Source organism: Saccharopolyspora endophytica (assembly GCF_018070075.1).
Classification (GTDB): Bacteria; Actinomycetota; Actinomycetes; order Mycobacteriales; family Pseudonocardiaceae; genus Saccharopolyspora; species Saccharopolyspora endophytica.
This window is the reverse complement of record NZ_JAGPXE010000007.1, coordinates 281427-363114: the sequence shown is the minus strand read 5'-3', so window position 1 is coordinate 363114 and position 81688 is coordinate 281427. Positions and strand designations below refer to the sequence as shown.

76 protein-coding genes (1 of these 76 running past the window's edge) are annotated in these 81688 nt (G+C 68.6%); 37 read left to right on the top strand and 39 right to left on the bottom strand.

The annotated features are described in order from the left end of the window. On the top strand, positions 1-221 hold a 221-nt coding region (locus KBO27_RS18835), incomplete at its 5' end, for an AMP-binding enzyme (RefSeq protein WP_443706185.1). Between the two features lie 141 nt (positions 222-362). Here the strand turns inward: KBO27_RS18835 and KBO27_RS18830 are convergent. Continuing rightward, positions 363-1325 (bottom strand): R2-like ligand-binding oxidase, encoded by a 963-nt coding sequence (locus KBO27_RS18830; RefSeq protein WP_210971216.1) that lies wholly within the window; start codon positions 1323-1325, stop codon positions 363-365. A gap of 104 nt (positions 1326-1429) precedes the next feature. Here KBO27_RS18830 and KBO27_RS18825 point away from each other — a divergent pair, with 104 nt between their 5' ends. After that, positions 1430-2047, top strand: a complete 618-nt coding sequence (locus tag KBO27_RS18825; protein WP_372448858.1) for an HAD family hydrolase — start codon at positions 1430-1432, stop codon at positions 2045-2047. Positions 2048-2053: 6 nt separating this feature from the next. On the opposite strand, the gene KBO27_RS18820 is transcribed toward KBO27_RS18825, so the two are convergent. Continuing rightward, positions 2054-2296, bottom strand: a complete 243-nt coding sequence (locus KBO27_RS18820; protein ID WP_210971214.1) for a hypothetical protein — start codon at positions 2294-2296, stop codon at positions 2054-2056. Positions 2297-2536: 240 nt separating this feature from the next. Here KBO27_RS18820 and KBO27_RS18815 point away from each other — a divergent pair, with 240 nt between their 5' ends. Continuing rightward, the gene (locus KBO27_RS18815; RefSeq protein ID WP_132677872.1) at positions 2537-2932 is read left to right on the top strand and encodes a cold-shock protein; all 396 of its coding nucleotides are present in this window, start codon (positions 2537-2539) and stop codon (positions 2930-2932) included. A 132-nt stretch (positions 2933-3064) separates the two neighbouring features. Here KBO27_RS18815 and KBO27_RS18810 read toward each other — a convergent pair whose 3' ends face one another. From KBO27_RS18810 to KBO27_RS18800, 3 genes are all read right to left on the bottom strand, one after another. Beyond that, complete coding sequence (locus KBO27_RS18810) at positions 3065-3541, bottom strand: DUF2771 family protein (RefSeq protein ID WP_210971213.1); 477 nt, start codon at positions 3539-3541, stop codon at positions 3065-3067. A 9-nt stretch (positions 3542-3550) separates the two neighbouring features. After that, positions 3551-5209, bottom strand: coding sequence for an MFS transporter (locus KBO27_RS18805; protein WP_210971244.1), 1659 nt, complete (start codon positions 5207-5209; stop codon positions 3551-3553). Positions 5210-5368: 159 nt separating this feature from the next. Then, the gene (locus tag KBO27_RS18800; protein ID WP_372448860.1) at positions 5369-6067 is read right to left on the bottom strand and encodes a glutaminyl-peptide cyclotransferase; all 699 of its coding nucleotides are present in this window, start codon (positions 6065-6067) and stop codon (positions 5369-5371) included. A 288-nt stretch (positions 6068-6355) separates the two neighbouring features. Here KBO27_RS18800 and KBO27_RS18795 point away from each other — a divergent pair, with 288 nt between their 5' ends. Together KBO27_RS18795 and KBO27_RS18790 are read left to right on the top strand one after the other, a co-directional pair. Then, on the top strand, positions 6356-7228 hold the full coding sequence (locus KBO27_RS18795) for a DUF3027 domain-containing protein (RefSeq protein WP_246537521.1): 873 nt from the start codon (positions 6356-6358) through the stop codon (positions 7226-7228). Then, positions 7225-10203, top strand: coding sequence for an ATP-binding protein (locus KBO27_RS18790; RefSeq protein ID WP_210971211.1), 2979 nt, complete (start codon positions 7225-7227; stop codon positions 10201-10203). Before KBO27_RS18795 ends, KBO27_RS18790 begins: the two co-directional genes overlap by 4 nt. A gap of 47 nt (positions 10204-10250) precedes the next feature. Here KBO27_RS18790 and KBO27_RS18785 read toward each other — a convergent pair whose 3' ends face one another. After that, complete coding sequence (locus tag KBO27_RS18785) at positions 10251-10550, bottom strand: DUF2530 domain-containing protein (RefSeq protein WP_132681319.1); 300 nt, start codon at positions 10548-10550, stop codon at positions 10251-10253. A gap of 63 nt (positions 10551-10613) precedes the next feature. Here KBO27_RS18785 and KBO27_RS18780 point away from each other — a divergent pair, with 63 nt between their 5' ends. From KBO27_RS18780 to KBO27_RS18770, 3 genes are all read left to right on the top strand, one after another. Further along, a complete protein-coding gene (locus KBO27_RS18780; RefSeq protein ID WP_210971210.1) occupies positions 10614-12080 on the top strand; it encodes an NCS2 family permease in 1467 nt (488 codons plus the stop codon). 211 nt (positions 12081-12291) lie between these two features. Next, positions 12292-12726: a MarR family winged helix-turn-helix transcriptional regulator gene (locus KBO27_RS18775; RefSeq protein ID WP_132677863.1), complete on the top strand. Its 435-nt coding sequence runs from the start codon at positions 12292-12294 to the stop codon at positions 12724-12726. Positions 12727-12848: 122 nt separating this feature from the next. Beyond that, complete coding sequence (locus KBO27_RS18770; protein ID WP_210971242.1) at positions 12849-14072, top strand: MFS transporter; 1224 nt, start codon at positions 12849-12851, stop codon at positions 14070-14072. A gap of 337 nt (positions 14073-14409) precedes the next feature. Here KBO27_RS18770 and KBO27_RS18765 read toward each other — a convergent pair whose 3' ends face one another. Together KBO27_RS18765 and KBO27_RS18760 are read right to left on the bottom strand one after the other, a co-directional pair. Continuing rightward, positions 14410-15039: a superoxide dismutase gene (locus tag KBO27_RS18765; protein ID WP_210971209.1), complete on the bottom strand. Its 630-nt coding sequence runs from the start codon at positions 15037-15039 to the stop codon at positions 14410-14412. A gap of 88 nt (positions 15040-15127) precedes the next feature. After that, on the bottom strand, positions 15128-16624 hold the full coding sequence (locus KBO27_RS18760) for a glutamate-cysteine ligase family protein (RefSeq protein WP_210971208.1): 1497 nt from the start codon (positions 16622-16624) through the stop codon (positions 15128-15130). 689 nt (positions 16625-17313) lie between these two features. On the opposite strand from KBO27_RS18760, the gene KBO27_RS18755 reads away from it, so the two are divergent. Then, on the top strand, positions 17314-18126 hold the full coding sequence (locus KBO27_RS18755) for a TrmH family RNA methyltransferase (protein ID WP_246537520.1): 813 nt from the start codon (positions 17314-17316) through the stop codon (positions 18124-18126). Continuing rightward, on the top strand, positions 18126-18728 hold the full coding sequence (locus KBO27_RS18750; RefSeq protein WP_210971206.1) for a DUF2537 domain-containing protein: 603 nt from the start codon (positions 18126-18128) through the stop codon (positions 18726-18728). Before KBO27_RS18755 ends, KBO27_RS18750 begins: the two co-directional genes overlap by 1 nt. Before the next feature lie 53 nt (positions 18729-18781). Here the strand turns inward: KBO27_RS18750 and sepH are convergent, their stop codons facing one another. The 4 genes from sepH to KBO27_RS18730 form a co-directional block, all read right to left on the bottom strand. After that, on the bottom strand, positions 18782-19714 hold the full coding sequence (sepH, locus tag KBO27_RS18745) for a septation protein SepH (protein ID WP_210971205.1): 933 nt from the start codon (positions 19712-19714) through the stop codon (positions 18782-18784). Between the two features lie 283 nt (positions 19715-19997). Continuing rightward, positions 19998-21140 carry a phosphoserine transaminase gene (gene serC, locus KBO27_RS18740; RefSeq protein WP_210971204.1) on the bottom strand — a complete coding sequence of 381 codons (1143 nt, stop codon included), beginning with the start codon at positions 21138-21140 and terminating at the stop codon, positions 19998-20000. A 225-nt stretch (positions 21141-21365) separates the two neighbouring features. Beyond that, entirely contained in the window at positions 21366-22322 is a 957-nt protein-coding gene (locus KBO27_RS34625; protein WP_210971203.1) for an SEC-C domain-containing protein, read from the bottom strand. Between the two features lie 53 nt (positions 22323-22375). Further along, entirely contained in the window at positions 22376-23488 is a 1113-nt protein-coding gene (locus KBO27_RS18730; protein WP_246537519.1) for a citrate synthase 2, read from the bottom strand. 662 nt (positions 23489-24150) lie between these two features. On the opposite strand from KBO27_RS18730, the gene pdxH reads away from it, so the two are divergent. The 4 genes from pdxH (at position 24151) to KBO27_RS18710 (ending at position 28705) form a co-directional block, all read left to right on the top strand. After that, the gene (pdxH, locus tag KBO27_RS18725) at positions 24151-24804 is read left to right on the top strand and encodes a pyridoxamine 5'-phosphate oxidase (RefSeq protein ID WP_132677851.1); all 654 of its coding nucleotides are present in this window, start codon (positions 24151-24153) and stop codon (positions 24802-24804) included. A gap of 135 nt (positions 24805-24939) precedes the next feature. Continuing rightward, positions 24940-26187: an MFS transporter gene (locus KBO27_RS18720; RefSeq protein WP_246537518.1), complete on the top strand. Its 1248-nt coding sequence runs from the start codon at positions 24940-24942 to the stop codon at positions 26185-26187. A 119-nt stretch (positions 26188-26306) separates the two neighbouring features. Next, positions 26307-27701: an APC family permease gene (locus tag KBO27_RS18715; protein ID WP_210971200.1), complete on the top strand. Its 1395-nt coding sequence runs from the start codon at positions 26307-26309 to the stop codon at positions 27699-27701. 77 nt (positions 27702-27778) lie between these two features. Further along, a complete protein-coding gene (locus KBO27_RS18710; RefSeq protein ID WP_210971199.1) occupies positions 27779-28705 on the top strand; it encodes an aldose 1-epimerase family protein in 927 nt (308 codons plus the stop codon). A 100-nt stretch (positions 28706-28805) separates the two neighbouring features. On the opposite strand, the gene KBO27_RS18705 is transcribed toward KBO27_RS18710, so the two are convergent. Beyond that, positions 28806-29945, bottom strand: coding sequence for an acyl-CoA dehydrogenase family protein (locus tag KBO27_RS18705; RefSeq protein WP_210971198.1), 1140 nt, complete (start codon positions 29943-29945; stop codon positions 28806-28808). A 125-nt stretch (positions 29946-30070) separates the two neighbouring features. Here KBO27_RS18705 and KBO27_RS18700 point away from each other — a divergent pair, with 125 nt between their 5' ends. The 3 genes from KBO27_RS18700 (at position 30071) to KBO27_RS18690 (ending at position 33299) form a co-directional block, all read left to right on the top strand. Further along, a complete protein-coding gene (locus KBO27_RS18700; protein ID WP_210971197.1) occupies positions 30071-30688 on the top strand; it encodes a TetR/AcrR family transcriptional regulator in 618 nt (205 codons plus the stop codon). After that, positions 30685-31614 (top strand): carbohydrate kinase family protein, encoded by a 930-nt coding sequence (locus tag KBO27_RS18695; RefSeq protein ID WP_210971196.1) that lies wholly within the window; start codon positions 30685-30687, stop codon positions 31612-31614. The genes KBO27_RS18700 and KBO27_RS18695 overlap by 4 nt, the downstream gene beginning before the upstream one ends. Positions 31615-31994: 380 nt before the next feature. Beyond that, positions 31995-33299, top strand: coding sequence for a citrate synthase (locus tag KBO27_RS18690; RefSeq protein ID WP_132677841.1), 1305 nt, complete (start codon positions 31995-31997; stop codon positions 33297-33299). A gap of 351 nt (positions 33300-33650) precedes the next feature. Here the strand turns inward: KBO27_RS18690 and KBO27_RS18685 are convergent, their stop codons facing one another. Both KBO27_RS18685 and KBO27_RS18680 read right to left on the bottom strand, forming a co-directional pair. After that, on the bottom strand, positions 33651-35222 hold the full coding sequence (locus KBO27_RS18685) for a glycerol-3-phosphate dehydrogenase/oxidase (protein ID WP_210971195.1): 1572 nt from the start codon (positions 35220-35222) through the stop codon (positions 33651-33653). After that, entirely contained in the window at positions 35219-35869 is a 651-nt protein-coding gene (locus KBO27_RS18680) for a TetR/AcrR family transcriptional regulator (RefSeq protein WP_210971194.1), read from the bottom strand. Before KBO27_RS18680 ends, KBO27_RS18685 begins: the two co-directional genes overlap by 4 nt. Here KBO27_RS18680 and KBO27_RS18675 point away from each other — a divergent pair. After that, positions 35868-37523: an FAD-binding oxidoreductase gene (locus KBO27_RS18675; RefSeq protein ID WP_246537517.1), complete on the top strand. Its 1656-nt coding sequence runs from the start codon at positions 35868-35870 to the stop codon at positions 37521-37523. The two genes, KBO27_RS18680 and KBO27_RS18675, sit on opposite strands and share 2 nt — an antisense overlap. On the opposite strand, the gene KBO27_RS18670 is transcribed toward KBO27_RS18675, so the two are convergent. The 10 genes from KBO27_RS18670 to KBO27_RS18625 all read right to left on the bottom strand — a co-directional run bounded on the left by KBO27_RS18670 (position 37495) and on the right by KBO27_RS18625 (position 45778). Next, the gene (locus KBO27_RS18670; RefSeq protein ID WP_210971192.1) at positions 37495-38247 is read right to left on the bottom strand and encodes a GNAT family N-acetyltransferase; all 753 of its coding nucleotides are present in this window, start codon (positions 38245-38247) and stop codon (positions 37495-37497) included. The two genes, KBO27_RS18675 and KBO27_RS18670, sit on opposite strands and share 29 nt — an antisense overlap. A 99-nt stretch (positions 38248-38346) precedes the next feature. Further along, positions 38347-38730 carry a hypothetical protein gene (locus KBO27_RS18665; RefSeq protein ID WP_210971191.1) on the bottom strand — a complete coding sequence of 128 codons (384 nt, stop codon included), beginning with the start codon at positions 38728-38730 and terminating at the stop codon, positions 38347-38349. Beyond that, positions 38723-41527, bottom strand: a complete 2805-nt coding sequence (locus KBO27_RS18660) for an FtsK/SpoIIIE domain-containing protein (RefSeq protein ID WP_210971190.1) — start codon at positions 41525-41527, stop codon at positions 38723-38725. Before KBO27_RS18660 ends, KBO27_RS18665 begins: the two co-directional genes overlap by 8 nt. Positions 41528-41655: 128 nt before the next feature. Beyond that, positions 41656-41907 (bottom strand): hypothetical protein, encoded by a 252-nt coding sequence (locus KBO27_RS18655; RefSeq protein ID WP_132677830.1) that lies wholly within the window; start codon positions 41905-41907, stop codon positions 41656-41658. 2 nt (positions 41908-41909) lie between these two features. Beyond that, complete coding sequence (locus KBO27_RS18650; protein ID WP_132619308.1) at positions 41910-42170, bottom strand: hypothetical protein; 261 nt, start codon at positions 42168-42170, stop codon at positions 41910-41912. 133 nt (positions 42171-42303) lie between these two features. Next, positions 42304-42723 (bottom strand): hypothetical protein, encoded by a 420-nt coding sequence (locus tag KBO27_RS18645; protein ID WP_210971189.1) that lies wholly within the window; start codon positions 42721-42723, stop codon positions 42304-42306. Positions 42724-43238: 515 nt separating this feature from the next. Beyond that, positions 43239-43445: a hypothetical protein gene (locus KBO27_RS34910; protein WP_443706186.1), complete on the bottom strand. Its 207-nt coding sequence runs from the start codon at positions 43443-43445 to the stop codon at positions 43239-43241. 274 nt (positions 43446-43719) lie between these two features. Next, positions 43720-44058, bottom strand: a complete 339-nt coding sequence (locus tag KBO27_RS18635) for a PRC-barrel domain-containing protein (protein WP_210971187.1) — start codon at positions 44056-44058, stop codon at positions 43720-43722. A gap of 113 nt (positions 44059-44171) precedes the next feature. Then, positions 44172-44975: an alpha/beta hydrolase gene (locus KBO27_RS18630; protein ID WP_210971186.1), complete on the bottom strand. Its 804-nt coding sequence runs from the start codon at positions 44973-44975 to the stop codon at positions 44172-44174. A gap of 278 nt (positions 44976-45253) precedes the next feature. Further along, entirely contained in the window at positions 45254-45778 is a 525-nt protein-coding gene (locus KBO27_RS18625; protein ID WP_307870479.1) for a DUF4232 domain-containing protein, read from the bottom strand. A gap of 330 nt (positions 45779-46108) precedes the next feature. Here KBO27_RS18625 and KBO27_RS18620 point away from each other — a divergent pair, with 330 nt between their 5' ends. Further along, a complete protein-coding gene (locus tag KBO27_RS18620) occupies positions 46109-46903 on the top strand; it encodes a GH25 family lysozyme (protein ID WP_210971184.1) in 795 nt (264 codons plus the stop codon). A 225-nt stretch (positions 46904-47128) separates the two neighbouring features. Beyond that, complete coding sequence (locus KBO27_RS18615; RefSeq protein WP_210971183.1) at positions 47129-48253, top strand: hypothetical protein; 1125 nt, start codon at positions 47129-47131, stop codon at positions 48251-48253. Between the two features lies 1 nt (position 48254). Here KBO27_RS18615 and KBO27_RS18610 read toward each other — a convergent pair whose 3' ends face one another. Then, positions 48255-49307 carry a CopD family protein gene (locus KBO27_RS18610; protein ID WP_307870478.1) on the bottom strand — a complete coding sequence of 351 codons (1053 nt, stop codon included), beginning with the start codon at positions 49305-49307 and terminating at the stop codon, positions 48255-48257. Between the two features lie 732 nt (positions 49308-50039). Here KBO27_RS18610 and KBO27_RS18605 point away from each other — a divergent pair. From KBO27_RS18605 to KBO27_RS18590, 4 genes are read left to right on the top strand one after another with little or no spacing between them, the layout of a single operon-like run. Next, a complete protein-coding gene (locus KBO27_RS18605; RefSeq protein ID WP_210971181.1) occupies positions 50040-51002 on the top strand; it encodes a DMT family protein in 963 nt (320 codons plus the stop codon). Beyond that, positions 50999-52231 (top strand): glycosyltransferase, encoded by a 1233-nt coding sequence (locus tag KBO27_RS18600; protein WP_210971180.1) that lies wholly within the window; start codon positions 50999-51001, stop codon positions 52229-52231. The genes KBO27_RS18605 and KBO27_RS18600 overlap by 4 nt, the downstream gene beginning before the upstream one ends. Before the next feature lie 26 nt (positions 52232-52257). After that, positions 52258-53148 (top strand): alpha/beta fold hydrolase, encoded by an 891-nt coding sequence (locus KBO27_RS18595; protein ID WP_246537515.1) that lies wholly within the window; start codon positions 52258-52260, stop codon positions 53146-53148. Further along, positions 53145-54227 carry a glycosyltransferase family 4 protein gene (locus tag KBO27_RS18590; RefSeq protein WP_210971178.1) on the top strand — a complete coding sequence of 361 codons (1083 nt, stop codon included), beginning with the start codon at positions 53145-53147 and terminating at the stop codon, positions 54225-54227. Before KBO27_RS18595 ends, KBO27_RS18590 begins: the two co-directional genes overlap by 4 nt. On the opposite strand, the gene KBO27_RS18585 is transcribed toward KBO27_RS18590, so the two are convergent. Beyond that, positions 54221-54637 carry a peptidase inhibitor family I36 protein gene (locus tag KBO27_RS18585; RefSeq protein ID WP_210971177.1) on the bottom strand — a complete coding sequence of 139 codons (417 nt, stop codon included), beginning with the start codon at positions 54635-54637 and terminating at the stop codon, positions 54221-54223. The two genes, KBO27_RS18590 and KBO27_RS18585, sit on opposite strands and share 7 nt — an antisense overlap. A gap of 246 nt (positions 54638-54883) precedes the next feature. Here KBO27_RS18585 and KBO27_RS18580 point away from each other — a divergent pair, with 246 nt between their 5' ends. Continuing rightward, positions 54884-56536 carry an FAD-binding dehydrogenase gene (locus KBO27_RS18580; RefSeq protein WP_210971176.1) on the top strand — a complete coding sequence of 551 codons (1653 nt, stop codon included), beginning with the start codon at positions 54884-54886 and terminating at the stop codon, positions 56534-56536. A gap of 9 nt (positions 56537-56545) precedes the next feature. Here KBO27_RS18580 and KBO27_RS18575 read toward each other — a convergent pair whose 3' ends face one another. The 3 genes from KBO27_RS18575 to KBO27_RS18565 form a co-directional block, all read right to left on the bottom strand. Next, a complete protein-coding gene (locus KBO27_RS18575; RefSeq protein ID WP_210971175.1) occupies positions 56546-56908 on the bottom strand; it encodes a hypothetical protein in 363 nt (120 codons plus the stop codon). 296 nt (positions 56909-57204) lie between these two features. Beyond that, positions 57205-58803, bottom strand: a complete 1599-nt coding sequence (locus KBO27_RS18570) for a monocarboxylic acid transporter (protein WP_210971174.1) — start codon at positions 58801-58803, stop codon at positions 57205-57207. Then, positions 58800-59216, bottom strand: a complete 417-nt coding sequence (locus KBO27_RS18565; RefSeq protein ID WP_210971173.1) for a DUF485 domain-containing protein — start codon at positions 59214-59216, stop codon at positions 58800-58802. The genes KBO27_RS18570 and KBO27_RS18565 overlap by 4 nt, the downstream gene beginning before the upstream one ends. A 691-nt stretch (positions 59217-59907) precedes the next feature. On the opposite strand from KBO27_RS18565, the gene KBO27_RS18560 reads away from it, so the two are divergent. The 4 genes from KBO27_RS18560 to KBO27_RS18545 are packed head-to-tail and all read left to right on the top strand — an operon-like array spanning position 59908 to position 64609. Next, positions 59908-62946 carry a sensor histidine kinase gene (locus KBO27_RS18560; RefSeq protein WP_210971172.1) on the top strand — a complete coding sequence of 1013 codons (3039 nt, stop codon included), beginning with the start codon at positions 59908-59910 and terminating at the stop codon, positions 62944-62946. A 56-nt stretch (positions 62947-63002) separates the two neighbouring features. Then, positions 63003-63440, top strand: coding sequence for a roadblock/LC7 domain-containing protein (locus tag KBO27_RS18555; RefSeq protein WP_132673877.1), 438 nt, complete (start codon positions 63003-63005; stop codon positions 63438-63440). Positions 63441-63447: 7 nt separating this feature from the next. Beyond that, complete coding sequence (locus KBO27_RS18550; RefSeq protein WP_210971171.1) at positions 63448-64002, top strand: DUF742 domain-containing protein; 555 nt, start codon at positions 63448-63450, stop codon at positions 64000-64002. Then, positions 63983-64609: a GTP-binding protein gene (locus KBO27_RS18545; protein WP_210971170.1), complete on the top strand. Its 627-nt coding sequence runs from the start codon at positions 63983-63985 to the stop codon at positions 64607-64609. Before KBO27_RS18550 ends, KBO27_RS18545 begins: the two co-directional genes overlap by 20 nt. A 95-nt stretch (positions 64610-64704) precedes the next feature. Here the strand turns inward: KBO27_RS18545 and KBO27_RS18540 are convergent, their stop codons facing one another. Then, positions 64705-65517 carry an SAM-dependent methyltransferase gene (locus KBO27_RS18540; RefSeq protein ID WP_210971169.1) on the bottom strand — a complete coding sequence of 271 codons (813 nt, stop codon included), beginning with the start codon at positions 65515-65517 and terminating at the stop codon, positions 64705-64707. 208 nt (positions 65518-65725) lie between these two features. Between KBO27_RS18540 and dprE2 the strand changes: the two genes are divergently transcribed. Together dprE2 and KBO27_RS18530 are read left to right on the top strand one after the other, a co-directional pair. Beyond that, positions 65726-66469 (top strand): decaprenylphospho-beta-D-erythro-pentofuranosid-2-ulose 2-reductase, encoded by a 744-nt coding sequence (gene dprE2 / locus KBO27_RS18535; RefSeq protein ID WP_210971168.1) that lies wholly within the window; start codon positions 65726-65728, stop codon positions 66467-66469. A gap of 192 nt (positions 66470-66661) precedes the next feature. After that, the gene (locus KBO27_RS18530; RefSeq protein WP_210971167.1) at positions 66662-67444 is read left to right on the top strand and encodes an isocitrate lyase/PEP mutase family protein; all 783 of its coding nucleotides are present in this window, start codon (positions 66662-66664) and stop codon (positions 67442-67444) included. Here KBO27_RS18530 and KBO27_RS18525 read toward each other — a convergent pair. The 3 genes from KBO27_RS18525 to KBO27_RS18515 all read right to left on the bottom strand — a co-directional run bounded on the left by KBO27_RS18525 (position 67399) and on the right by KBO27_RS18515 (position 69719). Further along, positions 67399-68142 (bottom strand): dienelactone hydrolase family protein, encoded by a 744-nt coding sequence (locus KBO27_RS18525; RefSeq protein ID WP_210971166.1) that lies wholly within the window; start codon positions 68140-68142, stop codon positions 67399-67401. The genes KBO27_RS18530 and KBO27_RS18525 overlap by 46 nt on opposite strands. Before the next feature lie 108 nt (positions 68143-68250). After that, complete coding sequence (locus tag KBO27_RS18520; protein ID WP_210971165.1) at positions 68251-69261, bottom strand: peroxidase-related enzyme; 1011 nt, start codon at positions 69259-69261, stop codon at positions 68251-68253. 53 nt (positions 69262-69314) lie between these two features. Continuing rightward, complete coding sequence (locus KBO27_RS18515; protein ID WP_210971164.1) at positions 69315-69719, bottom strand: VOC family protein; 405 nt, start codon at positions 69717-69719, stop codon at positions 69315-69317. Positions 69720-69797: 78 nt separating this feature from the next. Here KBO27_RS18515 and KBO27_RS18510 point away from each other — a divergent pair, with 78 nt between their 5' ends. From KBO27_RS18510 to KBO27_RS18500, 3 genes are all read left to right on the top strand, one after another. Next, positions 69798-70766, top strand: a complete 969-nt coding sequence (locus KBO27_RS18510) for a nucleoside hydrolase (protein ID WP_210971163.1) — start codon at positions 69798-69800, stop codon at positions 70764-70766. 125 nt (positions 70767-70891) lie between these two features. Further along, the gene (locus KBO27_RS18505) at positions 70892-73000 is read left to right on the top strand and encodes a KAP family P-loop NTPase fold protein (protein ID WP_210971162.1); all 2109 of its coding nucleotides are present in this window, start codon (positions 70892-70894) and stop codon (positions 72998-73000) included. A 160-nt stretch (positions 73001-73160) separates the two neighbouring features. Continuing rightward, positions 73161-74972 carry a DUF262 domain-containing protein gene (locus tag KBO27_RS18500; RefSeq protein WP_210971161.1) on the top strand — a complete coding sequence of 604 codons (1812 nt, stop codon included), beginning with the start codon at positions 73161-73163 and terminating at the stop codon, positions 74970-74972. A 115-nt stretch (positions 74973-75087) separates the two neighbouring features. Here the strand turns inward: KBO27_RS18500 and KBO27_RS18495 are convergent, their stop codons facing one another. Continuing rightward, positions 75088-75288 carry a DUF397 domain-containing protein gene (locus KBO27_RS18495; RefSeq protein ID WP_210971160.1) on the bottom strand — a complete coding sequence of 67 codons (201 nt, stop codon included), beginning with the start codon at positions 75286-75288 and terminating at the stop codon, positions 75088-75090. Between the two features lie 297 nt (positions 75289-75585). After that, positions 75586-75918 carry a Scr1 family TA system antitoxin-like transcriptional regulator gene (locus tag KBO27_RS18490; RefSeq protein WP_210971159.1) on the bottom strand — a complete coding sequence of 111 codons (333 nt, stop codon included), beginning with the start codon at positions 75916-75918 and terminating at the stop codon, positions 75586-75588. Positions 75919-75951: 33 nt separating this feature from the next. Between KBO27_RS18490 and KBO27_RS18485 the strand changes: the two genes are divergently transcribed. Then, entirely contained in the window at positions 75952-76116 is a 165-nt protein-coding gene (locus KBO27_RS18485) for a hypothetical protein (RefSeq protein WP_210971158.1), read from the top strand. Positions 76117-76152: 36 nt separating this feature from the next. On the opposite strand, the gene KBO27_RS18480 is transcribed toward KBO27_RS18485, so the two are convergent. After that, positions 76153-78258, bottom strand: coding sequence for a tetratricopeptide repeat protein (locus KBO27_RS18480; RefSeq protein ID WP_307870477.1), 2106 nt, complete (start codon positions 78256-78258; stop codon positions 76153-76155). A gap of 210 nt (positions 78259-78468) precedes the next feature. On the opposite strand from KBO27_RS18480, the gene KBO27_RS18475 reads away from it, so the two are divergent. Continuing rightward, on the top strand, positions 78469-78903 hold the full coding sequence (locus tag KBO27_RS18475) for a VOC family protein (protein WP_210971241.1): 435 nt from the start codon (positions 78469-78471) through the stop codon (positions 78901-78903). A gap of 30 nt (positions 78904-78933) precedes the next feature. Here KBO27_RS18475 and KBO27_RS18470 read toward each other — a convergent pair whose 3' ends face one another. Then, complete coding sequence (locus KBO27_RS18470; RefSeq protein ID WP_210971157.1) at positions 78934-79362, bottom strand: helix-turn-helix domain-containing protein; 429 nt, start codon at positions 79360-79362, stop codon at positions 78934-78936. 44 nt (positions 79363-79406) lie between these two features. Next, the gene (locus KBO27_RS18465; RefSeq protein ID WP_165944589.1) at positions 79407-80060 is read right to left on the bottom strand and encodes a TetR/AcrR family transcriptional regulator; all 654 of its coding nucleotides are present in this window, start codon (positions 80058-80060) and stop codon (positions 79407-79409) included. Positions 80061-80182: 122 nt separating this feature from the next. Here KBO27_RS18465 and KBO27_RS18460 point away from each other — a divergent pair, with 122 nt between their 5' ends. Continuing rightward, positions 80183-81688, top strand: partial view of an MMPL family transporter gene (locus KBO27_RS18460; RefSeq protein WP_210971156.1) — the 5' portion only. Its footprint extends 1227 nt past the window's final position; 1506 of the gene's 2733 nt are visible here — the first part of the coding sequence; it begins with the start codon at positions 80183-80185; the stop codon falls past the right edge of the window.

Below are 81688 nucleotides of genomic sequence, written 5' to 3'. Positions count from 1 at the left end.
CGGATGCCAGGTACGGCGAGGAGCTGATGGCGTGGGTGCGGTTGCGGGAGGGTGCTGAGGTGTTGACGGCGGAGTCGTTGCGGGAGTTCTGCGCGGGGAAGTTGGCGCACTACAAGATTCCGCGTTATGTGCACGTGGTGGGCGAGTTCCCGATGACGGTCACGGGCAAGGTCCGCAAGGTCGAGATGCGCGAGGAAGCCCGCCGCCTCCTCGACCTCTAAAGCGCCGAAGACCCGGAATACCGCAGTAATCAGGCGACGGAATACCGCAGTAATCGGGTGACCGAATACGGCGGTAATCCGGGTCCTTTGGAGAGCTCCGGGGGGTGGTGGTTTCGGGTTGGAACCGCCACCCCGCTCGCGTCATCCGCGGAGCTTTTCCAGTTCTGCGGCGTCTTCAGCGCCGAAGCGATCTTCGAGGGCCTCGGGTTCGGCGTCGACGTCGATCTGGGCCAGCGGCATGCCCCTGGCGCTGGAGATCGCGCCGAGGCGCCTGGTCGCGCGATCGGAGGCGTAGGCGGTGAGCTCCTCCTTGTCGAGCGCGAACGGCAGCTCCTCGGGAGCGTCCGCCGGACTCCACTGGACCTGCGCGATGGCGTGCGGCAGCAGGATGGCCATCTGGTCCTCGACCACCGACCAGTTGGTCTCGTCGGCGGCCACGTGCCTGCGGCAGGTGAAGGTGCCCCAGGCCATGTGCCTGCGCTCGTCGTCGCCGATGCGCTTGATGACCTGCTGCATGCCCGGCAGGATCCCCCTGCTCACGCAGATCTTGTGCCACGCGTAGTAGCCGGTGAGCGCGAGGGTCCCTTCCACGACGTGGTTGTAGGTGACCGAGGCGCGGACCTGGTTCTCGGGGCTGGGGTCGGTGTGCAGCGCCTGCAGCGTCTCGGGCAGGGCCTTGTAGAAGATCTCCCGGTAGCCGGGGTTCTCGGCGACGTACTCGTGCAGGTCCTCGGTGAGCCCGACGGCGTCCATCCAGAGCCGGAACACCTGGGTGTGCTTGGCCTCCTCGAAGCAGAACTGCGTCAGGTACATCTCGTCGCCGAAGCGCCCCTCGGCGGCCATCGCGGCCATGAACGGCTGGAGGTCCTGCGTGACGGCTTCTTCCCCGGCGATGAACTGCGCGCACAGCCCGGCCACGCCACGCTTCTCGTCGTCGGTGAGGTTCTGCCAGTCCTCGGCGTCCTGGCTGAAGTCGATGTCGGCGGGGTTCCAGAACTTCGCGTTGCCCTTGCTGAACAGTCGCAGCGGGAGCGATTCCCAGTTCAGGCCGTTGGCTCGCAGGGAGTGGAAGCTCTCGCGCTGGGCGGTGTGCGTGCTCGTCATTGAACAACTCCAGCTCGCCGGGATGTGAGGTGTGTTACTCCCAGTTTCGGTACTGGACAGTTTCGCGTCAAGGCCGGTCGGAGCGTGTCCGTAAGGTGAAGATGATGGACGAGAGCAGCGCACTCACGGTCGGATTCGACCTGGACATGACCCTGATCGACCCGCGGCCCGGCATGGTTCGGGCCTTCGACGCCCTCAACGAGGAGTTCGGCACCGAGCTCGACGGGGAGCACTTCGCCGCACACCTCGGGCCGCCGCTGGAGGACGTGCTGCGCGGATACGGCTTCGACGAGCCGATGGTCAAGCGCCTCGCCGCCCACTTCCGCTCGATCTACCCGACCGTCGTGATCGACGAGACGGTCGCGCTGCCCGGCGCGGCCGAAGCCCTGGAGGCCGTGCGCGCCGCCGGTGGCCGGACCCTGGTGGTCACCGGCAAGTACGAGCCCAACGCCGCGCTGCACCTCAAAGCCCTGGGCTGGAGCGTCGACCGGCTCGCCGGCGGCGTGTTCGGCGCGGGCAAGGGCGAGGTGCTGCTGGCTGAGGGCGCCGACATCTACGTGGGCGACCACTTCGGCGACATCGTCGGCGGCCACACCGCCGGAGCGACCGCGGTGGGCGTGGCCACGGGGCCCTACTCGGCCGCCGAGCTCAGCGAAGCCGGCGCCGACGTCGCGCTGGACGACCTCTCCGAGTTCCCGGCCTGGCTGGCGACCCGCGTCTAGAACCGTTCAGGTGCGAGCTGAGTCCCGCCCCTCCGGCGGAACCTGGTGCCGGCGGGCGCGGACCACGGTGGCGATCACGCCGAAGATCAACCCGGCCGGGCACAGCAGCGCGACGATGCTGATCCACGCCGGCAGGTCTTGATGGCCGGTCGCGAACAGCGCGAAGATCAAGACGATGGCCAGCAGCCCGATGCCGAACATCGCGATCGAGATCGGGAGGATTGCTGATCTTGGTGAGCTGCTCGCCATGTGAGCAGCGTATTCACACCAATGCTGTGCCTGGCAACCGGCCTTGGCCCATAAGCATGGGTGATTTCGTCCACCTTCGCGGTACGCTTGGTGGGACGCGTCCCGGCGCGCGCACCTGCGTGGCGTTAACGGGGCGCTTTCGTCGTGACGGGGCTGTTGCCGCGTCGCGGCGGGAAGAACGGCAGGGAGATCGTGACCCGGTCAACGGGTCAGCGCATTCGACAGGGAACGGTGAGGACAGTGCCGACCGGCAGGGTCAAGTGGTTCGACTCGGACAAGGGCTTCGGCTTCCTGACCCAGGATGGCGGGGAGGACGTGTACGTGCGTTCCTCCGCGTTGCCATCTGGTGTGGATGCGCTCAAGACCGGCCAGCGCGTCGACTTCGACATGGCGCAGGGCCGACGCGGCCCGCAGGCGTTGAAGGTCAAGTTACTGGACCCGCTGCCCTCGGTCACCGAGGCGCGCCGACGTCCCGCCGATGAGTTGCACGGCATGGTCGAGGACATGATCAAGCTCCTCGAGCTCAAGGTTCAGCCGGACCTGCAGCGGGGCCGCTACCCCGACCGCAAGACGGCCAAGCGCATCGGCGAGGTCGTCCGAGCGGTCGCGCGGGAACTCGATCCCGGCGGGAACTGATCGGTCCGCGGAATCCGTCCGAGCGAAGCCGTGCGGTGAGCGGAATCTGACACGCCTTCTGGGCCGGGAGCCGATGCACACGCGTCGGCTGTCCTCCCCGGAGGACGTGTCAGAACCCGCGACCGCGAGCGGTCACTGCTTGACGTTGAGGACCCAGCTGCCGCCGATGCCGAAGTCGACCCCGCCGTCGGCGCCCTGGCTCAGCACCGCTGAGAACTGCTGGACCTCGACGTGCTCGATGCGGGCGCCGTCCGGCGGCAGTTGCAGCGTGTAGGAGTGGCGCGAGTCCGGGGTGAACACCGGGCTTCGGCCGTCGAGCTCCTGGCCGTTGAGCCCGCGGTAGAGGAACACCACCTGCCACGGTGCACCGGCGACCTCGGCCGGCACCGAGATCTGCAGCGGGTCGCGATCGACCATGCGCAGCTCACCGACGGCCTCCGGCTTCGGGGGCGAGCACTCCTGACCGGTCGGGTCGCAGAACTGGGCGGCCTCGACCGCCACCGCGTCCCCGTGCGAGTAGAAGGTCACCTGCGGTTGGCTGGGGGAGGAGCAACCGGCGGCGAGCCCGACGGCGGCCACCACCAGCAGCGGCTTCAGTCCACGATGCACGGCCAGAGCCTACGACCCGGCACTCGAACGGGCGGTGGCCGGTGCGTCAGCCGAACGTCTCCGCCGTCGTGGCAGCGACCGCAGCGGGATCGCCGGGATCAGCGTGCCGCCGCGCCCGCGCAGGATCGTCTGCGCCAGGACCAGGGCCAGCAGCGCGGCGATCACCAGGAACCCGATCCAGTACACCGGTGGCAGCAGCACGCCGAGCGCGCCGCCGAAGACCCAGCTCAGCTGCAGGATCGTTTCCGAACGGCCGAACGCCGAGGCCCGCGACGCCTCCGGCATGTCGCGCTGGACGACCGCGTCCAGGCAGACCTTGGCCAGGGCGGAGGCGGTCGCGCCGACCAGGCCGACGATCACCGCCAAGGGCAGACCGGCCAGCACCGCGGCGCAGGTCGCCACGGCGAGCGCGGCGCCCAGGCAGCTGATGATCAACCGGTCGGGTTTCTCGAAGGTCATCCGCGAACCCAGCCCGTTGCCCAGGAAGCTGCCGACCCCGGCCGCGCCGCCGACCAGGCCCAGCAGCACCAGCTGCATGGCCGGTTCGTGCTGGGTGTTGTGCTTGATCACGAACGCGGCGAACAGCGTGAGGAAACCGGTCAGCACCCGGATCCCGCCGTTGCCCCACAGCGCCACCACGACGTGACCGGTCAGCGGCACCTTGCGAGACCGTCCCGGATCGCCCAGCGAGGTCTGCACCTCGCCCTCGGTGCTCTCCACCCAGCCCGGGATCCGCAGGCACAGCCACACCCCGGCGGCGGCCATCGCGGCCATGAACCACAGCGCGCCCTCGGACCCCCACAGCCAGGCGAATCCGGACGCGATCGCGCCGAACACGCCACCCGCGGCCAGGCCGAAGGCGGTGAGCCGCGAGTTCGCCTTGGTCAGCGTGATCTGACCGGGCAGCACCCGCGGCGTCATCGCGGCCTTGAGCACGCCGAAGGACTTCGACAGCACCATGCAGCCCAGCGCCGCCGGGTAGAGCAGCCAGCTGTTGAAGTTCAGCGCCATCACCGCGGCCAGCACGACGCGCACCGCGAAGGACGCGGCCAGCGCCAGCCGCCTGCCCTGCTGCAACCGGTCCAGGGCAGGGCCGATCACCGGCGCGATCACCGCGAACGGCGCGACCGTGATCAGCAGGTAGAGCGCGACCTTGTCCTTGCTCTCGGCCGTGGCCGCGGAGAAGAACAGCGTGTTCGCCAGCGCGACGGCCATCGCCGCGTCGACCGCGTAGTTGCCCATCCACGCGTAGGTGAACTTGGCCAGCCCGGAGCGGTCGGCGCCGTCGGCGTGGGCCAGCGAGAAGAACAGCCGCACCATCCGCTGCGTCAGGTCCCGGCTGCGCCACGCGGCGACCCGGGTGACCGTCAGCTTCTTCGGCGGTGGCGCGCCCCGGGGCTGCTCGGGTTCGGGTTCCTCCTCGTCGGGTGCGGTGGAGTGATCCTCGGGCAGCGGCGGCAGCGGACTCGTCCCACCGCGCGAGCGGTCGTAGTCGGGGTCCTCCTGCCAGGGATAACGGCGCTCGTCGGCGTCCTGGCGCGGCGGTTCGAACCGCTGTCCGGACCGCTGCTGGTCGGCGTACCAACCACGCTTCCCGCGCTGCCCGGCGCCCCAGCCCGGACGGCCCCGCGGCTCGTCCGAGTGCTGGTCACGTCCACGCATCCCCATGTCAGCCATCCTGCACCACCTCCTCTCCCCCGGACTGGGTTGCGGCGAGGCCCGTTCTGGTCTCAGCCGCAACGCCCTCACGAATAAGGAGGCGGAAAGCCGCCCAGAAATACAGCTGGACACGATCAGGCGACAAAAGAGAGGGCTAGATCACTCGCTCTAGCGATCACCGGGCACGAAGCGGACCCGGAACGTCGACGGCCAGTTCTTCCCGGTGATCAGGAACTCGTCGGTGCCGGGCACGGCCGCGATGCCGTTGAGCACGTCGGCCCCGGCCCGCTGCTCGGGCGGCAGCAGCCCCTCGGCGTCCACGACCGCCGTGACCTGACCGTTCGCCGGATCGATCCGCATGATCTCGTCGCTGCCCCACACGTTGGCCCACACCTGGCCGCCGGCGCACTCCAGCTCGTTGAGCTCCTCGACCGGCGAGCCCTCCCGCGTCACCGACACCTCGCCGACCTGCGCGAACGTCGCCGGGTCGCGGAAGGTCAGCTCGTCGCTGCCGTCGCTCATCACCAGTCGCCGCCCGTCGAAGCACAGCCCCCAGCCCTCACCCGGGTACTCCACTCGGCGGAGCTCGCGGAGGCTCTCGCGATCTCGCTCGAAAGCAACCCCTTCCTGCCAGGTGAGCTGCCATATACGGTCACCCGTGACGGTGATCCCCTCACCGAAGTACTCGGCGGGCAGCCGGACCTCGTGCCGCACCGAACCGCTCAGCGGGTCGGCCGCGCGCAACGCCGAGGAACCGCGCAGCCCGGTGCCTTCGTAGAGGGTCTCACCAGCGATTTCCAGACCCTGAGTGAACGAGGAGCGGTCGTGCGGGAGCACGTTGATCACCTCGACTCGAAGGTGTGGCAGGCTTCCCGCGTGCCCTACGCCCTGATCGGTTTGCTCGCGGTCGTCCTGGCCGTCGTGCTGCGCTGGTACCTGCGGCGCACACGCAACCCCGACTCCGATGGTGAGCAGCACGCCGCACAAGAGACGTCCAGTCTGAGCAAGTCGCACCCCGAAAGCTTGACACGCCCGATCACTCCGAGTGCTACTCCGCTCCGGATCAGCGGTCCTGCGGCCTCCGCAGCGACACAGCCGACTGCGGCGTCGAGCGCGTACGGCACAATTGAGCATGTGACGCCTATGCCTGCTCCGATGACCAGCCCAGGCGCGGATGCCCCGTACGACGACGCCGGGCAGCCTGCGGCCGAGCCGTTGAACCCGGAGCTCGCGGCGGCCGAGGACGTCGCCCGAGCTGCTGCGGAGGACGAGGCCCGCCCTGGTGACGACCCGATCGGCTCGCCGGTCCTGACGCTGGACACCACGGGGGACGACGTCGCCGAGAGCGTGTCCTCCCCGGTCGGCGCGCACGTCGGCGTCGAGGCCGAGGGGCCGCACGCCGTCACGCACTACTTCGAGTCGAACTACCCCGGTTACGTCGGCTGGCTCTGGGCCGTGACGGTCGCCAGCGTCGGCGAGGGCGAGCCGGTGACGGTCAGCGAGGTCGTGCTGCTCCCCGGTCCCACGGCGCTGACGGCGCCGGACTGGGTGCCGTGGCGCGACCGCGTCCAGCCGGGCGACCTCGGCGCCGGTGATCTGCTGCCGACCAGCCCGGACGACCCGCGGCTGGCTCCCGGTCACCTGACCAGCGACGACGAGCAGTTCGGCGACGTCGCCAAGGAGGTCGGCTTCGGCCGCAAGCGGGTGCTCAGCTTCGAAGGCCGCACGGACGCGGCCGAGCGCTGGTACTCCGGCGACTTCGGCCCGGGCGCCGACGCCGCGAAGCTCGCGCCCGCGGCCTGCGGGACCTGCGGCTTCTTCCTGAAGCTGTCCGGTTCGATGGGCGGCGCGTTCGGCGTCTGCGCCAACGAGTTCGCCCCCGCCGACGGCCGCGTGGTCAGCGTCGAGTTCGGCTGCGGCGCGCACTCCGAGGTCGACGTGGACGTCTCGTCCACCGTCCCCGTCGCCGAGATCGTCTACGACGACGCCACGCTGGAGTTCGAACCGCGCGGCACGGAGCGCGGGTGAGCGAGCCGGACCGCTTCGGCGCGGTCGGACTGCGACGTGCAGTGTTGCAGTCCTGGGAGACCTCGCCGACCAGGTTCCGGGAGGACGCCAACGCCGAAGAGGACCTGCGCCTCGGCGGCTACCGCGAGCGCCTGCTGGTCGAGCTCGCCCAGAACGCGGCCGACGCCGCGGGCTCCGACGGCGTGCTGAGCGTCGAGCTCGTCGACGACGAGCTGCGGGTGGCCAACACCGGTGCGCCGCTGACCGCCGAAGGCGTGGCCGCGCTGGCGTCGCTGCGCGCGTCGGCCAAGCGCGACGGCGCCTCGGTCGGCCGCTTCGGCGTCGGGTTCGCCGCCGTGCTCGCGGTGTCCGAGGAGCCCTGCGTGCTGTCGACCTCGGGTGGCGTGGCGTTCTCCGCCGAGCGGACCCGCCAGGCCGCCGCGCAGCTGCCCGGACCGGCCGAGGAGCTGTCCCGCCGCGACGGCGCCGTTCCGGTGCTGCGGCTGCCGTGGGAGATCGACGGCGCCCCGCCGGAGGGGTTCACCACCGAGGTCCGGCTGCCGCTGCGCTCCGAAGTGGACGCGGCCGCGCTGCTGGACTCGTGCACCGACCAGGTTCCCGGACTGCTGCTGGCGCTGCCCGCGCTGAGCGAGATCCGGATCGGTCGCCAGACCTGGCGCCGCGTCGACGAGGACACCGACCGGGTCGTGGTGCACGGCCCGTCGCGCAGCGACCGCTGGCTGGTGCACCGCGCGTCCGGCGCGTTGAGCCAGTCGGTGCTGGCCGGGCTGGGCGCGGAGAGCCGTTCGACCGCGCAGTGGCAGGTCACCTGGGCCGTTCCGCTGGATTCCGAGGGCGTGCCGATCCCGCTGGCCGAGGACGTGCTGCACAGCCCGACCCCGACCGAGGAGCGGCTGTCGCTGCCCGCGCGGCTGCTGGCCGGCGTTCCGGTCGAGGCGGACCGACGTCGCGCGGCGGCCTCGCCCGCCACCGACGAGGTGCTGACCTTCGCCGCCGAGTGCTACCCGGCTCTGGTCGACAAGCTGCCCGGCGAGCACCGGACCGCGCTGGTGCCGCTGCCCGGGTTCCCGCTGTCCGATGTGGACGACAAGCTGCGGCAGGGCGTCAACGACCGGCTGCGGGTCTCGGCCTGGCTGCCCGGAGCGGGGGACAAGCCGGTCGCGCCGCTGGAAGCCCGCGCGCTGGAGTACGTCTCGGCCGAGCTGGTGGAACTGCTCGACGACGTCGTGCCGGGTCTGCTGGACCCGCAGCTCTCCGACGCCCGGCACCGGCGTTCGCTGCACGCCCTGGAGGTCCGCAGGCTCGGCGCCGCCGAGATCGTCGAGGCCGTCACCGGGCTGGGACGCGAACCGCGCTGGTGGTACCGGCTCTACGAGGCCCTGGCGCCGTTCGAGGAATCCGATCCGCAGGCCCGCGAGGAGTTCACCGCGCTGCCGGTGCCGCTGGCCGACGGCCGCACCGTCAGCGGTGTGCGCGACGTGCTGCTCAGCCACCCGGAGAGCGATCTCGACCCGGCCGCGCTGCTGTCCACCTTGGACATCTCGGGTCTGCGCATCGCGCATCCCGAGGCCACCCACCCGCTGCTGGAGAAGCTCGGCGCCCACCCGGCGGGACCGGCTGAGCTGCTCGACGCCCCGCCGCTGGCGGAAGCCGTGCGCAGCAGCGTGTCCGACGCGCTGGCCGGAGTCGACGTGCGTCCGCTGGCCGAGGCCGTGCTGAAGCTGGTCGAGGAGTCCCGGTCGCGCGACTGGCTGGGCGCGCTGGCGCTGCCCGACGACGAGGGCGATTTCCGCCGCGCCGACGAACTCCTGCTGCCCGAGGCAGCGCTGCTGTCGGTCATCGACACCGAGCACCTCGGCGAAGGAGCTCCGCTGTCGGTGCTCGACGACGAGGTCGCGCAGCGCTGGCCGACCGAACTGCTGACCTCGATCGGTGTCCTGGACGGCTTCGGCGTGCACGTCGAGGACGATCCCGTGGAGGCGGACGAGAATTTCCCCGACTCGCACCGGTGGTGGGCCGAGCAGGAGGCCGACCGGCCCGAGGAGTGGCCGCCGGCCCGCTTCGTCGGCATCCGCGACCTGGACCTGGTCTCCGACGACGCGTGGCCCGAGGCGATCAGCCTGCTCACCCGGGACCCGGAGACGCTGCGCGCGCTGCGCGAACCGCACGGCTACTCGGCCTGGTGGATCGCCCGCTGCGCGCTGATCGAAGGGCACCCGCCGCGGCACTGGCGGCTGCCCGACGCCGACGAGCTCGCCGGCGTCTACGACCCGGTGCCCGACGTCGACCTGGACACCGAGGCGCTGCGGCTGGCCGGTGTCCGCGCCGAGCTGCGCATCGACGACGGTGACGACGCCGAAGACCTGCTGGAACGCCTCGGCGATCCGGACCGCGCGATCCGCGCGGGAACGGCGTTGCGGGCCCACCAGGCGCTGAGCGAGGCCGTGTCCGCGGGCGTGGTCGACCCGTCCGAACTGGATCCGCCGGAGATGGTGCGGTCCGTGTCGGGCGCGGTGGTGAGCACCGGTCGTGCGGTCGTGCTCGACGAGCCGTGGATGCTCGGTGTCATGGACGCTCCGCTGGTCGTCGCGGGTGGCAGCCCGGACCAGTTCGACGCCGAGGCGCTGGCCGAACTGCTCGACCTGCCGCTGGCCTCGGAGGAGAACACGCTGCGCGTGCCCGATCCGGGGCGCACCCAGCGCTGGTCCGAGGTCGCCCGGGTCGCCTCCAGCTGCGAGCTGCTGGGCATCGAGGTCCCGGACGGCGAGATCACCCTCCACGACAAGCTGCGCGTCCAGGCGTCGACGGGTGAGCACCAGGTCCACTGGTGGGTCGAGAACACCGGCAAGGTCCACACCGAACGCACCCCGGACGGCTTGGCCAGGGCCTTGGCCTGGGCCACCGGGTCGTGGCCGCACCGCTTCGCCCTGGCGGCCCTGCTGGCGGACCCGGAGGCGACGACCCTGCTGCGCTAGTCGCGCTCACGGAGGGATCGCAGGAAGACCGAAAACTGCCCGCGGGCTCAGGTGTCCAGTCCCGAGAGGCCTTGCCAGGAACCTCGGGAACCGCGGCGGGCGGCGCTGCGCTGCCAGCGGAAGACGCCGTAGCCGATGATGCCGAGCGTGGTTCCCGCGATGCAGGTGAAGAACTCGACTCCGACGGCGCCGTCGGCGAGGTCGCGCCACCCGAACAGCACGACACCCGCGAACCACAGGGCGGTGCCGAACAGCAGCACCGGCGTCGGGTCCGCGAGCCTGCGCGGCAGCGACGGAACCGTTCGGTGCGCGGGGTCGGAGGGGGCGGGTTCGCCGTCTTGTACCACGTCAGGCAGGCTACTCCCGGTAATAACGGCCCGCGCACAGGCCACCGCGATTGGAAAGTTCGAATGGTGGAGAGAACCGAGAGCAAGTCTTCGCTGCTGGATCGCTACTTCAAGATCAGCGAGCGCGGATCCAGCGTTGGCCGAGAGGTTCGGGGTGGCCTGGTCACCTTCGTGACCGTCGCCTACATCATCGTGCTCAACCCGTTGATCCTCGGCAGCGATTCGCCGACCGACGCCGGTGCCAAGCACGACGTCCTGGGCAACATCCTGCCCATCCCGCAGGTCGCGGCGGCCACCGCGCTGGTCGCGGGCATCATGACCATCCTGTTCGGACTCATCGCGAACTACCCGTTCGCCATCGCCACCGGCCTGGGCATCAACACCCTGCTGGCCGTGACGATCGCGCCCCAGGTGACCTGGCCGGAGGCCATGGGTCTGGTCGTGGTCGACGGCATCGTGATCCTGATCCTGGTCGCGACCGGGTTCCGCACCGCCGTGTTCAACGCGGTGCCCGCCGATCTCAAGGCCGCGATCGCGGTCGGCATCGGCATGTTCATCACCTTCGTCGGTCTGGTCGACTCCGGGTTCGTGCGCCGACTGCCGGACGAGGCGAACACGACGGTCCCGGTGGGGCTGGGCATCGACGGTTCGATCGCCTCCTGGCCGACCGCGGTGTTCGTCTTCGGCCTGGTGCTGACCTCGATCCTGGTGGCCCGCAAGGTTCGCGGCGGCATCCTGATCAGCGTCGTGGCCACCACGATCCTGTCGATCATCATCGAGTCGATCTTCCACGCCGGGTCCTCCAGCGACGTCGGTGAGACCGGCTGGAACCTCGGCTACCCGGCGCTGCCGGACCAGATCGCCGGTCTGCCGGACCTGTCGCTGGTCGGCGACATCTCCTTCGGCGCCTTCACGCGGTTGCCCGCCCTGGCCGCGGCGATGCTGGTGTTCACGCTGGTCCTGGCGAACTTCTTCGACGCCATGGGCACGATGACCGGTCTCGGCAAGGAAGCCGATCTGACCGACAAGGAGGGCAACCTCCCCGGTATCGGCAAGGCGCTGGCCGTCGAGGGTCTGGGCGCGGTCGCCGGTGGTGCGGGTTCGGCGAGCTCCAACACGGTGTTCGTGGAGTCGGCCTCCGGCATCGCCGACGGCGCCCGCACGGGTCTGGCCAACGTGGTGACCGGTCTGCTGTTCCTGGGCGCGATGTTCTTGACCCCGCTCTACCAGGTGGTTCCGGTCGAGGCCGCCGCTCCGGCGCTGGTCGTGGTGGGCGCGATGATGCTGTCGCAGATCCGCCAGATCGACCTGTCGGACTTCACGATGGCGCTGCCGGCGTTCCTGACGATCGCGGTCATGCCCTTCACCTACTCGATCGCCAACGGCATCGGTGCCGGGTTCGTCAGCTACGTGCTGCTGCGCACCTTCACCGGCAAGGCCCGCGAGGTGCACCCGCTGATGTGGGTGGTGGCCGCGGCCTTCGTGCTCTACTTCGCCTCGGGTCCGCTGAGCAGCCTGCTCGGCATCTGACTCGTTTCACGAGGCACCCGCGTCCCGGATTCCTGGGACGCGGGTGCCTCTTTTCGCGCTCCGGGCGGAGATCGCCCAGACCTCTTGGCGCGCGGTGAGTCTCCTTCATCCCAAATACGCCATGCCGGGGCTCGGGCTGGCTAAGGTATGCCCCCACTGGTCGAGCGATCAGTTTGTCCGAATTCCCGAGATAGTTTGGTAGACTAACGACGTGTCCGATATCGCGGAACGGGAACGCACCCTGGCGAGCCGGCTGCGGCTCGCGGTCGTGCGCCTCAACCGGCGGTTGCGCGCGCAGCGAGCCGATTCGGCCCTCACGCTGTCCCAGCTGTCAGCGCTGTCCTGCCTGCACAAGGCCGGATCGATGACGCCGGGCGAACTGGCGGCCAAGGAGGGTGTCCAGCCACCATCGATGACCAGGGTCATCGCGGCGCTGGAGGACAACGGGCTGGTGGTCCGGCGGGCTCATCCCACCGACGGCCGGCAGGCCATCGTCGAGGTGACCGAGTCCGGCAAGGCCCGCATCGAGGAAGAGGTCACGATCCGCGAGCGCTGGCTGGACCAGCACCTCGCGGAACTGGACGCGGAAGAGCTGGCGGTGCTGTCGCGCGCCGCCGAGATCATCGACCGGCTGGCCAGTCGATGAGGGAGCACTGAGAGGCGGTACGCGGAAGCGTGGTTGACCAAGCTCGAAGGTCTGCGGAAGACGAGGACTCCGAAGACCCGGTCAACCGCCGCACCCGGCCCGCGGCGGACCGCAACGCGGGCATGTTCCGCTCGCTGCGCGAGCGCAACTACCGCTACTACGCGTCCGGGCAGGTCGTCTCGCTGACCGGGACCTGGATGCAGCGGGCCGCGCAGGACTGGCTCGTGCTCGAACTCTCCGGAGGCAGCCCGGCCGCGCTCGGCTTGGCGGTCGCGCTGCAGTTCCTCCCCACCCTCGCGCTCACGCTGTGGGCGGGGGTGTTCGCCGACCGGTTCGACAAGCGCAAGATCCTGATCGTCACGCAAAGCGCCCTGGGGCTCTGCGGCTTCGCGCTGGGGACGCTCGACGTGACCGGGATCGTCGCCCTCTGGCACGTCTACGTCCTGTGCTTCGTGCTCGGCTGCTTCTCGGCGGTGGACGCGCCGGTGCGGCAGTCCTTCGTGGTGGAGATGGTCGGACCCGCGCAGCTGACCAACGCCGTCGCGCTGAACTCGATGACCTTCAACCTGGCACGCATCGTCGGGCCCGCGATCGCCGGACTGGCCATCACCGCCGTCGGCACCGGCTGGGTGTTCCTGGCCAACGGGCTCAGCTCGGTGGCCGTGGTGGCGGGCCTGCTGCTGATGGACACCGCCCTGCTGCACCGGGCCAGAGCCGTGGGCAAGGAGCGCGGCCAGCTCCGGGCCGGCCTGCGCTACGTGCGCGGCCGCCCGGACCTGGTCGTGGTCATGGTGCTGATGTTCTGCGTCGGCACCTTCGGGATGAACTTCGAGAACACCTTCGCGGTGATGGCCCGCAACGTCTTCGGCCGCGACGCCGACGGCTACGGCATCCTCATCACGATGCTCGCGGTGGGAACGCTGACCGGGGCGACGCTGGCCGCCCGCCGCAGCGGCAAGCCCGGTTCCCGGCTGCGGCTGATGCTCATCGGCGCGGGCGTGTTCGGCGCGCTGGAGGCGGTGGCCGGGCTGATGCCGACCTACTGGCTGTTCGCCGGGTGCCTGGTCCCGGTCGGTGTCGCGGTCATGACCTTCACGACCAGCGCGAACTCGACCGTGCAGCTGGCCGTCGAGCCGACCATGCGAGGTCGGGTGATGGGCCTCTACATGCTGCTGTTCATGGGCGGCAAGCCGCTCGGGGGTCTGGCGTCGGGCTGGCTGGCGGAGGTCTTCGGCCCGCGCTGGCCGCTCGTGCTCGGTGGCCTGCTCTCGCTCGCGGCCGCCGTGGGCGGTGCCGTGGCGCTGTCGCAGCAGCGCAAGAAGGGGTTGATCCAACCACAAGGTTAGGCTAACCTAATACCCGTCCGCTTCGTGGTGGGAGCGGTAGTCAGTTCGGGAACAGATCGAGCCCCGGCCTCCTTCGGGAGACCGGGGCTCGATCATTACCGGCGGCAAGAACTTGTCGGAGCACCCACCGCCGAGCTTTCTTTGTTCCAGTGGTCGTTTTGCTTATCGGTGCGGGTGGCGGAACCTGAGGCGCCGCTTGGACTCCGGGCACCACTCGCCACTACACGGCGTCGCGGCGTCCTCGCCAGACGACGTCTCAGAACCCGCGGCGGTGCCGGCTGCGAGGGTGGTCGCAACGCCTCGCGGCTGCGCCGCTCGTGCGCTTTCAGGTGTCCGGTCAGGACGTGGGCAGGCGCAGGCCGTTGAGGCCCTTGCAGGCGTCGTCGAAGCGCTGGGCGACCTCGTCCCAGTTGACGACGTTCCACAGCTGCTTGACGTAGTCGGCCTTCACGTTGCGGTACTGCAGGTAGTAGGCGTGCTCCCAGATGTCGAACACCAGCAGGGGAGTGGTGGCGATCGACAGGTTGGAGTGGTGGTCGCGCAGCTGCTGGGTGATCAGCCGCTGGCCGACCGGGTCCCACGCCAGCACGCCCCAGCCGTTGCCCTGGATCGTGGTCGACACGGCTTCCATCTGGGCGCGGAACTTGTCGAACGAGCCGAAGTCCTGGTCGATGGCCGCTGCCAGCTCGCCCGTCGGCTTGTCGCCGCCGTCCGGGGACAGGATCTTCCACCACACCAGGTGCATCGAGTGTCCGGCGAGGTTGAACGCCAGCGTCGTCTCCAGGCCGACGATCGAGGAGAAGTCGTTCTTCTCGCGGGCCTCGGCGATCTTGGCGATCGTGTCGTTCGCGCCCTTGACGTAGGTGGCGTGGTGCTTGCTGTGGTGCAGCTCGTTGATCTCCCCGGAGATCGCCGGCTCCAACGCCGCGTAGTCGTAGTCCAACTCCGGCAGCACGTACTCGGGCACCCGAAGTCTCCCTCCGTAGTCGACACCCTCTGGTTGTTGCCACTCTATTGCAACTGAAGAGAGGTGGCCACAGGCGTCCTGCGGAGGGTCAGCGGACCGGCCAGGTGTGGACGGGATCGCCCTGGTCGGCGAGCTCGATGTAGCGGCGGAGCATGGTCGTCAGCGCGGTGTGCCGATCGGCGCCCTCGGCCTCCAGGTGCGCGACCACGTCCCGCTGCCAGCTGGCGCCGTTCTGCCTGGCCAGCGAGCGCTGCTCGATGACCCCGAGGTAGCGGGTGCGGGCCTCGTCGGAGACGCCGCACGCCCGCAGGCCCTCGTGCGCCATCGGGAGCAGCCGGCGCAGGACGAGTTCGTCCGGCGTGACCCAGCCCGAACCCGGCCAGTAGAGGTGCGCGTCGAAACCGTGCCGGGCGCCCGCGTAGAAGTTCTCCTCCGCAGCGGCGAACGACATCTGCGTCCAGAGCGGACGGTCCTGTTCGGTCAACGCGCGCTGGGCGCCGTAGAAGAACATCGCGTTCGCGACGATGTCGACCACCGATGGGCCCGCGGGCAGGACGCGGTTCTCGATCCTGAGATGGGGGACGCCCTCCACCAGGTCGTAGACCGGGCGGTTCCAGCGCCAGATGGTGCCGTTGTGCAGGCGCAGCTCGTTGAGCTTCGGGGCGCGGCCGTTGTCCAGCGCGGCCACCGGGTCCTCCTCCTCGGGCTCCGGCAGGAGCGCGGGGAAGTAGCGGACGTTCTCCTCGAACAGGTCGAAGATCGAGGTGATCCACCGCTCGCCGAACCACACCCTGGGCCGCACGCCCTGGTTGCGCAGCTCCGTCGGGCGGGTGTCGGTGGCCTGCAGGAACAGCGGGATGCGCGTCTCGTGCCAGAGCGCCTTGCCCAGCAGGAACGGCGAGTTCGCGCCGATCGCGACCTGCACCCCGGCCAGGCACTGCGCCGCGTTCCAGTGCGCGGCGAAGTCCTCCGGCGCGACCTGCAGGTGCAGCTGCACCGAGGTGCACGCCGATTCCGGTGCGATCGAATCCGCGTAGGAGCGGAGTCGTTCCGAGCCGCCGTCGGCCAGCGGAACGCCCTCCATGTCCAGCAGCATCTCCTCGCCGCGTGCCAGGATGATCTGATCGTTGAGCACCGAGTAGCGAGGATTGCTCGTCAGCGTGGACGGGTCGAAGTGCAGGCTCTGCAACGTCGGTAAAGCGCCGATCATGGCGATCTTCGCTCCCGCGTCGTGCGCCCCGCCGTCGGCGCGCACCAATGCCGCCCGCACGCCTTCCTCCAAGCGCAGCGCGCTGTCTCCCGCGAGCACTCGCGGTTCGACGTTGAGCTCGATGTTCTGCTGCCCCAACTCGGTGGTGAAAATCGCTTCGCTGATTTTTTCCAGCACCACCGCGTTGTTCATCGACGGCTGCATGTGCTCGTCCACCAAGCACAATTCCATCTCCAGCCCCATCTGTTGATGAGGGAAGGAGAATTCGCCATCGGCCAGCATCCGCGCCAGTGCGTCCAGGCCTCGTTGCATCTTGTTCCGATAGCGTTGCCGATCAATCGGTTTGAACGATCGATCGTCCACGTGCCGTCCCATGCCGTCTCCCCTTTATCGGCAGCACGTCAGCGCCCAGCGCTGGGGAAACCACCGTGACACATCCCCACCTGGTGAGCCAGCGGCCAATACGGTGTCAGCAGTCACCTCGGTCCGCGCGCTCGGGCCGCAGCGGCATTCAGCCTTTTCGACTCCGCTGAAACGCGTCGAAATCGGCCGCCGGGAGCAGAGCCGCGCGGTGTTCGGTGTTGCTCGCACCGGCAATCGGGGCAATGGCGGTGCGAAGCGGACGTCAACCAGTCCAACCCGATCAACGGCGGTGCGGCATCACTCAGAGTCGCCCCCTCGTCTGTTGGGGCGAGAACTTTCCCACCGCATTCGTTCGAGAAGTCGCTAACACCGCTGAGCGCACTCACCGCGGAGGTCTGAACAAATCCTCCACGCGAAATCGAAAATGGGGCACCACGGTTCCGATTCGTCCCATCCGCCGCTGAAGTGGCCCGAGGGGTGAAAGAGATCGCCCCATTGCGCCTTGATTCCCGAACCCGCCCGGGAGGAAGCAAGGGAACCTTCCTGTCACCACCGCAGACCCGCGACGTGAGCACGGGAACCTTCCTGCCACTCCCGTTGGTCGGGGAGGTGAGGATGGGAACCTTCCTGCCACTCGCGGTGGCCTGCGGGGTGAGCGTGGGAACCTTCCTGTCACCGTCGCGCGTGGCGCGGATGGGAGAATGGCCGGCGTGGCGCAGATGGTCGAGATCAGCGATGTGGACGATCCGCGGGTCGACGACTTCCGCGATCTGTCTCGCGCGGACCGCCGGCCGGACCGGCCTGGCGGGCGCGGACTGGTGATCGCCGAGGGCGTGGTGGTGGTCGAGCGCTTGCTCGCCTCGCCGTACCCGGTCCGGGCGCTGTTCGGGGTGCGCCGTCGGGTCGAAGACCTGGCCGAGGCCACCGCCGACCTGGACGTTCCCGCCTACGTGGCCGATGCGGACGTGATGGCGCGGGTCGTGGGCTTCCACCTCAATCGCGGGGTGCTGGCCGTGGCCGATCGGGCGCCCGCCGTCGATCCGGCCGAGCTCGTCGCGCGGTCTCGGCGGCTGGCCGTGCTGGAGGGCATCGGCGACCACGAGAACCTCGGCGCTCTGTTCCGCAACGCCGCCGCGCTCGGCGTGGACGGGGTGCTGCTGGGCGCCGGATGCTCGGACCCGCTGTACCGGCGCAGCGTGCGGGTGTCGATGGGACACGTGCTGCGCGTGCCCTTCGCACACCTCGAAACCTGGCCCGAAGACCTGAAACTGCTGCGCGACGAGGGTTTTCGGATCGCCGCGCTCACGCCGCGAGGCGATTCGAAGGCGCTGCGCGATGCCGGTCTCCACCAGGGCAGGGTCGCGGTTCTGCTGGGCTCGGAAGGCCCCGGGCTGACCGACGAGGCCATCGAGGCCGCCGACGTCGCGGTGCGGATCCCGATGGCGGAAGGGGTCGATTCGCTCAACGTCGCCACTGCAGGGGCCATCACCTTCCACGCGCTGAGCGGGACCTGATGGACACCGGCTGGGAGCTGCACGCGCGGTCCGGGCGGGCCGTGCTGGTGCGCGGCGGCGGGACCGAGCACGACCCGGCGCGGCTGCGCCTGCCCGAAGCGCTGGTCGCGGCGCTGCACGAGTGGGCGGGCGTCGCGGAGCTGGTGCAGACCGGTGAGTCCGCGCAGACCGGCGAGATCGTGTCCCGCCGCGGCCGGCAGCTGGCGGTGCGCCTCGCCGCGGAGACGGGCGGTCGTGTCGGTTACGTCGACCCGTTCAGCGGTGAGCTCGCCCAGATCGGGCGGCCGCGTTCGGCGCAGGCGATCAGTCGTCGCGGGAGGCCGATCGCGCCGGTGCCCCCTACGCCGTGGGCGACCGGGCTGACGATCAGCGCGATCGTCGCGGTGATCGTGGCGGTCACGCTCGCGGTGGTCTCGCAAGGTCTGGCCGACGTCAGCGGCGTGCTCGCGGTGTTCGTCAACGTCGCCATCGCCGCCGGGTTCGCGCCCTCGATCTGGCTGGGACGCAATGTCCCGATCTGGCGCTGGGTCGCCTTCGGCACCGCGGCGGGCCTCATCGTCTCCTGGATCACCGGGATCCTCAGCCTGCTCGGCCCGGGTTAGACGCGAAAAAACGGCCAGGCCGCGCAGGGCCTGGCCGTTCTCGGTGGAACCGCTCAGCGGTGCGAGCGCACTCCCAGCAGGACGTCTTCCCACGAGGGGACGATCGGGTGGTTCTTGCGGGCGCGCTTCGGGTCGGTCTTGGAGTCCTCCGCGGACTCGGTCTCCGGCTTCGCCGGGTTCTCGGTCGGCTCCGGGGTCTCCAGGTCCAGCGTCGGTTCGGCCGGCTCGACGGGTTCCGGTTCCGGCGGTTCGACGCGCTGGAGCGTGGGCTCGACGCGGGCCGCCGGCGGTTCGGGCAGCACCGGCTCCGGCTCGGGGTCGGCCTGGTCGGGAGCCACCTGCTGGTCGAGCTGCAGCGCCTCGCGGGCCAGCTCGGTCACCGGGCGAACCGTTCGCAGCGGACGGTTCGGCGACGGATCGAGCAGGTCCACGGCGTGCTCGTCGAGCGAGGCGACGGTGCCGCCGTGCGCTCCCGGGTGGAACACCCAGTGCGCGCTGTTCTCCGAGCGGCCGGCCTGCCAGGCCAGCTGCACGACCCACTTGTTGTCCTCGCCGCGCCAGGCGTCCCAGTTGGCCTCGGCGTAGTCGTGGCCGCGCATCCCGAAGGTGTGCGCGATGACCTCGCCGAGCGTCTGCACGTCGGGGCCGTCCTCGCGGACCGGGTGGGCGCGCTGCGCCATCTCCGCGATCTGGGCGCGTTCGAGCAGCACCGGGTAGGCGTAGCGCTCGATGCGGTGCTCGGGCAGGCCCGAGGTGGCCGCTATCTGGGCGACGGACGCTCCGGAGCGGATGCGGGCCTGGATCTCGCGCGGCCGCATCTGCTGTTCCATCTCGATCTGCACCTGGCCCAGCCGGGTGAGGTCGCCGCGGGCAGCCGCGCGCAACCGCTCGTCGGCGGGCACGGTGAATCGCTCACCGTTCTCCGGGTCCTCGCAGATGACGGATTCACCGTCCTCGTCGAGCCCGACCACTCGCAGCGCTCGCATAACGCCAGCCTCCCGCCGACCTACATGTCACCAAGCTGTGACAGTAACCCGGCGCGCCGCCTTGACGCGGGAGGCACGCCGGGTACTCGTGTCGTTTGTTGGTCGCCCTGTCAGCGTCGATCTTGCCTCATGCGGGCGGGTCGCGCGAATGAGTTGAACTACTCAACTCCTGCGAACATCACTCGTCGTGATCAACTTCGTCGCGGATCGCGACGGCGAAACGGCAACGGCCGCCGAGGAAACCCGCAGTTCACGGGGTTGCCTCGACGGCCGCATAGCGCGATCAGGACAGCTGCGAAATCACCCAGTCGATGGACTTGGTCAGCTGGGTGATGTCGTCCGGCTCGATCGCCGGGAACATGCCGATCCGCAGCTGGTTGCGGCCCAGCTTGCGGTACGGCTCGGTGTCGACGATGCCGTTGGCGCGCAGCGCCTTGGCGATCGCGGCGGCGTCGACCGAGTCGTCGAAGTCGATGGTGCCGACGACCTGCGACCGCTTGGCGGGATCGGTGACGAACGGCTTGGCGAACTCCGAGGACTCCGCCCAGCTGTAGAGGCGCTGCGAGGACTCCTTGGTACGCGAGTCGCACCAGGACAGGCCGCCCTGGCCGTTCATCCACTCGATCTGGTCGGCGAGCATGAACAGCGTCGCCACCGCGGGGGTGTTGTAGGTCTGGTCCTTGCGCGAGTTGTCCAGCGCGGTCGGCAGCGACAGGAACTCCGGCACCCAGCGGTCCGAGGCGCCGATCTCGTTGATCCGCTCGATCGCGGCCGGGCTCATCGCGGCCAGCCACAGCCCGCCGTCGGCGGCGAAGGACTTCTGCGGCGCGAAGTAGTAGACGTCCACGTCGGCGGCGTTGAACGCGAGCCCACCGGCGCCCGAGGTCGCGTCCACCGCGATCAGCGCGTTCTCCGAACCCGCCGGGCGGGACGGCGGCAGCATGACGCCGGTGGAGGTCTCGTTGTGCGCCCAGCCGATCAGGTCGACGCTCGGGTCCGACACCGGCTCCGGGGCGTCACCCGGGTCCGAGGAGACCACGATCGGGTCGCCGAGGAAGGGGGCCGTCTTGGCGGCCTTGGCGAACTTCGAGGAGAACTCGCCGTAGGTCAGGTGCAGCGAGCGCTCGCGGATCAGGCCGAAGGTCGCGGCGTCCCAGAACGCGGTGGTGCCGCCGACGCCGAGCACGACCTCGTACCCCTCGGGCAGCGAGTACAGCTCCCGCAGTCCCTCGCGGACCCTTCCGACCAGGGACTTCACCGGCTTCTGCCGGTGAGAGGTGCCCATCACCGCGGCACCCTCGTTCGCCAGCCGGGTCAGCTGCTCCGGGCGGACCTTGGAGGGTCCGCAGCCGAAGCGGCCGTCGGAGGGCTGGAGTTCGTCGGGCAGCTTCAAGGTGGTCGGGTCGGTGGTCTCGGCCTGCGTCATTCCGGCGCCTCCGGGCGTTGTTGTGGTGACTGTGCGGGGTGACCGGGAGAAGCCCGTCCCCGCGCGCCAGTGGCCAGGTCCGCCGGCGCCATTGCCGGCTCGGCTCAGTGTTGCAGCAGGGTTACCGCTCGGTGTCCAGCGGTCGCTGCCGCACCGCAACTTACTGCTGTTCGCCGCCGCGGCCAACCACACTGTGTCCCACGAGGCCCGTTCGGGTCGGGACGATCAGGCGAATCCGGGCGCTCCGCAGCACTTCTTGTACTTGCGTCCCGAACCGCACCAGCAGGTGTCGTTCCGCCCCGGCGGCCAGGGCACGTACCGCCCGGCGTGGGCCTCCTCGAACACGAAGTCCTCCGGGGTCTCGGGGTCGCCGGGGTCGACTCCGTACGCCGCGGCGAACTCCTCCACGGCGGCGACGGACGTGGGAACCAGGCAGGCGCCGGAGACGATCTCCCCGAGCTCGCGCTGCACCGCGCGCCGGTAGTCCTCGTGGCTGGTGTCGGAGTTCCACCACTCCGGGTGCTCCCGCACCGAGCGCTCGAACTCCTCGGCGCTCCACAGCGGCACCGGGTAGAGGGTGAGCGTGAGGTTCCCCTCCTCGTCCACCAGGCCGGCGAGGTCGCCCTCGGTGCCGGACAGCTGCTGGATCTCGTCGCGGACCTCCTCGCTGTGATCGACGCACCGCTGGAGGAACTCGTCCATCGCGTCGGCGGGCAGGCCCGAGTCCTTGCGGGTGTGCCAGCGCTCCAGGAGGAGGTCGAAGCCCTGGTCGGTCGGCTCCAGGGGCTCGTCCAGCGACGGGACGATGTGGGTCGCGCCCGCGTTGAGCCAGCGCAGCCCCTCGGGGATGTTGCCGGTGGTGGCGTAGCCGACGTGGACGTCCATGTAGGTCATCGCGACCTTGCTCGGCTTCCGGCGCAGCTCGTCGAGCAGCGGTGCCGCGTCGTCGGCGCGTCCGTGGGTGAGCAGGTACGAGATGTAGGCGCCGCGTCCGCTGAGCGGACCGGCGTCCTCGTCGAGGTCGAACGCCCTGGTCAGCGCCGAGTGCTCGCGCTCGTGCTCCTCCGCCGCGTGCCAGTGCTCCGCGGCCTGGACCAGTTCGGCGCACGGGTTGTCGCTGACCGCGGCGTCCTCTTCGAGGGCCGCGGCGTACTGGGCGTGCAGGTTCGCCGAATCGGTCACGCCGTCAAGGTATCCCCTGGTGGGTCGGCCACGCGGCCGACCCACCAGCGGGCTCACACCGGGGCGATGATCTGGGTGACGGTGTCCCAGCCGGCCACGTCCTGCGGCGAGCGCGGGGCCGGACCGATGTACTGCGCCGACGGCCGGACCAGGCGTCCGGTCCGCTTCTGCTCCAGGACGTGCGCCGACCAGCCGGCGAGGCGGGCGGCGGTGAACATCGAGGGCATCATCGCCGGCGGGACGGCGGCGAAGTCCAGGACCACGGCGGCCCAGAACTCCACGTTGGTCTCGATCTGGCGGTCAGGTCGCCTGTCGCGCAGCTCGGCCAGCGCCGCCTGCTCCAGCTCGCGGGCCACCTCGAAGCGCGGGGCCTTGAGCTGGTCGCAGGTGTTGCGCAGGACGCGGGCGCGCGGGTCCTCGGCTCGGTAGACGCGGTGGCCGAAACCCATCAGGCGGTCACCGCGGTCGAGGATGTCGGCCACCACGCGACGGGCGTCCCCGGTGCGCTCGACCTCCTCGATCATCGGCAGCACGCGCGCCGGGGCGCCGCCGTGCAGCGGTCCGGACATCGCGCCCACCGCGCCCGACAGGCAGGCGCCCACGTCAGCGCCGGTGGAGGCGATGACCCGGGAGGTGAAGGTCGAGGCGTTCAGACCGTGCTCGGCGGCCGACACCCAGTAGGCGTCCAGCGCCTGGACGTGAGCGGGGTCCGGTTCGCCGCGCCACCGCGTGAGGAACTGTTCGGTGGTGGTCGTGGCCTCGGCGATGCGCGCGTGCGGGACCGGCGCCTGGTCGCCGCGGGCGGACTGGGCGATGTAGGACAGGCCGAGGGAGCAGGCGCGAGCGAGCTGCTCGCGCACCTGCTCGGCCTCGATGTCGAGCACCGGCTGGAAGCCGAACTCGGGCGCGGTCATGGCCAGCGCGGCCTGCGCGTCCGCCCGAACGTCACCGGTGCGCACCGGCAGCGGGAGGTCCTCGGCGAGCGGCAGTCCGCCGCCGAACCGGCCGTCCACCAGCAGCGTCCAGACATCGCCGAAGGAGACAGTGCCCACCAGGTCCTCGATGTCCACGCCTCGGTAGCGCAGCGCGCCACCGTCGCGGTCGGGTTCGGCGATTTCGGTCTGGAAGGCGACAACGCCTTCCAACCCGGGACGGAATTCGCTCATAGCTGCCTCGTCTCCTGGTAGTAGGGGTGCGCGCGTGCGCATGGCTGGGCGACGTGGCGGGGTTTGAGCCAACAGTGCACCCCGGGCGGAAGAAAGAGCAATGGCGCCGGGACGGGAAAAAATTCCAGGTTGAGTTGACCCGCGGTGAATGGAACGTTTTGCACTCGGGTGAAAAATTCCGGAAATATTGCTGTTTCGCAAGTTGGCGGTCTGGATGTGGGCGTGAGGGGTGTCGATCGGCCCGCCCGCGCGCGGGAACCTTCCTGTCACCGCCACGCCTTGCTCCCGAGGATCGCGATCCGTTCGCACCCGTCAAGCGCTGGGTGGCCGACGGCGACGATCCCCTCCCATCATCCGGACGTCGAGGGCTTGACGTTCTCGCTGCGGTGACGTGGGATGAGCGAAAGGTTCCCTTGCTCTTCTCGCAGCGCAACGGCTGTTCGGGTGATGTGGAGCCGTTGTGGGAACGATCACTGCATCGGTTGCGGAATCGATCGTGACCTATCGTCGATTCGGCTCCCGTTCCGATCCCGTTTACCGTCATAACGAATGGCCGATGCGTCTCGCGCGCGTCGGCCTCGTCCAACCCGTACCGTCCGGCGCCGAGCCGGAATGTCGAAGTCGAGTCGTGCCGTTCGCCGGACGAGTCAGGGAGGAAGAGGATGACGGAGGCCAACGTCGCGTTGCCGTCCATGCGTGTTTCCTACGAAGCCGGGGCGTTGAACGAGGATTCGCTCGCCGGCACTTGGCACGAGCAGCTGCGGCTGTGGTTCGACGAGGCGGTGTCGGCCGAACTGGTCGAACCGAACGCGATGGTGCTGGCCACCGCCGATCCGGAGGGCTTCCCGTCCTCGCGGACCGTGCTGTGCAAGGGCTTCGACGAGCGCGGCGTGGTGTTCTTCACCAACTACACGTCCAACAAGAGCCACGACCTCAAGACGACGCGCGTTGCCGCGGCGACGTTCCCGTGGCTGGGCCTGCAGCGCCAGGTCAACGTGCGCGGCGAGGTCGAGAAGGTCAGCTCCTCGGAGACCGCCGAGTACTGGGCGGAGCGCCCGCGCGGTTCGCAGCTGGGCGCGTGGGCGTCGCCGCAGTCGCGGGTGGTCAACGGCCGCGAAGCGCTGGAGAACTCCCTCAACGGCATCGAGCGCCGCTTCGGCGAGGCCGAGAAGGTCCCGGTACCCCCGCACTGGGGCGGCTGGCGGATCCGCCCGGACTTCGTCGAGTTCTGGCAGGGACGCCCCGACCGGCTCCACGACCGGCTCCGCTTCCGCCGGACCGATGACACCTGGACGGTCGAACGCCTCGCTCCGTGAGTGAGCCGCCGGGGGGTGGCGTAGAGCTCCGTCACACGGGCGGATAACCAGTGGTCCTTTAGCTTCGCGAAGGACTACGCTGCGTCTTTCGTGCGGCAGAGCAGCGGAACCATTCCCCGGCGTAGCTTCAAGTCCTTGTTCAGCAAGGTCTTCATCGACACCAGACCGCTGCACTACCCGGCCTACCGCAGGCTGTGGATCTCCAACATCGTCACCGCCGTCGGCGCCCAGTTCTCCGCCGTGGCCGTGCCCAAGCAGCTCTACGACATCACCGGCTCCTCCTTCTACGTCGGGCTGGCGGGCATCTTCGGGCTGGTCCCGCTGGTGGTGTTCGGCCTGTGGGGCGGCGCGATCGCCGACGCCGTGGACCGCCGCAAGCTGATGATCATCACCAACGGCGGGCTCGCGGGAACCTCCGTGCTGCTGTGGCTGGTCGCGTTCGCCGGAATCCCGTCGGTGTGGCTGGTGCTCGTGCTCTTCGCGCTCCAGCAGACGTTCTTCGCGGTCAACTCGCCGACGCGCGCCGCCGCCGTCGCCCGGCTCATCCCCGCCCACCTGCTGCCGTCCGCGCAAGCCCTGGGCTCCACCGTCTTCCAGCTCGGCTCCATCGTCGGACCGCTGCTGGCGGGAGTTCTGCTGCCGCTGCTCGGGTTGTCCGTGCTGTACCTGGTGGACGCCATCGCGCTGTGCCTGGCGCTGTGGGCGGTGTTCCGGCTGCCCGCGCTGCCGCCGCAGGACGGTGCGCCGAAGAAGGCCGGTCTGCGCTCGGTGCTCGACGGCTTCCGCTACCTCGGCCTGCACGCCGTGCTGCTGGCGTCGTTCCTGCTGGACATCATCGCGATGGTCTTCGGCATGCCGCGCGCGCTGTTCCCGGAGATGGCCGAGCGCACCTTCGGCGACCCGCCCGGCGGCGGTGCCGCGCTCGGCTGGCTGTACGCGGCGATCCCGTTGGGCGCCTTCTGCTTCGGGCTGTTCTCCGGCTGGCTGCACCGCATCGCCCGGCACGGCGTCGGCGTGACGATCGCCGTGGTGGCCTGGGGCGTGGCGATCATCGGGTTCGGCTTCGCCGACTCGCTGTGGCTGGCGGTGCTGTTCCTGGCGCTCGGCGGCGGTGCCGACCTGGTCAGCATGGTCTACCGGAGCTCGATCCTGCAGGCGGCGGCCACCGACGAGATGCGCGGCCGCATCCAAGGTGTGTTCACCGTCGTGGTCGCGGGCGGGCCGAGGCTGGCCGACACGCTGCACGGCCTCGCCGGTGCCGCGATGGGCACCCGACCAGCGGTGATGATCGGGGGAGTGCTGGTCGTGCTCGCCGCCGCGCTGTCGGCCGTGGCCCTGCCCGCGTTCTGGAAGTACAAGGCGCCCACCGGTGACGACGCGTGATCTGACCACGGCGGAGCGTGCTCGTTGGGCACTCCGCCACGCTTGCGCCACTCGACGGAGTGCGTTTCGACCAGGGGCGGGCAGACAGTCGTCGAAGCCACCCTGCACACTTCTCCACTATGGCCAACGAAACGACCGTTAATGCGCCCGGCGGTGCGCACGAGCCTGGCCTCAAGAAGGTGATGGGCCCGAAACTGCTGCTCTTCTTCGTGGTGGGAGACATCCTCGGGACCACGATCTACTCGTTGACCGGGAAGGTCGCCGGCAAGGTCGGCGGGGCCCTGTGGGTTCCGTTCCTGGTCGCTTTCGTGGTCGCCTTCCTGACCGCGTTCAGCTACCTGGAGCTGGTCGGCAAGTACCCCCGGGCCGGTGGCGCCCCGCTCTACGTGCACAAGGCGTTCGGCATCCACTTCGTGACCTTCCTGATCGCCTTCGCGGTGATGTGCTCGGGCATCACCTCGGCTTCCTCCGCCGCGCAGGCGTTCAGCGGTGACTACCTGACGGGCATCTTCGGCGACGGCGTCGAGCCCTACTCGTGGATGGTCGCGCTCGGCTTCCTGCTGCTGCTCGCCGCGATCAACTTCCGCGGGGTCGGCGAGTCGGTGAAGATGAACGTCGTCCTGACGTGCGTGGAGCTGACCGGTCTGGCGATCGTGATCGTCTTCGGTCTGATCGCGATCTTCGGTGGGAGCCACAGCGCCGACATCGCGCCGGACCCCAGCAGGCTGACGCAGTTCGACACCGACACCTCGCCGCTGCTCGCGGTCACCTCGGCCACCGCGCTGGCGTTCTTCGCCATGGTCGGCTTCGAGGACTCGGTGAACATGGCCGAGGAGACCAAGGAACCGTCGAAGAACTTCCCGCGCGCCCTGCTCCTGGGCATGGTCATCACCGCGACCATCTACCTGGTCATCGCGGTGATCACCTCGACGCTCGTGCCGACCGCCGAGCTCGCCGAGTCCGACGGTCCGCTGCTGCTGGTCGTCAAGGCCGCGGCCCCGTGGTTCCCGCCGATCCTGTTCTCGCTGATCGCGCTGTTCGCGGTCACCAACACGGCGCTGATCAACATGCTGATGGCCAGCCGGTTGGTCTACGGCATGGCCAACGAGGGCGTCGTGCCGAGCGTGTTCGGCAAGGTGCACAAGGGACGTCGCACCCCGTGGGTGTCGATCCTGTTCACCAGCATCATCGCGGTCATCCTGGTGAGCTCGCTGGAGATCTCCGACCTGGGCAGCACCACGTCGCTGCTGCTGCTCGTGGTGTTCGCGGTGGTCAACGTCGCGGTTCTGGTGCTGCGCAAGGACGAGGTGGAGCACGATCACTTCAAGGCCCCCACCTGGGTTCCCGTGCTGGGTGCGCTGACCTGCGCGTTCTTCGCGAGCCCGCTGTCCGGCCGACCGGCTACGGAGTACATCATCGCCGGCATCCTGCTGGGCATCGGCGTGATCTTCTGGCTGATCAACTACCTCGTGAAGGGCAAGACGGACTTCCAGGCGGAGTCCCTGAGCAAGTAGGAATCCCACGTACGACGAGGCGGTCCGGGACGCCGTTCGCGGTGTCCGGGGCCGCCTCGTGGTCGTAGAGTGGCGGAGTGCATGATCCTCTTCCCGCCACCGGACGGCAGTTCGAGATCAGCTCGGGGACCGCGAAGGCGGTCATCACCGAGTTCGGCGCCGTGCTGCGCGCCTTCACCGTCGACGGCGTTCCGCACACCGAGACCTTCGACGCCGACCGGCTCCCGCCGTCGGCCGCCGGTGGGGTGCTGGTGCCGTGGCCGAACCGGGTCGCCGACGGGCGCTGGGCGCTCGACGGCGAACCGCAGCAGCTGGCGCTGACCGAGCCCGACCGCAGCAACGCCATCCACGGACTGCTGCGGCACGCGCCGTGGGCGATCGTCGAGCACACCGACTCCGCCGTCGTGCTGCAGGCGACCGTCTCGCCGCGTCCCGGCTGGCCGGTGCCGCTGCTGACCTCCATCGGCTACGCCCTCGACGGCGACGGGCTCACCGTGACCCACACCGTGGAGAACCTGGGTGGGCGCGCGGTTCCCTTCGGCGTCGGAGTGCACCCGTACCCGCGCGCGGGCAACGTCGAGACCGACGAGTGCACGCTGCGGCTGGCCGCTTCCACGGTGCTGCCGGTGGACGCCGACCGGCTGCTGCCGGTCCGGCCGCCACGCGCGCTGGAGGGCGACGAGGTCGACTTCCGCACCGGTCGCCGTCTCGCCGGCGTCTGGCTCGACACCGCCTTCGGCGGCGCGGCTCCGGCTCCCGACGACCCGGCCGGTCTCGTGCGCCACTCGCTGACCGGCCCCGACGGTCGCGGCGTCCAGCTGTGGGCCGATCCGGTCTTCAAGTGGGTCCAGGTCTACACGGCCGAGGACTTCCCCGAACGAGGTCGCGCCATCGCCATCGAACCGATGACGTGCCCGCCCGACGCCCTCAACTCCGGCACCGACCTCATCACCCTCCAACCGGGCGAGGCCTGGACGGCCCACTGGGGCCTCAAACCACTCTGACCTGCGAAGATTTACCTCGGGCGCGGCGGGGAGGCGCTGCTTCAGGTGTGGGACTCAGGTGCGCCACCCGCACCGCTGAGCAAAAAGACCACAGGAACTCTCACCTCGTGAGGTGGCGGGCTAGGACGACGCGCTGGATCTGGTTGGTGCCCTCGAAGATCTGCAGGACCTTGGCCTCGCGCATGTAGCGCTCGGCGGGGAAGTCGCGGGTGTAGCCGGCGCCGCCGAGGACCTGGACCGCGTCGGTGGTGACCTTCATGGCGGCGTCGGTGGCCACCAGCTTCGCCACCGACGCCTGCTCGCCGAAGGGCAGTCCCGCGTCGCGGCGGCGGGCGCCGTCGAGGTACATCGCGCGGGCCGAGTGGACGGCGGCGGACATGTCGGCCAGCAGGAACTCGATGCCCTGGAACTCGATGATCGGGTGCCCGAACTGCTTGCGCTGCTGCGCGTAGTCGACCGCGAGGTCCAGCGCGGCCTGGGCCAGGCCCACCGCGCACGCGGCGATGCCCAGGCGTCCGGAGTCGAGCGCGCACAGCGCGATCTTGAGCCCGTCGCCTTCCTCGCCGATCAGCCGCTCGGCCGGGACGCGGGCGTCCTCGAAGTACAGCGGGGTCGTGGGTGACCCGGTGAGTCCCATCTTGTGCTCGGGCGGTCCCGCCGTCAGGCCCGAGGTGGTGGAGTCCACCAGCAGGCAGCTGATGCCTCGCGCGCCTTCCCCGGTGCGCGCCATCAGCGTGTAGAAGTCCGCTTCGCTGCCGTGGGTGATCCACGCCTTCTGCCCGTTGATGGCGTACTCGTCGCCGGTCCGCTCGGCGCGGGTGCTCAGCGCGGCGGCGTCGGAGCCGGCGTGCGGTTCGGACAGCGCGTAGGCGCCCAGCGTCGAGCCGCCGATCATCTCCGGGAGCCACCGCTCGCGCTGCTCGGCGGTGCCGAAGTGGGCGAGCGGGAAGCAGCTCATGGTGTGCACCGACAGGCTCACGCCGACCGTCATCCAGGCGCTGCTGATCTCCTCCAGGACCTGCAGGTACACCTCGTACGGCTGAGAACCGCCGCCGTGCTCCTCGGGGTAGGGCAGGCCCAGCAGCCCGGCGTTGCCGAGCAGGTGGAAGGCGTCGCGCGGGAACTTCCCGGCGGCTTCGTCCTCGGCCGCGCGGCCGGCGAGCTCGTCGCGTGCGATCTCGCGGGTCAACGCGAGCAGATCTGCGGCTTCCTGCGTCGGAAGCAGGCGGTCAACGGTCATGGCGCGCTCCCGCGGTCCAGTGTGAGTACCGGGCTGTCGTACTGCAATCAGTACTGTAGGCGGTACTCCAGTACTGTGAAAAGCTCTGCGCCGGGGATTCAGAATCCTGTGGCAGGCTTCTCCCGATGAGCACCTCCCGAGCCGAGCGGGCGCTGAACCCCAGACGAGCCGAACTCCTGGGCCGGCTTCGCGATCTGTTCCTGGCCGAGGGGTTCGCCCACTTCACCCTCGACGACCTGGCCGCCAGGCTGCACTGCTCGAAATCGACCCTCTACACGCTGGCCGGGAGCAAGGAGCAGCTCGCGGTCCGCGTCGTGGCGCACTACTTCAAGAGCGCCACCGAGGACATCGAGCGCCGCGCCGAGGTCGCCGACGACCCGCGGGAGAAGGTGCGTGCCTACCTCGACGCCGCCGCCGAAGCGCTGCGACCGGCGTCGCGCGAGTTCATCACCGACATGGGAGCCAACCTCGCGACCCGTGCCACCTACGAGGCCAACGCGGGTGCCGCCGCCGACCGGTTGCGCGGGTTCATCGCCGAAGGCGTGCGGCAAGGCGTGTTCCGCGAGGTCCACGCTGGCTTCGTCGGCGAGATGGTGGGCCGCACCATCGCCGGCATCCAGCGCGGCGAGATCGGCGAGCGCACCGGGTTGTCCGACGCCGCCGCGTTCGCCGCGCTGTCGCAGTTCCTGCTGGGCGGACTGGCCCAGGAGAAGTCCCCTTCGGACACAGTGGAGGAAAATTGATCGTCATCGGCGGTGAGGCCCTGGTCGACCTCGTGCCGGATTCGTCCACCCCGGACGGAGAGCTCGGCCCGCTGCACCCGCTGCTCGGAGGTGGGCCCTACAACGTGGCCATCGCGCTGGGCAGGCTCGGCGTGCCCGCCGCGTTCTACGCGAAGCTGTCCACCGACCAGTTCGGCGACCGCATGCTGCAACGGCTCACCGAGTCCGAAGTGGACACCTCCCTGGTCCAGCGCGGTCCGGAGCCCACGACGCTGGCCGTGGTCGGGCTGGAGGCCAACGGCTCGGCCCGCTACAGCTTCCACACCGAAGGCACCGCCGCGCGTTTCGTCACCGACCAGCCGCTCCCGGAGGGCACGACCGCGTTGTGCCTGGGCACGCTGGGCATGGTGCTCGAACCCGGCGCCACCGCGTACGAGAAGGTGCTGTTCCGCGAGGCCGAGCGGGGCGTGTTCATCGCGCTCGACCCCAACATCCGCGCCGACCTCATCGCCGACGCGGACGCCTACCGGGCGCGCTTCTCCTCCTGGCTGCCCTCGGTCGGGCTGCTCAAGGTCTCCGACGACGACGCGGAGTGGCTCGCCCCGGGGCGCGACGTGGTCGAAGCGGCCCGCGAGTGGCAGGCGCGCGGCCCGGCGGCGGTGGTGCTGACCAGGGGCGCCGACGGGCTCACCGTGGTCACCGCCGACGGCGAGGTCACGGTCCCCGGCCGGAAGGTCGACGTCGCCGACACCATCGGCGCCGGTGACACCGTGCAGGCGGCGCTGCTGGCGTGGCTCCACCGCAACGGCGCGCTGTCGCCCGAGAAGGTCCGCGCGCTGGACGCGTGGCAGTGGGAGCAGGCCCTGTCGTTCGCCGCCGCCGCGGCGGCCATCACCGTTTCGCGTCCCGGAGCCGAACCGCCGTGGTCCGCGGAGCTGGATGCGTGATCGGAATCCATCCGGTGGTGTCCGAACACGCCCCGTGAGCTCAGCGTCCTGACTGCGGAAGAACGAATCCGGATTAGACCGTTCGGATTTCACTCGTGGTCACGATGGTGGTGTCAGACGGTGGCGGAGCGTCGACATCGGCGCTCCGCCTACCGGTAAGTGTGATGTGATCGTGGTCCCACCTGCAAAAAAGAGGAAACGCGATTGCTGCGCGGGGACCCTCCGGCGGTCTAGCGTGACTACTGACAGGACCCCAACGGGGTGGTGCTGCGACGGTTCGGACACCCCGACCGGAGCGCGGGCGACATCGAGCCCTGCCGCTTGGCTGGGCAATCGCGGTCGTCATCACGCACCCCTTGACGAGCGCGAGAGGTTCCCGAATGCCCGACGACGTGACCGCCAAACGTACCGTCGCGCTGCGCTATGACGCCGGCGAGCACGAAATGCAGGTGACGCAACCTACCGAGGGTGCGCCTGGCGTCGATCTCGGCAAGTTGCTGGCCCAGACCGGTTTGGTGACGTTGGATCCGGGCTTCGTCAACACCGCAGCCTGCAACTCCGACATCACCTACATCGACGGCGACGCCGGAATCCTCCGGTACCGCGGCTACCCCATCGAGGAGCTCGCGGCGAAGTCGAACTTCATCGAGGTCAGCTACCTGCTGATCTACGGTGAGCTGCCGACCCAGCAGGAGTACGACGAGTTCTCCGAGCGCATCCGCCGCCACACCCTGCTGCACGAAGACCTCAAGCAGTTCTTCGACGGCTTCCCCCGCGACGCGCACCCGATGCCGGTGCTGTCCTCCGCGGTTTCGGCGCTGTCGACCTTCTACCAGGACAGCCTCAACCCGTTCGACAAGGACCAGGTCGAGCTGTCCACGGTCCGCCTGCTGGCGAAGCTGCCCACGATCGCGGCTTACGCCTACAAGAAGTCGGTCGGCCAGCCGTTCCTGTACCCGGACAACTCGCTGGGCCTGGTGGAGAACTTCCTCCGGATGACCTTCGGCTTCCCCGCCGAGCCCTACGAGGTCGACCCGACCCTGGCCCGCGCGCTGGACCTGCTGTTCATCCTGCACGCCGACCACGAGCAGAACTGCTCCACCTCGACGGTCCGGATGGTCGGCTCGTCCGAGGCGAACATGTTCGCCAGCGTCTCGGCCGGCATCAACGCCCTGTTCGGCCCGCTGCACGGCGGCGCGAACAGCGCGGTGCTGGAGATGCTGGAAGGCATCAAGAACAACGGCGGCGACGTCGACGCGTTCGTCGAGCGGGTCAAGAACAAGGAGCCCGGCGTTCGCCTGATGGGCTTCGGCCACCGGGTCTACAAGAACTACGACCCGCGCGCGGCGATCATCAAGAAGACCGCCGACGAGGTGCTGTCCAAGCTGGGTGCCAACGACCCGCTGCTGGACATCGCGCTGCGGCTGGAGGAGCGGGCGCTGTCCGACGACTACTTCGTCTCGCGCAAGCTCTACCCGAACGTGGACTTCTACACCGGCCTGATCTACAAGGCGATGGGCTTCCCGACGAAGTTCTTCACCGTGCTGTTCGCGCTCGGCCGCCTTCCCGGCTGGATCGCGCACTGGCGCGAGATGATCGAGGACCCGGCCCGCAAGATCAGCCGTCCGCGTCAGGTCTACACCGGTGCCGCCGAGCGTCCGTACAAGCCGATGGACCAGCGCTGATCTGAATCGTTACCTGAATCAAGTCTGAGGCCGAGGCCTCCGACCGCGCAATGGGCCCCGGAGAGCCCGGCCACCAAGGCCGGCCCCGGGGCCTTTCTGCACCTCGCCCCGCCCCCGAAACCCGGATTACCGCCGTATTCGGGTCGCGGATTACGGCAGTAATCGGGACGAGCCCCACACCGGCGGCCGGGATGTCGACCGCACCCGTGGTCGGGACCCGGATTACTGCCGTATTCGGACCACGGATTACTGCGGTAATCGGGTCTGGAGCGGGACTGCGCCGGTGGTGGACCCGGATTACTGCCGTATTCGGGTGACGGATTGCTGCGGTAATCGGGGTCCGGTGCGGGGTCAGGGTTCGATTCCTGCCAGGGCTCTGGTGACCAGGTTCTCGACCTGGGGGAGGGCTGCGGTGCGGTGGGTGGGGTCGAGGCCCAGGCGGGAGCGGCGGTCGAGGACGTCGTCGGCGTCGAGGGCGCCTTCGTGGCGGACCGCCCAGAGGACTTCGGCCGCCGTGAGGTGGAGGCCTTCCGCGACCGGTTCGGCGAGGTCCTGGTCGAACTCGGTCAGGGCCGCGACGCGGGCGGCTTCGGTGCCGTACTTGGCGACGAGGGTGGCGGGAGCCTCGATGTCGGTGAGGTGACGCCGAGGGGCCGCGCCGACCAGCGCGATCTCGGTGGTCCGCGAAGGCCCCGCCGACAGACCGCGAGACCCGACCGCCGCGTCCACGGCGTCGGCGGCCATCTTCCGGTAGGTCGTGAGCTTGCCGCCGATGACCGTGATGATCCCTTCCTCCGACGTGAGCACCGCGTGGTGGCGGGAGAGGTCGGCGGAGTCCTTGCCGTCCTGCTGGAACAGCGGCTGGAGTCCGGCGAACGACCCGAGGACGTGGTCGCGGGTCAGCGGCGCTCCCAGGACGTCGCGGACCCCGGCCAGCAGGAAGTCCACATCGGACTCCGGGACCTCCGGGACCGTGGAGATGGGGCCGGGCGCCGGTTCGTCGGTCAGGCCGAGGATCGCGCGGCCGTCGGGCAGCGGGATCAGCAGCAGGAACCGTCCCGGCTCACCTGGCGCGGGCACGACGACGGCGGTTCCGGCGACCCCGGCCGCGTCGGCGTCGACCACCAGGTGCGATCCGCGCGACGGGCTCAGCCGGACCTCCGGCACGAGGTCGCCGGCCCACACGCCCGCGGCGTTGACCACCGATCGCGCGCGGATCCGCAGCGACTCGCCGCTGCGCGCGTCCACCAGGTCGGCGCCATCGCCGTCGAGGGACGTCACCGCGCAGCGGGTGAGGACGCGCGCGCCGAACCCGGCCGCCGTGCGCGCCAGGGCCACCACCAGCCGCGCGTCGTCGACCAGCTGCCCGTCGAAGCTCAGCAGGCCGCCGCGCAGCCCGGCCGGGCGAAGGCCGGGAACGAGCGCGAGGGCTTCGGCTGAAGGGATCCTCTTGGGCGAGGGCAGGACGTCGGAGGGCGTCCGCGCGGCCCGCCGGAGCGCGTCACCGGCCCGCAGACCCGCGTGCAGGACGACCTCCTGGCGTCGCGACACCCCTTCGTGCAGGGGGATGAGCTGCGGCAGCGGGCGGACCAGGTGCGGGGCCGTGCGGGTCATGAGCACGTGGCGCTCGGCCGCGCTCTCCCGCGCCAGCGCGATGTCCCCGTGCGCGAGGTGGCGCAGACCTCCGTGCACGAGCTTGCTGGACCAGCGGGAGGTGCCCCACGCGAGGTCCTCGGCCTCCACCAGCGCCACCGACAGTCCCCTGGCCGCTGCGTCGAGGGCGACCCCGGTGCCGGTGACGCCGCCGCCGACGACGAGCAGGTCGACTTCCTGCTCCGCCGCCGCGTGCAGGTCGGTGCGCAGCCGGGCGGAGTTCAGCGAGGTGGCGCGCAGCGAACCGGCGGGCAGCGGCGTGGTGATCATGAAGGGCTCCTTGGCTGGAGAGCGCCGTCGAGGAGGTGGGCGAGTTCGTCGGTCAGCGAGTCGAGTCCGACGTCCTCGGTCGCCGGACCTGCGGAGATGACGAACGACTGGGTCAGCAGCAGCAGTGAGCGGGCCTGCACCGCCACGTCGCCGGGGCGGATCGATCCGTCGGCGTGCCCGGCGGCCAGATACTCGCGAATGAACCGGTCGGCCGCCAGCTGGGTGCTGCCCAGTCGCTCGACCAGGTAGGGCAGCAGCAGTTCGGCGTCGGTTTCCAGGACTCGTTGCAGCAGGGGAGCTTCGTGCAGCAGTCTGATGCCGCGCACCATGACGCGCACGAGGCGCTCTCGTGCGTGGCCGCTCACCGCCGCTCGACGTGCCTGGTCGAGGACTTCACCGAACTCGACCGTGACGAGGGACGTGACCATGCTGCCCACATCGGGGAAGCGGCGGTAGAGGGTCATCCGGCTGACGCCCGCGGTGCGGGCGACCTCGGTCAGCGTGGTTCGTCGGACGCCTGAGGCCAGGACGCACTTGCGCGCCGCGCTGAGCAGGTCGGCGTCGGCGACCCGGTTGGCCGCCTGCCGCTTGCCGGTGCGGGCGTGGTGCGGATCAGCTCGCTCGACGCTGTGACAATCCGACTCCATGTGTCACACTTTAACCGTGAACGGCGAGATCGAACACACCCTTCGCGGCAGCTGGACCCCGTCAGGGGCCGCGTCCGCGCCACTGTCCCCGGCCGCGCTGCGCTGGTTGCGGCACCGCATCGGACTCACCGAGACCACCACGCCGGCGGTCCCGTCGTCGCTCCTCGACGTACCCGGGAGCTCCCTCGCCGACACCCCGCGCGCCGAACTGGAAGCGCTGCTCGGCGAGCGGCACGTGCTCGTCGACGCCGCTGCGCGGCTCGGACGCGCGGGCGGCATGTCCTACAGCGACCTGGTGCGCAGGCGCGACGGCGCCGAACTGGCCGTCCCGGACGCCGTGCTGCTGCCCTCGGACCCGGAGCTGGTGCAGGGCGTGCTGGAGATCTGCGCCCGCCACGACATCGCGGTGGTCCCCTTCGGCGGCGGAACCTCCGTCGTGGGCGGCGTCGACGCGCTGCGCGGCGGGAAGAACGCCGTCGTCGCCCTCGACCTCGTGCGGCTGGATCGGCTGATCTCGCTCGACCCGGACTCGCGGATCGCCGTGCTGCAGGCCGGGATGCGCGCGACCGAGGCCGAATCGCTGCTGGCCGCGCACGGGTTCACGCTCGGGCACTTCCCGCAGTCCTTCGAGCGGGCCACCATCGGCGGGTTCGCCGCGACCCGCTCAGCAGGCCAGGCCTCCTCCGGCTACGGGCGCTTCGAGGACATGGTCGAGGGCGTGCGGCTGGCGACGCCGGCCGGTGAGTGGAAGCTCGGCGTCGCCCCGGCGTCGGCCGCGGGACCCGATCTGCGCCAGCTCGCCATCGGCAGCGAGGGGATCCTCGGCGTCATCACCGAGGTCGCCGTCCGCGTGCGGCCCGCGCCGAGGCGCAGCCGCTACGAGGCCTTCGTGGTGGACGGTTGGCAGGCCGGGACCGACGCCGTGCGCGCGCTCGCGCAGGAACGGGTGCTCGCCGACGTCACCAGGCTGTCGGACCCGGCCGAGACCGAGGTGCAGCTCGCGCTGTCCGGGCAGCTCAAGGCGCGTGCGCTCGGGAACCTCCTGCGCGCCAAGGGCGTCCGCAATCCGTGCCTGCTGGTGCTCGGCTGGGACGCCGGTACCCGCACCGAGCTCAAGCAGCGCCGGGCGGCTGCGGTGCGCGCGCTGCGCGACGTCCGGACCGTGCGGTTGGGCCGTGCAGCAGGGGAGTCGTGGAAGTCGCACCGGTTCTCCGGGCCTCGGCAGCGGGACGCCCTGCTCGACCGGGGCGTGTGCGTCGAGACCTTGGAGACCGCGACGAGCTGGAGCGGGCTGAGCGAGCTGCGCTCCGCGGTCCGCACGGCCCTGGTGCGCAACCTGCAGACCGGCAGCAAACCGCCCATCGTGATGTGCCACGTCTCGCACGCCTACGAGACCGGCGCCTCGCTGTACTTCACGGTGCTGGCCCCGCGCGATTCCGAGCACGCCCTCGCCCAGTGGCAGCGCGCGAAGGAAGCGGCCTGCGACGCCATCGCCGGTCGCGGCACGATCAGCCACCACCACGCGGTCGGCGTCGATCATCGTCCGTGGCTGGGCGCGGAGATCGGCGACATCGGCACGGCGGTCCTGACCGCGGCCAAGCGGGCGGTGGACCCGACGGGAATCCTCAACCCGGGCAAGCTCCTCCGCGACTAGCGGAGATGGGGCTGTAGCGGAAGCCGAGACCCTTGTAGACCTTCAGCGCCGGTTCGTTGTCGGCGTCGGCCATCAGCGTCACCGCGCCGAGCGCGGCGAGCTCCCTGGTCACGAACGTGCAGACCTGCGTGGACAAGCCCCGGCCCCGGTGCGCGGGGTGGGTGGCGACGCCGGAGACGTAGCGCAGTCCCGGTGCCGGCCAGGAGTCCCCGGCGATCGAGATCGGGGTGCCGTCGGTGTCGCGGATCCCGGCCCACCGCACGGCTCCCGGGTCGTCGGGGAACAGGTACGAGCCGGGGCTGGCCTCGCGCAGCAGCGCGTCGATCGCCGGAACGTCGGCTCCGGTCAGCCACTCGACGTCGGGGGTGGGGCGCTGCGGCGCAGTGGTGTCCAGGTGCAGCCACCCGAACGTCGCCAGGACCTCGTGGCCCAACCGCTCGGAGACCCGGGAGGCCAGCGGAGCCGCTGCCAGCAACCGCACCTTCGGTCCGGTCAGACCGGGCAGGACCTCCCGCAGCAGCGCGACGACGTCGTCCTCGTCACCGGCGTGGACCACCCGGTCGGCGCGGTTGAGCCGAGGCGCGAACACGACCACCGCGTTCCGCGACCGCCACGCCGCCCCGCGCTCGTGCGGGTACTCCGGTTCCAACGCCTGGGCCGCCCACCGCACCATCAGGTCGGACGTGACCTCCGCGACCTCGGCCGCAGTCCTCAGCTCCTGCACACGCCCAGCGTAGGGATTCCAATTTCGCGCGAAATTCGAACGCGAAAGTTCCGACTCGAATTTCGCGCGAAATTCGAACGGCCTCCGTGCCGGGGTGGCTCAGGACTTCTTGCGGCGGGAGAGGAAGCCGGTGGGCAGGCGGGGTTTGGTGATGGCGTCGCGGAGGTCCTCGAATGCCTCGTGAACGGCCAGGCGCGACTCCGACGGCGACGCGTCGGGAGCCTTCCGGTCAGCGGCCGGCATGCCCGAGGAACGCAGCCAGCGCTCGTCCCAGACGACCTGCATCGCGGCCGTCCAGCGCTGCTTGACCTCGGCGACCAGCTCGTCGCGGACCTTCTCCGACTCCTCCGTGCGCTGCTTGCCCGCGGCGACCTTCTCGCCGAGCTTCTCGGCGCTGTCGCGCTCGTGCTTGCGCATCTGCTTGCCCGCGGCCGTGGCCAGGGCGGTCAGCTCGCGGTAGCGCTCGGCCGCGGTCTCAGTCACCGGCTTCCTCCCGGACGTTGGCGTCGGACTCCGTCGAACGCTGGGCGGGCACCGGCGGCGCCCCGCCGAGGTCGAACGGCAGGACCACTTCGGGGCGCGAGTGCACCGAGCGGTCGAAGAACAGGCCGCGGCGCGAGCGCGGCGACCAGTTCACCGGCTGGCCCGCGGCGAACGCGCTGAGCTCCTGGCCGTGCACGTCGAAGGCGACCCACGCGCCGATGTCGTCCACAGGCCCCATGCCGAGGGTGTTCTTCACCCGCTGCACGCTGCGCCACCAGCCGATCACGTGCACCCGGGATTCCGGGCCCTGCTTGAGGATCTTGCGCAGGGAGTCCAGCGCGCACGCGCGGGTCACCGGATCCTTGCGCTCCAGCGTCGTCTGCGCGGCGTCGACGGCGTAGAGCACCACGCAGTGCCGGACCGGCGACGCGCCCGCGTCGATGTCCTGGGCGATGCCGTCGAGCGTCGCCGAGATGTCGTCCAGGCCCACCACGTCGACCTCGTGGCCGCGCCCGCGGAGCTCCTCGGCCACGGCACGCGCGTCGTCGTCGACGTCGTCGAGCAGGGCACCGATGGTGAACCGGATCTTGCCCGGTTCGTGCTGGCGGGACAGCGAGAGCGCCGCCGCGCCGAGCGCGCTGGTGGTGTCCTCGCGGACCGAGCCGATCACCGCGATGTTGCGTCCCGGCGAGCGCGACAGCCGCACCGCCGCGGCCGTCCCCTCGACGTCGATGACCTGACCGAGCAGCGCGCGCGGCGTGCTCACCGGCGCGGTCAGCCTCCGGAAGTCCTCCAGCGCCGACAGCTTCGGCAGGTTGGAACCGTCGAACAGGCGCGGCGGGTGCGAACCGGCCGCGCGCCGCTGCCAGAGCCGCTGTTGCAGCTCGTGGAACGTGTCGCGGGCGGTGGCGTCGGGGATGCGGGCGATCTCGTTGCCGTGCTTGACGCCCGACTCGTGGTTGACCACCGCGTGCCACCGCGGCAGCTCCATCGCGGCCTGGTTGTGCTCGGTGAGCACGCGCCGCGCCTTGGGCAGCGCGATGCGCAGGATGAACTGCTCGAAGATCGCCGGCTTGCCCCAGAACGCCTCGATACCGGAGACGTCCTGGCTGGCCAGCACCAGGTGGATCCCCTGCGAGCGGCCGCGCCGCGCAACGTCTTCCAGCAGCTTGGTGGCCTGCGCGGTCACCGGGTCGCGGTCGGCGAACAGGTACTGGAACTCGTCGATCACCGCCACGATCCGCGGCCACCGGCCCTCGGGGTCCTCGGCCCGCAGCTCTTCGAGCTTGGTGACCTCGTGCTCCTTGGCCTTGTCGGCGCGGCGGCGCATCTCGTCGGCCAGGAACCGCAGCAGCGCCAACCCGAACTCCCGGTCGGTGTTGACGTTGACGCCCACCAGCTTGGAGTGCGGCAGCCAGCTCGGATCGCGCTTGCCCGGCGTGAACTGGGCGAACGACACGCCTTCCTTGAAGTCCAGCAGGTACAGCTCCAGCTCGTCCGGCGAGTACCGGGCGGCCATCGCGCCGAGCATGCTGTAGAGGAAGTTCGTCTTGCCCGAGCCGCTGGGCCCGCCGATCAGCGTGTGCGGACTGGCGTCGCCGAGCCGCATCCACACCTCTTCGCCCTCGTCGAACCCGACGGGAGCCTGCAGCTCGGAACGCGAGTGGCACTGCCACAGCTCGTCGGGCAGCAGGTCGTCGAAGTTGCGGACCCGCGCGCGGCGGGACTCGAACTCGGCCGCGATCGCCGCGCACGCCTTCGACGCCTTGCCGCGCGTGGGCGGATCGTCGAGCGCCACCACGGCTTCCGGCCCGGTCATGCTGGTGCGGGCCCGGTTCTCGCCGATCAGCGTGATCGACTCTATGGAGCTGTTGACGGTCAGCGGGAGGTCGACGGTGATCAGCTGGATCCCGCAGGCCAGGCCGTTGCGGGCGATGCGCTGGAGCTGCTGCTGCTGTTCCTCGCGCAGCGGCTGGCCGTTGCCGAACAGCACCGCGATCCGCCACGGTTCGCCGCGCCTGCCGTGGGCGGCGGCCAGCGCGCGCAGCGTGGTGTGCTCGCCGAGCAGCGCGCCGGAGTGGATGCGCTTGATGTGGTCGGAGAGCACGTCGAGCATGTCGCCGAGCCGCGTCGGGTCGTGGGCGGTGAGCAGTCCGGCGCTGCTGAGCGGGTGCAGGTCCGGCAGCGTTCCGGTCAACCGCGCGACGTCCCAGCTGTGGATGCGCACCTGGCCGGGTTCGAAGTGGCTGACGATGCGCAGCAGCAGGTTCTGCACCAGGGTTTCGGCGGTTTCGGGCACCTCGTCGGTGGTGATGCGCAGGTGCGCGAAGTCCAGCGCCGGGACCACCGCGGGGAACGACGGCGACAGCGGGGAGCCGGGGACGGTCGCGGTGCCGATGCGCCACAGCTCGGGCGGGTGCGCGACGTCACCGCCGCCGAACCTGCCGAGCCAGGCGTCGAACGGGTCCGACGCGCTGCCGGGCGAGTTCGCGGCGACCAGCTTCTCCAGCGACGGCGGGCCCTGCTCGGTCCAGTCCTGGAAGATCTCGTCGCGGTCGGCGAGCGCCCTGGCGAGCGCGGCCTGGAAGTGCGGGTCGGCCGGATCGGCGATCTTCTCCGGTTCGCGTTCGGCCTCGGCCGCGCCGAGCTGGGCGATGCGCAGCGCGTACTCCTGCTCGGCGCAGGTGTCGAGCACTTCCTGGTGCGCGTTCTCGGCGGCGCCGAGGGCGGCGGAGATGCTGCGGCGCAGGTGCTCGAATGCCGATTCGATGCGACTTCGCCGGTCACTGCGTTTCACAACACGCCACCTCGGAGACCGAGTTACGGAACGTGATCAAGGTACCACCTCGAAATAAGCCCCGCCTAACCCATGCGCAGGCACGAATACCGCGCAGTGGGACGGTGTTCCGCGCTCCGCCGACCGTCCTACAAACGGGTGGCGAAGTCGCGGATCGTGTTCAGGACGAGGTCGATCAGGCGCTGGGCGCGCTCGACCTGGTCATGCGTTCGGGGGAGCCCCGGTGGGAGGACGGTCTCAGGGTGCTCCGGGTCGAGCCGGACCAGCGCCTGACGCGCTTCGTCGAGCTTGCCCTGGCAGGTCCCCAGGTGCGCCCCGGCCTCTTCGAGCTGGCGCTCGATGCCCTGCAGGACCTGCTGGAGTTCGTCGAGCGAGGACACCGCTACAGCCGCCCGGCGTAGCTCTCAGTGGACGAGATCGTCGCCGACAGCGTGCCCTGCGCGCCGCCGATCGTCTGCAGGACTTCGGCGAGCATGCCGTAGGCGTGCTGCATCTCGTCCTGCGCGGTGCCCTGGATGGCGCCGGAGAGCGCGGCTTGCGCCTCTTCGAGGACGAGCGCCGTCTGCTGGAGGGCTGCGACGCCTTCCTGCATCTTCTGGTTGGCCAGCGAAATGCCTGCGCGAACTTCTTCGACGCCTGCCATGTGGATTGCGGTCCTCTCCCAGGGCGGTACGACTCTGCAAGGACTCACAAGGTAGTGCCCGAGCGAGATCAGCGCGCGGCCGGGCCGCCCCTTGTTGATCACTGTTCGGTCTTAGCCGGCAGGCATGTTGGAGTCAGTTGTCTACTGTGGATTCTTGATGATCCGGGGCGTCCTCGGGCTCCGCCGACCACGCCTCGATGAGCAGGCGTTCGCCGGCCGGGACGAGTTCGCCGACCAGCTCGGGGTCATCCACCACCGACCAGGCCGTCGGTGGCGCGCAGGCGACGCGGTGGCGGGCGTAGCCCGGCCCCAGCTCCCGGAGGAAGTTGCGCACCACGCGCGAGAGGGCCGCCACGTGCCAGCCCGTCTCCCCGGTGCCGCGGCTCATGGTCAGCGACCAGCAGCCGGGCTCCTCGTCGGAGCAGTCCCCGACTGTCACGATCCGTCCGCCGACCCGTCTGGCCAGGTCGTCGCAGGCGACTCGGGCGGAGGCTTCGTCCTGCGCGCCGACGACCACCGTGATGAGCAGTTCGAGCTCGCTGTGTGCGTCCATCGCGGAAGATTCTTCCGCATCCGCACCCGAGTTCGAACGTCCGAGGCAGTAACCCGGAATTTCGACGCGACTAACAGCTAGGTGTGTGTGGCGAACAGAGCCGTGGCTCGTGTGTCGGTGGGTGGTGTCATCGTGCTGGGTGTGAAGATCGCGGTGCAGGTGAAGCTGGTTCCGACGCCGGAACAGGCCTCGGCGCTGGAGGCGACCTTGCGCGCGGTCAACCAGGCCGCGAACGAGGTTTCGCGGGCAGGTTTTGACGCTCACGGCTTGAAGGGCTCGGTCAAGCAGCTTCGGTCTCTGCGCTATGCGGATCTCAAAGAACGTGGCCTGGGTGCTCAAGCCGCGCAGCACGTGATCAAGCGGGTCGCCGACGCGTACTCCACCCTGCGCGGCGCCATCCGCAACGGCCGTCTTGGTAGGTCGGGTTCGAAGCGGCGTGTGAAGGCGGAGTCGAAACCGGTCGAGTTCCGGCTGGATGCGGCGCACACCTTCGATGATTGGTGCCTGTCGTGGAACTACGACCGGCGCACAGTCTCGATTTGGACCATGCGCGGCCGGATGAAGAACATCACGTTCGCCGCTTCACCGCACGATCTGAAGACTTTGGGTGAGCATCGTCGGGGTGAGGCGGATCTGGTGTTCCGGGATGGCAAGTGGTTCTTGATCGCCACCTGTCCACACCCCCGTAGTGGGCAGCGTTGCGAGGTGTAGGCCGCGTCCACCTCGATCACCGGCACCCCCACACGCCGCACCGAGCGGGCCAACCGGGATTTTTTTCTTGTCGTCGGTGCGGTCTCGCTGGACCAGCTGACGTCGTCGCCGGGGTCAACGTGCGCGACCGCGCGCGCTCGGCGTGGGTATTCGTAAACATGCCCCAACCCACCTAGTGGTGGGCGATGCGACCCGTCTCACCGCAGCCAGCTGTGAGACGAGAGCGCAAGCAAAGCCTGAAAGGTCCGAACCGTCTCAAAAGCCGGTCACACAGGGCTGAGTTGTTTACGAGTTGATATCGCTCTCGTCGGGGTCGGCGAGGCCGTAGTAGGCGTAGAGGTTGCGGCCCTCGGTGTCGGTGAGACGTCCGCCCTCGGCCTCGACGCTCGGGGCGTTGCGGACCCGGGCTCGGGAGACCGGGATCTCCAGCCGGTTCTCGGCCTTGATCGCGCCGTCGAGCGGCACGAAGGTCTCCCTGACCCCGAGCATGCCGAGCCGCACCGTGACCCATTCGGGCTGGTTGGTGTGGTCGTCGACGTAGACGTTGCCGACCCTGCCGACGCGGTTGCCGTCGCTGTCGAAAACCGGTGTCCCGATCAAGTCCTGCGCACGCTCGACGTTCATGGCAGCCCCCCGCTCCGTCGGATTTCAAGCTGCCCGGAAGAGCGGACGCCTGCAACCGCGCAAGCGACACGCCTCACTCGATCAGGTAATGATCGTCAGTATTATCAGCCGATCTAAGAATTCAGTGCTCGGCCGATGAAGTTGCGGACATCCGTCATGACCTCGGATTTGTTGGTCTCGTTGAACAGCTCGTGGCGCCCGCCCGGGTAGATGTGCTCGTGGAACTCGTGGCCCCGGATGCGGTCGATGCCCGTCCGGGTGTCGGCCTCCGGCACCAGCTCGTCGTCCTCGCCGTGCACCCACAAGGTCGGGATCTCCAACGCCGGGCCCTCGTTGATCGCCAGCAGGCAGTCGTCGATCGCGCGCAGCGTGGGCCGCTTGAACGGGCCGTGCCAGACCAGCTCGTCGCCCAGGTACGCCGCGCCCACCTCCGGGTCGCGGGACAACGTCGCCGGGTCGATCGGGGTGTCCGGGATCTCGTCGTGCTCCAGCAGGTCGAGCACGTGCCAGGTGCCCAGCACCGGACCGGACAGCACCACGGCGGCCAGGTTGCTCTGGTGCTCCTGGGCGTAGCGCGCGGCGAGCATCCCGCCCATCGAATGCCCGATCAGCACCACCGGCAGGTCCGGGTGCTGCGCGGTCACCTCGCGGCGCAGCACCTCCAGGTCGGCGACCAGGACCTCGGCGTCGTCGAAGTGGACGCGATCGCCCGGCGAGCGGCCGTGGCCGATGTGGTCCGGTGCCCAGACCACCGCGCGTGCGTGGACCAACTGCTCCGCGACCCACTGGTAGCGGCCGGAGTGCTCGCCGTAGCCGTGCGCGATCAGCGCGATCCAGCCCGGGTTGTCCGCCGACCACTCCCGCACTGCCAGGGTTCCCAGGCTCCCCGCTACCTCGCGGTCCGTTGACTCGATCATGTCGCCACCCCAGCACACCGGCGCTGTTCCGGCCACCACCTCCGGTGTGATCGACGCGTCTCCTCCCTGAAGCCTGTTTCGTGGTTGCTTTGCGTAGCGGTGCGGGTAGCAGGACCTGAGCGGTTCCGTGGACTCCGTGCGCCGCTCCTGATGTATTCCGCTTACCCAGAGGGTGGACATCGGCGTCCCGGCGTACTCGCCACGAAACCGCTGACGAACCTGCGGCGGTGCGAGCTGAGTCCCACACCTGAAACTGGGCTCCGCCTCTTCCTCCGCGGCTAGTGGTAGGCGGTTTCTTCGATGGCGCCGGCTCCGCAGACGACGTCGCCGGTCCACTCGACCGGAAGCGGATCGGTCTCGTCCGGCGGGATGACCTGCAGGCCGACCGGGGTGGGCTGGCACGGGTCGCCTTCGTCGCCGTGCGGGACGGCGCTCCAGTGCAGCGTCGCCGCGGCCGACTGGCCGGGGGAGAGCCCGATGAGCGCGGGTCCCGGGTTGGCCGTGCGGGCGACGTTCGTGGGAAGCGGGTTCCCGGCGGCATCGACCAGCTGCATCCCGCCGTAGCCGTAGATCGTGCAGAACCGGTCGCTGGTGTTGGTCAGCGACACGTCCGCGTAGCGCTGGCCCGCCCCGGCCTCGACCGGCGACATGCTGCCGGTCAGCTGCGAGGTGTGGCAGCGCGGATCGCGCGGCTGGTCCGGTGCGTCCTGCGCGTGAGCGGGCAGGCCCGCGCCCGCCAGCGCCCCAGCGGCCAGAAGTCCGGCGGACGTCCGCAGAATGCGTGCTCCGATGTGCCGGTTCACGGCCATCACCCCCGTTCCCGCCGCCCCAGCGGGTTGGTTCGGTCATTGCTCTGCTGTTGGAAAGACGCCCTCCGGCGGAAATGGTTGCCCGCGCCGGAAAAACGGCGGTGCTTCGCGGGACCGCCTCCACTGTGCATCTGGTGAAGAAAACTCGCGACTAGGATCAGTGGCTCACTGGAACAGGTGAGTGGAAATACGCACCGATTGCATTGCGTGCTGATCTGGTGGGGCTTTCGGGCGGCGATCTTAACCCGAATGGCGGAGCTGGCGGTTTGTTGGACTTCGATAGTTTGAGCAGCGGCAGAGGCCAGAACTTCAGGGGGTAAAAACATGGCCGAACGCATTCCCGGTATCGACGTAGCGCGATACCAAGGGGAGCCGAACTGGGGAGCGGTGCGCGGCGCCGGATACGTCTTCACCTACATCAAGGCGACCGAGGGCATCGGATACGTCAGCCCCACGCTCGACGCCCAGCTCAACGGGGCGCGCGGGGCCGGCATGGTCACCGGGCTCTACCACTTCGCGCGACCGGACACCAACACGCCGCAGCAGGAGGCCGCCGACTTCGCCGCGCAGCTGGCGCGGACGAACTCCGCAGGCCCCGGCAACCTCCCGCCGTGCCTGGACATGGAGACCGAGGCGCCCAACCTCGGCGGCTGGATCAAGGGCTTCATCGACGCCCTCCGCGCCCACACCGGGCGCAACGAGATCGTCGTCTACGCCTCCAGCTCCTGGTTCCAGGACAAGATCGCCCCGGAGACCTGGGTGGATCCGGGCGTGTTCCTGTGGGTCGCGCACTACGGGCGCAACCCCGGCGAGCCCGGTTACATGACCGATCGCGTCGTGATCCACCAGCACGCCTCCGACGGGCAGGTGCCCGGCATCGGCGGCGACACCGACCTCAACGTCTCGCTGGTGCCGCTGGAGGTGCTCACCGGAGCCGGAGCTCCGCCGCCACCGCCGCCGCCCGTACCGCCGCAGGAGACCTACGTGGTGCAGCCCGGCGACACCCTGTCCGACATCGGAGCCAAGCTCGGCGTCGACTGGCGGGAGATCGCGCGGGTCAACGGAATCTCCGACCCCGACCTCATCTACGTCGGTCAGGTCCTCAGGATTCCGCGCTAGAGCGACGTTCTCGTGATGGCCCGGGTGGTTCCGCCGCCCGGGCCATCACGATGCGCAAGTGGCCGAATCGAGAGCGAACGCGAAAACAGGTGCCGGGAGTCACTTTCCGTCCGGCGCACATTTCCTTTGGGAAAAGGTTCGCCCGGAACAACCGGTTCCCGGTTCTCCCTCGATCAACACGGGTTACCGTTTTCGTGAACATCACCCGAGGTGGAGGTGAACGCGATGGCGGACGTCGCTGCGCTGGTCCGGGCTCACTGGACCCGCGGTGCACCCGGCCGAGACGCGCCGGGCGAACTGGTCACGGCGTTGTACCGCTGGTGGGTCGTCGCGATGGTGCTCAAGATCCTCGGCGCCACGTGGGACATCTCCTGGCACTTCCGGTGGCTGCGGGACGACCTGGCGCCGCCGCACCTGCTCAACACCGTCGGCACGGTGATGGTGATCGGGCTGGTGGTCATCCACAGCTACACCGGCATCGGCGTCGACAGGGCCACGCTGCGCTGGATGCAGTGGGGGCTGGGGGTCTTCCTCGTCGCCGCGCCGCTGGACGTGATCAACCACCGGGTCAACGGGCTGGACATCACCGCGTGGAGCCCGTCGCACGCCCTGCTCTACCTGGGAACCGGGCTGATGAGCGTCGGCCTGCTGGTGGGTTGGAACCGCCACGGCCGCGCCGACCGGTACTTCTACCCGGTCACCTGCTTCCTGTGGTTCACCGTGCTGGACAACTTCATGTTCCTCAACCAGCACCAGGAGTACGGCGTGCTCGGGCTGGCCGCGTGGGAGCGGGGCACGCCCTACGCCGAGGACAGCCTGCTGCAGTTCGCCGCCGATCAGCTGCACCGGCCGCTGGACTACATCGCGGTGGAGAACTTCACGCTGCCCACGCCCGACTGGCTGTACCCGAGCTGGGCGGTGCTGACCGGGCTGGGCACGCTGCTGCTCGCGCGGATCCTCGTCGGACGTCGCTGGACGGCCACCACGATCATCGTCGGCTACCTCGTCTTCCGCTGCGTGGCGTGGGCGCTGCTGGCCGCGGCCGGGTTCCCGATCTCCACCGTGCCGTTCTTCCTGCTGGCCGGGGCGCTGGCCATCGACCTGTCCTGCCAGCTGATGACGCGGATGCGGCCGCTGGTCGGCGCGGCCGCGGTGACGGCCGCGGCCTACGCGGCGCTGTGGTTGCAGCACGCCTACATCGCCGCGCCGCCGTCGGACTTCGCCTCCGCGCTGTACGTGGTGGTGCCGCTGGCCGGGCTGTGGGGCCTGTTCGAGCACCTGGGCTCCGGAGGGGTGCGCCGCATCGAGCAGCACCTGGCCGCGGTGCGCGACTGGCGCGTCCGCGGCTGAATCACACGATGACCGGGGCGCGGGAGAGGACGACGCCGAGTCCGTAGGCCACGCCCATGACGGCGACCTCGAAGGTCACCCAGGTCAGCAGGGCGGTCCGCTCGTGGCGCGCGATGCGCGGCACGAGCCGGAACCGCATCTGGGCGCCGACCACGGCCAGCAGGACCAGGCACAGCGCCTTGCCCAGGAGGATCTGGCCGTACTGGGTGGTGACGAGGCCGGTCAGGCCGGCGTTCGGCGTGATGACCAGCTCCATCAGGCCGTTGAACAGGCCCGAAGCGCCGACCACGAGCAGCGCGATCCCGGCGAGCTTGGAGAAGCGGGGCAGCGCTTCGGCGAGCAGTCCGCGCTGCGGTGCGACGAACAGCGCCACCGCGGCCAGGCCGCCGACCCACATGGCCGCGCCGACCACGTGCAGCTCCATCGAGATCATGCTGAAGTCGTGGTATTGCCAGTCGGTGGCGTGGCCGGTCAGCGGCATCGGCAGCAGCCCGAGCAGCGCGACGATGGTGCGCAGCTCAGTGGGCACAGACTCGCCGAAGCGCACCGCGAGCAGGCCGATGACCGCGCACAGCAGTCCACCGCCCGCGCTGGCCAATAGGCCGGGGCCTGCAGGCACGTCGTTGACGTAGGTGATCACCAGCGAGGTGGTGGCCGGAGCTCCCGGACTGGCTTCCATGGCCTGCAGGACCAGTGAGAACAGTGCGCTGAGCATCCACACCAGCGCGGTGATCACGGCGATCGGGCGGGCCTTGGCGAGCACGGGTTCGGTGCGCGCGGGCTGGTCGAAGCCGAGCAGCTTGGGCAGCATCGAGAGCCCGACGGTGGCCAGCGCCGCCAGGTCCAGCAGCGCCCGCATCACGGGGATGCCGAAGCGGACCAGGGGAGGCAGCGCGGGCAGTCCGGGGATGGTGCCGACGTCGGTGTAGGCCGTGGCGGCCAGCGCTGTCAGCAGCGCGGCGCCCAGCAGAGCCACGACGACCAGCGCTTTGGCGTTGCGCGGGCGCTTCTGCTCGGTCTGCTCGCTCCCGGACACCGCTTCGTGAACAGCCACGTTCCGCATGATCTCACTCGAAGGTGGTTCGGCGAGCACGAGTCGCTTCAGATCACGCCTCGTGACGGAATTGTTCCTGAGCGCGAGGGCGGGTGGACGACGTGATGTTCTCCCCATGTCGTTTGGGTCACCGTTTACCGCCGCATATGTTGATCTTCATTTTCGCCGATGTTCCTGCTCCAAAGGCCTGTTCGGCGGAATGATTCCAATCCGATCCATTTGTCCGGCGCCTGTTGCGGGCGCCTCGGGTGCCGTTGAGCGATGTGTTGCTGACAAAGTCCTCAGCGTTGTTGTTCTAGAGTCAGCGGCGTGATTCCGGAGGCGAGCGCACTTGTGCACCTGAAGTGCGCTACTCCCGTGCGCGATTCGCCGGGCCGTCGAGGAGTGTTCACCGGATCGGTTCCCGCGAATTCCACTCGACGTCGGACTGGTGGCGGACAATTCGTGGTCTGCTGTGACGCCGGGGCACCGGCACTCCGGGATCACCCTGGGTTCACCCGGGGTAGGCCCGGGAACCCTCCGGGTAGCTCTGAAGCACGTCCCCGCAGCCAGGCAGCGGGAGCTCGGTACGACGGTGGTTCGCGGCCGGCCATCGTCGCTGGAATGCGAGCGAGGATCGCCTCAGGGAAATTGGGGGTCCGGCCCCGGATGTGCGCCGGGCTCGCGAGACGCGAGATTGAGCGGTGTGAACGGACAGAGTGTCATGCAACACGCGCTAGGGCGTGATGCGCGATGACCGCACTTGCGGTGGTGCTGGCGGCGCTGGGCGCCTGCGGATACGCGGTGGGCGCGCGCCTGCAGCACGCGGCCGTGCACGCCACGATGGACGGCGGCGGGCTCGGCCTGCGCAACCAGGCCCTGCTGGTCCGCAACCCGCGCTGGCTGGCCGGACTCGCCGCGCTCGGCGGCGGCGCGGTGGTGCACGTGTGCGCGCTGGGCCTTGCCCCGCTGAGCGTCGTGCAGCCGATCGGCGTGCTCGCGCTGCCGATCACCGTGCTGCTCAACCTGCGCGAGCAGGGCTACAGCCGGCGCGACGTCAACCCGAGCATGGTGCTGGCGGTGCTGGCCGCGACCGGTGGGCTCGCCGTGTTCGTCCTGCTGGCCGCGAGCAGCGCGACGCCGACGCCGGTCGGGGACGACGACCAGTTCACCGCCACCCAGATCGTCGCGGTCGCGGTCCTGCTGCTCGGCGTGGTCGCTGTCGCGACCCGCTCGAAGGTGCGCTGCGTGCTCTTCGCCGCCGGCTGCGCCGTGGCCTACGGGTACGTGTCGCTGATGGCTCGCGCCGTCGCCCAGCAGGTCGGGACCTGGGACCTGCTGGCGATCAATCTCCTGTCCGTTCTCGGCATCGCCGTGGCGATGGTCGCGGGTGGTTGGCTGCTGCAGCACGCCTACGCCAGCGGCCCGCCCGACCTGGTCGTGGCCTGCCTGACCGTCATCGACCCGCTGGTCGCCGTCGGCCTGGGCATCGGCCTGCTCGGCGAGGCCGACCACGTCAGCGGCTGGGTCGCCGCCGCTGAAGCGCTCTGCGCGCTGGTGGCCTGCGCCGGGGTGTTCGCCCTGGCACGCCACCACCCGGACAACACCGAACACCGCACATCGGACAGGCTGGACGCCGACCAGCCCCCGACAGAAGTTCCCGCCGGTACCGCCGGACACCGCACGTCCCCTCGTCCTAACGGGAGTTCCTCTTGACTTCGCAACCGTCGCGCAGGCGCCCGCTGCGGATCGTGGTCGGTGCGACCACCTACCCGCCTCACGTCAACGGGGCCGCCAACTTCGGGCACCGGTTGGCCACCGGTCTGTCCGCACGCGGGCACGAGGTGCACGTGGTGTGCCACTCCGACACCCGCGAGCCGCGCACCGAGGTCGAAGACGGCGTTCTGGTGCACCGGGTGGGCTCCTACAGCTCGCCGTTCCACCCGTCGATCCGCGGCCTGATGCCGTGGCAGGCGCGGCAGGCCGACGCGCTGCTGGAGGAGATCCAGCCCGACGTCGTGCACGTCCAGTCGCACTTCTTCATCTGCCGCGGGCTGATCGACTCGGCTCGCAAGCGCGGCATCGGAGTGGTGGCCACCAACCACTTCATGCCGGAGAACATCTTCGGCTACTTCAAGATCCCTCCGTTCCTGCAGAACGCCGCCGGACGGCTGCTCTGGCACAACCTGGTCAAGCACTACCGCAAGGCGCAGATGGTCACCGCGCCGACGCCGCGCGCCGTGCAACTGCTGCAGGACAACGGTTTTGACCGCACTGCGCTGCCGGTGTCCTGCGGCATCGACGTCGACCGCTACCGGCGTCCGGCCGCGCGCTACCGCGAGCAGAACCCGGACCCGGAGACGCGGACCGTGCTGTTCGTCGGCAGGCTCGACGAGGAGAAGCACATCGACGACCTGCTGCGCGCCATGTCGTTGCTGCGCACCGAGGTCCAGACCCGCCTGGAGATTGTCGGCAACGGCGCTCGTCGGGAGGCGTTCGAGCAGCTGGCCGACGACCTCGGCATCGCCGACCGGGTCCACTTCCACGGTTTCCTCAGCGATGAGGAGCTCCTGGAGGCCTACGCCCGCGCCGACCTGTTCTGCATGCCCAGCATCGCCGAGCTGCAGAGCCTGGCCACCATGGAGGCCATGTCGGCCGCGACCCCGGTGGTGCTGGCCAACGCGATGGCGCTGCCGCACCTGTGCCGCCCGGGCGAGAACGGCTGGCTGTACCCGCCGCGCGACGTGCACGCGCTCGCGGGTGCGATCGGCGACGTGCTCGCCGACCGCGCCACCATCGACCGGATGGGCCAGGCCAGCCAGCGGCTGGTCTCCCGGCACGACATCGACCAGGTCCTGGGCCGCTTCGAGTCGCTCTACCACCACGTGATCGACCCGGACAGCGCCGTGGAACTCGACGAGATCAGCACCGAGCTGGCGAGCTGACCATGATCGTTCCGGACCTGCACCCAATGGAGCGTGTAGCTCGGATCAACGGCTCCGACTTGCACTACTGGGTCTACCGCGAGGAGCTCGGGGCCACCGCCGAGACGGTGCTGATCGTGCACGGGCTGCGCGGCACGCACCACGGCCTGGAGCTCATCGCCGCCGGTTTGACCGGCAGGCGCGTCGTGATCCCGGACCTGCCCGGATTCGGGGATTCCGGGCCGATGAACACGCGGCACGACGTCGCCGGCTACGCCGAGGTGATGACCGAGCTGATCGGTCGGCTCGGTGGCGCCGAGCGGCCGCTCGTGCTGATCGGGCATTCGTTCGGTTCGATCATCGCCTCCCGCCTGGCTGCGTTGAACCCGTCCTTGGTGCGCCGGTTGGTGCTGATCAACCCCATCGCCCAGTCCGCGTTGCGCGGTCCGCACGCGGCCCTGGCAGGTCTGACCGCCGCCTACTACACGCTCGGGGAGCGGTTGCCCTCCCGCGCCGGGCGGTCGCTGCTGACCAACCGGTGGGTGGTGCTGGCGGCCAGCCGGGCGATGACCCGGACCCGGGACAAGCAGCTGCGCGGGTTCATCGACGACAACCACCTGCGGCACTTCAGCCGGTTCCACTCGCCGTCCGTGGTCAACCAGTCCTTCCAGGCCTCGGTGACCCACACCGTGACCGACTACGCCGACCGGCTGTCGATGCCGGTGCTGCTGGTGGCCGGTGAGCACGACGAGATCGCCCCGCTGGCGGGCCAGCGCGCGCTGGCGGCGCGACTGCCCGACGCCGAGCTCGTGGTCATCGCCGACGTGGGACACCTGGTGCACTACGAGACCCCCGACGCCGCGGCGGCCGAGATCGTGCGGTTCCTGGGGCGCAGCGACCACCGCGAGAAGGTCGCGATCCCGGAGCAGAGCCGATGAACCTCGTGGTCGACGCGCGCTGGACGCGCACCGATCAGCACGACGGCATCAGCCGTTACGGCGCGAGCCTCATCGAAGCACTGCACCACCTCCATCCCGTGACGATGCTGATCCACGACGAGCGGCAGCTGGACCTGCTGCCCGACGGGGTTCCGCACGTGCTGATCAACAGCCCGTTCTCGCCGCGCGAGCTGTGGGTCTCGCGCACCCTGAACCGGTTGGGTGCCGACGTGGTGTTCAGCCCGATGCAGATCATCGGCGGGTTTCGGCGCGACTACCGGCTGGTGCTCACGCTGCACGACCTCATCTACTACCGGCACCCGGAGCCGCCGGGGTTCCTGCCGCTGCCGGTGAAGATCGCCTGGCGGCTCTACCACAAGGCGTTCTGGCCGCAGCGCCTGATGCTCGACCGCGCCGACGCCGTGGTGACCGTCAGCGACACCACCCGCCGGTTGATCGAGCGGTACCGGCTGACGCGCCGGCCGGTCACCGTCGTGCACAACGCACCCCAGCCGCAGACCGCGCTGGCGTCACCGCCGGGAACGGGTGGAGGGCCGCGCGAGCTGGTGTACATGGGTTCGTTCATGCCGTACAAGGACGTGGAAACGTTGTTGGCGGGCATGGCTTTCCTTCCTGGTCACCGGCTGCACCTGGTCAGCCGGATCGGACCGCAGCGCGAGGCCGAGCTGCGCGAGCAGCTGCCGCCGGGGGCGGACGTGGTGTTCTGGCGGGGGATCGGGGAGGACGAGTACCAGCAGCTGCTGGCTCGGGCGAGCGCGCTGGTCACCGCTTCGCGGGACGAGGGTTTCGGGTTGCCGGTCATCGAGGCGATGAACGCGGGGACGCCGGTGGTCTGCAGCGATCTGGAGATCTTCCACGAGGTCACCAGCGGGCACGCGAAGTTCTTCGAGTCGGGGAGGCCGAAGGACTTCGCCGATGCCGTGCGGGCGCTGGAGGACGACGAGGCCCGCGCCGATCTGGTCGAGGCGGCCCGGACCCAGGCGGCGAAGTTCACCTGGCAGAACTCCGCCGAACGACTCCTGGACCTGGTGCGGAACCTGACCGGCCGCGGTCAGTGACTCCAGACCTGGATGGCCCGAGCCACGTAACCGGCCTGCGGGGTCTGCGATCCTGATGGGTGGGTGTCGAAGTCGGCCTCCTCATCGCAGTGCGGGTCCTGGTAGACGGTCACGGGATGACCGGTGTTGTTCGCGAAGGACTTGGCCTCCCAACCGGTTTCGAGCGTGACGCACTGCTCGACGCCGGTGGCTCGCAGCGCGAGCTCGCGCGACTGACCACCGAACCCGGTCTCCGGCCAGACGCAGAATGAACCTGCGGGACAACTGGTTCGGCTCACTTCAGCGTCGGCCGGTGGGCCGGCCAGCAGCGCGGCCAGCGACAGGGCCGCCGTGAGCGCCAGCCCCAGCGCGAGCGACCAGCGGGATCGGAACCGGCCGGTTGCTGACCGGGAGAGGGCGTAGGAGGACATGGCGGAAATCCTTTCGCTGGAGGGGAATTCGATCCGGCTGCGGCATCGATCGCCGCGTTGGAGCAAGATTGGCGGCACCGCGGAGCCGTTTCCAGCGAATTGGCCGGATACACCACCTACGGGTGGTTTCCCAGGCGTGGAAATCCATTCCGGGACGCCCGCAGATCGACTCGCGAGCCCTGCCGGATACACCACGATTGAGGTATAAAGTCCACCACTACCCGTCGGTAATAGCGGAGGTCGGCGATGGCGCTGGACGCTGATGTGATCGTGGTGGGCGCGGGCCTGGCAGGCCTGGTCGCCACCGCGGAACTGGCCGATGCCGGTCGCCGCGTGGTGCTCCTCGACCAAGAACCCGAGGCTTCCCTGGGAGGTCAGGCGCACTGGTCCTTCGGCGGGTTGTTCCTGGTGGACTCCCCGGAGCAGCGCAGGCTCGGCGTGCGCGACTCCCACGAGCTCGCACTCCAGGACTGGATGGGCACCGCGGCATTCGACCGCGAGGAGGACCACTGGCCCCGCCGGTGGGCCGAGGCGTACGTCGACTTCGCCTCCGGCGAGAAGCGCGCGTGGCTGACCGCGCAGGGCGTGAAGTTCTTCCCGCTCGTGCAGTGGGCCGAACGCGGCGGTTACCTCGCCTGCGGCCACGGCAACTCGGTGCCGCGCTTCCACGTCACCTGGGGCACCGGTCCCGGCGTGCTCGAACCGTTCCTCCGGCGGGTCCGCGAGGCCGAGGCCAAGGGCCTCGTCGAGCTGCGGTTCCGGCACCGGGTCACCGAACTGGTCACCACCGGCGGAGCCGTCACCGGCGTGCGCGGCAAGGTGCTCATCCCCAGCGACGCCGAGCGCGGCCAGCCGAGCCCTCGAAAGACCAAGGGGGAGTTCGCACTCTCCTCGCAGGCGGTGGTCGTCACCTCCGGCGGCATCGGCGGGAACCTCCCGCTGGTGCGCAAGAACTGGCCCAAGCGCCTGGGCAAGCCGCCGAAGAGCATGATCGCCGGCGTTCCCGATCACGTCGACGGGCGGATGCTCGACGTGGTGGCCAAGACCGGTGGCCGGATCATCAACCCGGACCGGATGTGGCACTACACCGAGGGAATCCGCAACTACGCCCCGGTGTGGACCAGGCACGGCATCCGCATCCTGCCCGGGCCCTCGTCGCTGTGGCTGGACGCGAACGGCAACCGGCTGCCCGCGCCGCTGTTCCCCGGATTCGACACCCTGGGAACGCTGGAGCACATCACGGGCACCGGGCACGAGCACACGTGGTTCGTGCTCAACCGGCGCATCATCAGCCGAGAGTTCGCCCTGTCGGGCTCCGAGCAGAACCCCGACCTCACCGGCCGCAGCGTCCGCCAGCTGCTGCAACGCGGTGGCGGTGCCACTCCCGGACCGGTCATGGAGTTCGTGCGGCGCGGTGAGGACTTCATCGTCCGCAACAGCGTCGCCGCGCTGGCAGAAGGCATGAACGAGCTCGGCGACGGCCACATCGACGCCGCCGAGCTCGAACGCACCATCGTCGAGCGGGACCGCCAGGTCACCTCAGGACTCGGCAAGGACCTGCAGATCAACGCGATCCGGGAGGCCCGCCGCTACGTGGTGGACCGGCTGATCCGGGTGGCTGAGCCCCACCGGCTGCTGGACCCGGCGGCCGGGCCCCTCATCGCGGTGAAGCTCAACCTGCTGACCCGCAAGACCCTCGGCGGCCTGGAGACCGACCTGGACGGCCGGGTGCTCACCGATGGGGTGACGCCGCTGGACGGGCTCTACGCGGCCGGAGAGGTCGCCGGCTTCGGTGGCGGCGGCGTGCACGGATACCGAGCTCTGGAAGGCACCTTCCTCGGTGGCTGCCTGTTCTCGGGCAGGCAGGCCGGAAGGGCCGCAGCTGCGGCGGTGGGTTGAAAAAGGGAATCAGATGAAGCAGCCGCTCACGAATCCTGAAATCTGGCTGCGCTCATCAGTCACGTCGAGCCATTCCGAAACGGCCCGTCCGTCCTCGCAGACAACGGTTTCGCCGATCACCCTGCGGTGAATCGTCGCCGTGTCCCCGGGATTGCCGATTCCCCGCACCGAGGCGTTCGTCCCGGGTTCCGAGCGGATCCGGGTGCCGAAGGCGAGGAAGTCGGTGGTGTCCTGCTCAGGGGCCGCGTGCGCGGCCTGGACCAGGACATCTCTGATTTCGAGGGCGATGGTGGCGAGGTGAGTTCCGAGCCCGGAGATGGGCACGATCGCCGCCACCGCCATGCCTAACAGGGCATTCCGAAGCTTGCGCATCACAACCCCCACTTGGCCCGCCAGTTCGCTTTTCGACCGGATTTTCGGCGAAGTTCTGCGTTGGTCGGGACGGTTCCCAGTTTATTGACCAGAACCCGGGTTCAGCAGTATCCGATCGGGTAAGACGATTTCGTGCGGGGCACGCACGAACACCGGTGACGCGCAGCGGTCGGGACTCCTTCGGCAACACCTCGGGTGAGTGAGCGGACGACCAACATCGACGCGGTCCGCGACGACGAAGGCGCCGGCGGACCGCTTGGTCCGCCGGCGCCCTTCGAACGGGTGTTCCGCGCAGGTCAGCCGGTGCGCGAGCCGATCCCCGTGAGGGAGCGGACCTCCATCTCGGCCTGACGTTCGACGTCCTGCTCGGACTTGCCCACGAAGGTTCCGATGGCGGCGAACAGGAACGAGATCGGGATCGAGACGATGCCCGGGTTCTTCAGCGGGAAGAACGCGAAGTCCACGCTCGGGATGATCGAATCCGGGGAGCCCGACACGACCGGCGAGAAGAGCACCAGCAGCAGGCAGGAGATGAGCCCGCTGTAGATGCCCCAGAGCGTGCCGGTGGTGTTGAACCGCTTCCAGAACAGCGTGTACAGCAGCGTGGAGAGGTTGGCCGAGGCGGCGAAGGCGAACGCCAGACCGACCAGGAACGCCACGTTCTGACCCATCACCAGGATGCCGCCGCCGATGGAGACCACGCCGATGACCAGCGCCGTCATGCGCGCCACCCACACCACTCGGGCGGAGTCGACCTCACCGCCGCGGACCACGCTGGCGTAGACGTCGTGCGCGAACGACGCCGACGCGGTCAGCGTCAGGCCCGCGACCACCGCCAGGATGGTGGCGAAGGCGACGGCCGAGATGATGCCCAGCAGGACGGTGCCGCCGATCTGGTAGGCCAGCAGCGGTGCCGCCGAGTTCTCCGCACCGGGCGCGGCCAGGATCGCCTCGCTGCCGACCAGGGCGCTCGCGCCGTAGCCGATGATCAGCGTGCACAGGTAGAAGATCGCCATCGTCCAGGTCGCCCACACCACCGAGCGCCGCGCCTCGCGCGCGTTGGGAACGGTGTAGAAGCGCATCAGCACGTGCGGCAGACCACCGACGCCGAGCACCAGCGCCAGCGACAGCGAGACGAAGTCCAGCTTGGTCATGTCGGACTTGCCGTACTGCGCACCGGGAGCGAAGATCGCGCGCCCGTGCGGGTTGTTGTCCGCGGCGGCGCGCAGCAGCTCGGACATGCTGTAGCTGAACTTGCCGAGCAGGAAGATCGTGATCAGCACGGCGCACAGCACGAGCATGGTGGCCTTGATGATCTGCACCCACGTGGTGCCTTTCATGCCGCCGACCAGCACGTAGACCATCATGACGGCACCGACGCCGACCATCACCAGCATCTGTCCGATGTGGCCGTGCACGTTGAGCAGCAGCGCCACCAGGCCACCGGCACCGGCGATCTGGGCGATCATGTACATGATCGTGATGGCCAGCGTGGACGTCGCCGCCGCGGCGCGCACCGGGCGCTGCTTCATCCGGAAGCTGAGCACGTCGCCCATGGTGAAACGGCCGGTGTTGCGGGTGCGTTCGGCCAGCAGCAGCAGGTTGACCAGCCAGGCGACCAGGAAGCCGATGCTGTAGAGGAATCCGTCGTAGCCGTAGATGGCGATCGCGCCGGCGATGCCCAGGAACGACGCGGCCGACAGGTAGTCACCGGACAGCGCGATGCCGTTCTGCACACCGCTGAAGGCGCTGCCGGCGACGAAGTAGTCGCTGGCCGTGCCGCGGTTGCTGACGCGGTAGACGATGAACAGCGTGATCAGCACGAACGCCGCGAAGACGCTGGTGTTGATGATGACGCTGTCGTCGGGGATGACGTGGGGTTGGGCAAGGTTCATCGGTCGAACTCTCCGGCCTGCTCACGGATTTCGTCGACGCGCGGGTCGATGTGGCGGCGGGCGAACCTGACGTAGAGGGTGGTCAGCCCGACGGTGGTCACGAACTGCCCGATTCCCAGCAGCAGCCCGACGTTGACGTCGCCCACGACGGGCTGCGCCAGCTCCTCCGGGAAGTACGCCGCGGCCACCACGTAGCCCAAGTACCAGATGAGGAAAAACGCCGTCGCGGGGAAAACGAACCATTTAAGTCGACGGCGGAGGCTGCGGAATTCGGCGCTCTGCTGGATTGCGGTGAAATCGGGCCGGTCGGCGGTTGTGCGAACCGCGCTCTTCTCGATTCCGCCGAACGCCGCGCGTTGATTTCCGGGCTCGCGGGGGGAACCGCGCAGCGCGGATTGCGTTGCGTTGCTCATGCATCCTTCCTGGGGCTTCAGGGTGTGCCGGCCGGGGTCGCCGAGCTGGCGGAGGCGGGCAATTCTTACCACTGTTCTACCGCTATCGACACTGTGGGGAGCACCACCTGCGGGTTTCCATTTCACCCGTCTGAGCAGGAACGGAGCCGAGAGCCCGCGACGGGTGGGCGACTCTCGGTTACTGGCCGGTAAGGCCAGGTCAGAGACCTGCCTCTTCAAGATCGAAAGTCGCTGACCAGGTGTTACAACCTCTCTCGCGGAAGAGTTCGGGGGTCGTTTTAGTCCGAACGGGTGAAATTGCGTGAAGCGCTCCCGAACTGATCGAACACTCGGCGTGATCTCGCCTGTTTGGCGTAGCACATTGCGAAAAAGCCCCCGGTGCTTTCCTTGCGGCAGGGGCATATAGTGCTTGGGCACTGAGAGGTAGTCGTGCGAACGGGAAGGGTCACGGTTCGATACCAGTGTCCGGAATGTACCGGCCGGGGAAGTCATTGGTGACGCTGAGTATCGACGAGATCGTGAAGGCAGGGAGTCTCGCGTTGGTTCGCCGGCCCCGCGCCCTCCCGGCATGCCTGCCTTTCACCCCAGACCATCAGCACGACGATTGCGGGACCGCACGCATGCGCCGTTCGCCTACGCTTTGTTCGACACGCCTGCTTGACCAGCGCGGAGACGCACAGGGAGATCGCTCGTGAGCGGGGACCGGCGGCCCGCCGGCTTCCTGCAGTGGCGCAACTGGTCGCTGCCCACGAAGCTGGCCGCCGTCGTGCTGGTGCCCGTGCTGTTCGCGATCACGCTCGGTGTCGGCCAGATCCAGTGGCAGGTCGACCAGGCCGACCAGTACGGCCGGGTCGCGCAGGTGCTCGACGCCGAGGACCAGCTGGAGCCGCTCACCAGCGGTCTGCAGCTGGAGCGCAACCACGCCGTGGAGAACCTCGTCGGTGACGGCCAGATCGGGGACTTCACCGAGCAGGTCGGCGCCACCGACAAGGCCGCCGAGAACCTGCGGGTCATCCTCACCGAGAACGACGTCTACACCGACGTCGTCCACGAGCGCTTCGCCGAAACCCGCAAGGCGCTGGACGGGCTGACCGCGGTGCGCGCCGGTGTTCAGGCCAAGCGGGTCACCGCCATGCAGGCCGTCGGCGCCTACAGCCAGGCCGTGCGCGCGGCGCTCGCGCTGGACCGCGCGCTGACCACCAGCGTCGCCGATCCCCAGATCTCCAGCACCGCGACCGCGCTGACCGACCTGCTCAGCCTGACCGAGGAGGTCCGGCTCCAGCAGGCGCTGGTGCTGTCCGGACTGCGCGACGGCTCGCTGGACGCGGCCACGCTCGACAACCTCTCCGGTTCCCGCGCCCGACTGCTGTCCAAGATCAACGACGCGAGCTCCGGTGTGGCCAAGCACTGGCAGAAGCGCCTCGCGGAGCAGCTCCAGGTCCCGGCGATCGTGCAGCGCAACCAGATGCTCGGCGTGATCGTCGTGGAGAGCACCGACCGCAAGTCCAGCGGGGGCTTCTCGGTCGAGCGCGAGGCGTGGAACAGCGCCAGCGACGGCTCCGCGGCGACCATCGAAGGCGGTCGCGGCGAGCTGGCGGCCGAGGTCCGCACCGTCGCGCAGGGCCTGGCCGACGACGCCAGCGACCGCGCCGGGTGGGACTCGGTGATGCTGCTGGCCTCGCTGATCGCCGCCGCCGGCGTGATCATCATGATCACCCGCCAGCTGCTCGGCTCGCTGCGCGAACTGCGGATCGGCGCCCTGGACGCGGCCGAGTACGACCTGCCCTCGGCGGTGACCGCGGTCCGCAAGGGCAAGGGCGCCGAGGCCGAGGTGCCGCCGCTGCCGGTCGACACCACCGAAGAGGTCGGCCAGGTGGCGCGGGCCTTCGACGAGGTCAACCGGCAGGCGCTGCGCCTGGCCGTCGAGCAGGCCGACCTGCGCCGCGGCTACAGCGACGCGTTCGTCAGCGTCTCCCGCCGCAGCCAGGCCCTGCTGGAGCGCCAGCTGCGCCTGTTCGAGGAGCTGGAGCAGGACGAGGAAGACCCCGACCAGCTGTCCAGGCTCTTCCAGCTCGACAACCTCGCGACCCGGATGCGCCGGAACAACGAGAACCTCATGGTGCTCTCCGGCAGCGACCTGGCCCGCCGCTTCACCCAGCCCACCGAGCTCGCCGACGTGCTGCGGTCGTCGGTCTCGGAGATCGAGCAGTACCCGCGGATCGCGGTGCAGCCGACCCCGTCGGTGAAGCTGCGCGGCAACACCGCCAGCGACCTGGTGCGCCTGATCGCCGAGCTGATGGACAACGGCGCGAACTTCTCCGCGCCGGACACCGTCGTGACCGTCTCCAGCTACCAGTCCGGCGACGGCACGGTCGTGCTCGACGTCCTCGACAACGGCATCGGCATGGGTGACGACGATCTGGCCTCGGCCAACGAGCGACTCGCCCGCGTCGACGAGGACGACATCTCGACCTCGCGCCGGATGGGCCTGTTCGTGGCCGGACGCCTGGCCGCGCGGCACGGCATCAGCGTCGAGCTGCACGGCGGTCCCGACGTCGAGGGCGTGCGCGCCACGGTGCTGGTCCCGGCCGAGCACGTGGTCTCCGCCCAGCCGAGCGGCCAGTCGCAGATGCCGCCCGCGGCACCGCCCGCGCAGGTCAACGGCCACTCGCTGCCGGGATTGCAGACCTCGTTCCCGGGTGCGGGGTCGCCGCTGCCGCAGCGCGTTCCCGACCAGCACCGCCCCGAGGACGACGGCTGGCAGACCCACGAGCCGGCCTGGGCCCAGAACGACGAACCGAGCTGGGCGCGCAGCGAAGAACCGGGCTGGGCGCACAGCGACGACGACTACAACGCCAACGCGCCGACCAGCCTGTTCGAGCCGATCTTCCCGCACGACCAGGCCGAGCGCTCGGGCCAGTTCGACGGGAGCGGGTTCTTCGACTCCGGCTCCGGCCAGGGCAACGACTTCTTCGCCCCGGCCGGGGGCGAGGACTCGCGGACCAACAGCTTCTTCGAATCCTCCCTGGACTACGACCAGCCGGTGACCGGCGAGGAGCCCGACGAGCCCGCCGAGGAACCGGCCCGCAACGACCTGGCGGGGCAGTGGTTCATGCCCGCGGCGTCGGACTCGATCTCGGAGACCGGCGAGTTCCACTGGCCGGAGACCAAGGACGGCGACTCCGCGCTGTTCACCTCGGAGAAGCCCGCCGAGGACGACGAACCGCAGCTGACCTCGTCCGGTCTGCCGCAGCGCAAGCCGCGCAACCGGGCGGCCGCTGAGCCCGCCGCCGAGGAAGCTCCCCAGAGTCGCAGCGCCGAGGACATCAGCAAGCAGCTGGCGCACAACGGCGTCCAGTTCGGGCACACCGACCCGGAATCGGCGTTCAAGCCGTGGCCGCCGGACGCGTCGGAGCAGGCTCCCGAACTGCCCCAGGCCCAGCCCTGGATCCCGCAGACCCCGGAAGCGCAAGCCTGGGACTTCGCCGCGGACAAGGCGCGCGAAGCGGCGGAAGCCGCGGCGAACCCGCAGGAGACGTCGTTCACCAGCGCCGGGCTGCCCCGGCGCAAGCCGAAGGCGAACCTGGTTCCGGGAAGCGTGTCCAACCAGTCCCAGCAGCCGAGTCAGCCGCGACGCTTCCAGCGCGACCCGAACGCGTTGCGCAGCAGGCTGTCCGACTTCCAGGGCGGCGTCAGCCGTGGCCGGCACCGGATGACCGACGAGGGCTGAGTGGTGGACACACGCGAGAAGACACGTGATCATCTCGGCAACGAACAGGAGGTTGCATGAGCGCACAGACTATTTCCCGCAGGTTCGGCTGGCTGATCACGGACTTCACCGAACGCGTGCAGGGAGTGGCGCACGCGATCGTGGTCTCGGCTGATGGACTGGTGCTGACCGCTTCGGCGACTCTGCCCAGGGATCGTGCTGATCAGCTCGCAGCTGTGGCCTCTGGTCTGCTGAGCCTGACGCAGGGATCGGCGAAGTGCTTCGAGGCCGGCCGGGTCGTGCAGACGATCGTGGAGATGGACCGGGGCACCCTGCTGCAGATGGGCATCAGCGACGGTTCGTGCCTGACGGTGCTCGCCGCGCCGCAGTGCGACATGGGGCTGATCGCCTACGAGATGACCATGCTGGTCGAGCGCGTCGGCCAGATGCTCACCCCGGAGATCCGCACCCAGCTGCAGAACAGCGCGGGTGCTGTGTCGGGTCAACTGGTGTGAGGACGCGATGAGCAGACGCTCGGAATACCCACGCCGAGACCGAAGACGGCAGAACTCGGGCGATGACAGCTTCGCCGATGTCGTCAACGCGTTCACGTTCGGCGCCAAGCCCAAGCGGGACAAGCGCAAGGGGCGCGAGGAGCCGGAACCGCCGCAGGCCCACGAGCTGGACCAGCGTGCCCGGACGGTGTCGCAGGACCCTGCCGACGCCGCTCCCGAGGCACCCGCTGCCTCCAGCATCCGGTCCTACACCTGGACCGGCGGCCGGACGAAGTCGAACTACGAACTGGCCATCGAGACCCTGGTTTCGGTCGGCGAGAATTACCGACCCGGCGCACCGGTCCGGCTGGAGCACCAGTCGATCGCCGAGCTGTGCCAGCAACCGCGTTCGGTGGCCGAGGTGGGGGCACTGCTGTCGGTGCCGATCGGGGTCGCCCGCGTGCTGCTGGCCGACATGGCCGAACTCGGATTGATCACCGTGCACAACACGGTGAGCGAAAGCGGTAGCGCACCACACATGATGTTGATGGAAAGGGTTTTGAGTGGACTCCGTCGGCTATAGCGCACCCCAGCTCGGCTCCATGCCGGAGGCTGCCAACCGGGGTGGCACCAGCTCGACGTCGGCGAAGATCGTCGTCGCGGGCGGGTTCGGTGTGGGCAAAACGACGTTCGTCGGTTCGGTCTCGGAAATCGTTCCGCTGACCACCGAAGCGGTCATGACGGAGGCCTCCAAGGGCGTCGACGACCTCGACGCGACTCCGAACAAGACCACCACGACGGTCGCCATGGACTTCGGCCGCATCTCCCTGGCCTCGGACCTGATCCTCTACCTGTTCGGCACGCCCGGGCAGCAGCGGTTCTGGTTCATGTGGGACGACCTGGTCCGCGGTGCCATCGGCGCCGTCGTGCTGGTCGACACCCGCCGGCTGGCGGACTCGTTCTCGGCGATCGACTTCTTCGAGGACCGCGGCCTGCCCTACCTGGTGGGCGTGAACATGTTCGACGGGCAGATGCTGCACTCGCTCGAACAGGTGCGGGAAGCGATGGCGATCGGGCCCGACGTGCCGATCGGTCCGGTGGACGCCCGGGACCGGGAATCCACCAAGCGCACCCTGATCGCGCTCGTGGAACACGCGATGCGGCACTGGACTTCGCGCCAGGCCATGTGAGCTCGACCGGGCGCCTTTGCGGTCACGGGTGGCGGTTCCGGCCGAGGAACTGCCACCGACCCCGCCAAAGGCGCCCTTCGCGCCGACTTCCGGCGTCAGCGCTTGCGGCCGACGCCGCCGAGCAGGTTGTACTCGCCGTCCGAGGGCTCGGTCAGGCGGGGCCCGTCCGGCCACCAGTCGAAGAGGTTGACCAGTCCGGGCTCGATCATCTCCAGGTCGGCGAACAGCTCCTGGATGCCCTCGCGACTGCGGTAGAAGCAGCTGCCCATCATCGAGTTGAACTTGACCTGCGACTCCTCGGCGAGCTGCGCGCGGGAACTGCCGTCGCCCGGGTTGTGCAGGTGCGAGATCGCCAGGTACGAGCCGGAGGCCAGCGCGTCGAGGTAGGTGCGCATGATCGCCGCGGGGTTCTCGTCGTTGGTGACGTGGTGCAGCGTGTTGCTGTGGATCAACCCCACCGGGCGGTCCAGGTCCAGGTACTTGCGGACCGACTCGTGGTTGAGCACTTCCTCGGGGTCGCGCAGGTCGGCGACCGCGAAGTGGGTGAACTCGTTCTCCTCCAGCAGCGCGCGGCCGTGCGCCGCGACCGAGGGGTCGTTGTCGACGTAGATGACCGTCGCCTCGTGGTTGATCCGCTGCGCCGCCTGGTGGGTGTTCTCCGCGGTCGGCAGGCCCGATCCCAGGTCGAGGAACTGGTCGACACCGGCGTTGCCCGCCATGAAGCGCACGACGCGGATCAGCCAAGCGCGGCACTGCCTGCCGACCTGGATGGCTTCCGGGGCCAGCTGCTGAATCTGCCGCAGCACCTCGCGGTCGACCTCGAAGTTGTCCTTGCCGCCGACGAACGCGTCGTACACGCGCGCGATGCTGGGCTTGGTCGTGTCGATCTGCGGGTGGGCGTCAGCCATGAGAGGGATCCGCTCGGTTGCCTACGTGGGGAACGATCTCGTACTAAGAGTATGCCGGGGGCTTCAGCCGGTAAACAGCCCTCCGGCTGAGGTGCTGGTGAGTTGCGCGACCGAGCCGGACCGGAGTCCTGCGGGAACCGGAAATCGTTGCCCGGCAAGCCACCGGGGGTGCACCGGGTGTTGCCGGGGTAGTGGCAGGATGACCGCGATGAGCGGAGCGGTACTGATCCTGGGTGGCCGGAGCGAGATCGGCGTGGCGGTCGCGGACCGCCTGGTGCGGCGCGGGAACGGCAAGGTGATCCTCGCGGCCCGGCGCTCGCAGGACCTCGACGACCAGGAAGCGGCGCTGCTCGAAGCGGGTGCCGACGAGGTCGTGCGGGTCGAGTTCGACGCCGCCCGGCTGGACACCCACGAAGCCCTGCTGCGCGACCTCGCCGAGGAGCACGGCCCGATCGGCACCGCGGTCATCTCCTTCGGGATCCTCGGTGACCAGCAGCGCGCCGAGTCCGAGGCCGGGCACGCGGTCGACGTCGTGCACATCGACTACGTCGCCCACGTCAACGTCCTCACCCACCTGGCGAACCTGCTGCGCGAGCAGGGCCACGGCAAGATCGTGGTGTTCTCCTCGGTCGCCGGTGTCCGGGTCCGCCGCGCCAACTACGTCTACGGCTCCGCCAAGGCCGGCCTCGACGGCTTCGCCAACGGTCTCTCCGATGCCCTGGTGGGAAGCGGGGTGTCGCTGCTGATCGTCCGGCCGGGCTTCGTCATCGGCCGGATGACCACCGGCATGGACCCGGCCCCCTGGTCCTCGACACCGGACCAGGTCGCCGACGCCACCGACAAGGCGCTGCACCGAGGCCGCCGGGTCGTCTGGGTCCCCGGCATCCTCCGCTGGGTCTTCGCCGCCATGCACTACGTCCCCCAACCCATCTGGCGCCGCATGCCCCGCTGACGAGCCAGCCGAGGAACCGCCGCCCTGACCAGTCCTTGTTCCGAGGACTGCGTCTTGGCTGGGTCGTCCGTTCGAATTTCGCGCGAAATTCGAACGGGAAAGTTCCACCTCGAATTTCGCGCGAAATTCGAATTTCCTCACCCCGATGGGGGAAGGGGCGGTGTGTCGGCCCCGGCCTCTACGGTGCCGGGCATGGACTTCCACGCGCTGCACGAGGGTGCCGAGCCGCTGCTCCTGCCCAACGCCTGGGACTTCACCTCCGCGGCCGCGCTGGTCGAGGCGGGGTTCGCCGCGATCGGCACCACGAGCCTCGGCGTCGCGGCGGTGCACGGCGTGCCGGACGGCAGCGGGGGAACGAAGGACGAGACGCTCGACCTCGCGAAGAAGATCGTCGGGCTGCCGGTCCCGATCACGGTCGACGTCGAGGCGGGTTTCGGTCTCAGCCCGGCCGAGATCGGTGATTTCGCCGCGGAACTGGCGGATCTGGGCGTCGCGGGCATCAACATCGAGGACGAGCTCTGCACCCCGGAGCTCCACGAGCAGCGCATCGCGGCGATCCGCGACCGAGCACCGGGCCTGTTCCTCAACGCCCGCACCGACACCCACTGGCTCGACCCGCACCCGTCCCTGCCCGACGCGCTGGAACGAGCCCGCCGCTACGCCGGAGCGGGAGCGAGCGGCGTCTTCGTCCCGGGCATCAGCGCCGAGGGCGACGTCCGAGCCCTGGTCAACGCGGTCGACGTCCCGGTCAACGTCCTCTACAAGCCGGGTCGGAGCATCGAGGAGCTCGCCGCCCTGGGCGTCGCGCGCATCAGCACCGGCTCGCTGCTCTACCGCGCGGCCCTGCACGCCGCGGTCACCACCGCGCGGGAGATCCGCGCGGGTGGTGCCACGGCGGTGGACGTGCCTGGCTACCAGGCGGTTCAGGACTACATCATCGGTGGCCGGCGGCGGGGTTCCGGCGGCTTGAAGTGACCGCCGTCGGGGCCGGTCTGCTTGCTGTGCCCGGCACCGAGGTACTTGCAGAACCACCGGCCTGCGAGCTCGGAGACCTTCTCCAGGGCTCCGCGTTCCTCGAAGAGGTGCCCGGCGTGCGGCACGATCTCGATCTTGACATCGGTCAGGGGCAGTGAGGTGAGCAGCTCGGCGGCCTGCCGGTTGAGGTTGAGGACTTCGCGGTCGTCGCCGCCGACGATCAGCAGCGTGGGGGCCTGCACCTCGGCCAGCCCGTCGCCGCCGAGATCGGGACGACCGCCCCGCGACACCACGGCAGTGACCCGGTCGGGACGGCGCGAGGCGGCCTTCATCGCGGCGGCGGCGCCGGTGCTCGCGCCGAACAGGCCGACCGGCATGCCGCGCGTGGACCGCCAGGAGCCGAGCGCGTCGACGGCGGGCGTGAGCCGCTCGGTCAGCAGGTCGATGTCGAACCGGTACTCGTGCGTTCGCTGGTCGGTCGACGCCTCGGCGGGCGTGAGCATGTCCAGCAGCAGGGTGCCGAAGCCCGCGTTGTGCAGGGACTCGGCGACCGCGCGGTTGCGCGGACTGCGCCGTGAGCTGCCGGAACCGTGCGCGAACAAAACCACCGCCCGTGCAGGCGGTGGCATCACGAGGTCCCCTTCGAGCTGTCCGGCGGGGGTTTTGACGATCACTGGCTCGGTCGTGAGTTGAACCATGGGGAGCCTCCCTCGGTTTCCGCACGCAACGACTACCCGGACGGGTCCGTCACGACACGCCGCAGGTCACCCCACTGTCACCTGAGGGAGGCCGATCCGCAGGAGGATCTAGGAGCGCACGGCGTTGCCGAGGGTCATGATCAGCCGGTTGTCCCAGGCGAACATGGAGGACACGGCGACCAGGTCGTGCACGTCGTCGGCGTCGAGCCCGGCGGCGTGCAGCCGTCGGACGTCGGCGGCGGTGAGCGCGGCCGGCGTGTAGGTGAGGGCTCCGGCGACGTCGACGACGGCCCGCAGCCGCTCATCGGCGATCGCGGCGGGACCGGCCTCGGCGAGGACCACGGCGGTCAGCGGATCTCCGGAGAGCTCCACCTGCCGCTTGCCGTGCACGGCCGTGCAGTAACCGCACCCGTTGATCAGCGAGGTCGCCAGGGCGGCGAGCTCGCGATCGGCCCGGTCCAGCGCGCCGTGACCGGTCATGATCGCCTCGCGCAGCAGGGTCTGCGCCGACAGCACCCCGGCATCGAGCTTGAGGGTCTCGGTGAAGTCGCCGCCGGACACGACCCGCGACACCCACCGCATCGACGGGAACGCCTGGTCGGGCGTCGACAGCGCGAACCCGTCGGCCGCCGCGCCGGCCTCGATGGTGATCCCGGCCTGGGACGCGGGACCGTCCCCGGCGTCGGCGACCAGCCGCAGCCCGCTCTCCAACCGCACCCGGAAGCTCGCGTAGGCGGCGACCTGCGTGGCGGTGACGACCTGGGCGGGGCTGAAGTGCTCCCGCAGCTCGGTGATCTCGTCGCCGCCCACGTCCGCCGGGTCGAGCGCGACCTGCTCGCAGTGCGCCAGCAGCGCCTGCGTGGACTCGGGCAGCTCACCCCAGCACTCGACGTCGGCCACGACCTCGGCGTCGTCGAGCGCGACGGCCACCGAGTCGGCGTAGGCGGGGGACTCGTTGACCAGCGCGACGCGCAGCGCGATCCGCGCCCGATCGGCCTGGCCCAGCTGGGACTGGTCTTCGGGGCGGAGCACTGCGGCGTCGGCGTTCTCGGCGGCTTCCCGGACGTCCGGCCGAAGCACGGTGAGCGTTTCTGCTGCGCGATCGCTGACGGTCGTCATCGGCTCCCAATCGAATCGGAACGGATGCGCAGACCTTAGCGCTGCAAGATCGCTCAGCTGTGCGGGAGGTTGAGCTGCCAGGAAACGCCGTACCGGTCGTTGACCCAGCTGAACTTCCGCGAGAACCCGTAGTCGCCCTGCGGCATCAGCACCGCGCCGTCCTCGGAAAGCGCCTGGTGGAGCCGGTCGAGCTGCGGCTCGTCGACGCAGTCGACGTACAGCGACACCGACGGCGTGAAGTCGAAGGCGTGCGACACGGGCGAGTCGATGCACATGTACTGCCGCCCGCACAAGGTGAACGTGGCGTGCTGCACGGATCCTTCAGCCCCCTGCTCACCAGGGCCGTAACGGCTGATGGCGAGCACTTCGGCGTCGTCGAACAGGCTGATGTAGAAGTTCATCGCCTCCTCGGCCTTGCCGTTCTGGAACATCAAGAACGTGGAGATCTGCGTCGGCATCTCGCCTCCCTGGTGCGCGGGCTGATCGCGGGGCGAGTATTGCGGTTGCGACCGACATCCGCCCGGACAGGAGCCGACATGACGACCCCGAAGGTTCCCCTGGTGATCGACACGGACACCGCGCAGGACGACTGCATCGCCCTGCTCGTCGGCCTCCTCGACCCCCGCGCGGACCTGCGCGCGATCACCATGGTCGCCGGCAACGTCGGCTTCGACCAGCAGATCCGCAACGCCTTCCTGACCCTCAACGTCGCAGGCCGCCTGGGCGAGGTCCCGATCCACCTCGGCTGCCGACGCCCCCTCGTCCGCCCGTGGGAAAGCGCCGAGAACGTCCACGGCGACGGAGTCGGCGGCATGACCATGGACATGACCGGCTGCGACCCAGACCCCGAGCACGCGGTCGACACCCTCATCCGCCTAGCCGCCGAGTCCCCGGGCGAGCTGACGATCGTCTGCATCGGCCCCCTCACCAACATCGCCACAGCCACCGTCAAGGACCCCACGTTCGTAGACAACGTGAAGGCCCTGTACGTGATGGGCGGCAGCAACAACGCCCGCGGAAACATCACCGCAGCAGCAGAATTCAACTTCTACGTCGATCCCGAGGCCGCGAAGGCGGTGTTCGCGGCGGGTTTCGACATCACGGTCATCCCGTGGGCACCGCTGACGTTGGAACGCGCGGTCTTCGGCGAGCGCCAACGCGACGAGATCGCCGCCCTGGACACCCCGCTGTCCCGCTTCTTCACCCGAGCCTGCGCGGCCACCCTCGAGTTCGATCGGAGCGTCGGCATCAACGGAACAACCCACCCGGACTCGTTGACCGCGGCGGCACTGCTGCACCCGGAGCTGATCAGGCGGGTCGGTCAGTACCACGTGGACGTGGAAACAGCAGGCGAACTGACCAGGGGCTACGCAGCCATGTCTTGGGGCGTCCACGGGGTGGAGCCGAATGCAAGCGTCGTCGAGGACGTCGATGGCCCGGGGTTTTACACCTATCTGTGTGACGTGCTGGGCCGGAACTTCTACTCGGCACGCGCGTTTTCGTAGCGCGGGTGCCCCTCAGTTCCCGTAAGCCTAGAGGGTGTACTCCATTCGAGGGAGCTACAAGAAACTGGCTTTGTCGTCGGCAATTTGATCACGCGTTTGAGGGACACCGAATAGGGTGTCGCGCTGTGGCGGTCGACGATGATGGATGGGACCTCGAGCCAGGTACGGTTCTTCGCCGGACGGAGGTGCATGCGCGGTTCGGGGGTAACCGACAGAGCGGTATCGCGCCGATTGCGAACTCGCCTAACGTCCTGGTCTTCACGGGTAAAGGCGGTGCGCAGTACGGCTACGACTACGACGGCTGGCGCTCCGACGGTGCCTTCTACTACACGGGCGAGGGCAAGCTGGGCGATCAGAAGCTCACCCATGGGAACAAGGCGCTAGCGACTCCTGGGCGCAGGATCCGTGTCTTCGAGGAGGTGCAGAAGGCGCATGTGAGGTACGTCGGAGAGTTCAGGACCGACGCGGAAGACGTCTGGCACCTCGGCACGTCGCGCGACGTCAGGGAACGCGAACGGGCGGTCATCATCTTCAAGCTCTGGCCGGTCGACCCATCCATCGCCGAAGAGCCAAAGGACGGTGCACCCCCGCCTTCCGGCAAGGTTCGCGGCGATCCAGAAGCCTTGGCTGCAGTAGAACAGAGCGCTGACGAACAGGAATCTGCTGATTCCGGTGCCGAGAGCGATGATGAAAGCTCGGGCGACGAGCATCTTCGATGGGCGAGTGATTCGCCAGCCGAAGACGACAAGCTCAACCGCGAGGGTCTTGCTAAGGAGATCGCCAAGCAGCTCAAGTACTTCGCAAGGGAAGAGCCGAAGTCGTCCTTTCTGATCCACATCGATGGTCCATGGGGGTCCGGAAAGAGTAGCCTTCTGAACTTGCTGCACAGGCGAATCAAGGACGAGTACCTGGTCGTGTACTTCGATGCGTGGAAACACGCTCGGGTTGAGCCATCTTGGTGGGCACTGCTGACCTCCCTTAGAGAGCAGGTCGTGCGCCAGTGGTCGCGACCACGCCGATGGTGGTTCCGAGTTTGTGAAGCAGCGCAACGCGCCAGGCGTGGAAAGCGTCCGTTTTTTGCGACGCTGTTCATCCTTGCTGCGGTGCTCCTTATTGCATTGCTGTACAACCCAAACCTACTGTCGCCCAAACAGGTTGGTGCTCTTATCAGTGGGGTCAAGGTTCCGCTGACGGCGGCAGTGGCGATCTGGGCAGCGACCATGGCCGTGAGCCGGTTTGTGTGGTGGGACTCGGCACGGGGCGCTCAACGGCTCGAGCAGGTCTACAAGAACCCGTTGCAGGAAGTGAACTGGTACTTCGGGTGGTTGGTGAAGAAGTCGAAAAAGAAGATTGTCTTCTTTGTCGATGATCTCGACCGGTGCGATGAAAACCACGTCGTCGAACTCCTTGACTCGATCCAAACCATCGTGCGAGATGCTCCGTACGGCGAAAAGTCCGCTTCCTACTTCGTAGTCGCAGCGCACGGCAGCTGGCTTAGGCGCGCATACGAGACCGTGCGTGGTTCTTTCAGCGGAGCAGTCGAAGATCCAGGTCGCCGATTGGGGCACCTGTTCCTGAACAAGCTGTTCCAGCTGACCATCCCGATGCCAACGTTGGGCGCTGATACCAAGCAACGCTATTTTGAAGGCGAAGTGATTCGGCTTGAGCCGAAGCAATCCGGCGAAGACGCCAAGCAAGCGGAAATCGCGAGGCTGAGCGAGGAACTTCGGTTGGCAGCGAAGCCCGAGCAAGTTGAGGCGATCCTCGAGGAAGTAGACGACGAGGCTAGGCGAGGTCTCGCTGCCGAAGCCATTGAGTTGTACGACACTCCCGAGATGGTCAAGCTCACCGAACATGCTTTGCAGGAGTGGGTGAAGTTCCTGGACAACAACCCTCGAAGCATGAAGCGGTTCGTGAACACATACATCGTGCTCCGAGCAGCTAGGACGTATGAAGGGATCTCTCTCACAAGCGATGTGCTCGCGTTCTGGCTCGTATTGCAAACACGCTGGCCTATCCTGACCGAATACTTCGAGGCAAACCTCAACTCCCTGGGTACTGAGTCGGACAAGAAGATCAATCTGGATGCGCTTCCGGAAAGGTACGACCCGATCCTGAAGGACCCGGAGTTCCGGCAAGTGATCAGGGAAGCGAAGGTCGAATTGACGCCAGACAGAATTAGGGCGTGTTGCGGTGCCCGGGTTTCGGAAAATAAGGGACAACCGCACGATTGACCAATGAAGAAAACTCCTCCGGTGAGCGAATTGGCTGATCGAGTTGTTGTCGGGGCCTTTTCTGGATGCATCGAAGAAAGTCTCTCCTCGTGTGCGGGAATCGCAGCCTTCGACGCAATTAGTAGATCAAGATCAGTAGTGTATCTATTTTGGAGCCAAAATGGCAGATGACACAGCCGGCGTTGACCTGATTCCCATCAAAAGCGAGACTAGGACAATTCAGAAGTGCTTCCAGTACTGTCTTTACGATGTGCCAAATTTCCAGCGCGAGTACAGTTGGACCTCTGATCAGTTGGCAGACTTCTGGAATGACGTTGTTCTGGCACAGGGGGACTTCTTCTTTGGCTCTACCGTAACGTGGATTAGTGAACGGCGGGAGCTTTTCAATGATACTTACTCGATTATCGATGGCCAGCAGCGCTTGACTACGAGTGCCATCATGCTCTCGGCTATCCGCGATTCTTTTCAGGAACTGGTGAGCGAGTCGGGGAAGGCTGCTGAGGCCAAGGCTGCGGACTCGCAGGCTACTGCTACGCAGCGTTACTTAATTACGACCGACGATGATGGGAATTCTTACCCGGTACTGCGGCGTTCAGAGCCGATATTCGGTGAGCAAATACAGCATAGTAACGCGCTCCCATCAGGGGTCAGGCTGAACAAGAGTGCGGAAAATATCAGAGCTGCCCAGCAGTTTTTTAAACACCGAGTTCATGAGGCACTGTCTGGTCTTTCTTTGGGGGCTAAAATCGAGTCCCTGAAGTCGATTCGCGCGAATGTCCTCAAGGCGAGGGTGATTCAGATTGAGCTGACATCTGAAGAGGACGGGTTCCTCATCTTTGAGACCTTGAATACCCGCGGGACCGATTTGCGGTTGGCTGATCTCGTAAAGAATTTGCTGATCAGGGGCGGGGCGAGTAATACCCAGGACCGCGGAACGATCTCTAAGAGGTGGGCTGATCTCGTTCACAGGATCGAAGACGGGCGCACTAACCCGGACGTGGACAGCTTCATTTGGCAGTCGTGGAATTCGCGTCGCGATGCTGTGAAGCAAGCCGAGTTGTTCAAAGAGGTTAAAGAGCTTGTTAAAAGCGATCCCTCTAAGCACATCGCCTACCTGGAGGAGCTTGAAGAAGACTCCCAGGTGTATGAGTGGCTGGAGAATGAAGACGTCCAGCCTGAGCGGAAGGTTCGAGGCGTGCGGAATCCTTTTGCGGTTCCGGAGTTTGTTGACAGCATGCGAGCCCTTGCGATTTTTAATGTTACCGTAGCTAATACCACCGTGATTGCGATCGCTCGAAAGTTTAAGACGTGCAGCTTCATGAAGGAATCTCAGCTCATTGAGTCTATAAAGCTGGTCGAGAACTTTCATTTTCAATTTAGTGCTTTGACGAATAGTGGATCTACTGGCGGCACGCGCGGTAGGTACAATTGGTTTGCGGTGCGCCTAGAAGCGGCAAATTCGACGACAGATGTAGGTAGTGCGATTGCGGAACTTAGGTCGAGGTTGCGTGATAGCCTACCAACGAAGGATCGTACCGAGAGCGCCTTCATGGAGCTCTTTTATGCTCCGGGGTTGAAGCTCAATCAAAAGCAAAAGGTTCGTGCGAGGAAGCTCTTTATAGCCTACGTTTTGATGGCTTTCGCTAACGCAAAGAAGAGGATACCTGCCGGTCAAAATCTTGCTTCGTGGTCGATCGAGCATATTAAGCCGCAGGCCCTAGGCTCCGGAACCTATAAAGACTCTGTGTATTCGATTGGTAACTTGACGTTATTGACGAGCTCTCTCAATAATCAACTGGGAGATTCCTCGTTGGCGGCGAAGATTGACGAGTTGCGGAAAGGCAACGCGTATTTTGACCCTGCCTTGGAGTCGTGGGCCCAGAGCGGCTTGGACAGTCCGTCGGATTCTCAAATCCGAGAACGATCTGCAATGCTTGCTGAGGTAGCGCTAAATGAGGTCTGGGCGCTGTAAATGGTGAGGGTGTCGACCCTTTCTAACGCCTGTGTTTGAGTGGTGGATCTGCACGATAGAGCGGCGCATTATTCCGCAAGCGGTCGCAATAGCGGTCGCTTGCGGATTTCGTTCGTTAGGTGTCCGTCTTTCCAAACTTTAATGAAGTGAGGAACTTCGACCATGCCCTGCGGCCGAAGACCAGGATGGGGCCAGCATCGCCGAGTTTGGAATCCCGCACCCCGCGGAGGTCGGGGCTTCGCCGACTTCGACGCACTGCTGGGGGGCCGTTGCTGGAGGTGGACTTGCGCCAGTTGGTGAACGCGTTGGCGTTCATGCTGACCCTCCTGAGGGACGATCGGTCAGACGTAGTTGTCCGCTTCGAGGAACAGGTACTCGCGAGAGGCCGCCGGATTGAGTGCTGCTCCGGTGAGCCGTACCCACATGTGACTGGACGTCTCGACGTCGTCCTGTTCGTCGAGGTATGGCCGTCGTGGAAATCCTCCAGGTACACGAACTCCAGCGGGTCGGCCTTGCCCGGTGATTGGATGCGGAAGGTCGTGAAGGGGTAGGTGCAGGCTGGCGTGTAAGTGCGGGCCTTGAACGGGAGGATCTGCAGCTGCACGTTCGCGAGTTAAGCGACATTGGCGAGCTGCAAGAGCTGTTCGCGCCTGATCTTCTCTTCGCCGACTTGCCGAAGTACGCAGGATTCCGACGGAACGAAGCAGACCTCGGGTGCTGAGGAGCGTTCGATGACCTTCTGGCGTTCGAGGCGAGCTGTGATGGCGCTGTCGATTGCTTGATCGAAGACGCGTGGGCCTCCTTCGGAGAACATCGCGCGCATGTAGCTCTCGGTCTGAAGCAAGCCAGGGATGAGCTCTGCCTGGTAATGCCGGATGGTGCTGGCGTCTTCCTCCAGTTCGACGGCTTGTACTTGCGGTCTGCGTGGGCGGGGTTCGATCCGCACGAGGTGGGGTCCGAGGTCACTGAGCTTCAGTTGGTGAAGTTCTTCCTCGGCATCTGGATCTTCATGTGGTTGGCGGGGCTCGCGATCGTTCTGCTGTCGATCGGTGAGCGGTTTCTCCGCTCGATGCTGCAGTTGGTCGGTCTGACTGCTGTCATGGCGGTGGTGTCGTCCATCGCCTACTTCGTGGGCCGGAGTTAGCCCAACGGGACTGTGCGCAGAGGCGTTCCACCTGAGTCAGAGGTGGGACTCGAGGGTGTCCAGGAGGGCTCGGACCGCTTGAACGTTTTGGTGGCTTCGTTCTTCGAGGATGGAGAGGGCGGCCTGCCAGGCTTTGCGGGCGTCTTCGAATTCGTCGCGAGCCTTGTGCGCTTTGCCGAGGGCCGTGAGGCTCGTGGCCTCGCCCACCCGCTGGCCGAGGTGGTGACGGTGCTCCACCGCGCGATGGAGGTTCTCAACCGCGTTCTCGGTGTCGCCCGCGAGAAGGTGTGCGATTCCGAGGGCGTGCAACGTGTAACCGGTCGCGAAGCCGTCGCTGCCGCTGGTGCTGAGTGAGTGGCGCAGGCAGGAGAACGCTTCGTCGAAATCACCTAGGTTGGCCAAGGCCAGTCCCAGCACGGCAGGGGCGCCTTTCAGGTCGTTGGCCAGCTCTAGAGCCCGTCGTACCGAGGCCGCGGCCTCTGCGTAGAGCTCCTGCTCTAGGAAGGTCTCGCCTTGCACGTTGTGGGCCAGCGCCTCCCACCAGCTCTCACCCAGGGTGGAGAAGAGATCGGCGGCTCGCTGCATGTAGCGGCTCCCCGCCTCGAATTCGCCGCGGAAGTGGTGTGCCTCGCCCACGTGGAAAAGCAGCCGTGCTCGGGCGGGAGCATCCTCCTGACCTTCTGCAACTCGCAGGCCGTCAGCGCTGGCGGTCTGGAACTCGTCGATCAATCCCCGGAGTTTGAACGGGTAGGCAGCGACATGCGCCAGCCAGGCTGCGCGTGACATCTCGAGCGTCGATGCCTGGCGAATGGTGGCGAGCACGCTGGGGTGTTCGCTGTCCCACCAGGCCAACGCGTCCTCGTACGTGGGGAAATCGCGCCACAGGGCTGTGTCCGTGCGCTCAAGAGGTGGCAGCGTGCGGGTGGGCGCGAGTCGCTGGCTGGCCGCGTACGTGGCGTAGAGGTGGTGGTCGAGCAGGCGCTCGAGCGCGGCTCTGCGGTCGTCTTCGGTGTCATCGGAGTGAGCGCGCTCCCGTGCGTAGGCGCGCAGGAGGTCGTGGAGGGCGTAGCGGTCCCCACCGCGCCGGGTGATCAGATGCGCGCGGGAGAGCTCGGCCAGTGCTCGCCGGGTGCGGCGCAGGTTCGTTCCGTCGAGTGCCGCCGCAGCGGATGAACTGATGTCGGGTGAGTTGGGAAGCCCGAGCAGGCGGAACAACCGGGCCGCGTTGGGCGAGAGGGTGCGGTAGGACCAGGAGAACACCGCTCTGATGCCCGTCTTTCCTCCCGCGTCGAGCGTGTCGAGTCGATCGCGTTCGTCGCTCAGGTCCGCGGCGAGGTCATCCAGGGTGACATCGGGCTCGGCGGCGGCCTGGACCGCGACCAACGTGAGAGCCAGCGGTAGGCCGGCGCAGTGTTCCAGCAGCGCCTCGACCGCTTCCGGCTCCTCGGAGAGCCGGTCGGCGCCGACGTGGTTGCTGAGCAGTGTGCGGCCTTCGCTCCGCGTCAGGGTGGTGAGAGCGAGTCGGTGAGCTCCGTGGCGGGCCACCAGACCGTCGAGCCGCTGGCGGCTGGTGACGACGACCAGGCAGCCGGAGGAGCCCGGCAGCAAGGGCAGAACCTGCTCGGTGTCGCGGGCGTTGTCCAGCACGAGCAGCATGCGTCGGCCGTGCACCAGCGTGCGGAACTGTGCCGCTTTCGCCTCTTCCGCGAGGGGTATCGCTTCCGGGGCGACACCGAGAGCGATGAGGAACCCGGTCAATGCCTCGGCAGGTCTCACCAATTCGGCAACAGGGTCGAACCCCCGGAGGTTGACGTACAGCTCACCGTCCGCGAACCGCTCTCGCAACTGATGAGCCCACTGAACGACCAGGGCTGACTTCCCCACCCCCGCGAGGCCGTCGACGGTCGATACCAGCACGGTGTGGTCATCACCTGAGCCGTTCAGCAGCGTTGTCAGCGCGTCCTGCTCGACGGTGCGGTTGATGAAATGCCGAACCGTCGCAGGAAGCTGACGTGGCACTACGCCCCGGTTCGGTGGATTCACCGTGCTGTGAACGTGCACGTCTCCGTGCACGTTCTGCGCCTGGACGACGTTGGCGACCTCCGATGCGCTGTTGTGCGCACCCCCAGATGGAGTTCCCACGGTTCCCTTCTTCCGGCAGCGGCGATTTCCAGTGCGAGGCTGGCACAAGCGGCGTTGATCTTGCACCACCATCCGAGGAGACCGAGTCGGACCGCGTTGGCAACACCGCGGGTGCCGGGTAGGTATTCGTAGCGACGATGGTGGCCCGGCGCGACGAGTTTCGACTGAAAATTCGGTTGTCGCAGCGCATGGCATGGCTAGGCTGGGGTGATGGGGTCGGTGAGGCAGGTTCAGATCACTTTTGATTGTGCGGAGCCGGAGCGGGTGGCTCGGTTTTGGTGCGAGGTGCTCGGGTATGTCGTGCCGCCTCCGCCGCCGGGGTTCGAGTCCTGGGGTGCGTTCGACCGGTCTTTGCCCGCTGAGCGGCAGGGGTCGGCTTTTGCCTGCGTTGATCCCAACGGCGTCGGGCCGCGGTTGTTCTTCCAGCGGGTTCCTGAGGGCAAGGTCGTGAAGAACCGGGTGCATCTCGACGTGCGGGTCGGGACCGGGCTGGTGGGGGAGGAGCGGTTGGCTGCTCTGGAAGCCGAGTGCGCGCGTCTCGAAAAGCTCGGGGCCACCCGGGGCATGCTGCTGCGAGCCGACGGGTTCAACGAGTCCTGTCAGGTGATGCAGGACGTCGAGGGCAACGAGTTCTGCCTCGACTGATTGAGCCGGCCGACGGGTCCGACCCGGTGGTTACTCCGCGGTGAAGAGGCCGCTTTCGTTGTTGAGGACTGAGTCGAGGAGTTGGAGGACTTCGGCCGTCTCCGCCATCTCTCCGATGACGATGATCTTGAGGCGTTTGCGGTCCTCGTCGTGGATGGTTTGCACGCGCAGGGTGCGGTCGGCGCCGACGCCTGCGAGGACGAGGGTGCCCAGGCGGTCCGCTGCTGAGCGGTCGACGCCGTCGATCTGGACGATGCTGGAGACCTCCACCGCGCCCGCGGTGTGGGCGGGTTCGGTCGGTCTGCCGGTGAGCTGTTCGAGGTCGGACCGGGAGATCCGGTACTGCTTGCCGATGCGGACGGCGTTGAGCCTGCCCGAGCGGATGTAGCTGCGAACCGTGCGCACGTGCAGGCCGAGGAGTGCCGCGACCTGCTCAACCGAGTACATATCTTCCTGCATCGGCTCTCATTTTAGGTCATGAAGAGGAATGATGCGGGAACGCGTCACGTGGGATCGCCGGGTTCGATGAACGACTGGACCATCCTGGGGAAGATCTGCGTGAACAGCGGTTTCGAGGTCGACGAGGCGCCGGTGAAGGCCGCGTGCTCCAGCTGGGCCTCGTAGACCGAGGTCAGCGCGCGGACGGCGTCGCGGGTGTCGACGACCAGGCGCAGGTTGAGGCGGTCCAGGGCCTCGTGCAGCAGCTCGGCGATCGAGTCCGTGAGGTGTTCCAGGGATTCGCCGGCGCGCTTGCGCAGGTGCGGGTCGCGCAGGGCGTGCGCGCGGAACTCGGTGACCAGCATGTACCAGTTCTGGTCGGCGATCAGCGACTCCGCGCAGGCCGTGCCCACCTTGACGATCGCGTCGTGCAGCGACTCCCGATCGGCGATGCCCTCGACGAGCACGTCGTCGACGATCGCCCGCGTCTTCTGGATGCGCAGGCTCATCTCCTCCTCGTACACCGCGAGGAACAGGTCCTCCTTGGTGTCGAAGTTCGAGTAGAAGGCGCCGCGGCTGAAGCCGGCGGTCTCGCAGATCAGCTCCACCGGTGTGTCGCGAATGCTGTGCTCGGAGAACACCTCGCGTGCGGCGTCGATCAGGCGTCGACGCGTCTGCGCCCGTCGCCGTGTTTCGCGTTGGCGCGGTTGTTCGGTCATGCCGGGCATTCTCCTGCGGTGTTTCGGCTCACAGTTCAGTGCAGCCACGAGCTAGGTGGATCTCGGGAAATATACAGTCTGTATCGCATACACCGTGTATCGAAATACCGGGAGTGTTCCCCTTGTCTTCGTTGCTTTACCGGCTGGGGCGGGCAGTGGTCCGCGGCCGAGCCTGGGTGCTGGTCGCGTGGTTAGCCCTGCTCGCGGTGCTGGGAACCGGTGCCGCGCTGTTCCAGCAGGGCATGGAGACCGAACTCTCGATCCCCGGCTCCGAGTCGCAGGACACCCTCGACCACCTCAACAACGTTTTCCCCCAGATGAGTGGCTCCAGCGCCCAGCTCGTGGCCACCACACCGCCCGGTGAGCGCATCGATTCCCCCGAGGGGCGCGAAGCCATCGAGTCCCTGATCCACCGGGTCGAAGGCCAAGAGGGCGTGACGGCGGTGATGAACCCGCTGTCGGACATGGTCAAGAACCAGGTCTCCGCCGACGGCGACACCGCGCTGATCACCGTCCAGCTCAGCTTCCCCGCCACCAACGTGCCGGACTCGGTGAAGAACGACCTGCTCGCGGAGGCCGACACCCTCGAGCGCCAGCTCGGCCCGGGCAGCGACGTCCACGCGGGCGGCTCGATCTTCGCCGTCAACATGCCCGCCGTCGGCGCCACCGAAGCGGTCGGCGTGATCGTGGCGCTGCTGGTGCTGCTGCTGATGCTGCGCTCGCTGGTCGGCGCCGTGATGCCGTTGATCACCGCGCTCGTCGGCGTCGGCGTGTCGATGACGATCGTGCTGTTGTCGACCGCGTTCGTCACGGTGTCCTCGGCCGCGCCGATGCTCGGTCTGATGCTGGGGCTCGCCGTCGGCATCGACTACTCGCTGTTCATCGTCTCGCGCCATCGAGAACAACTCGGCGCTGGACTCGACGTCCCCGAATCGATCGCGCGCTCGGTGGCCACCGCCGGATCCGCGGTGATCTTCGCCGGCGTCACGGTGATCATCGCGCTGCTGGCGCTGGCCGTTCCCGGCATCCCGTTCCTGACGGTCATGGGCATCCTCGCCGGCGTGTCGATCGCCGTCGGCGTCGCCGCGTCGCTGACCGTCATCCCCGCGCTGCTCAGCTTCGCCGGAGAACGGCTGCGCCCCAAGCGGGCTCGTGCCCAGCGCACCACCCGCGCCCGCACGCGCACCAAGTTCAGCCTGCGCTGGGTCCGTGCTGTCACCAAGGCTCCGCTGCTGACGATCGTGATCGTCATCGCCGCGCTGGGGATCTGCACGCTCCCCGCCGCTGACCTGCGGCTCTCGGTGCCCGACGCCGGAGCCCAGGCCGTGGGGACCCCGGCGCGCGACACCTACGACGCCGTTGCCGAGCAGTTCGGCCCCGGCTACAACGCGCCGCTGATCGTCACCACCGACGTCATCGGCACCAAGGACCCGCTCGGCCAGGTCAACGGCATGGCCGACGAGATCCGCGCGCTTCCCGGTGTCGCCGCGGTCCCGATGGCGACTCCGAACGAGACCATCGACACCGGCATCATCCAGGTCATCCCCGTCGGCGGCGGCGAGTCGCAGTCGACCGAGGACCTGGTGCACCGGCTGCGCGACATGAGCCCGCACTTCGAGCAGACCTAC

Coding starts and splice junctions, on each gene's coding strand:
- KBO27_RS18570 (WP_210971174.1), bottom strand. CDS start 58,803: ATGAACCTTGCCCAACCCCACGTCATCCCCGACGACAGCGTCATCATC.
- KBO27_RS18585 (WP_210971177.1), bottom strand. CDS start 54,637: ATGTCCTCCTACGCCCTCTCCCGGTCAGCAACCGGCCGGTTCCGATCC.
- KBO27_RS18470 (WP_210971157.1), bottom strand. CDS start 79,362: ATGCAGGAAGATATGTACTCGGTTGAGCAGGTCGCGGCACTCCTCGGC.
- KBO27_RS18530 (WP_210971167.1), top strand. CDS start 66,662: ATGGACTTCCACGCGCTGCACGAGGGTGCCGAGCCGCTGCTCCTGCCC.
- KBO27_RS18755 (WP_246537520.1), top strand. CDS start 17,314: ATGGCCGGCGTGGCGCAGATGGTCGAGATCAGCGATGTGGACGATCCG.
- KBO27_RS18760 (WP_210971208.1), bottom strand. CDS start 16,624: ATGGGACGGCACGTGGACGATCGATCGTTCAAACCGATTGATCGGCAA.
- KBO27_RS18500 (WP_210971161.1), top strand. CDS start 73,161: ATGGCAGATGACACAGCCGGCGTTGACCTGATTCCCATCAAAAGCGAG.
- KBO27_RS18555 (WP_132673877.1), top strand. CDS start 63,003: ATGAGCGCACAGACTATTTCCCGCAGGTTCGGCTGGCTGATCACGGAC.
- KBO27_RS18830 (WP_210971216.1), bottom strand. CDS start 1,325: ATGACGAGCACGCACACCGCCCAGCGCGAGAGCTTCCACTCCCTGCGA.
- KBO27_RS18515 (WP_210971164.1), bottom strand. CDS start 69,719: ATGCCGACGCAGATCTCCACGTTCTTGATGTTCCAGAACGGCAAGGCC.
- KBO27_RS18650 (WP_132619308.1), bottom strand. CDS start 42,170: ATGGCAGGCGTCGAAGAAGTTCGCGCAGGCATTTCGCTGGCCAACCAG.
- KBO27_RS18620 (WP_210971184.1), top strand. CDS start 46,109: ATGGCCGAACGCATTCCCGGTATCGACGTAGCGCGATACCAAGGGGAG.
- KBO27_RS18690 (WP_132677841.1), top strand. CDS start 31,995: ATGCCCGACGACGTGACCGCCAAACGTACCGTCGCGCTGCGCTATGAC.
- KBO27_RS18685 (WP_210971195.1), bottom strand. CDS start 35,222: ATGATCACCACGCCGCTGCCCGCCGGTTCGCTGCGCGCCACCTCGCTG.
- KBO27_RS18465 (WP_165944589.1), bottom strand. CDS start 80,060: ATGACCGAACAACCGCGCCAACGCGAAACACGGCGACGGGCGCAGACG.
- KBO27_RS18750 (WP_210971206.1), top strand. CDS start 18,126: ATGGACACCGGCTGGGAGCTGCACGCGCGGTCCGGGCGGGCCGTGCTG.
- pdxH (WP_132677851.1), top strand. CDS start 24,151: ATGACGGAGGCCAACGTCGCGTTGCCGTCCATGCGTGTTTCCTACGAA.
- KBO27_RS18635 (WP_210971187.1), bottom strand. CDS start 44,058: ATGAACGTCGAGCGTGCGCAGGACTTGATCGGGACACCGGTTTTCGAC.
- KBO27_RS18475 (WP_210971241.1), top strand. CDS start 78,469: ATGGGGTCGGTGAGGCAGGTTCAGATCACTTTTGATTGTGCGGAGCCG.
- KBO27_RS18595 (WP_246537515.1), top strand. CDS start 52,258: ATGGAGCGTGTAGCTCGGATCAACGGCTCCGACTTGCACTACTGGGTC.
- KBO27_RS18680 (WP_210971194.1), bottom strand. CDS start 35,869: ATGGAGTCGGATTGTCACAGCGTCGAGCGAGCTGATCCGCACCACGCC.
- KBO27_RS18565 (WP_210971173.1), bottom strand. CDS start 59,216: ATGAGCAACGCAACGCAATCCGCGCTGCGCGGTTCCCCCCGCGAGCCC.
- KBO27_RS18705 (WP_210971198.1), bottom strand. CDS start 29,945: ATGACCGTTGACCGCCTGCTTCCGACGCAGGAAGCCGCAGATCTGCTC.
- KBO27_RS18520 (WP_210971165.1), bottom strand. CDS start 69,261: ATGACGACCGTCAGCGATCGCGCAGCAGAAACGCTCACCGTGCTTCGG.
- KBO27_RS18540 (WP_210971169.1), bottom strand. CDS start 65,517: ATGGCTGACGCCCACCCGCAGATCGACACGACCAAGCCCAGCATCGCG.
- KBO27_RS18580 (WP_210971176.1), top strand. CDS start 54,884: ATGGCGCTGGACGCTGATGTGATCGTGGTGGGCGCGGGCCTGGCAGGC.
- KBO27_RS18675 (WP_246537517.1), top strand. CDS start 35,868: ATGTGTCACACTTTAACCGTGAACGGCGAGATCGAACACACCCTTCGC.
- serC (WP_210971204.1), bottom strand. CDS start 21,140: ATGACGCAGGCCGAGACCACCGACCCGACCACCTTGAAGCTGCCCGAC.
- KBO27_RS18805 (WP_210971244.1), bottom strand. CDS start 5,209: ATGGGGATGCGTGGACGTGACCAGCACTCGGACGAGCCGCGGGGCCGT.
- KBO27_RS18615 (WP_210971183.1), top strand. CDS start 47,129: ATGGCGGACGTCGCTGCGCTGGTCCGGGCTCACTGGACCCGCGGTGCA.
- KBO27_RS18605 (WP_210971181.1), top strand. CDS start 50,040: ATGACCGCACTTGCGGTGGTGCTGGCGGCGCTGGGCGCCTGCGGATAC.
- dprE2 (WP_210971168.1), top strand. CDS start 65,726: ATGAGCGGAGCGGTACTGATCCTGGGTGGCCGGAGCGAGATCGGCGTG.
- KBO27_RS18700 (WP_210971197.1), top strand. CDS start 30,071: ATGAGCACCTCCCGAGCCGAGCGGGCGCTGAACCCCAGACGAGCCGAA.
- KBO27_RS18525 (WP_210971166.1), bottom strand. CDS start 68,142: ATGGTTCAACTCACGACCGAGCCAGTGATCGTCAAAACCCCCGCCGGA.
- KBO27_RS18715 (WP_210971200.1), top strand. CDS start 26,307: ATGGCCAACGAAACGACCGTTAATGCGCCCGGCGGTGCGCACGAGCCT.
- KBO27_RS18820 (WP_210971214.1), bottom strand. CDS start 2,296: ATGGCGAGCAGCTCACCAAGATCAGCAATCCTCCCGATCTCGATCGCG.
- KBO27_RS18780 (WP_210971210.1), top strand. CDS start 10,614: ATGGTGGAGAGAACCGAGAGCAAGTCTTCGCTGCTGGATCGCTACTTC.
- sepH (WP_210971205.1), bottom strand. CDS start 19,714: ATGCGAGCGCTGCGAGTGGTCGGGCTCGACGAGGACGGTGAATCCGTC.
- KBO27_RS18550 (WP_210971171.1), top strand. CDS start 63,448: ATGAGCAGACGCTCGGAATACCCACGCCGAGACCGAAGACGGCAGAAC.
- KBO27_RS18510 (WP_210971163.1), top strand. CDS start 69,798: ATGACGACCCCGAAGGTTCCCCTGGTGATCGACACGGACACCGCGCAG.
- KBO27_RS18730 (WP_246537519.1), bottom strand. CDS start 23,488: ATGAGCGAATTCCGTCCCGGGTTGGAAGGCGTTGTCGCCTTCCAGACC.
- KBO27_RS18795 (WP_246537521.1), top strand. CDS start 6,356: ATGACCAGCCCAGGCGCGGATGCCCCGTACGACGACGCCGGGCAGCCT.
- KBO27_RS18575 (WP_210971175.1), bottom strand. CDS start 56,908: ATGCGCAAGCTTCGGAATGCCCTGTTAGGCATGGCGGTGGCGGCGATC.
- KBO27_RS18590 (WP_210971178.1), top strand. CDS start 53,145: ATGAACCTCGTGGTCGACGCGCGCTGGACGCGCACCGATCAGCACGAC.
- KBO27_RS18495 (WP_210971160.1), bottom strand. CDS start 75,288: ATGAACGCCAACGCGTTCACCAACTGGCGCAAGTCCACCTCCAGCAAC.
- KBO27_RS18645 (WP_210971189.1), bottom strand. CDS start 42,723: ATGGACGCACACAGCGAGCTCGAACTGCTCATCACGGTGGTCGTCGGC.
- KBO27_RS18630 (WP_210971186.1), bottom strand. CDS start 44,975: ATGATCGAGTCAACGGACCGCGAGGTAGCGGGGAGCCTGGGAACCCTG.
- KBO27_RS18825 (WP_372448858.1), top strand. CDS start 1,430: ATGGACGAGAGCAGCGCACTCACGGTCGGATTCGACCTGGACATGACC.
- KBO27_RS18770 (WP_210971242.1), top strand. CDS start 12,849: ATGTTCCGCTCGCTGCGCGAGCGCAACTACCGCTACTACGCGTCCGGG.